This window comes from Sphingomonas sp. SORGH_AS_0870 (genome assembly GCF_031453175.1).
Classification (GTDB): domain Bacteria; phylum Pseudomonadota; class Alphaproteobacteria; order Sphingomonadales; family Sphingomonadaceae; genus Sphingomonas.
On record NZ_JAVIYW010000002.1, the window covers coordinates 2,044,967 to 2,160,309 of the forward strand.

Genomic DNA, 115,343 nt, shown 5'->3' on the forward strand with positions numbered 1-115,343 from the left:
CTGGCGCCTTCCCATTGGGATGGTGAATCGGAAAAGGATCGCCTTGGGCAGTTCCCTGGTGGTCAGCAGGACGTTCATCGCGGCGCGAGGATGCTCAAAGGTTCATCGACAACATCACCAAATCGTCGCGAACCTCTTGCCCATCCGTCATCCGGGTCCGCATACCGCGCACCAGGCGGTGATCAATACCGAAGCCGACCTTCTGGTAGAAACGGGCTGCGGTCTGGGTTCCCAGATGGATGGTGTGAACCCCGGCCTGTCGCAGAAACTGCACGACTTCGCCGGCAAGCATCGTACCGGTTGATCCGGGAGCCTGCGACGCCGTCGTCAGGGTGGACAGATACGCATAGCGTCTCCCATCGCGTTCATGTACCGCCCCTGACGCACCCGCTACCAGCGCACCGCCCTCATCCTTCAGCATGAGAACGAACGTTGGCCGAATTTTCTCATCCGCCTCGTTGACCGCTTCGACATACAACGTTCGCGTCCCCTCAGGCGGGGCATCAGGTCCCAGTACGAAGGCGCAGGTATGATCCGGCCCGGCAGGCATGTCGATTGGCACAACTGCGTATCCCGCCGCTGTGAAGGAGTCCGTGACGATATCGCCATAGGTCGTCAGGACGACGATACGCCCGGCCGGTTCGCCGTCCCGCGCCATTGCGTCGGCCTGACGCGCGACATGGTGCGCGGCATCGGCCAGAAATCCCTGCGGCGACCGATCGGCCAGATCGGGATAGTCGATGAAGACCGACGGATGGAAACCGAACTCGGCTTCGCGCTCCAGAAAGAGATTGAAAACGAGCGCAGCCGCCATGTCTAGGTCCCGTCGCAATGCGCTCGGCACGGCAACCACTTCCAGCCTCAGCCGCTGCATAGGATCATTCGCGAGATCGTGCATGGATTCCTCGGGTTTCGTCCACTTTTAACCTGCTGGCAATGACAGCCGGACGTCGGTGTGATCCTCGAATATTAATATGCCGTCCGTCCGGTGTGTAGAGCGGCTGAAATGCCAATAGTCTTGCAGGGAGAGCATGGTCGAAACGATCACGACTTTCCCATTGGGAACGGCCGGCGAGACGGTTGGGGCGTTCCCATTGGGATGCTGAAACGGGAATGGACGAAGACACCACCATCACAGTCCCTGCGATTACTCGATGGATGGCTTGATCCAGCCCGCGCCTTCGCGCGGCGCGGCCGCTCGCCCCCTTGAAAGGGTCTTCACGTCGTCGGCAACGTGGATCGCATGCCGGGCGACCTCGGGAAGGCCCATGAGCTCGCCGACCCTCTCGCGCGCGAGCGGACCAGTGACAAACGGCCGCAAGCAACTATCGGCCGTGCCCGATGCGCGGTTGTCCGCATCGACCAGCAACCCGAGCCCGAGCACGCCTGCCCGGATTATACCCTGTCGGGCAAGACTGGCGAGCAGCGCGCTGGACGCGACGACATCGCGATGACCGGGGCCGGTCGTATTGACGATCGCGTCGAACGTCCGCTGTTCGATGAGGCCGTGGCGCGTCAACAGGTCCACATGCAATCGACCGGCTCGTTCGCCGGCGCCCGTCATCCGCGCGGCCGCGATGCGCAGTCTTCCATCCGCCTGGGCCTGCGCGATGATCTCTTCGGTCTGTGGCGCGATGCGGAAGCGATGCGTATCCCAGTAGGGGCGCAAGTGCCTGACGAGGCTGGCCTTCTGATCCGGGCTCAGCGCCTCCCAGATCACCGGCCCTTGCGTGCGTACCCGGTCGAGCACGCCATGCCAGCTTCGACCGTGGCGGGCGGCCTCCGCGACCGCGGAGCGGACGCGCCGCAGCAGCGCGACGGCCGATCCGGCGGGTGGCTTCGCAAACTCTCCCTCCGGCTCGATGCCCGGGGCTGCATGGCCGCGCGACCGCTGGCCACGGCGGGAGATGGCAAGGATTGCGCCGCGATGGCCGCGCCGGTCGAGCGTGGCGACGACGTCCGCCATGGTCAGGCCGGTGCCGACGATCAGCACCGACGCATCCGGCGCGATGGCGCCGAGGGCGTCGGGTTGCCAAGGGTCGGCGATCATGCCGGGATGACCTGTCAGGCCAGCCAGCGCGTGTGGCAGGGCCGGCGGTGGATGGCTCGTCGCCAGCACGAGGGTGTCGGCAAGGTCCTGTTCACCGGATAAGGTGGCCAGGCGCCAGCGGTCGCCGTCCGGCCGGGCATCGACCACGGTATCTCGGTGGTGGACGATCGCGCCGGCTCGAACGAAGGGCGCGAGCTGTTCGGCGACATAGCGACCGAATAATGCGCGGGTGGGAAAGATGCGCCCGTCCGCCAGCGTTGCGGCGGGATCGTCGGCCAGTTCCGGCCGGCCGTGAAGCCAGCCTTTGAAATGATCGGGTTGCTCGTCTGGTAGCAGACTCATCCGCGTCGCGGGCACGTTTATGCGATGCGCCGGATCGTTCGTGGAATAGGCAAGGCCGGCACCCATGACGGGGCGCGGCTCGAAGACGGTAATCCGTCCCGGCCAGCCGCCCCGCGCCAGATGAAACGCCACGGCGGCCCCCGAAAAGCCGCCGCCGACGATCGCGACCGAGGGAACGCCTCCGCTCAAGACTGCGAGACGCGCAATGCTGGCCGGTGATCGCCTGCAATCGTCTCGCCGAACGGTCCCATGTTGCTGCTACTGCTGCGACCGGGCAGCGGGTGCGCGAGCGGAAGCCGTGGCATTACGAGTTCCGCGAAACGATAAGCCTCTTCCAGATGCGGGTAGCCAGAGAGGATGAAGCTGTCGATGCCGAGCGCGCGATACTCTTCGATCCGCGCGGCGACCGTCTCGGGGTCTCCCACCAGCGCGGTGCCCGCCCCGCCACGAACGAGCCCGACGCCCGCCCACAGGTCGGGGCTGATCTCCAGCCGGTCGCGACGTCCGCCGTGCAACTCGCTCATCCGCGCCTGGCCGACCGAATCCATGCGCGCAAACACTTTTTGGGCGCTGGCGATCGTGTCGTCGTCAAGTCGGCTGATGAGCCGGTCGGCCGCCGCCCACGCCTCCGCACGCGTCTCGCGAACGATGACATGGAGGCGGATACCGAAGGACAGCGTGCGCCCCTGCGCCTCCGCCAGTGCGCGCACCGTCTTGATCTTGGCGGCGATGGCGGCGGGCGGCTCGCCCCAGGTCAGATATTTGTCGACCTGCGTCGCCGCCACCTGATTGCCCGCGTCCGACGAACCGCCGAAATAGAGCGGCGGATAGGGCGCCTGGACGGGCGGGAACAGCAGTCGTCCGTCCTCGATGCGGAAATGCGCGCCGTCATGCGCAACCGTTTTGCCGGACAGCAGCGCGCGGTAGATACGCAGGAACTCGTCGGTCACGGCATAGCGTTCGCCATGGTCGAGGAAGATGCCGTCGCCGCCATTCTCCACCGGGTCCCCGCCGGTCACGACATTGATGAGCAGCCGTCCCTTCGAAATGCGATCGAGCGTTGCGGTCATCCGGGCCGCCAGCGTCGGCGACTGCAATCCCGGACGTACCGCGACGAGGTAGCGCAGTCGCTCGGTCTGCGGTGCGAGGGCGGAGGCGATCACCCAGCTATCCTCGCAGCTTCGCCCCGTCGGCAGGAGCACGCCATAATAACCAAGCGAGTCGGCCGCCTGCGCGATCTGCGTCAGATAGGGCAGATCGACCGCGCGCCCGCCTTCCTGCGTACCGAGATAGCGGCTGTCGCCATGCGTCGGCAGGAACCATAGGACGTTGATCGCGGGGGGAATGGGACCGTTCATCGGTCAGCTCCACGCATGGAGGGGCGGTTTTTCGCCATTGAGGTAGAAGTTTCCGAGAATGGCGTATTTCCAGCGCACCGGGTCGTGGAGCGTATGGGTGCGCGCGTTGCGCCAGTGCCGGTCGAGGCCATGCTCGGCCAGCGTCGATCGCGCACCGGACAGCTCGAACAGCTTGTTCGTCGCCGCGATCGCCAACTCGGTGCTCAGCACCTTGGCCTCGGCGGTGGCAATCTGCGCGGCAGCCACGGTTTCGGCATCGGGCGATGCGACCGCCGCGTCCACCGCGATCGCCGCACGGTCGAGGAGCGCGCGTGTGGCGCTCAGCCGCAGTCCCAGATCCCCGATCGCCTGGATGACATAGGGATCCTGCCAGGCATGGTCGACACCGCTGTCCACCCATGGCCGCGCCTTGGTGCGGACGAAGTCGATCGTGTCGGCGATCGCCTCTGCGGCGATGCCGGTGTCGACCGCGACCTGGATGATCTGGAAAATCGGGCCGTCCGCCGTGGGCGTCTCATACCCCTTCCATCCGGGCACCAGATGCGTCCGGGGCACGCGCACGCCGTCGAGGATGACGGTGCCGCTCAGCGTCGTGCGCTGGCCGAAGGCGGACCAGTCGTCGATCACCGTCAGCCCCGGCGCATCACGCTCGGCTATCGCGTACCAGGCACGTCCTTCGCCATCGACCGCGACGATCGGGACGAGATGCGCGAGCAGCGCGCCCGTCGCGTAGAATTTGCGGCCGGTAACGATCACATCGTTGCCGTCCTCCTCGAAGCGCGTCGCGAAGTCCGCGGCGCGCTTGGTCCCGAACTCCGAAAAGGCGTTGCCGAAGCGGTATCCGGCGAGCACGCGGTCGAACAGCAGCGCCTGCTGCTCGGGCGGCGAGGTGGTGCGAATCGCCGCCACCACGCCGATATGGTTCTGCGGGATCTGCCCGAGCGAGGGATCGGCGGCCGAGACGATTTCGATCACCTTCACGATCGTCCGGTACGACAGCTCCGGCCCGCCGAACGCGCGCGGCACGTTCAATGACCACAGCCCGCTCTGCGAGAAGGCGTCGAGCTCGGCGAGCGGCCAAATGCGCTCGCGGTCGCGCTGCGCAGCGGCGGCGCGGAAGTCGGCGGCAAGCGCCTCGGCAACCTCGATCGCCTCGGCATCGCTCCGGATGATGTGGGCCGGCCGGGCCGGGCGGGGGATTGCGGGCACGCCTTCGCTCGCGGCGGGACGTTCAAGGATCGTCGCCATGATCTTCTCCGTTGCTGGATTGGGGCGGCTCAAGCGACTTCTGGGACGCGCGCCGCCTCGAGGGCGCGCACCCGCGGCAGCACATGCTCGCCGAACCAGGCGACCTCCTCATGGAAGTGGAGGAAGGCGCACAGCACCAGATCGACGCCCGCAGCCTTCAACGCGACAATGCGCTCGGCGATTTGGTCGGGGGTGCCGATGAGGTTGGTCTTGAACCCGTCATTATACTGGACGAGGTCGGCAAAGGTAGATTTCGCCCAATTGCCTTCGCCCTCCGGCGAGGCCGCACCCGCCTGCTTCACCGCCGCGCCGAACGCCTGCACGGCTTCGAAATCGGCCTTGTCGATGATCTCGTCGAGAACGGCGCGCGCTTCTTCTTCGGTGTCGCGGGCGATGACGAAGGCGTTGACCGCGACCTTGACGTCCCGGCCCTCCGCCGACGCCTTGGTGCGAAGGTCCTCCACCTGTGCGCGTACGCCGTCCACCGTGTTGCCGTTGGTGAAATACCAGTCGGATACGCGCGCCGCCATGTCGCGTGCTGCGCGCGAGCTGCCACCCTGAAATATCTCGGGGTGGGGGCGCTGCACCGGCTTGGGGCTGAGCGTATAGTCGGAGAAGCGATAGAAATCGCCGCGGAAGCTGAAGGCATCGGTTGTCCAGATGCCCTTCAGCGCGCGTATGAATTCCTCCGAGCGGCGATAGCGTTCGTCATGCTCGAGCCAATGTTCGCCGATCGCGGTGAACTCGCCCTTGAACCAGCCGCTGACGATGTTGACCGCGATACGGCCGCCGCTGATGTGGTCGATCGTCGCGATCTGCTTGGCGGCAACCGCCGGATTCCACGGTCCCGGCAAAAGCGCGGCGATGACCTTCAGCCGTGTCGTGGCGCCAAGCAGCGCCTGCGAGAAGGAGACCGGCTCATGCTGGAATTCCGCGCCATAGCCAGCGGTGAAGCGTATCTGGGACAGGGCATATTCGAACCCTGCGTCTTCGGCGATCCGGGCTAGCGCGATGTTGTATTCAAGGTCCCAGCTGGTGCGCTGCTGGATCTTGCTCACCACCAAGCCGCCACTGACATTTGGCACCCAATAGGCGAAACGGACCGGCTCGATCGTGCGGCTCATGCGGCAGTCTCCTCCAAACGACGGATCGAAACTCCATCAATTTAGTAGGAATACCGAGTTAGGCTTTCTTCTAATAATGATAGCCCTGCTTGCACGCTGGACATGATCCGCTGATCGCTCGCAAGGGAACGGCAGGCGAGACGGTCGGGGCATTCCCATCGGGATGGTATTCCGGGAAAGGCCGGACTGGGGATGGAAATCCGACGCCGACCGATGGCATCAATGAGCGATGACGGCTGCCGTTCTCTTTGACCTTGATGAAACGCTGCTGGACCGGACGACATCGCTCATCGCTTTTCTAGCAGATCAGCATAATCGTTTTCGTTCAAGGTTGGGCTATGCGGCTTTTGAGGCATGGCGAGATCGGTTCATCGCGATGGATGCTCGCGGACATACGCACAAATCCGTCGTTTATCCTACGATTTTGGCGGAGTTCAGTGGTGACCCCGCCGCAGCAGATGATTTGCTGGATGACTACCGGGAGCGATGCTCGTCTTTCGCGCGGCCGTTCGCTGGTATGGCCGAAACACTGCAAGAACTGCGCTCACGAGGGATGTACCTTGGAATTATCACAAACGGAGAAACCGCGTTTCAGTCACGGCATATCGAAGCGTTAGGTCTCGACCGCATGGTAGATGCCGTCCTCATTTCTCAAACTGAAGGGTTAAGGAAGCCCGATCCGGCGTTGTTTGAGCGGGCCGCGGCACGGCTGTGCGCCCCAGCTTCGGAATGCCTTTTCATCGGCGACAACCCAGTTGCAGATGTGCTTGGTGCCCATAATGCCGGAATGAGTACCGCATGGTTTCAATGCGGAAGAGATTGGCCCGCTGACCTGCCACCCCCACCCGGCGCGGTGATCGAAAGATTGTCAGAGGTACTCGCATTGGTCGACGACGTCTCTGCCGTGCGATGAGGCGTGCAGTGAGGCCATGAGAGTTTTTCACAAAGGAGGGCGAGCGAGACAGTTGGCGCATTCCCATTGGGATCGAGAAAGAGAAAGCTGGTTCAGCCCTCCCAGAACGCCTGATCGTTGCTAATATCCGACGCGAAGAACGAGGCTTCCGTGATCCGGCCGCCTTTGAAGCCGAAGACGGCCATTTCCTGCCCCCGAATCGTTCGGCCGTTCTTATCTGCGCTCCACTCGATGACAGCGGCGCAATGGCTTTCGGTCTCGACAGTGCTGGCGACCCGCAGCGAGAATGTGCCGCCCGTAGTGGCAAGGGCACGCTTGAGCATGTCCACTACCGCATCGGCTCCATCAAGGTGCCCCATATGATCGCCGACGACCGGCTCGTTCCAACGCACATCGTCTGTCAGCCAGTGGCGTAGCGCGGCCGGATCGTTTGACCGTCGCGCTTCTGACCGTCGCGCTTCTGACCGTCGCGCTTCACAAAAGGCATGGACCAAGGCTGCCGGTGATTGATGTTCGGTGTCTACCTCGATCGACACCGGACAGGGCGGGGCAGGAACGCTGGCGCTAGGAGCGCCGTGAGCGCGCGTTGAGCGGTCGGTTGGGTCGAGCTCCCGTTCCCCCGAACGGTCTCGCCGAGCACCTCGCCGACGGTGCGCGCGAGATCGCGGTTCGGCTCGACCGCTCGGGAGATTCATATTGGCGTGCTATCGGGCGTTACCGTAGCCCTGTGGGATGGCGACAAGATCGATACGTCGCATCCGTATCGGATCACTTACGTAGGCGGTTTGGAAATTCAATGTTCGCGAGGAGCGGCGGTTCACGACAACGCGCAGTCCTGGGCACCGCAGTTCACGTGGCGCCCCCGACTCGTCGTGATCAATTCCGCCTGGTGTGAGATCCTCAGCGCTCACGGTAGTGTCGCAGATCCCGACGGTTTCGCTGACCCTTCGGCCGTCGCGGGGCGCTGCTACGTCCTTGCGTTCATCGCCAGTTCTTGGGTCCGCCGAGCGATCGGCTGGAACGAGGACGGTCCGGCCCCGGCTCCATACGACTCCCCACCGGATCGCTATCACCGTTACGGCGCTACAATAGCGGCATTCTGGGCCTCCGTTTGGCGATGGTACAAGCTCGACGAAGCGATTCCGCATTTCGCTTGAGGCACGAGCGACCATGCGCCTTCTGATCGTCACTGCACGGATCGGTTCAGGGGGGGGCAAAATATGGGCCGCAGCGCCTCATAAAGCGTTGCTTGCGTGAAGGTATAGACGCTCGAAATCGGCGGAGGTGCCATCCTGGCCTGAGTCGATGACGGAGCGGCGGATAGCACGTCTTGCTCGAGGTAAATGCTGCGGCTCCGGGCCTATCGTCATGACAAAAGCCATCCGGTCATGGGATTGATCTTTTAGGCTCATCGAAGGCGGCACACTGTCTTCGGCAATCAAGATTTCGTTCGTCTGCTGGCTGCACCTCAACACAAATTCCGTGGAACCGTTGAAACGCCGGACGAATGAGGTTGCTTGGATTGAACACCGTGATCATGTTCGGCACGCAATGCTTATGGCAGCTTCCATTTCGCGGGGTCGCGGCACCACGACGCTATCGAAATCTAGCGCGTCGGTCGCTTCACATCATCCGTCAGCCAAACCGAGGGGAGGTGAATCTCGTGCTTGGAACGTCCACCCGGTAAGGTACACAATCCCTCCGGCGATGATCGAGTCCAGCGCGGGGAGTCCAGAGAGGGTTATCCACGGCCCCATTGCGACGATCCCCATGCCAGTGCCGCAGATCCAGGCGGACGGCGCCAGCCAACGCATGCCCTTAACGGAGCGAGACGGCAAAGTTCCGGATAGGATCAGGATCGAGGCTAGCGGGGGCAATGCTACCCCGAGACCGGTAAGGAACGGGATGAAGGCGGTGTCGGCACCGAGTATGACAAGAATAGCGCCAATGAGAGCGATCACGCCGACGATCAAAGGAAAGGAAATCCGAGGCCACTGGTTTGCGAACGTCAGGCTCGACGAATAGAGACAAGCTGAGCTGTCAATCCATGCGCCCATCATCAGGATTGCCAGTGCAGGGATGCCAAAACCCAGCCGGATCATAGCGCTGACCAATTCAGGGGCACCGAGCGACAGGCTAGCGAGCGACGACCCAAGCATCACGAGCGGATAGGCCACGCCCAGCGCCGTAGCCGTTCCTAGCGCGGCATGGACAGGACGCCGGACGAAGCGCCCGTAATCCGGCTGGATCAGGATCCCGACAATGTAGCTGCCAACCACCGCGGATACGGCGCCCCCGAACCCGAGCCCGCCCGATCCCGACGTTATCCAGACACTTCCAAGCTTACCCCGGACAAGACAGACCGAGAGGACCAGGATCGCGGCAGTCGCCGGGACAAGCAGGGCGCCGATGCGTTCGAGGCTGCTCGCGCCGCGCACGGTTGTGGCGGCAATGGCAAGACAGACCGGCAGACCAATCAGGAGCGGGGCGATTTGCCAGTCCGACATTTGGCCCAGCGCAGTCGCCGCGGTTGCGCCGAGGACGCCGATATTGACGCCAAACCAGCCCAGGAGCGAAATGCCGATCACGAGTTTGACGATCCTGGCACCCCACGCGCCGAACGCCCTGTCCGCCAGCATCGCCAGCCCCATGCGGGTCTGCGATCCACACCACGCGCTGCATGCTCCCAGCATTGCGGAGATCGTGGTGCCGAGAAGAACGGCCAACATTCCCTGACGGAAGCCAAGGCTGCCGAAAATGTGCGCCGAGAGGATGAAAACCGGCAATCCGCACATCGTGCCGGCGACAATGAAGAAAATACGCCAGCCGCTTCCCTGTGCAGCCTCCGGGACGCATGCGTCGGCATAGCCGTGATGTGCGGTCTCGTCCGTTACGTCGGTCATTTCTCGTCCCCCGCTTATGCTGAAACTCCTCGCCTTCCTCGCCCGCATCCGCTCAGGCAAAGGGCCGGTCGATCGCCGGCGACGGTTCAGTGAACCATGCGGCGCCGTCTTCGGTCACGTGGAAATGATCCTCCAGCCGAATCCCGAAGTGGCCGGGAACCACAATCATCGGCTCGTTCGAAAAGCACATGCCCGGCGCCAGTGGCGTGGCATCGCCGCGCACCAGGTAGGGGCTCTCGTGGATCGCCATTCCGATGCCGTGGCCCGTCCGGTGTGGGAGACCGGGGAGCCGGTAATCCGGGCCAAGACCGTGGCGTTCAAGCACCGCGCGCGCGGCCGCATCGATCGCTTCACACGATATGCCCGGACGTACCACGTCGAATGCAGCGAGCTGCGCCTGCCGCTCGATCTCCCAGAACACCCGTTGTTCGTCGTCGGGCGCGCCGAACACGTAGGAGCGCGTGATATCGGAATTATAGCCTTCGACTGCGCAGCCGGTGTCGATCAGCACCATGTCCCCTTCGGCAAGGACATCATCCTGCGGCAGGCCATGCGGAAAGGCCGTCGATGCACCGAACTGGACGATGCAGAACGTGCTGCCAGCGCTGCCGATCGCCTTGTGCGCTTGGTCGATAAAGCGGACGACCTCGCTCGCGCGAATGCCAGGAACCAGAATGCGTGCGGCGCGGCGCTGTACCTCCAGCGTCATCTGCTTGGCCTGACGCATCAACGCCAGTTCGGCGCTCGACTTGATTGCCAGGCATCCGTCGATGATGGGCGAGGCATCCACGATCGACGCCGAGGGAGCCGCCGATCGCAACCGCTCCGCCATGCCGAACGGCAATGTTGGATCGACCGCCAGCCGCGAGGCATGCCCTTCGCGCAGCACCTGTGCGACCAGATCGGAAGGACTCTCGTGCTCGTCCCACAGTCGCAGATCGACGTCCAAGGCGAGGATCGCTTCGAGCGATCCTTGTTCGAACGCCGGACAGATGATGACTGGTCGCCCGCGCGGCATCAGTACCATCGCCACCAGCCGTTCGATCATCCCCCAGCCGATGCCGGTGAAATAGGACAGGCTCAGCCCGGCGCCGACCAACAGCGCGTCAGCACCGTGCGCGGCCACGAGGCGGCGCGCCGCCTCGATCCGGCCGAGCCGCTCCTCGATCGTGATCGACGGCGATGCAGCGGGCCATGGCCGGATTTCGGCCAGCTCGGTATCGGAATCCGATCCGCCGATCATGCTGACGCCTTAGCCGCCGGATCGAAACCATAGTCGCGCCGCGCCTGTTCCGGGCTGACATAGCCGTCGCGGATATCGGCCAGCAGGCGGGCGGGATTCCGCTTTGCCGGATCGCCATAACCACCGCCGGTGGCGCTCACGAGCCGGAACGTCTCGCCCCTTGCCGCCCGTGCACCCGTGACCATCGAATGGATTTCGACACTGCCGTCGTTGCGCAGAATTTCTGCCCGGTTGTTCGAACCTTCGTGGCCGCCAGCCAATCCCCAGGGACGCGAACTGGTCCGAGTGGCGGAATAGGTAAGGAAAGCCTCCTTTGCAGTGATCCGGTAATCGAGCATTACCCCCTTGCCGCCGCGAAACTCCCCGGCGCCCCCGTCCTCGTCGTGCAGTGCATATTGGTCGATTTCGAAACCGTAGCGGCTCTCCGCCAGCTCGATCGGAATGTTGAAGGTTTCGCCGTTGGCGGCGCAGAACTGACCCGCATCGCCGTCGTGGTCGATACCCGCGCCCCAGCCCCCGACCAGCGGCTCGCCCATCACGAACAACTCGTTGCTGTCCGGCAGCAGGCCGGAGATGAAGGTGGCGCCGACCGTACGCTGATGCCCGACGGGCAGCTTGTGCGGCATCAGCGGAGCGAGCGCCTTCCACATCACTTCGATCGCGCCGAGCAGGGATTCGTAATAGATCGACACCGGGGCCGGGCTCTTCGCCGACAGGATCGTACCCTCCGGGCAGATCACCTCCAGTGCCCGGAAGCAACCGCCATTGGCGGGGATATCCGTATTGGTCACCGCCTTGAACGTGCAGCGCACGCCGGTGATCAGGCCGGCATAGGAAAGGTTGATCGGGCCGATTGCCTGCGGACTGGTCCCGGTGAAGTCCGCGATCATCTTCTCGTCGGTGATCGTCACCTTGACCTTGATCGTGAAGGGGCCATTCCCGTGCCCATCCTCTTCGACCACGTCCTCCGCGCTGAACACGCCCTTGGGGAGTTTCTTCAGCTCTTCCAGCGTCATGCGCTCGCCGTAGTCGAGAAGCGAGTCCATCGCGGACAGCAGCTCGTCGAGGCCGTACTTGCCGGCAAGCTCGACGATACGGCGACCTCCGACCCGGCAGGCCGCGACGCCGGCGTGCATGTCGCCGATCGTGCTGTCGGGCAGGCGAACATTGGTGCGGATCAACTCGACAAGCGCCTCGTTGATTTGCCCTTCGTTGTAGAGCTTCAGGAAGCGCAAGTGCAGACCTTCCTGGAAGATGTCGGTCGACGCGGTGGTCGCGCTGCCCGGATAGGTTCCCCCGACCTCGGTCCAATGCGCCTTGTTGACGGTCCAGGCGATTAGCCGGGCGCCGACGAACACTGGATACACGATCACCACATCGGACAGGTGCGTTCCGCCGCCCTCATAGGGGCAGTTGGTCATGAATACGTCACCCGGCTTGATCCGCTCGAGCGGCCAGTGTTCGAGAGTGCTCTGCACTGCGGTGTCGAGTGTCGCCAGGAAGCCGGTGACGCCGTTGCCCTGCGCCAGGAGATTTCCACGCGCATCTGTGGCGCCGACGGCGAAATCCGTCGTTTCATAGATGATCGGGCTCATCGAGGTACGGATCATCGCATTGAACATCTCCTCGCCGAGCGCGACGAGGGCGTCTTTGATGATCTCCTGCGTGAATGGATCGGTGCTCATGGGCGAATTCCTTCGGGCTGGCCGAGATGGACATGATAATTGCCGAAGCGGTCGATTCCGGCGCGGGTGCCGGGCGGCAGGGGCAGGGTGACCGCAGGCTCCTGAATGACCGCGGGGCCTTCGAGGCTCATTCCGGGTTCCAGCTTGAGGCCATCATAGATTGTGGCCTCATGGATCCCGCGCGTGTCGAAATCGACCGTGCGCCTGCCCTTGATCGCATCGGCGAGACACAGCCCGGTCACGTCGCGTTCCGCCAGATCGGGCTTGTCGACCGGCAGCGTGGCGATGACATGGAAATTGACGAGTTGGACGGCGGCATCGAGCCGGTACGTGAAGCGTTTCTCGTGTGCCTGATGGAAGGCTACGATTGCTTCGCTCACCGGATCGGCGCCTTCAATTGGGAAAGTGATGCCGACAGTGTGCTCTTGGCCGACGTATCGCAGGTCGGCGCGATATTCGAACAACGGGGCGCGACCTTGTGCCTCCGCGGCGAAATCACGTACCGCGTCAGCCTCGATCTCGGCAAAAACCGCCCGCACCGATTCCAGGCTGTCGGGCAGAAGCTGGGTCAGCTTCGTCCGGATATAGTCGCGCCGCAAATCGGTCAGCAGCATGCCCCAGGCAGAGAAGACCGACGAGTTGACCGGGATGATGACCCGCGGAACCTTCAGCTCCTCGGCCAGCGCGACGGCGTGCATCGCCCCGCCGCCCCCGAATGCCATCAACGCGAAATCGCGGGGATCGTAGCCCTTGTTGGTCGACACCAGCCGAAGCGCGGTCGTCATATTTGCGTTGGCAATCCGGATCACCCCGCGCGCCAGTTCCGCCTTTTCGATCGCTAGTTTCTCACATAGTGGCGTGAACGCAGCGTCCACGGCACCCCAGTCGGGCTCGACCTCGCCGCCGACGAAGCTCGCGGGATCGATCCGACCGAGCAGAAGGTTGGCATCGGTCGTGGTCGGTTGCGTCCCGCCCCGTCCATAAGCCGCCGGCCCAGGCCGGGCGCCGGCAGATTGTGGTCCGACATGCAGTTTGCCGCCGGCATCGACCCATGCGATCGAGCCACCACCGTTGCCGATCTCGACGATCTCCGACACCGGCGTCTGCACGGGATAGCCCGGCGACTTACCGTCGCGCTCAATATAATAATCGGTCGAGACCTTGATCTGACCATGTTCGATCAGCGTGCATTTGGCAGTGGTCCCGCCGATGTCGAGCACGATGAGATTGGGTTCGCCGATCTGGCGCCCGAGATAGGCGGCGGCATAGATGCCGCTGGCGGGGCCGGATTCGACCATGGTGATCGGATTCGCCTTTGCGGCGTCCACAGTGGCGATGCCGCCGTTCGACTGCATCATATACGGCTTCCCCGCAAAACCGCCATCGGCGAGCCGGCTCTCCAGCCGCTCGATATAGCGACGTGCGATCGGCGAGACGTAGGCGGACAGAACCGTCGTATTGGTGCGCTCATATTCGCGCCATTCCCGGCTGACCTCATGGCTCGCCAGGACTGCAACCTCGGGCCAGGCGGCACGGATCGCCTCGACCGTGCGCCGTTCGTTCTCGGGATTCGCATAGGCATGGAGAAACGCCACCGCGATCGCTTCCACGCCTTTGGCGCGAAAGAAGTCGAGAATGGAGGGCAGGGGGGCAAGATCGACCGGCGTCGCCATCTCGCCCTTGAAATTGCTGCGCTCCACCAACTCCGCACGTAGATAGCGATCGACGAACGGGCGGGGCTTCTGAAAGTTGAAGTTGAACAGATCCGGACGGTTGCCGCGTGCGATCTCGATCACGTCGCGGAATCCCTTTGTGGTGATGAGCGCGGTCCTGACGCCCTTCCGCTCCGTCAGCGCGTTGATCACGACCGTCGAGCCGTGCACGAAGAAGTCGAGCGCGGCAGTATCAAGTCCCGCCTTGTCCATGGCGTTGATCACGCCCTGTTCGAATGCGGGCGGGGTCGTATCCGCCTTCGCGATCTGTATAACGCCAGGGCGACCGGTGTCCTTGTCGATCGCATAATAGACCAGGTCGGTGAACGTACCGCCTACATCGCTCGCTGCTCGCACGAAGCACTCTCCCATCGCGGGAAGCACCACCTGTACTCCCGCCCGTTTTCTTCAGATTGTTACGCCTGGATCAGGTGCGCGGGACGATGATCCGGTGGCCAATCGGTGGATCGCCGGCAAAGATACCGCTCGCCTCCAATCGTGCTGCATCGGGGGGCGCCATGCTGTAGAGCCGGCTCGGCTTCCACCCGAACTGAACCTTGTTCAGCGCGGCATATTCGGTCGATTTGTAGCAGGCGTAGACCGCATCGATGATCGGAATGCCAAACTCTTTCTGCAACTCGGCGTAAAAGCCGAACTCGATCGTGCAGCCCAGGATGATCGCTTCCGCCTTGTCGATCTCGATCGCCTCCGCAACCGCGAGGCGAATGGCCGCTGCGGTCTTCGCCGGATCCTTCTGGAACTCGTCGACGTGGAGCCCAATGGTTCGGAAAGAGGCCAGTTGGTCATAATAGCCGTAATGGCGGATGCGTTCTTCCATCTGCACCTTCCATTTCTCGACGCCGATCACGACCGAGAAGCGGTTGCAGAGATTGGAGATGATCTTGAGCGCCGATTCGCATGGCGCGCAGACCACTGCATCCCCCGAGATCTCGCGAGCCTCATCGAGCGCGGTGTCGTAGAAGCAGCCAATGGCATAGCCGTCGAACCCGTTCTGGGCCGCATAACGCGAGATAGCCGTCACCGGGAACCAGATCTGGCTTTCGAACACGCGCCACTCAAGATTGGTCAGGTGGATCGGTTCCGGGAGGGCCAGCGAAACGACATGGACTTCGCTGTTCGGCAGCTTAACCGACGCGATGAGATCGGCAATCGCCTGGTCATAATCCGGGGTGTTGACCGGGTTGACCCACAGCAACTTGAGCGGTGATGTCGCCGGCGGCTCGTTGCCTTCGATATGCATGATGTCTCTCCTTGCGATCAGAAGCTGCTACGCAACTCGATGCCGTAAGTGCGCGGCTCTGCAGGCTGGACGAAGCCGCCGCTGACGAACTCGGCGTTATAGGCCTTGTCGGTCAGGTTGCGGACGTAGCCGGTTATGCTCCAGCGGCTGTCCTGCGCCTCGATGCCGGCCCGGAGATTGACGAGCTGGAAGGCCGAGCGCGCGGTCGCATTCTCGGGATCCCAATATTGCTTGCCATGGTGCTCGACTTCGCCGCGCATAAACAGGCTCGTGTCGGACGTTGCCGGGAGCCGATACTGAGCGCCGATCGACCCGCTGTCGCGCGGGATATAGGGTGCCCAATTGCCGACATCGGCGGGATTGAAGGCAAACTCCCTGATTTCGCTGTGGGTGTATCCGTAGTTGCCGAAGAGATCGAGGCCCTTGACCGGCGAGAACAGGACCTCGATCTCACCGCCGTACAGGTGGACCTTGTCGACATTGACCAGAATCTGTGCGCCGACGGAGCCGACGAAGACGAAATAGAAGGGGTTCTTGTCGACCGTATAATAGCCGGTCCCGTTCACCCGTAGCTTGCCGTCGAGGAAGCTGGCCTTGAAACCCGCTTCGGTGGTCGAGGCGGTCTCCGCCTTCGCCAGGTCGAACGCCCCGGGCAAATTGGCTGCAGCTGCGGCGCCGGCCTGGTTGAATTGGCCGGACCGGAAACCGATGCCCCAGTCCGCAAATAGCGTGAGCTGGGTATTGGCCTTGTAGCTAAGCGTGAACTTGGGCTGAGACTGGCCGAAACTGGCCTCACGAGAACAGGCTGCGGTGCTGGCCGCGGTGCATCCGGCGGGTATCCCCGCGCTGCTGAGCGGGCTGATCATCTGGTGACGATGATCGTGGTCGTAACGGAACGCCGCAGATGCCTCGAGCCCCGGAACGATGTCGTACGACAGGTTGCCGTAGAACGCGTAGGCCTCGTTGTGGTTGTTGTCAGCGAGGAACGACAATGTCGGATTGATTGTGCTGCTGTACTGCGGCGTATAGCGGATCGGTACGATCCCCATGCCGTTGTCGAAGCCGGTGGTCGTTGAGATGAAGCGGTCGGTTCGCAGATAATAGGCGCCGATCATCCAGCGGAAGCGATCGGTTGACGGCGAGGCGATGCGGAAATCGTCCTGCCAGGACTTGTCGATTTCATACTGGGTCTGGGTGCCGTCCGTGCCGAATACGTTCCGGCTGGCCGTGTAGGGAAACTGGTCGCCGGCGAGTGATTCCTCGACCCTGATCCACGACAAGACGTTGGTGATCGTGCCCCAGTCCGCCTTGTTCTCCAGCTTGAGCGAGACATTGGCGAGCCTGCGATGGTTCGCGCCGCGATTGTTCGCGCAGAAGCGCCGGGACACGCGGTCGGCATCGGGCGCTGGCCCACCAAACGGATTGGTCTGATCGAGGAAGCATGAGGTCGGCGAAGCGAATTTCGCACCCTGGAATTGGAATTGGCCACCGATCGCACGGGTGTCGGTGTAGCTCGCCCACAGATCGGCCGTCAGGGTGTCGGTGAGGAACGCTTTGAGCTGCCCTCGGACATTGCGGTCATGCATCCAGTCTGCGGTCTTACCGAGATAGTCGTTCATCAGCAGGCCGCCGAAATTCCGCGCGCTGCCGGCGAGGCGGAACAGCAGCTTGTCCTTGACGATCGGGCCACTGATCGACAGCTCGCTGCGATAATCGTCGCCATTGCCCGCCGACACCTGGGTATCGACATGGAAGTCGTTGGTCGGCTGTTTGGTGGTAATGAGAATCGCGCCCCCGATGGCGTTTCGGCCGTAGAGTGCGCCTTGTGGCCCCCGTAGGACCTCGATCTGCGCGACGTCGAACAAGTCGCTCGTAAACTGGCGAGCGCTGATCTGCTGGACTCCATCGGTCACGACCGCTATCGGGCTTTCGCCGTTGCGGACCTGCGATATGCCGCGGATCGTGACGAAGGAATTTCCTGCACTCTGCGATTTGACGATCGAGATATTCGGCGTGACGCCGATAAAGTCGGAGACGTCCTTGATCCCGGCGTCGTCGATCGCCTTCCCGGAGAAGGCCGTCACCGACACCGGAGCGTTCTGCAGGGTTTCGCTGCGGCCGCGCGCGGTGACCACGATATCGTCACTTGTAGGAGGTTCGTCCATCGCCGGCGCGGTCTGAGCGTGCGCCACGTTGGCGATCACCGCTAGTATCAGGACCGACGCTCCGCCGAGCATGCGGCAAGCCCTGTGCTGCAACATTGAACCCCCCATCGCCATTGTGTGCCTGAAAGAAGGGTGCGCCACGCTCCTCCGACCGGCAAGCTGCCCCTGTGGGTGGCCTGCTGCTTATGGCACCGCTACATGCCCTGCCCAGATGGGTAGGTCATAGATGATTGCCCGATCGAAAATCCCTGACGACGGTCAGGGCATGAGCACGGCGATCGACGCCAAGCTTGGAGAAGATGTTCTTGAGGTGGAACTTGACCGTATTGTCGGTCATGTCGAGGGCGCGCGCGATCTCCTTATTGGTCAACCCGCGTGACAATTCGACGATGACCTCTTGCTCGCGCGCGCTGAGCATTGCCATCGGGCTATCCTTATTCGGTTCGGCCGCGGCCAGCCGCTCCTCGACACCGGAGAGGAACGACGCCTCGATCGGAGGAGCGCCACTGTCCCACAAGTCCCGCTTAAGCTGACGGAAAAGTGGTAGTAGCTCAGACTGCTCGAGGAATGGCAAGGTAATCGCTTCACGGGCGGCCGCAGAGACCGCGCTGCGCAAATGGACCAGTGCCTGATACTGCCTGGCGGCACAGTTTTCTGCCCGGGCCAACAGCAGCTGGGCGCGAACCGCATACAGCGTTGCTCCCGTCGCTTCCGCACATTCGAGTACGTCACGAGCCCTGGTGCACGCCTGCCGAACGTTGGTTTTCAGCAGCAGCGTCACGAGGGCGAGGCCGACGTCCTGATAGGGACGCCAACTGGCCGGGTGATCCCGCCAGGCACCGAGCGGGAAGTGGCCGAGGAGAGTGGTCGCGGCCGCGTCGGCACCGGCATGGTCTGAGGCGAAACAATGGCGGAGCAAGCGCTGCGCCTCGACCATGTGGCCTAGTCGGATAAGGCTGCGCTCTCTCGTCAGCACCTCGCCATCGGCGATGACGCGGTCCATAGCGGTAAGGTCACGCTTCAGGACGGCAAGGCGAAAGCGGCTGTCGAGACCGGCGGCGTAGATTTCGAACCAGCCATCATAGTCGCAAACGTGGCGAAAGGATTCGTCGAGCTCTTCATCGGTGACCAATGGCCGTCCGTCACACCAGAGCTGCACCATCGCCAGCAAGGTTTCGGCAATGGCCTTGAGACCGCTGTCGGAGCCGAAATTTTCGACTGCCATGGCGCGGGCGCGTTGAAGATAGGCCAGGGCACTGCGCAATTCGCCGCGATAGGCGCAGGCGAGGCCGGCATGGAGAAAGCAATAGTTCAGGCCGAGCACGGAATTCGCTTCGCGCATGCCCGTCATAGCCTGCCGGGCGAGATCCTCCGCCACCTCGAGCTTGCCCACGCCCAGATGGGCAACGGCCGCACCGCAATCGAATACGCCGCGGGTCAGGCCATCGGCGTGTGGTAGCCGGGACCGGACGACGTTGAAGAAGTCGACAAAGGGAAGATCGATGCGATTGTCCTCATAGGTTCGGATTAACACGCCGATATTGAGAACGTCGCGTTCGACATCGTCGAGTTGCGCCCATTCCGACGGAAGGTCGGTGACATCTCGTCCGACTAGATCAAACGTCGAGCGCGCTTCCCCGATACGGCCCATCTTGAGATGGACGTAGGCCTCGGCGAGCAGTAGCCTGGGATGTGACAGCCGTTCGGCGCGGGGAATGCAATCCAGCAGCTGGTTGAGGTGAGCCATGCCGCCGAACAGAACGAGACGCCAGCCGCCCGCGTGTTCGACCAGCTCCGCACAACGCTGATAATCTCCTGCCAGACCCGCGTGCCTCACGGCCTCGACCAGAAGACCCGCGCGCTCGAAGGCTCGGGACGCATTGAGGTGCAGTCGTCCAACCGCTGATGGCCGGCGCTGGCGGAGCTGGACCTGCAGGTATTCTGCAAATAAGTGATGGTATCGATACCAGATGTCTTCGCTGTCCAATGGCGTGAGTAGCGACTGAAGCGGCTCGAGCCGCGCCATGATCCTCCAACTGTCGGTGCGCTCTCGCATCGCATCGGTGATTTCAGCGCTGAACTTCTCCAAGATTGACGTGTCGAGCAGGAAATCGACACATTCGTTGTCGAGACCGTTTAAAACCTGATCGGTCAGAAAGGCCCATAAATGGCCACCACGCGAGGAAAGTCGGGCAAGCGCAGCGGGACCAGCCTGCTGTTGCAGGGTCAGCAGACGCGCAAGTTGCAGTGCCACCGGCCAACCTTCGATTCGCTCCATCAAGCCATCGTGGGAGCGGTCGGGCTCTTCCAGGCCCAAAATCTGCCGGGACTCGGATGTGGTGAACCGCAGCATATCGCCCGTCATCTCGACCGCCGCACCGGACCCGAGCAGATGGACGATCGCGATATCCGGTCGCTGGCGGGTGCTCATGACTAGCTGGCAATTGTTTGGCAGGAGTAGAATCAAACGATCGAGCAGCCGATCGAGCAAGGGATTCGCCGCTCGGTGATAATCGTCGAGGAGGAGAAGGACCTGCCGGTCTGAGCGCTCTATCAACGCCACCAGTTCGTGCAGAATTCCATCGACGGTCAGTTCGTTAAGACCGTGCTCAGCCTGATTGGCCATCCCGCCCATCTGCAGGCCAGCCGCCGACAGGGAGCGGATCACACCACCAAGGAAGAGATGCGCGTCCGCGTCCGCCTCATCCAGCGTCAGCCACGCGGCAAAATCGTCTCGCTCAAGACAATGGTCGCGCCACTGCGATAGAAGCGTCGTCTTTCCGAAGCCGGCCGGGGCGCACAGCAGCACTAGGCGACAACCTGCGATCGCGTTCAGCGCAGCTATTAACCTCGGACGATCGACAAGGCTGGAGGGCTTCCGCGGCGCCTCCAACTTCAGCTGAAACATTGTCTGTGAGTCGGCCTGCAATCTGCGCTCAGGCATTCCTTTCCTTCCTAACCGCCCCATCTCGCCGCCTTGCCGCTCGCTGCGGTGGGCGGCCACGACGGCCTCGAAATAACAAGATACTGATGTCGTCAGCATCCCGATAGACAGATATCCAAGTAAATGCGTTGTCTCGGTGGTCCTACCCATGCGGGTAGTAGGCGGCTGCGCGGAAATCGATGCAGTATCCATCTGGATCAATGCAAGAGTCCGCAGGCATGGTTTCAATACCTTAGCGTTGCGACGCTGTGCCTTGCCCTTCGCTACAACCTCATTTGCGTCTGTCAGGCAATGGTCCACCTACGATCTAGGAGATTGGTGATGACGGATATTAACCTCGACGGTGTGATATTCCCGATGGCCAAGGGGCCATTCCAGAACAACGGCGCGGCCCCTTGGTATGCGGAACTCGGACTGGGCACCCCGGCACAATCGATCAAGTTCGCCCTTGATACCGGAACAAACACGGTTTGGACGACGTCATCCCTGTGCGCGCCGGACAAGTGTCAGCACTATGGAAACAGCCGATTCTATTGGGAGAAATCAACCAGTTTCAAATTTACGGACTGTCTGGACAGGCAGTTCAACTTTGGCCCTTGGGGCTCGATGAACGTCGAGGTCGGACGTGATACCCTGCATCTGCCAAACGGGAGCGGTATCGATCTCGACCTTGCTCTTTCTTCCTATTATGAGGGTACGCAATTCGCCGAAATCGATTGGGACGGCGGGCTGGGCTTGCCCTCGAGCAGCGCTTATACCGCCCAGGGCAGTTCGTTCATCGTACAGACGATGATGAATAACGGCCTCATATCACCTCGGCTCCCCTTTATTTCTTTCGACTGGCCCTACGGCACCCACCAAGGAAGCTGCCAAATTGGTGGCTTCGATCAAAGCAAGATCGGCAAGGGCAGCATATTCCTGCCATGGGAAGTGTACAGCATTTATAAGGGTGCCGAGTACATCTGGTCGAGCAAGTTCCAAGACTTTTACGTTGGAAACCAAAAGGTCGCTTCTGGTGGCTTCTTCGCGCTGGATAGTGGGTCGTCACAATTCAAGGGCGATCCGACGATCATGAACAACACCCTCAGTATCATCAAGGCGCAAGGCTTCCCTAATGTCAGGATCACCTTTCCCGGCAGTCTGGGAGGCATGATAACCATCAATAAGGACATTTATAACGTTCTCATCGAGGAAGGGGAAGGGAAGGGGACCTATATCCCACAGTTCGCTCCGCTCGATGGATTAAGCCAGATGATCCTGGTCGGCTCGGTCTTGATGGAATATTGTTACAGCGTTTACGCGTATGAGGTCGTGCAGTGCGGAACGGCTGGCGCATATTCCTTTAAGCCACGGGGCGTGTACCTCTTCAACAGACCTAATGGTCCCCAGATCATCACCGCAAGCAGCGACGCCGGACTCGTTGCACCGCCGGTCGCCGACCCGACTTTAGGGCGCTGCCTTGGCTGAGCGAGAGTCGATTTATACCTTCGAAAGGATATGAAACATGAGTGTTCGGGGCACCTGGACGAACGACTACGGGTCGACGATGGAACTTGCGCAGACCGCCGATGGACAGGTTTACGGGACCTACAAGTCGCATACCGGGTCGACAGGAACATATGTGGTTTACGGAGCCTGTGATCCGACAGAACCTACCTCGTCGGCCGGTCAGGCCGTGGCGTTGACCATCTGCTGGCACTCGACCGACCCCGGACCTGGCGACGCGAGTTGGCACTGGGCTTCAGGCCTTGGCGGTCAAGTCGCGTTGAACAACGGTCAGCCGACCCTTCTTCTGAACCACGCGATGATCGCCACGCTGGACCTCGACGGGATCGTGGTGGGCAACTACATCGACAAACTCACCTATCTGCCGAAGGCCGATGCATCCGACGGTCCGAGCGAGTTGATGAAGTGGCTTCATGAGCAAATGGCGGAGACGGGAACGGAGCTGTCTGATCCCGTCGATGGACGATGGAAGAGTAGCGACGGCACCTTATTAGAAATGTCGGTGCGCCCGGTCATCGGGCCGAAGGGCGACCGGCTGTTTGGATTTGTGACCGGCAACGCTAATCAAGGCGGCGTGACCTCGCCTCTGCTCGGTGTAACTGACATAAACATCGCAGATGTCGATCTGCAGTCGGTCGCCGTCGCGTTCTTCGACCGTGGGCAGAAAGCGGCGACCGCCTTCGCAGGATCGAGAAGCAAAGCATCGGATCAGATAAGCTTCGTCGGTTTCGTCAGCGAAGGCGTTGGTTATAACGCACGCTATGCTCAGACCCGCGTCAGCGGTCCACTATTCGTGCGTGGGTCATAAAACTGCAGCAAGAGCTACACAATCTCCGACTTTGCCTCATATATTCAAATTGCAAGGCGAGAGCATGGTCCTTTCGACTTTTGAAGGTACCAATTTCGGGAGCTGAAGGTTGCCATGCGCTTGGCGCATGGCAACCTTAGCCTGAGGCGTAATCGACAGGTTGACGCCGATTGGCTACGCTTGTTTGCGAGAAGAAACGGTGAAGAATAGAGCACGCGGTTGTTCCGTAAGCGCGGTCTGGAGGCCGCCTTGCTGTAGCGCTGGTTGCGAGGATGCTTACGCCTTTGACGGGGGCGCAGGCGGTGCGGGAAGTTGCAGGTTCTACGACCAGTCATACGAGCACTCGTATGACTGGTTGGATGGAGGTGGTCGGCCAAGTGTCAGGCCGGCGCCAATGGTCGGATGCGGAGAAGCTGGAAATCCTGGCGGAGGTGTACCGGCCGGGGGGTCGGGTCTGCGATGTCATCGCGCGGCGGGAGGTGTCGAGCAGCCTGATCTATACCTGGCGCAAGCAGTTGCGGGAGGGCACGCTAGCGGGCGTCGCGCCTTCGTTGCCGGTGTTCGCCAAGGTCCAGATTGCCGAGCCCATCCTGCCAGCACCGCAGACGGCGGCATGTTCTACGGGGCTCATCCTCATCGAACTGCCGAGCGGTGTGCGGGTGAGCGTCGACGCGGGCGTGGATGCAGGCGCGCTGACACGGGTGCTGTCGATGCTGCGATGAGCCCGACACCGCTACCGACGCGGGTGTTTCTGGCGTGCGGGGTGACCGACATGCGCAAGGGGTTCGATGGCCTAGCGGTGCTGGTGCAGCAGGTGCTGGCGCAGAGCCCGCATTCCGGAGCGCTGTTCGCGTTCCGTGGCAAGCGTGGTCATCTGGTCAAGCTGCTTTGGTTCGATGGGCAGGGTCTGTGCCTGTTTTCCAAGCGCCTGGACCGTGGCCGCTTCGTCTGGCCGGTGACTGGCGACGCCCCGAGCGGACGTTCACGCCAACACTGGCTGGGAGAGAACGGCGGTTTTGCGCCGCTTTTGCTCGCCCGTTGCCATGCAATCTGCTATGAAATGCGGGTGTCGGAATCGTCCGTTTCCCCTGCTGATGCCGCCGCGCTGGAGACCTCGCTCGCTCGGACCAATGCCGCGCTGGCCGCCCGCGACCTGCTCATCGATACCCTGCGCGGACAGATCGCCCGGCTGCGGCGGATGCAGTTCGGCGTCTCGTCCGAAAAGCTTGGCCGCGAGATCGAGCAGCTCGAACTCGCATTGGAAGAGCTGGAGACGGAGCGTGACACTCCGGTGGTCGATGTCACTGCGGCCAGTATAGCGGCGCGGCCGGGACCGGTCCGCGGCTCGCCGGGGCACCTGCCGCGCGAGGACGTCGTTCACGAACCGGCGCCGGGTACCGTCATACGCAGGTTCGAATCCTGCCGCCCCAGCCAAGCACTGAGTGCCCCAGCTAAGGGGACGGAAAACTGCGGTTTTCGGTAACTTGGCAGGGATTCAACCATCGCAGTGGCGTCAACTGACGCCAGTCGATGGAGCCAGTCCCTGATGCCAGCGATCGAGAACGTCACCCGCCGCAGTGCGGTCTATTGGTGGCGGCGAAGACTGCGTTTGGCGCCAGCGAGCGCAAAACCTATAACCGTAGTGATGATGGTCAGCCTTCTGACGAAGGACCAGCCGGTCGCGCGTCGACGCGCGGTCGCGATGACCGGGCAGAGCGAGACGGTGCAGATGAGCCTGTACGAGAAGATTGAGCGAGACGGCCTTACCGCCGACCAAGCCAGTGCCATATTTCAGGAGGAGATGATCCGCTACCGGAATATGCTGGCCTATCAGCACCAGTCGATCCAGCAGGACGGCGAAGGCCATGTCGCGGAACGCTTCGCGCAGATGCGGGCCATCTATGGCGCGGTGAACCGCGATTTTGCCGACAATGGCTTCACTGATTTTCTGGGAATCGATTATGTTGGCGGCTTCGACAGCCGCTTTGCCGACTTGAACGACGACGCACGCGGGCATCTCTATGCGATGCTCGGCCGAACCCCCGAATTGCCCGAGCATCTGCTGAAGGAAGCGCGAGACTTATTGCGCCGCGTGGGTATCGACGAATCCGGCGACCGGAGTGAGGCCGCCCGTCAGATCATGTGTCAGGCGCGAGCGGCGGCCGCGGCGTCGTACGCCGATCCGGCGTTGCAGGACATGGCCAATCGAATGGCCGTCGCGGCGACCATTATGCGACCCCTTGGCGCGGCGGCTCCTTCGCCTGCACAAATCGTAGCTCCGACGCCAGCCCCCATGTTTGCGCAGACGGCGGCGAATGTCTCGGCCAATCCCGAGCAATGGGATGAGGAGGATGGGGAGGACGAGAAAGCGGAAAGGCAGCGCTACGCGCGCATGACCCCGTTGGAGGTAGTTGAGGCGTATATGAGCCTCAAGCCAAAGGCCCGAGGGCGCGCCACCGTGACCAAAGCGGCCGCTAACAAGCCTAGGGTCAGGACCCATTGATGTGAGCGTCGGGATCTGATTCAGGCTCCGCGAGGAGACCGGGATGAGCGACCTGTTTTGGCTGACGGACGAGCAGATCGAGCGGCTGCGGCCGTTCTTTCCCAAGAGCCACGGTAAGCCGCGGGTCGATGACCGGCGGGTGCTGAGCGGCATCGTGTTCGTGAACCGCAACGGCCTGCGCTGGCGCGATGCACCCAGCGCCTACGGGCCCTACAAGACGCTCTACAACCGCTGGAAGCTGAACCGCGCCGGGTTTGCCGGAGGCCGTTGGATGTGAGTCACGCTGACATATCGACGATGTTCGCGGCAGCATAGTATTGCTCTTCGGCCTCGGCGGGCGGAATGTTGCCGATAGGCTCGAGCAGCCGGCGATGATTGAACCAGTCCACCCATTCCAGCGTGGCGTACTCGACCGCCTCGAAGCTTCGCCACGGCCCGCGGCGGTAGATCACCTCGGCCTTGTAGAGGCCGTTGATGGTTTCCGCCAAAGCGTTGTCATAGCTGTCGCCGACGCTGCCGACTGACGGCTCGATGCCCGCTTCGGCCAGGCGCTCGGTGTACTTGATGGACACGTACTGGCTGCCGCGGTCGGAATGGTGGACGAGGCCGCCACCCCGCATCGGCCGTCGGTCATGTAGCGCCTGCTCGAGCGCATCCAAGACGAAGCCGGCATGTGCGCTCCGACTGGCGCGCCAGCCAACGATCCGGCGGGCGTAGGTGTCGATGACGAACGCCACGTAGACGAACCCCGCCCAGGTCGCGACGTAGGTGAAGTCCGATACCCACAGCATGTTCGGTGCTGGCGCGCGGAACTGCCGGTTCACCCGGTCGAGCGGGCATAGGGCCGTCCTGTCGCCGACAGTGGTGCGCACCGGCTTGCCGCGCATCACGCCGGCCAGACCCATCGCCCGCATCAGGCGGGCAACAGTGCAGCGAGCGACGTCGAACCCTTCGCGTCGCAGTTGCCGCCAGACCTTGCGCACGCCGTAGACGCGGAAGTTCTCCTCGAACACGCGGCGCACCTCCGGTCCGAGCGCATCGTCACGCCGAACCCGAGCCGACCGTCTGGTCGGCTCAATCCTCCTGGCTGCATGAGCATGATAGGTGGACGGGGCGATCGGCAGGACCCGGCAGATCGGCTCGACCCCGTACGCCTTGCGATGCGCGTCGATGAACGACACCATCACTTCACTCGGCGGTCGAGCTCCGCCATCGCAAAATACGCCGACGCCTTACGCAGGATCTCGTTGGCCTGGCGCAGCTCGCGGTTCTCGCGTTCCAGCGCCTTCATCCGGGCGGCAACATCGCTCGGCACCCCGGCGCGGGCGCCACTGTCGATCTCGGCCTTCTTCACCCACTCGTGCAGCGTCTGGCCTGCACATCCGATCTTCGCCGCGATCGATACCACCGCTGCCCAGCGCGACGGGTGATCCTTCTCATGGTCCAGCACCATCCGCACCGCACGCGCGCGCACCTCAGGCGAAAACTTGTTCGTCGTCTTGCTCGTCATAGCCCCTTCCTCTCAGGAGTTGGGGCCTCCGACAAACCCGGCGCGGTTCATATCGGTTCTCGGGATCGATCTGAGCAAAAACAGCTGTAGCGTGGTCGGGCTGGATGCGACGGACAAGGTCGTCGTGCGCCGGCGGATGCGGCGCGAGACGGTTATCACCTACGCGGCGACCTTGCCGACCTGCGTCGTCGCGATGGAAGCCTGTTGGGGTGCGCATCACATGGGTCGCGCTCTGGCACGACACGGGCATGCGGTGCGGTTGATGTCACCGGAATATGTCCGCCCCTACGTCAAGGCACAGAAGAACGACGATCGTGATGCCGAAGCGATCGCGGAAGCGGCGACCCGGCCGACCATGCGGTTCGTCAAGTTGAAAACCGAGGACCAGCTCGACATGCAGACGCTGCACCGCATCCGCGACCAGCTCGTCAGAGACCGGACCTCGTTGATGAAAAAGATCCGAAGCTCGCTTCTCGAACGCGGTCACATCGTGCCGCAAGGTCGCGCAGAGCTGGCCGTGCGGCTAAGTGAGATGCTGAATGGTGACGAGCCGGTCCTCGGCCCTCGCATCCACCGGCTGGTGAGTGACATGCGCCTGCGCTGGTCAGTTCTCGACGAGCGGATCGCGGACCTCGACGCCGAGTTCACCGATGCGGCACGGACGGATGAGCGGACAAGACGACTGCTGACCATTTCCGGGATCGGAGCACTCAATGCGACCGCGCTGGTGGCTGCGGTCGGCGATGCGCGAACCTTCTAGCGTGGTCGCGACCTTGCCGCGTGGCTGGGCCTGGTGCCACGGCAGGCGACGACCGGGGGCAAGCCGCGGCTGCTCGGCATCACCGAGCGCGGCAGCCGCTATCTGTGCAAGAACCTGATCCAGGGGGCTCGTGCATCGCTGCCGACCATGAGCACAAGCGATACGCGGCTCGCTGCCTGGCTACGCGGCCTGCGGTCATGCTCCCACGCCAACACCGTCGTCGTGGCGCTGGCCGCCAAAATGGCGCGCATCGTCTGGGCACTGCTGCGTCAGGAACGCACCTACGAACCAGTCGCGCAAGCGGCTTGAACGGGATCGGCCGGTGCTACCCGCGCACTGGCTGGATGATGTCTGCGGGAGGTAAGTGACAGATGGCCTGACAGTCGACCGGTGTCCTGAAACCCTATGGCGTAAAATGGCATTCGATGCCGGCCCCTTTATGGGGATCGGGACACGCGGTTCTCCATCTTGGCCAATGACCTTGCGTCAAAAGGCCGGATACGTTCTCGCAGACTGATCAGATTAGTTGACACAAACCGCGTGCCGACGGGGCGGCCCATACGTTTCCGCCCTCCGCCGAGATGGGGGCGTCAACCGTGGTGCAGTCGATATTGTAGCGTCGGTGACTGCTGCAAAATGGTTTGATCGGGTAGCACAGGACACAAATTACAAACCGCGTGTGATGCCGGTATGTGGCGCCAATGAGTGCAACCACTCGTCATTGGCGTTTTCGCGAATGCGTTGAAAATCAGTGATATGGCGGGGTAGGGGATGGCCGAATGGGTGCGATCTGATGTTCCCGAAACCGGTCAGGCTTCCCGTTTTAGGAATTGCGTCGGTTACAGGCCGCGTCTCAACGCATGAAAAATTCGACCGGCACGATCAACTCGATCGTATCGCCCCTGACCTCATCGGGAGGCTTGGGGAGAGGTTCTGCACGCCTGGGCAAGCTTATCGCCTCGACATCAAGCGAGCGAATGCCAGATGGACGCTCCAAGCGTGAAGATAGCACCCTGCCGTTGCGGTCCATGACGAAGCGAATATAGGGTGTGCCTTGCTGGTGGTGAACGCTCGCATCCCGTGGGTAACGGCGGACCTTATTCAGTGCGGCCAGCACCTGTCCCTGCCAGGTTGGCGCAGCATTAGACGGCTGTGGGGCCGGCGGTACCGGCTTGGCCTCGGAGACGGACGCTTCCTTCACCGGGGGAGCGGGTTCAAACACCGGTTGCGCCTCGAGGGGCGGAATCGCATTCGCGACCGGCATCCGCAGTGGCGACTGCTCGACCATGGGGCGTTCGGCTTGCGGTGGACGGCGTTCATTGCGCTCCCGCCGGCGGCCCGGCGTCATCTCACGTGCCGGTTCGGGCGGGGCGGCGGGTGGCGCCACCTCGAACACCGCCAGCGCCGGAGCTGGAGCCGGCGGTGCCGCTTGGTAGGTCGTCCATGTAAACAGCGCGCCACTCACCACCATCAGAGCGATGGTCGCCACACTGCCGACTCCGAACAGCCTTGAGCGCCAGCTCGCAGGCCGTTCTGAATATCGGCATGTCTTGCCGCGATCATGGGATGGGTAGAGCGTCACCGGCTTCGTGTCGTCACCAGTGATAGCGAAGGCTTGCTGTCAGCAGGCGCGCCTTACCATAATAGCAGTTGTTGATATTGCTACATCCGGACACGTATTTACGGTCGAAGAGGTTTTCCGCAACGACGCTGAACTCGGCGCCCGCGAGATGGAGTGGCGACTGATACAGGTCGTAGGTCAGGGATCCGTCAAAAACCGTATAGGACGGATATTTGAACGTGTTCATATCGTCTCCATACCCGCTGCCGGAGTAACGGACGCCGACACCTGCCGATACGCCGAACAGATTTACGGATGAGAGGTCGTATTTCGCCCACAACGCAGCCTGCCACGGCGGCATGAACCGTACCTTGTTGCCTTCCGTGCCATCGGTCGCCTTGGAGTAGACGGAGTTCGTGTAGGACGCTGATGCGATGATATCGAGGCGCTTGCGTAAAGCGAGTTTGCCTTCGAACTCAATTCCCTGAACATGTATCTCTCCCCTCTGAGTCGGCAAATAGGTGAAGAAATCATATGTCGGGACGTTCTGTTGCCGGAGGTCGTAGATCGACATCGTGACCAGCGCGTCGATCGTCTTCGGCTGGAACTTCACGCCAGCCTCATATTGCTTGCCGGTCGTTGGCTTGAACGGACGGCTTTCACCATCAAAGCCGGCGTAGGGCATGAAAGACGTGGCGTAGCTGAAATACGGTGCCAGCCCGTTATCGGCGATGTAGGTCATGCCGACCCGACCCGTGAACGCCTGGTCCTTGTTCGTCGTCCGGATGCCGGTGAGCAGATCGTCATTATCTGTCGCGGCCCAATCCTGGCGACCACCAAGCGTCAGCACCACCGGACCCAGCCGCATACGATCCTGGACATATAGTCCGATCTGTTCGACCTGATTGTCCCAGCGCGCACCCAACCGAGGTTCGTTATAGCTGCCGTAGACGGGACGAAACGGATTTAGCGTCGTATTACCAAAGCCATAGCGTCCCGTGTAATCATTGTCGAACCAGCGGTAATCGACGCCGACGAGCGTTTCATGACTGATCGCGCCGGTCGTGAAATGGGCCTCGATCTTGGTGTCGGCGCCAAATACCGTGTTATTCGACGCATAGTCCGTGGCGTTGCGACGCATCTGCGTATAGTCGGGAGTATTGTCAGCGGCGGTGACATACCCGCCGGCAAAGAAGGTCCGATATCGATCATCGACCCCCAGATAGAGACCGTTTGCCCGGATGGTCACAGCGTCGTTGAAGCGGTGCGTCGCTTCATACCCAATCGCCCACTGATCCCGGCGATAATCATTATAGCCTGGTTCCCCGCTGAACAGCGAGCGGCTGATGCGCCCGTACGATCCGGCGGGGACCACCGTGCCGACATAAGGCAGGGGCTGATAGTCCGGACGACCCCGATCCCTTTGGTAATGACCGATCAGCGCCAGGTTCGTATCCTCATCCGGCTGCCAGGCGAGGGACGGAGCGATCAGCAACCGACGTTCTTGAACGTGATCGACGATCGTGCCGGTCGTGGAAGCGACGCCGGTGACCCGGCCGAGAAGACCGGCACCGGTATCCAGCGGACCACTCAGGTCGAACGCCCCATAGGCCTGGCCCCGGTTGCTGGTGCGTGCGACGACCTCTCCGATCGCTTCCGGGGTAGGCCGCTTGGTCGTCATGTTGACGATGCCCCCAGGATAGTTCTGCCCGTAAAGGACCGAGGTGGGGCCCTTCAGGACTTCCACCTTCTCAAGCAGATATGGGTCGATCTGAGGCGATCCGCCCAGATCGCCGATATAGGGCAGGTAGATGCCGTTGAGGTAGAGTGGCGTGGGCGCAAAGCCCCTGACCTCGACATTGTCGAACGAACGGATACTGCCGCTGCTGCCGCCGACATGCACCCCCGCGCTGTAGCGGACGGCATCCTTGACGCTCTCGGAAGCGCGGTCACGAATTTCGGTCGCGGTAATGACGCTGATCGACTGCGGCGTCTCGATCAAGGGCGCGTCGGTCTTGGTGCCCGTCGCCGAGCGGGTTGCGACCACGCTGTCAGGCACGCGGTTTGCGGTCTCGTCAAAGATGACGCCACTGGTGCCGTCGCTGCCTTCGACTCGCACGGGACCAAGCTGGATCGCTCCGGCGGCGGCCTGGGGAGCGCGTTCGAGGGTGGCCGTATTGGCCCCCGTGAAGCGGTAGGTCAGACCTGTACCCGTCAGCAGGCGCGACAGCGCTTCAGCCGCACTGAACGACCCCGTGACGGTCGAGGTCGTAACACGCTCCCCGATCTCGCTGGGAAAGCCGACCTGGACGCCGGATTGGCGCATATAGTCGCGAAGCGCGCTTCTCAATGGTTGTGCCGGAATGTCGTAGGACCGCATGATCTGACTCGATCCGGACTGCGCCTGCGCAGGCAGAGCGCCACCTGCAAGCGATACGAGCAAGGTGCCCGACGCCATGAGCAACAGCCGAGACGCGCTGGTACGGCGGCCAACGAATTTATGCTTCATCATATCTTCCCACGCCCAGGCACGGAATGACCGCGCCCCCTGTATGAGAGTGCGCCGCAATAGCGATGCCTCTCTTATCTGACGCTGGCGAACCGGGCGTTCCTAACACCCCTGCAAATTATTTCTGGTCTGATGGCCGCAGCACGGCGATGCCGCCAAGACGGGAGACGGAAAGACCGTTCATGCCGGCAATGGCATCGATGGCCTCTTCCGGCCGGTCGACGCGGAAGGCGCCGCTGATGGGCCGGGGGGAAGATGGCTGCCCCAGGATGAATACCGGGCCGGACCGATAGCGACCGATCGTGGCGATGGCGCTGCGCACATCGGCCCGATCGAACAGGATTTCGCCCTGCCGCCACGCCGCGATCATATCGGGGGCAGCCTTAGCCATTCTGACGGGGGACGCTCCTTGGGTGTAGCGAGCACGTTCGGATGCATTCAACGCCATGCCATTGGCTGCGCCCGGCGCACTGACTTGGACGCGGCCTTGTGTCACGGCAACCGAAACGGCGGTGGCCTCGCGCCGGACCTCGAAGGCCGTGCCGACATCCTGCGTCTCGCCGCCTAATGCCGCGACCCGAAACGGACGCCGATCGCCATGAGCGACCTCGAACCAGGCGGCGCCGCGCAACAGTTCTATCCGGCGTTCGTTTTGGTCGTAGGAGATGCCGATCGCGGTGCCGGCGTCGAGCATCGCCCGACTTCCGTCCGCAAGCATGAGGCTCTCTACGGTCGTGCCGGTGCGGTGATCGGCGCGCAACATGATCGACAGATCGTCTCCGAAGACAAGTCCCACCAAGGCCATAGCGGCCGCGCCGGTGATCGCTATGCGGCGGAAGCGACGTCGCGAGGACACTGGCCAGCGAGAGCCCGCAGGGTGGTTTGCCGAGGGTAAGGCCCCGCTATTCGAACTGCTTCCCACAGCGCGCCAGATCGCACGGGTTTCCTCGAACGCACGGTTGTGAAGGGAGTCGCCAGAGCGCCACGCCTTGAATCGCTCGAGCTCATCGGGCTGCATATCGCCCGACGCCATGCGGGCGATCCATCGGCTTGCCTCTTCAGCCGCCCTTTCTTCTCGATCGCGCACGCTTCCAGTCATGTCGCATCCTGACCGCTGGCCTTGCATGGCCTGCTATAAGGTTGGACGCTCAGAGAAAGGCTGTTCCTAACAGAGCGGTCGATAAATGGGGTCATTCTGCCCTTCGCACGTCGGAAAGGATGCCAAGTGCGCGGCGGATGTGGCGCTCCACGACCGTGGTAGAAATGCCATAGCGCGCGGCGATCTCACGCTGCGTCACGCCATGGACGCGGTTCAGTCGGAAAATTCCGCGTGTCGGCTCCGGAAGCGCCTCGACGGCCGCATCGATGCGTGTGACGAGGTCGCGGTTCAGGACGATGCGGTCCTGGGCGGGCCGATCGTCCTCGACCCAAAGGAGATGTTCGATCTCTTCCTGTATATCCTCCATCCGACGTGAGGAGGCACGAAGCTCATCGGTCGCCGCGTTGACCGCCAGGCGACGCAGATAAGCGCGTGGATTGTCGATCGGCGGATCGTCGCGCACGGTCTGAACCTTGAACCACAGCCCCTGGGTGACATCCTCGGCCGCCGCCCTGTCCCGCACGATCCGCTCCACGACGCGCAGCCAGGTCGAGCGTTCGCTCAACAGCAGGCGCGAGAGAGCAAGGGCGTTGGTCGGCATTGAACGACGCATAGCGCAAAATGCGAATCAATCGCAATACGGCGCCTGCGAGCACCTTCACCATTGCGAAGCTATTTTGAAGAAGATTTGGCCCGCATATAGGCTATGGTGCCCTCATGATACTGGACCTTCCTGTGGGGCGGGCGCTGCATCGGTTCCGTCGGCTCAACGGCATCAAGCAGGGCCATGTCGCAGAATTGTTCAGTGTGTCGCAGGGCACCGTATCGCGATGGGAAAGCGGCACCCACGAGCCTGAGATCCAGCACCGCGAGCGGATATTCGCGATGATCGCAGCTAAGGCGAACAATGACGCCGACGCTGCCTTGCGGCGGCTGGTTTGTGGTTCGACAATGGCCGTGCATCTCGTATGCGACGCAACACATAGACTGCTGGCGGCGTCGCCGTCCCGGGTAGCGGGCTGGGCCTCGCACGCGGACGACTTCATTGGAAGATCATTGTGGCCGTTCGCCAGTCCGGAGATCGTGGCGGCCGAGGCCGGGCTTCGCGATCGGGGTTGGTTCGAACAGCCCGGTCAGCGGCTTCGCTTCCATACCGGCTACAATGACAGCAACGTCGTCGTGGTGCGCCCCAGCTTGATGCAGTGGGAGACGGTGCCGTTGGCGGACGGTCGCATCGGCCGCCTCACCACCACGATCGAGTGACGCATATCTTTTTCGTGGGCGGGCGTTGCGACAATCCGTAATTGGGCGGCATGCAAGGACGTTGGCCCACCATCATTTTCCTCTGGCTGGTCGGCGTTCTCGCCGCGGCTCAACTCGCAAAATTTTCGGCAATCGCTCCGTTGCTGCAGGATCGCTTTGATCTGTCGCTTCCCGCCACCGGGCTTTTGATTTCGCTGCTGGAAGTCGGCGGTGGCCTGCTGGGCTTCGTGGCCGGATTGGCGCTTGGCTGGATCAGTTGCCGTCGATCGCTCCTGGCAGGCGTGACGATATTGGCAGCGGCGAGCCTGTTGGAGGCATTAGCCCCGACGCGTAGCATGCTGTTCGGGGCACGTGCTGTGGAGGGCATAGGATATCTACTCACCGTCATCGCTGCGCCAACCACCATTGCCGCAATCGCGAGTGATCGCGATCGCGCCCGTGCTTTGGCCTTGTGGAGTAGCTTCGTACCAGTGGGGATTGCGGTCGGCAGCGGCGTCACCAGCCTGGCCGTTGCGCCGCTTGGCGCCCAAGGCATCATCGTGCTTTGGGCGGGCCTTTTGGCAATGACGATCCTCCCGATCCTCCGTCTTGACCTGTCGGCGGATGACAATAGTCGACGCCGTATCGTGCTGCCGGCTCCGGCGGCATGGGTATCGACCTTCGCCTTCGGCATCTACACGCTTTTCCTCTGCGCGCTGACCATGCTGCTCCCGACGTTTCTGATGGCAGAACGGGCAGCGGCGCTGGACGGGGCGGGCCTGGTCGCATCGATCGCATCGCTGTCCGCACTGCCTGCGTCCGGCCTCGCGATCCTGCTGATCCGCCGGGGGCGGCTGTCGACGGGACACCTGCTCATGATTGCGACGCCATCTCTTATGGGGACGGCCCTTCTCGTGCCGCTCGCCCTCAACCGTTCAAGCGACCTGCCGACGACCAGCGTTCTCATTGTGGGAGCCGTCTTGCTGAGCGGCCTCGTATCTCCTCTCATGTTTGCGCGACTGCCGATCCTGGCAGGCGCTGAAAGCCCGCATGACCCGCGCATCGCCAGTGCCAATGGTTTGCTGACCCAGTTCGGCGCCGGTGGTGCCTTGATTGGCCCGCCGCTAGGCGGTCTGATCGCGGATGAATGGGGGTGGACGGCCCTCGGCGGGATGATCGCCGGGTTGGCGCTGTTGATGCTCACCGGCGTGGCCCTATCGGAATGGATCGCCGCTCAATCACGCCCGGCCGCTGTATGATCCACCGATCACCGACACGTTTGGGAGGGGCGAGCGGGAAAGGTTCGGCATTCCTGAAAACCGTCTGGCATGGCGTTTCGGGAAGACGCTACTCGCGTTGGGGCTCATCGCAGGAAGAACGCGACCGGCACGACCAGTTCGATCGTGGCGCCGATGATGTCCTCAGGCGGTTTGGGAAGCGGCTGCGCGCGCTTCGGAAGATCCATCGCCTCGCTGTCGAGGGACCGGATGCCGGAGGAGCGTTCGAGGCGGGAAGACAGCACCTTGCCAGTGCGATCCATGACGAAGCGAATATAGGGTACGCCCTGCTCGTGGCGGAAGCTGGCCTCGCGCGGATAACGGCGCACCTTGTTGAGCGCCGCCAGTACCTGGCCTTGCCAGCTAGGAATGACGTTCGAGGGCTGCGGGGCGGGCGGCACCGGCCTGGCCTCGGGGGCGGTCGTTTCCTTTACCGGCGGGCCGGGATCAGGCACCGGCTTGACGGTGACGGAAGAGGCCGGATTTGTCGAAGGCATTCGTAGCAATGGCGGCTCGGCCACAGGCTGTTCCACTATCGGCTTTTCACGCTCCTTGCGCTCCTTCTTGGGGCCCGGCTTCACCTCTCGTCGTGGCGCAGGTGGGGCCGCAGGCGGCGCCACGTCGAACACCGCCAGCGCAGGTGCCGGTGGCGCCGGTCGATAGGTCGTCCAGGTGAACACCGCTCCGCCCAGCAGGACAAGCGCGACGAATGTCACGCCCCCAGTACCGAAGAGCCGGGAGCGGATGCTCATGGGCCGATCCGAGTAGCGCTGCGGATATGACGACGCAGCCCCGGCAGCCTCGACCGCCGGGGGCTCGGTCATCGCCGATTGCAGCCGGGTCCCTACGTTCAAGACATCAATCTTTAAAAGCGGCCGCGCAGCGTCACCATCACGCTGCGTGGCTCTCCGAACCAGCCCTGCCCGTCGCTGTTGATGCCGACATAATAGCGCTTGTCGAAAAGGTTGTTGAGGTTGGCCTGTACCGAGAGGCGCTCGTTCAGGTCATATTTGGCGAACAGGTTGGCGAGAAGGTAGGGGGCTTCGCGAACGGTGTAGGACACGGTGGAATTGCCGGGGAAGATGTCGTTGACCTGGCGGCTCCCCGTCCATGTAACCCCGCCGCCAAACGACAGGCCGTTCGGGTCATCGGACAGCCGGTAGGAGGTGAAGCCGCGAAACAGGGTGCGCGCGATATCCGGCACGACCCTTGCACCGGTGGGGTCCTTCGCATCGTTGTAGGAATAGCCTAGCGTGACGCGCCAGCGCGGGGTGATGTCGCCCGCCAGCTCCGCCTCGATCCCTTTCGATACCACGCCATCGGTCGCGATATAGGCGGCGTAGATCGTGCCATCCACCAGCGCGCTCCCGTCCTGCTTGGCGACATTGTCCTGCTTCAGCCGAAACAGCGCGACGGAGGCGTTGAGGCGGTTGTCGAACCAGGCCCCCTTCACGCCGATTTCGTAGTTCTCGCCCTGAACCGGATCGAGGTAACGGCCGTTCCGGTCCTGGAAGTTCTGCGGATTGAAGATTTCCGTGTAGCTGGCATAGGCCGACACGTTCCCGGTGAGGTCTGCCACCAGGCCCGCATAGGGGATGACCTGAAGGTCGGGTTCGTAGCGGTAAGTCCGTGCGCGGTAGTATTGATCGCGTTTCCAGTGGGTCAACCGGGTACCGGCGATCAGCGTCAGCCCGGACGCGAGACTGAAGCGCGACGACACATAGGCGCTGCGCTGCTTCGTGCGGTCGTTGTTCCGGAGCGTGACCGTGCCGAAGCTTGGCTCAGGGTAGGAGCCGTCCCATTCACGCAGATCGCCGATCCCCTCGTTGCTGGCTGGCGTCGCGGCACGCTGCGACAGCTTGAAGCGGCGATCGATGCCCTGGATGCCGAACGACAGCTCATGCTGGCGTCCAAACAGGGTGAATGGGCCGGTGGCATAAAGATCGAGCGCATCCTGTCGGCGATAGCCGAAGTCGCTATAGGCAAAGAGGTCCAGCCCGCCCGCACCGATCGCAGAGGCGGACCGGTATGCGCCATAGACGTACAGAAGTCGCGTATCGAACTTGCCCTTGTCGTTGGCGTATTTGCCGTGCGCGATCCAGCCACCGCCCAGATCGTGATCCACGTCGAGGTGGACGAAGCGGCTCGACGTATCCCATCGCGCCCATCGCGGGGCGGTGGTCTGCGATCGGCTCCAACGTGCTTTCGTGCCGTCCTCGAACAGCAGCGGTACGCCAGCCCATGCGCTGCCCTTCGGATTGTTCTCCTGGTAGCTGACTGAAATGGCTGCCGTCGTGCGCGCACCAAGATCGGCCTCGACCGTGCCGTAGATCGCCACCTTCTCGTTCTTGTAGAGATCGGTAAAGGATTCCCGGTTCTGATAGGCGCCCGCGACGCGAGCACGCAGCCCCCCGCCGGCCGTCAGGGGTGCGGCTAGGTCGAACGTACCGCGATAGTTGTTCCATGATCCCGCCGCCGCAGTGAAACTGCCGGCAAATACCCGGCTGTCGGCACGCTTGCGCACGAGGTTCACCGCGGCCGATGGTTCACCAGGGCCGCTCAGAAGGCCGGTCGCACCGCGCACCACCTCGACGCGATCGATCCAGATCGTATCCGACAGCGCCTCGCCTGCCTGGGTGATGTTGTCCATGATCGTCGGAATGCCGTCGAACTGGAAGCTGTTGACGATGAAGCCGCGCGAATAGAACCATGTCCGGTCGGTCAGGCCGTTCATGACGCTGAGGCCGGTGACGGTCGAAAGCACGTCCGTGACGGACAACAGGTTCTGGTCGCGGATAGCCTGTTCGGTGACGACGGACACCGACTGGGGCGTCTCGCGTGGCGTCAGGTTGAGGCGGGTCGCCGTCGTGACGATCGGCGTCGCGTAGGATCGCTCGCCCTCGCTCTTGCCCGGATCGGTCGCGGGACCGCGATCGGCGATGCCGATCGTATCGCCTTGTCCCTCCACCTGCACGGGGCCAAGTTGGATGGCATTTCCGGCAGCTTGTGGTGCTGGCGAAAGGGCGACCGAGTTTGCCGTCAGGTAGCGGAAGGTCAGGCCGGTGCCGCCGAGAAGCTGGCTGAGCGCAGCGGCCGACGCCAGGCGACCACGCACCGCGGTCGTCCTGATGCCGGCACCGTCATTGCTGGAATAGGTCACCTGAACACCCGACTGCTGCATGAAGAGGCGCACGGCCTCGTTGAGCGGCAAGGCGGGAATATCGAAGCTGCGCTCGGATGACGCTTGAGCTGCGACCGGCGTGGCAAGGATAGCGGTGGACGCCGTGGCGGCGAGAAGAAGGCTGAAGCGCGACGGCAGCAGAAACATATATCCCCCAAGCAAGAACGTCGCCCCGTGCGACACCTGCCCCTGCGACGCATTATCATCGGCGGGGCATGGATGAGACTGGTGCTGGCCCGACTTACCCAACCCATGCCTATGGAATTTTTCAGTAGAGGATCATCGCACCCGGCAGGTGTGCGACGTTCACGCCGGCGTTCGTCGCCATCGCAATCACGGCCTCGTCGGCTTGCGCGATCCTGAACGCGCCGCTGACGTGCGGCTTGGCGGACAGGTCTGCCCACACCAGCGTCAATCCGGGCCGATAGCGTCCGGCGAGCGCGATAGCCTGATTGAGCGGCATATCGTCGATCAGAAGCTCGCCGTGCCGCCACGCGGCGATCCGGCCGGGCAGGACGGCGGGCAAGGGCGACACGATGCCACCTGCCAAATCGGCCCGCTGCCCCGCCGTCAGCGTCACCGCCGACGGTTCGTCGCTGCCCAAGAGCCGGACCGCGCCTTGGGACACGGCAACCTGCATAGTGTGTCCTTCCGTGACCTCGAACGCGGTACCGACGTCCTCGATCACGCCGCTGCCGGCGGCTACCCGAAAGGGACGGGCATCATCATGCGCGACGTCGAACCAGACACGGCCGCGCAGCAGCTCGATCCGGCGCTCGGTATTGCTATAGTGGACGGCGATGGCGGAGTTCGCGTCCAGCATCGCCGTGGAGCGATCCGACAGGCGCACGCCCCGCACCTCTCCGCGATCGGTGATATGGTCCGCTTGCAGGCGGAGCAAGATATCCGCCCCCGTCACGGCCAGCAGCAACGAGGCCGCAACGGCACCTGCGACGAAACGTCGCGACGGCCGGCGTAGTCGATGTGGCGCGCGCCCATGCGCCCTCGTCGCAGGAATCGAGCGCGGCGCGAACAGGGATCGATGGGGCTCCAAGTCCTGCCAGAAGCCTCGCTCGCGTTCGAACGCGCGGGCGTGTTCGGGCCGCTCTCCCAGCCAGTCCTTCAAGGCTGCGATGTCGGCAGCATCGGCATCTCCCGAGGCCAACAGCCTTACCCATTCCCTCGCGCGCGCCAGGATTGCTCCGTCGATCAGCGGCACCGTCATGTGTGCGACAACCTTCCCCGTGCCGGCATCCGTACCGACATGTCTTTATGACTGCGCGTACCGCCACTTGCCCAACCCCGCCTGCGGCTACGCCGAGACTCAATCATCAGCATCGCGGCAGGCGGAAATCACCGTCATGGCCCGCCGCATATGTTTCTCGACCGCTGTGGTGGAAATGCCCAGCCGCTCAGCGACTTCCCTTTGGGTGAGATGGTCGTATCGATGCAGTTCGAAGACCCGCCGGGTTTGAGAGGGCAGGGCATTAATGCCGGTCTTGATCCGCTTCAACGTATCACGCGCGAGGATCGTACGATCCGCGGCCAGTGCGTGATCGCTACCCCACAGCAGCGCCTGTGCTTCCTCATGAACGCTCTGGAGCCGCGCCTCGCGCTTGCCGTGGTCGAGTGCCAGATTGGATGCCAGTCGGTACAGATACGCGCGCTTGTGCGTAATCGGCGGATCGTCCGCAACGCGCTGGACACGAAGCCATAAGGACTGCGTGACGTCCTCGGCCGCCGGTCCTGCACCAACGATGCGGGCAACCCACCGCATCAGCGGCGCGCGATCCGCTAACAGCAAACGGGACAGGGCTTCGGCGTTCGTCGGCATTGCGCGCGGAGCTATAATACATTCTGCGAATTGCTCGCAACAATCGTTACTGGGTGATTTTCCGATTGGGAAGGGCGATCGAGACGACGCGGGTGTTCTCGGAATCGATCGAATTTCGGGAAGCTTAGGGGCCTAGTCTCTACACGACCAATTTAATCCAATCTCGTGCGTCTTCAGCCCCCATGCCCGATCAGAACCGCCCCCGCCGCAACCACCAGGCAAGCCGCAATCCGACAACGAGTCAAAGTTTCGCCAAGGAAGATGCGGCCGATCAGGGCCGCGAAGACGACGCTTGTCTCGCGCAACGCCGACACCGGTCCCATCGGGCCAAGTGACATAGCGACGATGACGATTCCATAGGCCAGAAGCGAGGCGAGTCCGCCACTGCCCGCCACCAGCATTTCTCTTGGCGCCCGCATGATGGAGCGGGCGTCGCGCAAAATGACGTATGTCGCTGGCATGAGTAGGCCCCACGACAGGCACATCCAGACGATGTAGCCGACAGACGAGCCTGACAGACGGGCGCCGATGCCATCGGTCACGCTGTAGGCGCCGATGAAGCAGCCGGTCCCTAGCGCGAAGAGCAAGGTCTGCGGCCCGATGGTCCGCCCCTGGAAGGCCAACGCGACGATGCCGCACGACACCAGCAGCACGCCCGTCAGGCTGAGCGCGTCGGGCAGTTCGCACGCGAAGACCGCGGCACCGAGCGATACCAGAAGAGGAGAGGCCCCGCGGGCGATCGGGTAAGTCTGCCCCAGATCGCCTTGCCGGTAGGTGCGCACGAGGAAGAGATTGTATCCGACGTGCAGCAGCGCCGACATGGCGAGGTAGCCCCAACTTTTTATCGAGGGCACCGGCACGAACGGCGCCATCAGGGCACAGGCGACCGCGATGGCGATGCACATGATCGTCATCGACCAAAGCCGGTCGTTGCCTCCGCGCAGGAGGGCGTTCCAACTGGCGTGAAGGACCGCTGCGACCAGGACGATCAGGCTGATGCCAAAAGACATGAGCCTCTTTGTCCCACCGAACTGCCAAGTTCCATGAGATTACCGCAGTGCCTTCGTTCGTGCGGTAAGCTTATTGCCGTCCGGGTCGCGCAGATAGGCAACGAAGACACCATTCGGCCGCTCGCACGGTGGGGTTTCGATCGAGGTGCCGCCATGCACGATACCAGCCTCATGCCATGCGCGAACGTGGTCCGCGCTGATGGCGGCAATGCCGATGGTTCCGCCATTGGCAGGGTTCGCCGGATGACCATTGATCGGCCGGGTGATCATCAATCGTCCGCCTTCATGATTGTAGATCAGTCGGCCCCTCTCGTCCTGCTCGCCGGGGCTTCCACCCAGCGCCGCGAACGTCGCGTCATAGAAGGCCTTGGATCGATCCAGGTCGTTGCTGCCGATCATGATGTGCGTGAACATATGGTCATCCCAAGAACAAGGCTCTCATAGCAGGGAGCTATCGGCCGGGTCGTTCGCCGCTTTTTTCCGAACGGCACAAAGGTTGAGATGGTCGACGGATAACTCCGCCGACCCGAGTCGGACCTTACTGCCATTTACCTTGATACGCTTCTTCGGGGCGGACCGGGGTCAAGGTCGTCACTTCGATGAAGTAGCCACCCCTTGCCCGGAAATAGAAGGACCATGCGCCGTGCGTCTCGTGCGGTGATTGCGTTTCCCAGCCATCCCCAGTCAGGCGCGCATGCATGGCATCCACCGCCTCGCGCGACTCTTGGATGAAGCCGATGTGGAGAATGTCGAGACTTTTCGGATAGTCGAAGCCGTCGAGCTTATTGTCGAAGTGGTTGACGATCAGCACCAAGCCGTCGTCGTCCTGCATGATCGCCATTTTCGTACCTCGCACGACAAGCGTGCGCATACCGAAATAATGTTCGAACATAGCCCGATCCGCTTCGGTATCGTGGCTATAAAGATTGATATGGTTCAGCTTCATGGTCGTGCCTTTCAGTTGGTTAGACGGACACGGACCGATCGCGGTTCAGACAACGACGACCGGCCACGCACGAGGCCCATCCTCGCTGTGTCCGGCCATGGCCAAGAGCGGCATCAGTCGCTCAAGCGTGACTGTCTCCAAGGAGACCGCAGGTTGTCACCATACCTGCATCGCTGTCTTTTTAGGCGTCTTGCAATTTAGGCGGCGCAGGCTTTCCGTCAAGCGGAGGGGGATGCCTTTCCACGAAGGAAGGGCTATCGAGACGGCCGGGATATTCCCACAAGGATCGAATATCGGGAAGGCTCGCCTTGTTCGTTCCCTTAGCCGGCGTCATGCTGATCCGACGTTGTAAAGGGAGCGTGGATGCCGATGGTCGATTACCGCTTGGCAACCGTTGACGATGCGATCGGCGCGCTACACGTCGCGTCATGGCACGAAACTTATACCGGACTGCTTCCTCAAGAAATGCTCGCGAGCCTGTCGGCTGACAGCCGGGCAGCGATGTGGACCACGGTTCTCGGCGCTCCCGCCCGCCCGGACGGAACACGGATCTATGTCGCCGAGAGCGCAAGCGAGATGTGGTGGACAACGTGACGATGCGATGCGCGAGCGCGGCTTTGCCGGTGAGTTCGGCGCAATCTACATCCTGCGCTCGCAACAAGGTGGTGGCGTAGGTCGCGCGCTAATGACCCTAATGGCACGCGATCTGAAAGCCCGGCCGATGACAAGCGCAGGTCTTTGGCTGCTGCGGGAGAATATGGGCGCGCGGCTTCTATGAGGGATTGGGCGGCACAATAATCACCGAAAAGGAGGTCGCTGACGGCGATACGACCTTACATGAGGTAGCGTATGGTTGGCCGGACCTAACGCGCCTGTCCTAACCCCCTTCCCGATTGGGAACGGTCAGCGAGACGGCACGACCGTTATCGGAATCGCTGCGGTTTCGAGAACGACCGGACCGACGTTCAAGACGTCGAAATGCCATAAAATGGCCAATTGCGCTCAATGACGCTCGAGAGGTGCGCTATATTCCGGTCCGTCGCACCCCCAATCCCGAAGAGCAGGCCGCTGCGCAGCGTGGCCGCATGGAAGGGCGAAAGCGGCATGGCGCCGATCCCTCGGTCCTGAAGCGCATGGGCGACACGGCGGTCGTCGATACGCTGGTCGCGGAACCAGACGGGCAGTTGCAGCCCGCCCGCGACCGGCTCGACACAGAGCATATTTTCGGTAACGGTGGCTAACGCATCGCAGAGCGCCGTCATCCGTTCGGCATAGACGCGCTGCATCGTCCGGACGTGCGCGCGGAGATGTCCGGCGTTCAGGAAATCGGCCATCGCCGCTTGGACATGGATCGGCACCGACCCGCCCTCGCGCCGCAGGATAGGCCGTACCTGCGCAAGCAGCCACGCCGGCAGCACCGCATAGGCAATGCGCAGGCCGGGTGCGAGTACCTTGGAGAAGGTGCCGACATAGGCCACGCGATCCGCGCGATCGATCCCTTGCAACGCCGCGAGCGGGCGCGACGCATAGTGGAACTCGCTGTCGTAATCGTCCTCGATGACGACGGCTTCGTGCGCAGCGGCGACGTGCAGAAGGGCGATGCGGCGCGTCAGGCTCATCGCCACGCCGGTCGGATATTGGTGTGACGGCGTGACGTAGATGATCGACGGTGCCGGATCGTCATGCCCGATAGTCATGCCCTCCGCATCGCAGGGGCGCGGCACGATCGCGGCGCCTGCCGCGGCAAAGATGTCGTGGGCGGTGCGATATCCCGGTTCTTCCAGCCAGACGGTCCGGCCGGTAGCTGGCAGCAGCACCCGCGCGAGCAGCGCCAGAATGGCCGCGGTCGACGGCATGATGACGACCTGCTCGGGGTCGGCCAGCACGGCCCGCGCCCGCGTGACATGATCGACGATTGCCTGCCGCAGCGCCGGCAGGCCGTTCTCATCGCGGTAGCCGAGGTCATGGATATGCAGATGGCGCGCACGGGCGCTAAGGCAGCGGGACCAGATCTCGTGCGGGAAGCTGTCGAGATCGGGCAGGCCTGGCCGGAACGGCAGGAAGCGTTCCGGCTCGGGTTCCGGAGGGGACACTCGTGGCAGCGGCGCGGGGCGTGCGCCGTCGGGGGGCGGAGGCAGGTCGGCCACCCGCATCGCCGACCCCGCCCGCCCGGTCACGAAGCCTTCGGCACGCAGCAGCTCATAGCCCGCCACGACCGTCGATCGCGCCACCCCCAGCATCGCCGCCAGCGCGCGCGAGGAGGGCAGGCGCTCGCCTGCCACGAGCTGCCCCGCCAAAACCCGGTCGCGGATGGCGTCATGGATCTGTCGTTCGAGATACCCGGCGCGGCGATCGATCAGGATCCAGGTGGCAGGATGTGTGGCTACCATGTCCCCTTCAACTGGACTGCCGATCTTTGCGCAAGTGGCATTATGCAGCAATCCGCTTTCCTGACATGGCGGTCCCGCAACAGGCAAGGGGGCCACATGACACCGACCGATCATTCATCCGACAAGGACACCTATCCGATCACCGAACGCAGCCGGGTGCGGCGCGGGCATCGCCGCGCGGACTATGGCGCCGGCACGGTCCATGCGGTGCTTGACGCCGCGCCGATTTGCCATGTCGGCTATGTCATCGATGGCGAGCCCTATGTCACGCCGACCATCCACTGGCGTGAGGGTGACCGGATCTATTGGCACGGTTCCGCCGCCAGTCGCTTCCTGCGTCAGGCCGAGGGACAGCGCGTCTGCCTGACCGTCAGCCATATGGACGGCTATGTGCTGGCGCGGTCGGCGTTTAATCATTCGGTCAACTACCGCTCGGCGATGGTCTTCGGCATCGCGCGGGTCGTCGAGGAACCCGACGCGATCGCCGACGCGCTGCGGCGGTTCACCGACGGCTTGTTCCCTGGTCGCTGGGAGACATTGCGGCCGATGACCACGCAGGAACTGAAGGCAACCAGTGTCCTGTACCTCGATATTGAGGAAGCCAGCGTGAAGGCACGGGCCGAGCCGCCCAGCGACGGAGACGAGGCAGCGCACCCGGTCTGGGCCGGGGTGCTGCCGATCCGCAGCGCCTTCGCCGCACCCGAACCCGCCCCCGAACTGGGCGGGGATATCGCTTTCCCCGCGGGCCTGTCCGCCCTGCTCGCATCGGGGCGGCTACGGTGATCGCCGGTCCTAGGCCGGATCGGACCGACGACCTGCCGCTCGGTGCCGTCGTCACCGGTGCGGCTCCGCCATTGCCGGGGTTCGATATCCATGCCGGTCGCGCCGTTACGCTCGAACCGCTCGGGATGGCGCACGCGGCCGATCTCTGGCGTGTCGCGCAAGGGGCGGATCGCTCCTTCACCTATCTGCGCTATGGGCCGTTCGCGACGGAGGAGGCGTTCGCCGCGCATGTCGCGGGATTGTCCGGGATCGGCCGGCAACCCTTCTTCGCCGTGATCCCGCAAGCCAGCGGAACGGCTGCGGGCTGGGCCTCCTTCTGTGATATCGCGCCCGACGATGCTGCCATCGAGATCGGCAGCATCTGGTTCTCACCCGTCCTGCAACGCACCCGTGCCGCGACCGAGGCGATATTCCTGATGATGAACCATGCCTTCGCGCTCGGCTATCACCGCGTCGTCTGGCGCTGCAACGCCCTGAACGCAGCATCTATCCGCGCTGCCAGCCGCTTCGGTTTCACGCATGAAGGGACATGGCGGTGCGACGGGATCGTGAAGGGCCGTCGTCGTGATACCGCATGGTTCTCCCTCCTGGCACCTGAGTGGCCCGCGCCACGGGATGGCTTCATGGCTTGGCAGTCACTCGCAGAATGGCGGGGTGCTCCGCCATGTTCACGTTGCCAAACTCGGCCTCGGCATATCCGAAGGCAGCGCCGGCCGGGGCGAACGGTTCGCTACCGAACACGGTCGTTAGTCGATACAGAGCAACGGCGCCGGTTTCAGTTTGGCAGCCGTGGACTGGCGGGACGCTGCGATCAGCGCCAGGGCTGGCCCAACGTAGTGCCCCGCCGCCCTTACTTTATTGTGAAGCGATAATGCAGGACCTTGTCGGGGCGCGTCTGCCCAGGGCCGACGTAGCCAAGCTCGAGCGAGGCTGCGCCGGGATGCCCCGGCAGGACGTGAATCACCGTAATCTCCGGCGCACCGACGACGCCCGCGGGGGTCTTGGGCTCGGGAACAGTTTCAATAGGCTGCTTCACCGTGACGTTCTGCGCACGCAACACGTTCCATGCATAGCCGGTGCTCGGATTGCCCGGGAGGTGGATCGTCACAGGACGACGAGAGGACAGATCGCGAATATGGCCGGCATCAATTTCCGACAAGACGGTCACGGCCGCATTGCTCCGTCCAACATGAGCATGGCCTTCGCCCTTTCCCCTCTCATGGACAGTTGCGCGCTTGGCAAACGCCGCAGGTTTCGTGACACTGCCCGTATCTCCTGTCTTCGCCTCGGTCCGCTCGCTCACAGTGTAAAGATCATTCGCCTTTGCTGCGACGACACCTGCTGAAGTCAATCCAATCGCGATCGGCGCAAGGCGAATCAAAACCGTGAAATGACGCACGACAAACCTCCTCTTCCAAAGCAGGGTTGGCCTACATTGCGGAGGATGAACGGTATGCAACTGACGGATCATACCTTCCTTATCACTTCCATCGCCGGCACCTTTGTGCTCGTAACTATCTGACATAGGCAAATAAATGGAACGGCCGACACATTCTATTGGGATCGGATATCGGGAATGACGATGGCCACCCCACGGGGCGGGCTACGCTGGCAGATTGCTGCCCAACATGCGGCATAGCTCGACGCGATGGTGGCTTCGCGCCTTGAACGTGTCAGGACCGACCCGCCGAAGCTCTCTGTAACCCAGCGACCGCCAGAACCTCTCCGCTGCCGCGTTCACCTCAAGCACGGCGAGGCGCATTTCCTGCGCCCCGCGATCCACTGCCCATCGCTCGATCGCGTCATAGATCGCCCGACCGATGCCTTTTCCTCTGGCGGCTGAATCAACAATCATAAAGCCAAGATACCAGACATCATTGCTTGGATAGTCGCGTAGAATGGCGACCACCGCCATAAGCCCATTTTGGCCGCGCCAGCCCAATACGGTCTGATCGACCGGGCTTTTTTCCTCCGGAACATCCCGGAACAGTTCGATCGCGTCCGCCAGCGTCGCCGGCTCCCCATCCTGCAACAGGAAGTAGTCGATACACCGCGCATACAGATCAAGAACGTCGCCGGCATCGTGCTCTGTGAGGACAAACGGCCCTTCGCTGGGGGAGGCATTAGGAAAGAACATCATCCATGCCTAGCCCGTGCCTCGGCCGGACACGACCCTTCCCGATTGGGAACGGCCAGCGACACGGCCGGGGCATTCCCATTGGGATGGTATTCCGGGAAAGCAGCGATCAAGCCGTTCGGACTACCGAGACGCTTTTTCGCTGAGCAACGAGTCGAAGGCATGGGCAATCGCCGCCTGACCGTCGTTTCTGATTGGTGCACCGTGCGCCGTTAGGACGGCCGCTGTCGGCCATGCCATAATGCGTTGCACTGCGCGTCCGGCGCCTTCACGGTCGCGGAAGGTCATCCGGAATTTCCGGGGAACGGTCGACCTGATCGCGGTAAAAAAGTCGAGCTTTGCCACGATAGCCCGCCACCCCTTGAACCAATTCGGCTCGAAGTGTTGGATAAGGTCAGTGAAGATGGCCGTTCGGCTCGCGCGATGGAAAAAGACGACCTCTGTCGTGATCCCGTTTCCGCCCACGACGACCTGTTCGATCTGACGTGATGGGTTGGACGGCCCCTGCGGTGCAAGAGCTTTCGTGCGGCGATGAGCACCGGTCGGGTGCGTCCATGTGTTCGGCCTGTTCGTGCAGCACCGCATGGCTGCTGGCCCTGATGAAGTCCGCGGATCCCTAATCACGTCGTCGCGCTCGAAGCGCTCTGCTCCCCTGGGTTTGTTCGATCCCCGGTCTGACCGGTTTGTCATCACCACTCAGTTGCCCTTACACCATCCTGCCGGCCGCTCAGCGGTCGGCGAGGACAGCGGTCACGCGGCAGCCGCTGCGTAGACCTCCTTGCGCGCCATCACCGCCCAGGCGATGCGCGCTGTCTTGTTGGCGAGCCCGACGGTCGCGATTTTCACCGGCTTGCGCTCGAGCAGTCGCGCTAGCCACGGCTGTCGGCTGGCATCCTTGCGCGCCATACGCATCACTGCGGTCGCGCCGACGACCAGCAGCTTGCGGAGGTACCCATCGCCCTGCTTGCTGATGCCGCCAAGCCGCTCCTTTCCGCCGGAGCTATGGGGCCGCGGTGTGAGGCCTAGCCATGCCGCGAACTGGCGGCCGGAGCGGAATAGCGATGCATCGGGTACAGCCGCGGCGATTGCCGACGCGGTGATCGGACCGATGCCGGGAATGGCCGCAAGCCGGCAGCTGGTGTCATCGGCACGGTGCCAGGCGAGGATCAGTGTATCAAGCCGGTCGACCTCGCTTGCCAGCGATCGCAGTTGAGCACCGATGGTATGCAGCGCTGACCGGGCATATGCTGGCAGCTTCTCCTGCCCCTCGTGAAGGAGCTTCATGAGCGCGGTGACACCGCCGGGCCCCTTGCTGGTGACGATCCCGTACTCCGACAGGTGCGCCCGCAGCGCATTGATCAGTGCGGTTCGCTGTCGCACCAGCAGATCACGGGTCTTGTGGAGCATCAGCACCGCCTGCTGATCGACGCTCTTCACCGCCACGAACCTCATCGTCGGCCGGGTTACAGCCTCGCAGATCGCCTCGGCATCCGCGGCGTCGGTCTTCCCGCGTTTCACATATGGCTTCAAATAGGCCGGCGGCATCAGTCGGACATCATGACCCAGCGCTAAAAGCTCTCGGCCCCAATGGTGCGCCGACGCGCTTGCCTCCATCCCTACCAGGCACGGCGGCAACGATGAGAAGAACTTCAGTACCTCGCCGCGCCGGAGTTGCCGCCGCACCAACACCTTTCCATCAGCACCAATCGCGTGGACCTGAAACACGTTCTTCGCCAGATCGACACCGACGGTCACGACATCCTGCTGCATGGATCGACTCCTAGACGTGGCTCAACGACCACATCATTGCACAGCTACGCTGGTGCAGGGGCCGTCCAACCCATCACGTCAGCTGGTCGGCCTTTTTCTGTTGATCCTCACCGCCGCCCCGCCAGCTACCATCCTGGTTCTGTATTACGAGGAGCCCGGTTCGGCATCTACGGTTCGACATAGCGTGGCAGTTCGCCGGGCACCATAGCCCGCCAAAGCCGTCGGCACCTCGTCGAGCATGAAGCTCGGATTTGCACAGCCTGCTTCCTAAAATGCCCACAACGCGGTGATGAACACGCGGCCGAAGTTGGGCAGCGGAAAAGGGGTTATGAATGTCTAATCCTGGGTCATCGAGGTGAAGGGGAGGGCATCCGCTTTCGCCCCAAACCTAGAGCGGCTTCCGTTCAGTCTGGGTCATAGCCGCAGGAGCTGAAGTAGTTGGCGCATTCCTGCGGCTGGAACAGGTCGACCAACTTGCCGATGAGGGACCACAGCCCGGAAACGGTCCGCTCGCCGGCCTTGCGGAGCATGGCCTTGAGGCGGGCGAACGCCTTTTCGATGGGGTTGAAGTCGGGGCTGTAGGGCGGAAGGAACATGAGCCGAGCACCGGCCGCCTCGATCAGGTCGCGGATGCTGGCGCGCTTGTGGCTGGACAGGTTGTCCATAATGACAATGTCGCCGCGCCTGAGGTCGGGCACGAGCACTTGGTCGACATAGGCTTCGAACCAGTCGCCGTTGATCGGGCCATCGAGCACCATGGGCGCGACCATGCCGGTCGTGCGCAGGCCTGCGACCAGCGTCGTCGTCTTGCGGTGGCCGTGCGGGTAGCCCATCCGGAGTCGCTCGCCCCGGCGACAACGGCCGTGGCTGCGGGTCATGTTGGCTGCCGTCCAGGTCTCGTCGATGAATACCAGACGCGCGGGGTCGAGATCGGGCTGGCCGTCGAACCATGCCTCCCGCTGGCTCAGGACGTCGGCGCGGTCCTGCTCGATCGCGTGGCCGGTCTTTTTTTGCGCGTGACCCCGTGACGGGCGAAGAAGCGATGCAGCGTCGAGATTGCGACCGTCACCCCCGCCCGGCCCAGCTCGCTGCGCAGCTCGTCCAAAGGTGATGTCGCGCCGGGCCTCGTGCAGCGACAGGATCGTGTGCGCGTACGCCTCGATCCGCCGCGACCGCGTATCGCCGCCCTGCGGCTTGGCGGCATAGCCACCGGTGCTGCGGCGCTGATCGTGCCAGCGGATCACCGTCGCGGCCGCCACCCCGAACCGCCGCGCCGCAGCCCGGCAGCTCATCCCCTCGTCAACCGCGGCTAGCGCTCGCGACCGCAGGTCCATCGACAACGGCTTGCCCATTCATGCCGGCCTCCATCCAGCCAGCACCTTGAATCAGATCACTGCACCAATGGGAATCCCGCATCGACTCAGATCGGCCGGAAACTGCTCTAGAAGCTGGGGCAGGCAATCTGTCCTCCCGCAAGCGGCAATTGGTTCAGCCCGATCATTCCCGTTTCCGCATCCTCGAAGGCCAATTTCGGCGCCACCTCATCGACCGCCAGACCTACCGGGAACGACGCTCCGCCGCGCTGGTGGAGTGGCACAACCTTGCAAGCTAAGCCGGTGCCCTCAAAGACCGCCATGCATCGTGTGGAGAGCGGTTCGCATTGGACTGACAGCACCAGCCAGTTATCGAATCAGAACGCTTGGTCAGGGAGTTAACGCTGCAGTTCAGCCGACCACGGGTCTTTTCAGCATCAAGAGCAGCGCTGCCGACAGGATGACCAAGGCTATCAGCGTGAGGATGGGGATGTCCGCGCTGGCGAAACGGCCGCGCAGCGTGGCGAACAGGGGCGGTCCCATAGCGGCACCGAGCAGGAAACTGACGTTGTGCCATGCATAGATACGCGAGATCGCGCGCTGCCCGAAATATCGTCCCACGAGGATCGAGAGGAGATCGGTCTCGGCGCCCATCGCAATGCCCATCAGCACGCTCATCGTGACGGCGGCAATGCCGATGGTGTCTACGCGTAGCAGGATGGCTAACGCGGCTGCTGCGCACAGGACGCCGCCCGCGCCCACGATCGGGACGGGGAAGCGATCAAGCAGCCAGCCGAATACCAGTCTGCCGGCGATCATCGCGACGCCGGCGAGCGACGACAGCATCGCAATCTGCGGAAGCGTGCCGGCCCCACGCTCCAGCATCAACGCGACGAAGTTCGCGGTCAGCGCGTAGCTGGTCATTCCGAACAGCAGGAAAACCGCGATGATGATCCAGAAGGCGCGGGTCCGCAGGGCCTGGGCGACTGTCAGGCCCGATTGTGCCATAGAATGATCGATATGGGCAGGATCGGCGGCATCGGCGAAGGGAACGGCGGCCTCTGCCGGATCGTCGCGCACGAACAGGGCGACCAGCGGCAGGACGAACAGCATCAAGGCAGCGGCCAGGGCATAGAAGGCGTAACGCCAACCGAAGGCTTCGCTGACATATTCGACGGCCATCGGCAGGATCGCACCGCCCACACCCTGGCCCGCGACCGCGAGGCCGAGCGCGAAGCCGCGATGGCGATCGAACCAGGTGGACAGCGCCTTGATGTAGACGATGGGATTGGTGAACGCGCCGACCGCCCCGAACAGGGTGTAGAAGATCATCAGCCCGCGCAGCGACGTGATCGTTCCCCCGGCCACGGCGAGCAGCGCCGCGAAGGCGACGATGCCTGCCATGGCGGTGCGCCGCGACCCGAAACGGTCGACGGCGATGCCGACCACGGGCACTGCCAGCGTCGTTGCGAGCAGGAACAGCGACAGCGCGGTTGCCATCGCGCCCTGGGTCCAGCCCAAGGAACGGGTCAAATGCGCGGTAACGATCCCGAAGGTCGCGACGATGGTTGTGGTCCCGCAGAGCATCAGGGCGACGAGCACCGCCCCGACCATATGCCAACCGCGATATAGCGGGCGGGTGCTCATGACGTGTGTCCTGCCGGGCGGGCCAGCCCCAGGTTCGCCCGCAGCGTATCGCCCTCATATTCCGTACGGAACAGTCCGCGCCGCTGCAGTTCGGGGACGACGAGCCGGGCGAAGTCGTTCAGTCCGTACGGAAGGGTCGGCGGCATGATGTTGAACCCGTCCGCTGCCCCAGCCTGGAACCATGCCTCCATTTCGTTAGCGATCTGCGTAGCAGTGCCGATGACGACCTTGTGACCGCGCGCGACGGCAACGCGGACGGCCAGTTCGCGGATTGTCAGCCCCTCCGCATGGGCAAGGTCGAAGAACAGCTTCTGCCGGCTCTGCCAGCCCTCGGTGGGCGGAAGGTCGGGGACGGGACCATCGAGTGGATACTGGCCGAGGTCCGCGCCCATCATCGCAGAAGCAAGCCCGATTGCGATCCGCGGATCGACCAGCGCCTGCAGGTCATCGTGCAGGCGTTGCGCCTCTTCCTGCGTGTCGGCAACGAAGGGCATCAATCCGGGCATCACCAGCACGTCCTCACGGCCGCGTCCCGCTGCGACGGCGCGCTCCCGCACCGTGTTGGCGAACGCGACCGCTTCATCCAGCGACTGTTGCGCGGTGAAAACGAGTTCGGCGGTGGCCGCCGCCAGTGCGATGCCGTCCGCCGACGATCCGGCCTGCGCGATCACCGGATGACCCTGGATTGGTCGTCCGGCTTGTAGCGGCCCCCGGACGCGGAAGTGGCGCCCGTCGTGATTGATCGCCCGGACCTTGGCAGGGTCGAAGAAGCGGCGGCCTGGTTGATCGAACTGCAGCGCCTCGTCGTCCCAACTGTCCCACAGCGCCTTGACGACATGGATGTATTCGGCGGCCCGCTCATAGCGTTCGGCATGGCCGATCTGAGCGTCCAGACCGAAATTGCGCGCCTCGGCGTCGGAGCCGGACGTCACGCAATTCCATCCGGCGCGCCCGCCGCTGATATGGTCCAGCGTCGCGAACTTTCGGGCGAGGTGATAGGGCGGCAGGTAGGTCGCGGACACCGTGGCGACCAGCCCGATCCGCTCCGTTGCCGGAACCAGTGCGCCGAGCAGCGTCAACGGTTCGAGATAATAGACCGGAGCGGCCTGCGCGGACAAAGGCGATAGCGGCGGGGCGGCGACATTGTCCGCGAAGAACAGGGCGTCGAACCGCGCCGCTTCCGCCGCCTGTGCAATCCGAACATAATGATCGAGCGACACCAGATCACGCGGCTCGACCGAGGGATGGAGCCACGCGGCGATATGATGGCCGACGCCCATGATAAAGGCGCCCAGCTTCATCTGGCGGGGGTTGGTCATGACGATGATCCCTCCAGCGGGCTTAGAATGTGTAGCCGAGCGTTGCGCCATAGGTGCGCGGCGTGCCGTAGAGGAGCGCGGCATTGCCGAGGATCGCGGTGCGATTGGCGAAGCGGATATAGTGTTTGTCGAAGATGTTGCGGCCCCATAGCGATGCCCGCCACCGGCCATCGGCGGACGTCAGCCCGATCCGCGCATCGGCGAGGTCGTAACCCGGAATGGAATAGGCTTTCCCGTACACCGGGTTCGCGACCTTCGGGTCGAAATTCTCGGAGGACTGCACGCTATGGCCGACGTGTGCCTGCAAGCGCGGCAGACCCGAACCCAGTGCTGTCTCGTAATCGGCCGACACATAGGCCTTGTGACGCGGCGCATAGGGCGTCTGTACACCATCGGCATCGAGTACGGTGTTGCCCACCGTACCGCCGCCACCCGGATACCGGTCGTACACGCTCTGATTGTAGGTATATTGGGCTGCCAGCGTCAGGCCGGTGACGGGGATGACCGCGATCTCCGTCTCGATCCCCTTGGACGAGACCTTGCCGACGTTCGACAGGCTGCTGGCGAGCACCGTGCGGCCGCCGACGGTGGCGTTGACGAAGGTGAAGACCTGGAAATCGTCGAATCTCTCGTAGAAGCCGGTGACGTTGACGCGGGCGCGGCGATCGAAAAAGTCGCTCTTGAACCCGACTTCGTAGCTGGTCACCGTTTCGGGCCGGAAGCGGATGCCAGCGGCGAAGGCGGCGGGGCTGGTCGCCTCGACGTTCCACCCGCCGCTCTTGAAGCCGCGACCGATCGTGCCGAACAACAGGACGTTGCGCTTCAGATGCAGGTTGATGCCGCCCTTGGGCGTGAAGAAGGTGTTGGCGAGCGCATCGCGATAGCCGCTGATCGGGGCAGAGAACAGCCCGGTCGGGTCGGCGGTGGTGATGTCGTTCAGCCGTTTGCGCTCATGGGTCAGCCGCGCACCGGCGAACAGCTCGACAAGCGACGACGGCCGGATGTTCGCCTGGAAGAAGCCGGCGATGGAGTCGCTGCTGACCGACGTGCCGAGCGTCGCGACCTTGCCCACGGCGCTGCCGAGGCCTAGTGCGCGCAGCCCCGAGCCGAAGGTCAGCGCCTGCCGGTCACGGTTGTTGCCCCAGAAGTAGAAGACGCCCGCGACGAAATCGTAGCGGCGCTCGCGTGGCGAAGCGATCCGCAATTCCTGCGAGAACTGGTCCGTATATTGGCGCAGGTCCGCGGTCAGAATCGGCGTGGGGCCGGTTTCGTTGTTGAAGTGCAGGAACTGGTGGCCCGATCGCCACGCGGTGATCGACGTGGCCTGGAATCCTCCGCCAACGTCCTTCTGCGCGGTCAGCGAGACGCCGCCCATCCGCCGTCGTGCCCCATCGTCGACATAGGATCGGATTTCGAACGGATCGCTGCCCGCTGGGGGCACATAGGTATAGTGGAGCGTCGAATTGTCGTCGTCGGTGAAATCCGCCGCAAGCGTGACATCAAGCCCGTCATTGGGGCGCAGCCGAAGTTGCGCGCGGAACGCATCGGAGTTGATGCCCTGGTTGCGCTTGCCGAGCAGGACGTTGCGGTAATAGCCGTCGCTCTGCACATGGGCGCCGCTGAGTTGCAGGCTGACGTCGTCGTTCAGCGGCAGGTTGCTGCGCGCGGCGATCTGGCGATAGCCGAAATTGCCGATATCCGCGCTGATCTCGCCGCCCAGCGCCTTCGACGGCTGGATCGTGGTGATGGAGAGCGCGCCTGCATCGGTGTCCTTGCCGAACAGCGTTCCCTGCGGTCCCCGCAACACATCGACCTGCCGGATGCCGAGCAGCGTCAGGTTGTTCATCCAGGACCGGCTGTAATACACGCCGTCGACATAGACGCCGACCCGCGAGTCATAGCCGGCGTTGCGCGAGTAGTCGATGACGCCGCGAATGCCGGTGCGCCCCTGTTCGCTGCCGTCGCCGAACGACAGGGACGGCGTGGCGACCTCCACGTCGCTCAGGCGGCGCGCGCCGAGCGTGTCGAGCGCCTTCGCATCCAGGGTCTGGATCGAGATCGGCACCTGTTGCGAACTTTCGCTGCGGCGTTGCGCCGTGACGACGATGTCGGACAGCCCCGTCTGATTCTGCGGCCCCGTCTGGTCCTGTGGCGGGGCCGCGTGGACGACGGCGGGAACGAGCGCGGCGGCAAGCGTGCCCGCACGCCATAGCCATGCATATCCCAAGCCTGGAACCTTGGATTGGCGACCAGCCATCGACCTTCCCCCCATGAACGCATCCAGCGCGGATTAAGTGTTGTCACTTATCCCATTAGATTAATGGGGATTGAAGATGGTTTTGGTTGCGCTGATGCAACTTTCGCTTCGTCTGGTGGCTCAGCCCCGGTTAAGTACGAACCGGGCCGCTGCCTGCAGTGCCGGCACGGCCATGGCGATGGTCTGATCGATCAGCTCTTCCAGCGACAGCGCGGCGCGCCCGCGAAAAGCAAAATTGTCGCGTGCCGCGAGCCCGACGATCATCGCAAAATGCTGCTGGGAGAAGCCGAGTTCGAACTGCTGCGCCGTGAGGTTCAGCAGCCCGGCCATCCGCTCCATCAAGGTCACTGCGAGCCCTCGTCGCGCATTGAACGGATCATCGCGGCGCTGCGGATCGAAGCCGATCCGCGTCGTATATTGCAACAGGAGCCGAGCGTAGCTGTGGTGCCCGTTCGCGTCGACCTGCTCCGACATCGGCAGGAACACCGCCTCCAGCAAGCTGCTGAGATCCTCCATCAATCCGCGTTCTTCGGCCAAGCGGACACATTCCTGACGCCGTGCGACGATGTGCCGCATCCGGATCGCGAAGATGGCATCGATCAATCCGTCACGCCCGCCGAAATGATATTGCACCGCGAATTTGTTCGCCTGACCCGCCGCAGCCGCAATCTCCTGCAGGGACGGCGTGTCGATGCCGTGCGTTCCCATCAGCCGCTCTCCGGCGTCGGCCAGCCGGCGCTTCGAGGGCGTTTCGTCGCCCTCGATGTCGAACAGCGTCACGGGTCTGAGATGGGCGATGAGCTTGGGCATGGTCGGCCAGGATAGAGGCGTCGGGGGAGAAATCGATCGTCGTTTTCGGCGGCGGGTTTCGCAGCGAGGCGAGTGCAGAACGAAGGCTTCGTTGGAGCTTGATCGCACCAAATCATTTCTACAATGTCCTATCAATCTGGTGGGATATGGTCGCGGTGCGAGCGCCAGTCAGTGCCGCCGGATCGGCGAGGGGGTTGATGGATGAAGATCGTCGTGATGAGTCTGTTGGTCGGCGCATCACTATGGCGACCGCAGCGGCACAAGACGCGGCCCCTCGGGCGAGTATAGAAAAGTCAAAGACGGGCGGCGAGATCATGGTCACCGGGACACGCACCGGCGAACGTACCGTCACGACTTCATCGGTGCCGATCGACGTACTGCGCGGCGACGAATTGCGCGCCTCGGGCTATCAGGAGACGAGTGAGGTGCTCCCCCAGCTTGCGCCGTCCTTCTCCTTCGCCAATCCGACGACGCCGGACGGCAACACCCATATCCACTCCGCCTCGCTGCGGGGGCTGTCGCCGGATGAGACGCTGGTGCTGGTGAACGGCAAGCGGCTTCACGGCGCAGCCTGGGTCAACACCGGCGGCACGATAGGGAAGGGCGCGACACCGACCGACCTCAACCAGATCCCGGCGGCAGGGATCGGCTGGACCTGCCTCGGAAAAGTGGAGAGTTCCCTTGAGGTGAGAGGTGAACTCGGTGACGAAGCAGCGATGGTTCACGAAAAAGTTTGAGGACGAAGCAGTTCGGCTGGTAGCGACCAGCGGACGGAGGCAGCGCGCAATAGCGGAGGATCACCGCCTCTGCCGGGTGCTCGGCGTCAGCCAGGGCGGCTATTTCGCCTGGAAGGATCGCCCGGCCAGTGGGCGCCAGCGCGATGACATGGTGATGCTGGCGCATGTCCGCTCGGCTTTTGCCCTGTCGAACGGCCCCTATGGCAGTTCGAGGATGACGCGCGAGTTGCAGGATGATGGGCGACCGGCGACCGGCTGCATCGCAATCTGGCGCTGCCTGCCCTGCGCAAGGCGCTCGTCATGCGGCGTCCGCCCAAGGGGTTCATTCATCATTCGGACCGCGGCAGCCAATATTGTCCCGTGGACCACCAAGCCGAGCTGCATCGCCACGGCATCCGCATCTCCATGTCGGAAAAGGGAAATCGCTACGATAACGCCATGGTCGAGACATTCTTCAAGACCATCAAGTCCGAATTCGTCTGGCGCACCATCTTCTATACCCGTGCCCAGGCCGAGCTGGCCATCGCCCGCTATATCGACGGCTTCTACAACCCCGTCCGGCGCCACTCTGCGCTTGACTACACCAGCCCGGCGCAGGTCGAACAAACCGCGCCACGATGACCAAATGCCTCTCCATTTAAGCGGGGCAAGTCTACGAAGACGCCGTCCCGCCTGCGCAGTGGATTTTTCAGGCCGCTTGCGAAAGGTCGGTCAATGCCGCACTGTTCTCGCCAGAAAGCAATGATGTGATCGCAAGCAGAACGACGAAGCCCTCGGGACGACGTACGACACCCTCGATATAATCGGATCGCCAACGTATGCCGATGTCCGGCGGGACTTCGATTTCGGTGGCACTGAAAGTCGCGACATCGGCAACCTTGTCGACGATGAACCCCAATGCCAGCCTCTGTCCGCCCGCCGGAACGTCCACGATGAGTATCCGGGTCATAGGCCCTGGTACCGCCTCGTCCAGACCGAGCCGCAACCGCAGATCGACCAGCGGCAGGGTTTCGCCACGGAGGTCGATAAGGCCTTTCAGCCATGCCGGCCCCCGCGGCATCCGGAAGGCGGGACGGTAATCAAGTATCTCGCGTACGGCTCCCACCGGGAGGGCGACTGCTTCGACCTCCAGATGGAAGATTACGGCTTGGATGGCGTCCCCGTCCGTCATGCCGCGACCTCGAACTGATCATCGTCTTCATCGGGCCCGCCCTGGCTCAGGTCGAGGGCGAAACCCCGCACCCGCGACTGCCGATCGGCGACCGAACCAGGCCGCGCGGCGGCCTTGATCTTCTTTTTCGCGGCCTTCGGGGCGGTTGCGGGCTTCTTGCCCTTCGCGGCGGCACTATCGTCTTCGATGCGGAAGAAGGCGATCCGCTCCTGCAGGTCATCGGCCTGGCCAGCAAGTTCTTCCGCCGTGGCGGAAATCTGCTCGGATGCGCCCGCATTCTGCTGCGTGACCTGGTCGAGCTGCTGGATCGCCTGGTTGATCTGGTTCGCGCCGATGTCCTGCTCGCGACACGCGGCGCTGATCTCCGACACGAGTTCGGCGGTCCGCCGAATATCGGGGACCAGCTTTTGCAGCATCTCGCCAGCCTGGGCCGCCGTGGCCACCGTGTCCGACGAGACCGAACTAATCTCTGCCGCTGCCGTCTGGCTGCGTTCGGCAAGCTTGCGGACTTCTGCCGCGACGACGGCAAAGCCCCTGCCATGTTCGCCGGCGCGCGCCGCCTCGACCGCGGCGTTCAGGGCCAGCAGATCGGTCTGACGCGCGATTTCCTGAACGATGCAGATCCTTTCGGCGATGGTGCGCATCGCGACGACCGCCTTGTCGACCGCCACGCCGCTCGCTTCGGCATCCACCGAGGACTGACGCGCGATCTTTTCGGTCTGCGAGGCATTTTCGGCATTCTGCTTGATGTTGGCGGCCATCTGCTCCATCGACGCGGACGCTTCTTCCGCCGCGGCCGCCTGCTCGGTGGCCCCCTGCGACACCTGCTCCGCCGTCGCCGAGAGTTGCTGCGTACCCGACGCAACGTTCTGGGTGGCCTGCGTCGTATTGCCGACGACCCCGCGCAAACGCTCGACCATCGTAACCAGGGCCTGGCCGAGGACGTCCTTGTCCGACAGCGGCTGGTGATCGACGGTCAGGTCGCCTTCGGCGATCGTTTCCGCCAATCCCGCCGTCTTGCGCAGGTTCACCGTCATGCGGATCAGCGCATGGCCCAGTATGTCCTTGTCCGACAACGCCTGGTGATCGACGCTGAGATCGCCTGCCGCGATCGTATCGGCCAGTTGCGCCGTCTTGCGCAGATTGACCGTCATCCGGGTGAGCGCATGACCCAGCATGTCCTTGTCCGACAGGGCCTGATGATCGGCACTGAGATCGCCTGTCGCGATCGTGTCGGCCAGGGCCGCGGTCTTGCGAAGATTGGCGGTCATCCGGTTGACGGTGTCGACCAAGTCCTTGATTTCGTCGTCGGTGTCGACGCGAACCTCGGTATCGAGGTCGCCGACGGACACCGCATCCGTCGCCTCGGTCAGGCGCTTCAACCCGCGACCGATCCCGATCGCGATCCAGGCCGCCGCCGCCAGCGAGATGATCGCCGAAATGATGCCGATGATGGTCAGCATGATGACCGCCGACGAATAGCTCTGATCGGCCGCCGCCTTGCCAGCCGCGATCTGGTCGCGCTGGTCGAAGAAGATCGGTGTGATCAGCCTCTCGATATCGTCGGTCAGCGGCCGCGCCTGTTGCAGGTTCATCTGAACGGCGCCGGCGACGTCACCCGACGCGAGATGGTCATAGACCCCATCCGCTGCGATCTTGAACTTCTGCACATCAGAGGCGACGGCGCTCCAGCTTTCCCGCTCCGCGCCGGTGACGGCATGCTCCTGAAGCCACTTCGCTTCCGTCATCAGCTTTGCGATGAAATCGTCGTTCTTGGCCTTCAGGCTGCGGCGCTCCTCAGGCGTCGCGGCATTGATGAGGTCATAAAGGCCACGGGTCGGCCGGACCTCATATTCAGTAATCATCTGAATATGTTCCTTGCGCGCAGCGGGGCCGTCCAGCAATGCCTTGACCGTCTGGTTGAAACCGGAAAGGTTGACGTAGCTATAGATCGTGCTTCCGGTCAGCATCATGATGCTGATGCCGAATGCCAAGGATAATTTGTTCTTGATCGTAAACCGCATGACCAAATCCCTTGAATGAATATGTTGAAAATATTGCTTGATAAGCAGGTGCAGTGGGTGACCGGCGATCAATCATGGATCGCGCACGGCAATGATTTTTGGCTGTGCCAAAATGCCCGGAAAATCGGGAAATGTTAGCTGATGCTATGCAAGATATGAGCCTGAAGGCAGGACTTTAATGCGTCAGGTCGCTGCAGGTAACCGAGGATGGAAATCACGCCGCGTCGGTCAATCGCGCCGCGTCAAGCCGATGAGGGTCGGCGCGTCGACGGTGAACTTGAAGCCGAAGACCAGGGCGTTTGGGATGTTGGTCCGGCGGAAGGGCAGCCCGGTCTGGTCGGGATGCAGGATATACTGGACGTTGGGCGAGATGCGAACGGCCGGGCCGATCTGCGCACCATAGGCCAGCTCCATCATATACTGGTTGCGCCGGATGTTCGCATCGCCCCCAGCGGCCACCCGCGCCGCGCGCATCCGCGCCATCGCCAGGTCGGAGAAGCTCTGCTGGTTGATGACGAAACCGATCGTGTCCTGGTCGCGGCCCGGGAACGTGCCGGTCTGGAGCAGGCCCAGCTCCAGGAAATGCCGCTCCTCGACGCGCCCCGACAGGTTGGTCATCGCAACGCCGAACACGCCCAGCCCGCGATGCGAGTTCATGTCCGGCCGGGTCAGCATCTGGTCGAACCGCGCATATATGCCGCTGCGTCCCTTCAGCGTCGCCGCCGGTCGCCCGCTCAGAATCGCGACGCCGCCCCGGTCGTCGCGCAGCGGATCGGAATAGTCGCCCCGGTCGATCCAGCCGCCCAGGATATAGTGGTGCGGCAGCCGGTCGGTCTGATAGTCCGACGCATAGCCCAGCTCGTACGGCACGATGAAGCCGGTCCCGCCCTTGAAGCTGAGGCTGAAGCCGTTGTCGTCGGCGCGCTTGCGGTTGGGATTGACCTCATAGATGCCCGCATGGACGAACCAGTGGTCGGCCACCGTCACCTTCGCCTTGGCCATCCAACTCGACGCCGGGAAATAGGTGAAGTTGCTGTTCTTGAAGACGAAGGTCGGATTGCCGCAGGCCGAGTTCGTCTGGAAATTACAGTAATAGGGCGAGTTCAGGAAGTGGATGTTCGCCTGGCTCTTGCCCGCCTCGATATCGAGCGCGCCGCCCAGCAGCTTCTGCTCCCAGGTCAGGATGGCGAGATGCGTGTTCTGGGTGCCCCAGACCTCCTGGACCGAGGTGTTGTTGCCGATCGCGATCTGCGACAGGCTCTGGCCGTGGCGATTGGTGATCGCCAGATGCAAGCCCCCGCCCGAAATCCCGGCGATCTTCTCGAAGTCGAGATCGGCGCCGACATAGATCTGGCCGGTATAGGCCGCCTTCTGCGCAAAGCCGCCGGTCGCATTGGCGGCCGCCTCGCCGGTATAGCTCAGCGCCAGGGTGATGCCGTCATCGGCCAGCGGCTGATAAGTCTCGACGCCTTTCTTCTTCTGCCCCAGGACCACAGGCACCGTCTTCGTCGCTTGTTGCGATACCTGCGGCGCTGCCGGATCTGACACGACAGCAGACGGATCATGCGCCATCATTAGCGGCGCCGACGCAACCGCGCGCGACCAACCGGGAGATAGGGGCAGTATCGCCGCCCCGAAGGCGACACATAATTTGAAACGAACTCTTCGCACATGCATTTTGTCAGGCCCCCTTAGAAAACGTTTTCTCACATTTTCGTTTCGGGCGAGTTAACTCGAAGGCTGGGCCTCTCGATTCTTCATTCCGACCGGATTGGCTTGTATCAGATAGCCAAGCTCCCGATTGAAAACGTTTTTACATCGAACGCGGCCGTGCCACTCCGGATATCGCCCCTTGAGCAACGCGATCAGATTGGCGGACTGGATGGCGGTCAGGCGAGCGAGGTCTGCCCAAACACTCCGCATCATCCATCTGCGCCGTCGCCCAGGCGTCACAGCCTTTTTTTGCCAGGACGTCCTGCAGGATATGCTTGTCCGGGCTCTTGTCCGCGACGAGCGGCTTCAGCTTGCGGTTCTCCTCCTCAAGTTGCTTGGCCCGTCGCAGCTCGCCTACGCCAAGCCCGCCATACACTTTCTTCCAGCGGGAGAAAGTCTGCTCCGACACGCCCATCCGCCGGATGACCTCGGCCACCGGCGTACCCGTTTCTGCCTGCTTCAACGCAAAGGCGATCTGCTCTTTCGTGTACCTCGACTTCTTCATGTCCCAGCTCCTTGCCCGCGAGCTTCAAAAGGGCCGAAAAATCTCACTCGGCTTGGATAAAGAAGCAGGGAGGACGTCAAAGACCACCCCTCAGCCGAGATATACGAATGCTGGAAATTGGAGGCGGGAAGGGTGCCGCGAAGATCCCCGACCAACGCCGCGCATCCTATTTTGACCAGCGAATGGAACGCTGGTGGCCGTCATCTTATGACGGCCGATTGACAGGCTGGCGGCTCATGGTGTCGTATCGTGCGAGGCAAGAGTAGGCAGGTTGGCGACGAAACCGGACAAATCCCGACACGTGATTGCGACGCTGGAATCGATTTTCCGTGACGACGGGGCGTTGCTGGTGCGGATGTTGACCCTGAAGCTGGGGGTTGTCGAAGAGGCGCAGGATGTCGCGCAGGAGGCGTTTGCGCGTCTGTTCTCCCGTGCCGGGATCGATCCGATCGACGATCTGCGCGGTTACCTTTTCCGTACCGCCAGCAATCTGGCGTCCGACCGTTTGCGCGAACGGCAGCGGCGGCGCGAGCGGGAGCGGGTCGATGTGACCGTGATTGACCTGCCCGATGGTGATCCCGCCGCCGACCGCCATATCGCGTCGCGGCAGGAGGTTGCGCGGGTGCGCGCAGCGCTCGCCGATCTGCCCGAACGCTGCCGCCACGCCTTCATCCAGCACCGGTTCGAGGCACGGTCCTATACGGAGATCGCGGCCGAGATGACGGTGACCGAAAGCATGGTCCGCAAATATGTGCTGCGCGCAATGCGGCATTGCATGGCGGCGCTCGCGGCGGAGGATCGCGCGCATGATTGACCGGCATTCCCGGAACCGGGCGTGGATACGTCTATACCGCGCGATGGAAGCGAGCGCCGCGTCATGAGCCATGCGAACGAGGATGAGGAGGGCATGGCCATATCGCTCGAGGCGGAGGCGCTGTCGTTGCTCGGGCACGCCCATGCTGATGACGCGCCGCTCGACGCGATGCTTGCGCTGGTGGCGTTCGAGGCGCGGTCCGACGATCATCGCGCCGCGCTGGCCCGTGTGATCCATGCTTGGCACGTCGTCGGCGCGATCGATCCCGCTGCGATCCCGCTGGGCGATGATGTACCCTCGTTGCCCGATGTGGCTTTGGCGCGTCGTGCACGCGCAGGGTGGCTGCGTCGATCGGACCCTATCCGTCGGAGGGTGGGCGTCGTCGCGGCGGCGGCTGTTGCGGCGGGTGTCGCCATCGTGCTGATACCGACCGCGCCGCACCGCGCGCCGGTCGCGCAGGTCTATGCGACCGCGCTTGGGCAGACGCGATCGGTCCGGCTCGAGGACGGATCGCGCATCTTGCTCGGCGCCGACAGCCGAATATCCGCCAGTGTCGCTGACGACCGGCGCACGGTGCGGCTGGTATCGGGGCAGGCGCTGTTCACGGTCGCGCATAATGCCTCGCGGCCCTTCGTCGTGGAGGCGGGCACCACCGAGGTCCGTGACATCGGCACCGTCTTCGCCGTCACCCGCCACGCCGACGCCACCACCATCGGTGTCACGGAGGGCGTGGTGGAGGCGACAGTGCCCGGCGCGGCGGCGATGCGGCTGGGCGCGGGGCAACAGGTGCGGTTCGATCGAGCCGGACACGGCACCGTGGGTCCGATCGAACCCGGCATGGCGACCGGGTGGCAGACGGGCCTCTTGCGCTATAACCGGGCACCGCTGTCAGATGTGGTCGCGGACATCAACCGCTATGCCGCCACGCCGCTGCGCCTTGCCGATCCCGCGATCGCACACTTGCCCTATAGCGGCACGGTGCGCACCGACGCGATCGGCGAATGGGTGAGCGCGCTGCCCTATGCGTTTCCGGTAAAGGTGCGGTATCGGCGCGACGGCGTAGAGATCGCGCCCCGCGTCGCTGCCGCGGCTGGGCGGTGACCATCCGCGGCGGCGGCATCCCCCGGCACGCGCCGGAGCCGATTCGCGCAGGATGATGCGGTGGGCGGTTTCCGGCATGATGCTGGCAGCGCTCTCGCCCGCCACCGGATCGGCGGCTCATGCGCAGGTCCGCGACGCCGCGATCGAGGCGCAGCCGCTCGATCGCGCGCTGGCGCTCTGGTCGGCACGCACCGGTATCCAAGTGGTGATGGCGGCCGACACGCGCAGCGTGCGTAGCCACCGGGTGCGTGGCGGCCTGTCGGCGCAGGCGGCGCTGCGGCGGCTGTTGGCGGGCACCGGCTACGAAGCCCGCTTCCTGGGCGCACATACCGTCGCGTTGCTGCGCGTGGCGCCGGCTCCCGCGCCGCCGTCCGTCACGCCAGACGAGCGGCCACAGGATGTCGTCGTCACGGGCACGCGCCTGGGTGCGCTGTCGAACAATGCCATCATGCCGGTCCGCACCATGGGCCGTGCCGAGCTTGACGGAACCGCGCAGGCCGATCTCGCCACCTCCCTGCTGCGGATCGGCGCGATCCAGCCCGGCCTCGGCCTGCAGAGCAGCCAGAACCAGACGTCGGGCGGGGCGGGGCTCAGCCTGATCGACCTGCGCGGGCTGGGGGTCGCCCGAACGCTAGTTCTTGTCGACGGGCAGCGTCAGGTGGGCGCGCGCCGTGGCCTGTCTGCGGTCGACCTTAACACGATCCCGCCACAGATGGTTGAGCGGATCGAGGTGACGACCGGCGGCGGCTCGGCGGTCTATGGCGCGGACGCGGTCGCCGGGGTGGTCAACATCATCTTGCGCCATGGTCCGGTCGACGGCATCGACCTGAACGCCACCAGCGCGCTGTCGAGCTACGGCGACGCCCCGACGCGCGGCGTGTCGCTGCGCTGGGGGCGGAGCGACGTCGTCGGCTCAGGCTGGGACCTTTCGGGTGGCCTCTATCATGACAGCATCGCGGCGGTGAATGCCGTCGCCCGCGCTTATGCCAGCGACGGGCTGGACGTGATCCGCGCGGCGTCGGGCGAGGGGCTGGTGACTTTGCCCGGCATCCACTTCCTTCCGGCTGATGCGGCGGGCAGCTATACGATCGGCGGCGCGCGTTCGGTTTTCGCCGCCAATGGCAGCACGGCACGCCCCTATGACACCGGGGCGATCGGCGCGCGCGACGGACGGCAGATCGGCGGCGACGGGTTGGCGCCGCAACGCTACGACCAGTTGCGACTGGGTCTGGTGCGCACGGCCGCCGACCTGTCGCTGCGGCGCAACGCGGGAGCGCATCGTCTTGCCGCTTCACTGCGGATCGTGGCCACCACCACGCGATCGCAATGGCAGCCGATGATCTTCCCCAGCGATCGCGCCGCGCTGTCGCTGACGGCCGCCAATCCCTTCCTGCCCGATGCGACAGTCGCCGCGATGCGGGCCGCGGGGATCGGGCAGATCGACGTCGCCAAGGTGCTGGACGCTTTCGGGCGGGTCGGCTCGGTCAATCATCGCCTGATGACGACCGCGCGGGCAGGGGCGGGCGGGCCGGTCGGGGATCGCTGGCGCTACACGCTCGAGGCCGGCTGGGGGCGCAGCCATGACGCGATCACGACGATCGGCTTGGCCGACATGGATCGCCTGCGCCAGTCGATCGACGCGGTCCGCGACCCCGTCACCGGCGCGATCCGCTGCCGCGATGCCACCGCGCGGGCGGCAGGCTGCGTCCCGCTCGATATCGTCGGCAGCGGCCCGGTCGATCCCGCCGCGGTGGCATGGAGCGCGATCGCGCCGCGATCCGGCGAGACGCTGACGCAGGTGATCCTCGGTGGCCAGATGACCGGGCGCCCGTGGACGCTGCCGGCGGGCCCGGTCGAGGTGACGATCGGCTGGGAAGCACGCCGGGAGATCAGCGACCGCCGTTCCAGCGCGATCCAGCAGCGCGGCGGTACCTATCTGCCGCAGGTTCCCTCCTACGCCGGGCGCTATGGCGTCGCGGAAGCGCTGGGTGAGATCAGCGCACCGCTGTTGATGCACCGCGCTGGCGTGGACCGGCTTACCGTCACCGCTGCATGGCGCCTGTCCCATTATTCCACCGTGGGCTGGGCCGGGGCGTGGCATGCCGGGCTGGACTATGCGCCGGTTGCCGCACTGCGGTTCCGTGCGATGCGCTCGCGTGCGGTGCGGGCGCCCAATATCGGCGAACTCTACAGCGGGCCGGCGCAGGGCTATGCTTTCGTCACCGACCCGTGCGACGCGACTAGGCGGGACGCGGTGGCGGTGCGCGCGGCCCGCTGCGACGCGCTTGGCCTGTCCGCCGCGCTCGACGGGCAGAACGGCATCGCCAAGCCCGTCACCTATGACGGCAACACGGCGCTGCGTGCCGAACTCGCCGATACCAGCACCCTGGGCGTCAGCTGGGAGCGGGGCGGTGCGCGGGTGACGCTGGACGGCTGGCATATCCGGGTTGATCGCGCGATCGGCTTTCCGATCGAGCAGGCGACGCTGAACGATTGCGTCGATGCCGCCGACGGTCCACGCCGGACCGCGGCGTGCGGTGCGATCAGCCGGGACGCCGCCTCCGGGCAGATCGTCGGGCTGCGCGCGCGCTATACCAACATCGGTCGTATCGACACCGCCGGGATTGATCTTGCCGCGGACTGGCGCGTGACCCCGGCCATAGCGGGCGGTGCGGTCGACCTGTCGGCCACCGCGACCTGGGTCGGCCGGCTGGTCGTCACCGCCGATGCCGCTTCGGGGGCCACCGTGCGGCTCGACGGCATCCTCCCCAATCCGCGCCTGCGCGCGAGCCTTGGCGCGCGATGGAGCAGCCAGCGTCTGACCCTCGACTGGCAGGCGCGGCTGATCGGCAGCGCGCGCATCACCGGGGACGAGACGATTCCCGTCGACCGTCCGGCCACGGGGTTGCGCAGCTATCACGATCTGGGCGCGGCGCTGCGGTTGGCGTCAGCGACACTGCGGCTCGATGTCGCCAATGTGTTTGACGCTGCACCGCCGCGTCGCGGCTATCAGACCAGCCAGGGGATCGGCACCGCCGCGCTCTATCCCAATCTTGGTCGCATCGTCCGGCTGGGTGCCACCGCCACCTTCTGACTTTTTTTCGTCATCGCGTTCCCGGATCGCGGGGCTGCGACGTCCTTGCATCACGATCGGCTCGACGGGGCAGCGCAGACATGGCCCGCATCCGATCTGCAGGAGGAAATCGTCGGCATTCTGAAAAAGGGGGAAGCCATGATTTCCGGTATCACGTCGCGGACGCGCTCGTCCGCATGCACAATCCTGCTGCGCTCCGCTGCGGCGGCCGCGCTCGCGGCCGGCTGGCTGGCGCAACCCGCGTCCGCGCAAACCGCCGCGCCCGCGGCCACGCAGGACGGTGCCGCCGCCGATCCCGACATCGTCGTCACCGGATCGCGCCTTAAGCAGACACGCGAAGATACGATCGCGCCGGTCACGACGCTGACCGCCGATCAGATCGCGATCAGCGGGCAGGAGAATATCGGCCGCGCGCTCAACAACCTGCCGTCGATGGGCGTCGGCTTCAATGACGCCAATTCGCAGGGCAATGCCGCCAGCCAGGGGCTGAACCTCGTCAACCTGCGCCGCCTCGGCACCAACCGCACGCTCGTGCTGGTCAACGGCCGCCGCCAGGTGCCGGGCGAGCCGCTGACCTCCTCGGTCGACCTCAACACCATCCCCGCGACGCTGATCGAACGCGCCGACGTATCGCTGGGCGGTGCCTCGGCGGTCTATGGCGCGGATGCGGTCAGCGGCGTCGTCAACCTGATCCTGAAGAAGAACTACGAAGGGCTGGAAGTGCGGGCTCGCGGTGGCATCACCTCGCGCGGTGACGGCGAATCCTATGGTGGGACGCTGACCGCAGGCAAGAGCTTCGACGGCGGGCGCGGTAACGTGACGTTCGCGGGCTTCTACGACCGGGTGGAGGGCGTACAGGCGGTCGACCGCAACTACGCCAGCAACGGCCTGAACACGATCTCCAATCCCGATCCGAAGGGGCCGGCCTTCATCCACGCGCCGAACATCCGCTTCAACGGGATCAACGATCCCGGCACCTTCTACATCGGCAACACGCCCTACACCTTCGCCAATGACGGCAGCAGCTTCCGTCCTTACGATTTCGGGGCTGTCGGCAATCGCGGCGGCCGGTCGATCGGCGGTGATGGCGGCTTCTTTGAGAAGTACGACAATCTCTCGCTCCCGACGACGCGCTATGTGGCGAACCTGCTGGTCAATTACGAATTCAGCCCGGCGGCGCATTTCTTCTTCGAGGGGCGCTATGCGAAGACCAAGGTTCTGGGCTTCTGGCAGCCGCCGGAGGATCCCGTCCAGTACGATCCGCCCTTCATCTCGATCAACAACCCCTATGTCTCTACCGCGCTTCGTACGGCGCTGGCCCAGGCGGGGCAGAACGGGCTTTACCTGTCACGCAACAACAATGATTTCGGGCGGCGCGGCAGCGACAGCCGGCGCGACCTGATGCAGTTCACTACCGGCTTCGACGGCGATCTGGGCGGTGGCTGGTCGTATAACGTGTTCGGCGCCTACGGACGCAACATTGACAATATCGGCCTGCTCAATGGCCGGTTGCAAGACCGTTTCCTCGAATCGGTCGACGTCGTGCAGGGGCCGAACGGCCCGCAATGCGCCAGCGCGACGGCGCGCGCCAACGGCTGTCTGCCGCTCAACCTCCTCGGCCTGACCACCGCCGATCCGAAGGCGATCGCCTACAGCAGCTTCAACGATCGCTATCGCAAGACCTCGACGCTGGTGAATGCGGGCGCCAGCATCACCGGCACGCTGTTAACGCTGCCTGCCGGGCCGGTGCAGACCGCCGCCGGCATCGAATATCGCCGCGATACGGCGCGCACCTTCCCCTCGGCGCAGGTACAGGCGGGCAATTCCTTCTATCCGCAGGAAAGCCCGGTCAGCGGCGTCGTGGTGACGAAGGAAGTGTTCGGCGAGTTGCGCGTGCCGCTGCTCAAGGACTTCGTCCTCGGTCGCGAACTGTCGGCGCAGGGGGCGTTCCGCATGTCGGACTATAACACCAACGGCACGCAATGGTCGTGGAATGCGGGCGGATCGTACACGCCGTTCGAGGGGATGCGCTTCCGTGCAATGCGGTCGAAGTCGGTGCGGGCGCCCAATATCGGCGAATTGTTCTCGCCGGCGAATGCGGGCTATTTCTTCGGCGACGATCCCTGCGACGCGTTGCAGGTGTCGCTGTCGCCGAACCGCGCGACCAATTGCGCCGCGCTGGGCGTGCCCGCCAACTATAATGCTCCCACCAACGGCAAGACGATCCTTGGCCGCTTCGGTGGCAACCCGAAGCTCGATCCCGAAACGGCGATGACGTGGACGGTCGGCATGACGCTGACCCCGCCGCGTATTCCTGGCCTGTCGATCTCAGTCGACTATTTCAACGTCGACATCCGCAACGCCATCGGCAACGTGCCGGCGCAGACCATCCTCAACAATTGCGTCGATCAGGCGGTATCCGTCGCCAGCAACCCCAATTGCGCCGCGATCACCCGCGATCCGACGACCAAAGCGGTGACCAGTGTCAGTGCGGTGAACCTGAACATCGGTCGGCTGCTCACCGACGGGATCGATTTCAACGTCAACTACGGGTGGAACCTCTCGGCGATCGCCGCGTCGCTGCCCGGCCGGATCACGCTCAACCTGACCGGCACCTATCTCAGCCGGCTGCGCTATTTCACCGATGCGAACGATCCGTCCTCGGTCACGCGACAGGACGGGGTGCTGGGCAATCCCAACTGGAGCATGCTGGGCTCGGCGACCTACAGCCTGCCACGCTTCTCGATCACCTGGCAGGCGCGCTACCTCGGTTCGCAGTGGATCACTTATTATCGGGGCATTACGCCCAGTCGCTTCGACCTGCCGTTCACCGGCGTGAAGACCTATCACGACCTGTCGATCGGTTATGATATCAGCGATCGCATGGGGTTGCAGGTCAATGTGACGAACCTGTTCGACACGAAGCCGCCGGCGCGTGCTTTCCTGATCCATTCGGGCATCTACGACGCGTCGATCTACCCCAATCTGGGGACCAGCTTCGCCGCAGCGTTGACCTACAAATTCTGAGCAACGTGCCAAGCGCCGGGGTGGCGACGCGCCGCCCCGGCCGCCTTTTTCCGTTCCTGGAGACACCGACGATGAAGACGATCCTGCGCACCCTCGGGCTGTTCGGCGCCACGGCGCTCGCCTCCGGGATCTGCGCGCAAGGTCCTGCGGCTCCGGTGGCGAGGATCGCGATGGGCGAGCCTTCGCTGTCGGCCGACGGGCGGCAGATCGCCTTCGTCTCCGGCGGCGATATCTGGGAAGTGTCCTCTGTCGGCGGCGTCGCCCGTCTACTGGTCAGCGATCCGGCGACCGAGGGGCGGCCGCTCTATTCGCCCGATGGCCATCGGCTCGCCTTCACCTCCACGCGCGGCGGCACCGCCAACATCTACGTGCTCGACCTCGATACCGGGCACGTCACCCGCGTCACCTACGCTGATGCGAACGAAGAGCTTGATGCGTGGAGCCGCGACGGCAAATGGCTCTATTTCGCCTCCGCGGTGAACGACGTCGCGCGCCAGCCCGACATCTTCCGCGTCGCGGCGACCGGCGGCACCCCGCTGGAGGTCAGTCGCGAACGCTATCTCTCCGAATTCCAGGCCAGTCCTTCACCCGATGGCGGCACGATCGCCCTCGTCGCGCGTGGGATCAGCAACACACAATGGTGGCGCAACGGCCATTCGCATATCGACGAAACCGAAATCTGGCTGAAGCCGGTGGCGGAGGGAAGCGCCTATCGCCGGCTGGCGACAGCTCCGGCTAAATATGCCTGGCCCAGTTGGAACGCGGACGGCCGTTCGCTCACCGTCATGAGTGACAGGGGCGGCACCGAGAATCTGTGGCGCATCGACGTCGCGGGTGGCGCCGCGCCGCGTGCCCTGACGCGCTTCACCGACGGGCGCCTGCTCTATCCCTCGTATGCGCCGAACGGACAGGCGGTGTTCGAGCGTGATCTGGGCATCTGGCGGTTCGATCCGGCGACGGGCGTGGCGGCGCCGGTGCCGATCACGCTGCGCGGCGCAACCACCTCCGCGGGGCGGGAGCATCGCAGCCTGAGTGACTTCACCGGGCTAGCGCTCTCGCCCGACGGCCTGAAGCTGGCGCTGATCGCGCATGGCGAAGTGTTCGCCGCGCCCGCGAAGGACGGCGGCGTCGCGCAGCGGATCACCACCAGTCCGGGTGCGGAAAGCGACGTCGTCTGGTCGCCGGATTCGCGCCGCCTGCTCTACGTCACCGAACGCGGCGACGACCAGCTGCTGGCCGAGCGCGACGTGGCGAGCGGGAAAGAGGTATTGCTGACGCGGCGCGGTGTCGTCTCGGTGCCGGTCTATGCCCCCGACGGCCGGTCCGTCGCCTATGTGCTCGACGATCGCGAGTTGCACGTCGTCACGGTCGGGACGGGGGCGCTCGTCGACCGTACGCTCTTCACCGGCGCGCTGGCGGTGGACGAGGATGCCGCGCACCCGGTTTGGTCGCCCGATGGCCGGATGATCGCCGTGCCGGTCCGCGACCGGCGCTCCTTTGTCAACGTTCATGTCGTGCCCGTCGCCGGCGGCGAGGCGCGTCCGGTCAGCTTCCTCGCCAATGGGCTGATGGGGGCGATCGCCTGGTCGCCCGATGGCCGCTACATCCTGTTCGATACGTCGCAGCGGTCTGAGGAATCGCGGATCGTGCGCGTCGACCTGCTGCCGCATGTCCCGAAATATCGCGAGGATGTGTTCAACGGCCTATTCCAGTCGAGTACTCCGCCCGGCGCTCCCGCCGCGCCACCGGCCCCTGCACCGGCGACGGAGGCGCCGTCGACGCCGCTGCCGACGCGCCGCTCTACCGCCCGTCCGACACTCGCCGCGACACCGGTCGTGCCGGTCACGCGCATCGATTGGGACGGGCTGCGCGATCGGGCGACGACGTTGCCGCTGGGCCTCAACGCGCGGTCCCCGCTCATCACCCCGGACGGCAAGACGCTGGTGTTCCGCGCCGCCGAACGCGGCCAGGACAATTTCTATAGCTATGACCTCGACGAACTCGCCACCGAGCCGCCCGTTGCGCGCCAGTTGACCGCCACCGGCAAGCCCAAGGGGGACGCCGCGCTGTCGGCGGATGGCAAGGCGCTGGTCTATCTAGACGGTGGCACGCCCGTGTCGACACCGATCGACACGCCCAAGCCGAAGCCCGTCGTCGTAACCGCCGAGATGGATGTGGATTTCGACGTCGAGAAGCTGGTCGTGTTCGATGAGGCGTGGAACGCGCTGGACCGCCATTTCTTCGACCCGGCCTTCACCGGGCACGACTGGAAGGCGTTGCGCGCTCGTTTCCGCCCCTATGCCGCCGGCGTGCGCACGCCGGACGAGCTGCGGCGGATCATCAACCTGATGATCGGCGAGTTGAACGCCTCCCATTCGGGCATCAACCGGCCGTGGCGTGGCCCCGGCGCCACGCCGACCGATCGGGTCGGCGACCTCGGCCTGCGGTTCGATCGCGCGGCCTATGAGGCGGGGCGCGGCCTGATCGTACGCGAGATCGTGACGCTCGGTCCGGCGGCCGTGGAGCTGGGCATCAGGGTCGGCGACCGGCTGCTGGCGGTCAACGACGTCCCGATCGTGGCGGACACCAATCTCGACGCGCTGCTCGAGCATCAGGTCGGCGACCGTATCCGCGTCACGATTTCGGGGCCGACCGGCCGGCGCGACGTGACGCTGCGTCCCGTCTCCACGGCGGTCGCGGGAGGCCTGCTCTATCGCCAGTGGGTGGCGAGCCGCCGCGCGCTGGTCGATCGCTGGTCCGGCGGGCGGCTCGGCTATGTCCATATCGCGGACATGTCGGAGGAATCCCTCAGTCAGCTCTATCTCGATCTCGACGCGGCAAATCAGGCGAAGGCGGGGGTCGTCGTCGATATCCGCCACAATGACGGTGGCTTCGTCAACGGCTATGCGCTCGACGTATTCAGCCGTCCCAATTACCTGACCATGACGCCGCGCGGCCTGTTCCCCGTGCCGAGCCGTCAGGCGCTCGGGCAGCGCGCGCTGGGCAAGCCGACGATCCTCGTCATCGACGAATCTTCGCTGTCGGATGCTGAGGATTTCACCGAGGGGTATCGCAAACTCGGACTCGGCAAGGTGGTCGGACAGCCGACGGCGGGCTGGATCATCTACACCAGCGGGATCACGCTGCTTGACGGATCGGTGTTGCGCGTTCCGCACACCCGCATTCAGGACGCTGCCGGTCGAGATATGGAGATGGCCCCGCGCCCCGTCGACATCGCCGTCGATCGCCCGCTGGGTGAAACCGGGACCGATCGGGATCGGCAACTTGCCATGGCGGTAGAGGTTTTGTTGCGGCAGTCCGGCGTAATAGATACCACGCCATGAGGCGATCTCGGAATGGTCGGGCTGATCCTGCTGGTGGTGGTGATGTGGCGATAGATCATCCGTTCCTGTCGGGGTAATTGCGCGATTGGGGGGCCGTCGCAAACCATTCGACCTACTTTTCCTTATCCTCTGGAATGGCCACGACGCCCGTTGCGTTGGTCGCATCCCGCAGCCTCAGGAATAAGACCTGAGCCGAGGGTTCCGGCAAGGCGATATCAACGGTCGATGCGGTGCAGCCGTCCGGGATCGTCTGCGCCCCTTCGTAGCGGTCGTTGGCGGCGGTGGCCTGGAGCAGGAACAGCCTGTTCCCTTTTCAGCGTGCACCGCGGCCGGCCGCGGGGGCACAGGGGACGCCCTGTAAGTTCGGCAGGCGAACGGCGGTGCCAAGGGGTGCCCAGCGGCTGGTGCCGCTGCTCCCAACGACACGGAACCGCAATGGACCATAGACCTATGGACCGATCGCGTCATGAGGCACGAACGTCACGACCTCCGTCGTCGCATCCTGCAGATCGTACCCCCGACCCGCACCGATCACCGCGACCGCATTGCCCGTCGTCGTTCCGATCCCAATCGTTTCCTTACCCGTCAGAGGCATAGCAGGATCGAGGTGGAAAGCAGATGTGGCCTGGCTATCCTGCGCGAAAAAATCGTCGGGACGTAGTGCGATCGGCAACATTCCGGCGTTTGCCGGTGATTAGGCTCAGGACCTATAAAATAACTTGCGTGAGTGGTGACGGGTTGATTCATTGGCGGTGGAGGTGCCGCCGATGAGTGAACTGTTCTGGCTGACGGACAAGCAGATGCAGCGGATTGAGCCGTATTTTCCGTTGTCGCATGGCGTGCCGCGCGTGGATGACCGGCGGATCGTCAGCGGCATCATCTTCGTGATCCGCAACGGCCTGCGCTGGCGGGATGCGCCAGCGGTTTGTGGTCCGCCCAAGACGATCTACAACCGGTTCATCCGCTGGAGCCGGATGGGGTAGCCTGTCGCTCAACTTATGAACTCGCAGGTTCGCCGATTTACAGAGTTCCAGCAAAGAGACCATCGCTCCGACAGACGCTTTGCCAGTGGGATGGAAGTACAAGAAACCAGCCCTCGGTCGCGCGCGATCCGCGACCGAGGGTGTCTGCCTTAGAATGCCGCGCGCAGGCCCACCGCGACCGCACGTCCGGGCAAGGGTGCCCGTAGCCTGAGGAAGGAGTTGTGCAACCGCGCCTCTGCGTTCGTCAGATTGGCGACATCGACAAACGCCTCGTAACGGGCCGCGCTGCCAAAGCGATAGGCGGCATGGGCGTCGACCAGCGTGAAGCCATTCGAGATCGGCTCGCCTTTCGCCACATCGGCCTGTCGCAGATAGCGCACCGCGCCGATCGACGCGCGCCACGCACCGTTTTCCCAGCCGAGGTCGCCACCGTAGCGCGACATCGGCGTGCGCGGCAGATAGTCGCCGTCGAGCCGCTGTCGATAATATTGCCGATCCAAGGCGGCGGTAGAACCGCTGTCGAAGGGGCTGTAGCCGTCGGGGAGGGTGAAGATCGGGTGGACCTGCACATAATCGCCAAAGCCGTGCAGCGCGAACTGTCCGACGCGCGTGCTAACCCGTAGCGTCGCTTCCCCCTCGATACCGCGGAAACGGGTATCGCCCTGTCGCCATTCGCGTACCGGCAGGGTCCGCGACACGCCGGTATTGCCGAGATAGATATAGTCCGTGAACCTCGTGCTGTAGGCGGACAGCGAGGCGGACAGCCAGGACGTGTCGATCCCGCCGCCGACTTCGACCGTCTCGGCGCGCTCCTTGCGCAACCGGGCGTCCCCCTGCTCCTCGGTCAGGATCGAGAAATGGTTGCCGTTGGCGTAGAGTTCGTTGATCCCCGGCGCCCTCTCGGCATGCGACCAGCGTCCCCGCAGATAGAGCGACTTGAATAGCGACAGGCGCGCGCCGACATCGCCGCTCAGCAGGTGGAAATCGGTATCGCGGGCATAGGCCGCACCCTGTCCACGGCCAGCGCGTACGCTGGCCTCGTCAAGGTCATAGCGCACCTCGTCATATCGGATGCCGCCGCTGAGCGTCAGCGGCGACAGCGCCAACCGCTCGGCCAGGAACGCCGATCGCTCCGCCGTGACGACGCTGGGGAGATAGGAGGTCGTCTCGGTGGTGCGCAGGCTGCGATCGGCGATCTGCCCGCCGATCGATCCGCTCAGGGGGCCAAGCGGACGTTGGGTGATCTCGATGCGCATTTCTTCGCCATTGCCGTCGAACCGGCTCCAGACGCGGTCGGGCACGCGTTCGCGGTCGCGCGACCGGACATGCGCGGCGCGCAGCGTCACCGCCGCGACACCCGGCAGCGGATCGTACAAGGCGCCCTTCAGGTCGAAGCGCGTCTGCCCCACGGTCACGCCGATCGGACTGGCACCCGTTCTGGACGATGTGATGAGGGTGAAGCCGGGCACGCCATAGCTGTTGTCGTACCGGCCGATCGACAAGCCCAGAAAGCCGCCATCGACGATGATGCTGCCGCCCGCCGTGATGGCCGTCGTTCGGATCGCGCTGTTGGGCAGGCGTCCGTCCGCATTCCCGCCGGAATCAAGGTTCGTAATGATCTGCCCCGACAGCGGCGTCGCATCGACATAGCGTTTGACCGCAGCGTCATACACATAGGTCGGCCGCGCCAACCGTACCTGGCACAGCGCCTGAAGCCCGGTGTTCGAGACGAGCGACGACCAGGTCCGGCACGTATCGGCTTTCGCCTGGCCCGGTATCGCTTGATCCCCCTGATACCGATAAAGGCCGTCGAGGTGCCACGCGAACGCACCACGTCCACCGTCGAAGCGCGTCATGGTGGTCACGCCGACATTGTCGCCGCTGCGGACCTCGCCCCGGCCGGTGGGCGCGCCGTCATGCCGCTGCGTCGGTATACGACCATCGATCACGTTCACGACGCCCCCGATCGCGCCGCCACCATAGGGGACCGCCGCGCTGCCCTTGAGCAGTTCGATCCGGTCGGCGAGGAACGGCTCCACCGCTGCGGCATGTTCCGCTCCTAATCCAGAGGCGTCCTGCGTCGGCAGGCCGTCGATCAGGATTGCGACGCGACCGCCGGTCTGGCCCCGGATGGTCGGGCGGCCGACCGCTGGGCCGAAATAGTCATTCTGCACACCCGGCACCCGCGACACTGTCTCGCCCAGCGTCGGCGCCTTGCGCCATTCGAGCTCCACGCCGTCGACCGTAGCGCCCGACGCGCTGGACAGATGTTGGACGGCGGAAGAATTATCGCGCTGCCCCTCGACGACGATCGTGGAGGGCGTCTTGCCGCGCTCGGGCGGTGCGGCAGTTGGTCCTGCGGCAACCGCCAGCAGGATGAGGTTCGGTAGCATCGGTGTCTTGTTCCCCCTTGATAGAGGGGGTCCTCTGCAATGTTATACCGTATCATTCAACTGTCGCGGTTGATAAGCGATCGATGGGCAAGCAGGGTGACCTGTAGGCAGAAATAGCGATAATGATTTCTGGGCCCCTGCATCCAGGATGTGCCGGCAGATGGCCGTCGCCTGCCATAGGGATCGGCCAGTGCGATGACCGAGCTTTCCCATTGGGTTTCAATCGAGAACCGGACAGTGGCAGGCTGATTGCCGAAGTAGGGCTAAGTACGCGACAATGGGCACTTTCTCGGAATCTATTCCCGATCGCCAGTTGCCAAAACTCGCCTGTCGAAACGGTGAAATGGGAAAGACTCACGGCCCTGTATAGTCGAATTCTTCGGGGTTAAGGCAGGCGACCAGTGGTGGTCGAATTTCCTCTGCTGGCGGGACGAGGCTGTGATCGCCTCTGGCCATTTGCCCTGCCAGGTGGCTTGGAACGATTTCGCACAAGACCGCGCAGCCGCTTCTTTGGTTCGGGAAATATCATGCGGACCGCGCGGGGCTGCAACTGAAATGCTCACGGAACTCACGCTTAGCGGGGAGGGGGGAAGGAACTGGGTCCGATCTGTGGCCAATTTTGGGTTGCTTCGTAGGCATGAGTAACCCTGTAAATCGCATAGCTTTCTGCACGCGTTGGGGCGTGGCCAAGCGGTAAGACCCAGGTTCTATCATGTTTGCACGTTGTCTTGGCCTGCAGCTTTTGTAAGTATCGGCCTAATCTCGTCCACATAACTAGGCATCGTGGACAAAGGGCAACCAGAGCAGGACTGATGCAAGGCTGATAAAGCCGATGTAGGATTCGGCGGTTTTGTCGTACCGGGTGGCGACCCGTCGCTAGTTCTTGAGTTTGTTGAACATGCGCTCGATCTGGTTGCGCCAACGGTACTTGACCCGATCATGCGCAGCCGGGTTGCGAGGGTTGCGCCGGGCCGGGATCACGGCCTCGACGTCCATGCTGGTCAGGGCGTCACGGACCGCGTCGCTGTCATAGCCTTTGTCTGCAAGCAGAGCGTCGATCCGGTCGGCGATCATGCGCATCGGCGGCCCAAAGCCTTGCGTGTCATGCGGCTGACCCGGCGTCAGGACGAAGGCGAGCGGGCGACCTCTGACATCGCAGCGGGCGTGGAGTTTGGTAGTAAAGCCGCCGCGCGATCGGCCGAGCGCTTCGACCGCGCCAGTCCCTTTTTTACGCCCACCGCACAATGGTGGGCCCGGACGACCATGCTGTCGATCATGTCGGCGCGGCCATCGCGTTCAACCGCACCGGCCAGAGTCTCCAGCATGGCGTCGAATACGCCCGCGGTAACCCAGCGACGATAGCGGCGGAACGCGCTGTTCCACTTGCCATATTCCTCCGGCAGGTGCCGCCACTGCGCACCCGTCCGCGCGATCCACATCATGCCTTCGAAAAACGGCCGGTTGTCACCAGCGGGACGACAGCCCCGTCCCCCGCTCCGCCGGTAACAATGGCCCGATCAGCGACCATTCCTCGTCCGACAAACCGATCCGCCCGCCCAAGTCTGCCTCCAAAAGGCAGCTTTGAATGAGCGGCAAACTACGCCGTCAAGCTTTGTCCACGATGCCTAGCCACATCGACGCTTCCGGCTCCCATCGCGCGGACAAGTCCGAACACGAGCGATTGTCATGCAGCAGAAAACAGGCCGACCGGTTCATTTCGAACTGCTGCCAGGCACTCGCGCCAGCTTACTGGTTTGGCTCGAACGGCGGGGCGGCTCAGTGGATGACTGTGTCTTCCCAGCCGGGTCGATCAAAACGGCCATCTCAGTGCCCGTCAGTACGCCCAGCTTGTCGATGAATGGGTGACAGGGGGCGGTTTGATGCAAAGTGAATTTGGTACCCGACCTCGGTGGCGTTACAGAGGGCCGCGCCGTTTTCGCAAGATCGGACGAGCAGGCATCGACGTCCGCCAGGGGAGCCCGGCGTTCGGCGGACGGTGCATGGAAATGCTCCTAACGGACAGGAATGGCGGCGGCGTCGGGGCGGCGGGTGTCGGCGGCGCCGAGGAAGCGATCGCCATCGACCATGATCGATTGGATCGAGCCCATCGTGTTCGACCGGCGCACCTTATGCCCTTTCGCTTCGAGCATCGGCACGATGTCGGGCGAAAAGCCTTCCTCCAGCTCCAATGCGGCATCGCCGCCGCCCTGGTTGATCCGCGGCCGTTCCGCGGCCTCGCTGACGTTGAGGCCGTGATCGATGACGTTGGAGAGCAATTGCACCATCGTCGCGATGATATAGCCGCCACCGGGCGTGCCGGTGACGAGCCAGGGGCGATCGCCATCGAAGACGATGATCGGCGTGATCGTCGATCCCACGCGCTTGTTGGCGACGGGCAGGGCCGCGCGCCGCTCGGTCGCGCGGTCGCGCCGGCCCCAGGCGAGGTTGCCGAGCGAGTTGTTGAGAAGGATCCCTGTACCCGGCGCGACGACGTGCGCCCCGTAGGAGGCCGAGAGCGTATAGGTGTTGCTGACCGCGTTTCCCGCAGCGTCCGCGACCGAGAAGTGCGTCGTGTCGCGGCTTTCGTAAGGGTACGGATTTCCGTCGGGTACGTCATCCTTGCCGAGCGATCGGTCGGGCCGGATCAACTTCGCCCGTTCGGCCGCAAAGCCCTTGCTGGCCAGGCCCACCGCGGGTGTTCGCCAGTCAGGGCCGCCGCCGACCAGCCGGCGATCGGCTGAGACGATCTTCATCGTTTCCGACAGTAAATGGAGGTTGGCGACGCTGCCCCATTTTGCTTCCGCGACCGGAAAGGTCTCCAGGATGTTCATGCCCTCGGCGACGCTGACGCCCGATGCGGTCGGCGGCATATAGGCGATGCGCCTGCCGCGGTAGCTCGACCAGATCGGCGTTGATACGATCGCCCGATAGCCAGCGAGGTCGGCCGCATCGATGATGCCCCCGCCGGCGCGGATGCCCGCCGCGATCCTTTCGGCGAGCGGTCCGGTGTAGAAGCCGTCGCGCCCTTTGGCAGCGATCGTCGTCAGCGTCGTGGCGAGGTCTGGTTGGCGAAACGTCTCCCCGGCGGCATAGGCCTTGCCGTCGGGCTTGAAGAAGGTCGCCATCGCAGTGGGATCGTCGGCCATCAGCTTGTGCTGCGCGGCCTGTGCCTGCGCCTCGTCATCGGACAGGACGACACCTTTTTCCGCCATCGCGATCGCCGGCGCGATCAGTGTGCCCCAGGGCAGCGAACCGAAGCGGCGGTGTGCTTCCCACAGTCCGGCGACCGTGCCGGGTATGGCGATGCCCTTCATAGACATGACCTTCTTCGCGTCGACCTTGCCGTCAGGGCCCAGCAGCAGGTCGTTGGTCGTGTGACGGGAGGCCTGGCCGTAATAGTCGATGGCGATGTCCTGCGCGGGTTTGCCGCCCTTCGCCGCCATGTGGACGAGCATGTAGCCGCCGCCGCCGATGTTGCCGGCGCGCGGCAGCGTCACCGCCAGCGCGAAGCCGACTGCGACAGCCGCGTCGACGGCATTGCCGCCCTTGCGCAGGATGTCGGCACCGACCGCCGCCGCGATCCGGTTCTGGCTGACGACCATGCCGCCGCGTCCAACGATCGGCTTGTGAATCTGGTCATAGGCGACGATGTCGCCGCCCGAGGGCGAGCGGGCCTGTGGCTCTTCTTCCTGCGCCGCCACGAGGGATGGCACGAGCAGCGCGACAAGGGCGAAATGGCGCATGCGCATCAGAACGACGCCCGGATGTTGGCGTACCAGTAGCGGCCGTACGGATTATAGAGCGAGCCGAGGAAGCCGTTCGAGGACAGCGGTGGCTTTGCGTTGGTAAGGTTCCTGACGCCGATCCGCATGCGATACCTTCCTTCCCGTTTGTTGCCGACGCTGACCTGTCCGTAGAGGTTGTAGGTCATCTGATCCTGGATCAGCCAGGCCGCGCCCGCTGAATCGATCAGGCCGGTGTCGTCCACGTCGCTGGTATATTGCGTGAAGCCGCCAATCTGGAACTGGCGGTAGCTCCACGTCGCGGTTCCGGTCACGCGCCAGCGCGGCTTGCCGTTCTGGCGGACGAGGTCGCCGGCATCGGCGATCGACGTACCGGCGTTGATCGTGCCGGCGGCGCGCGCGTCGATGAGCTGCTGGATCGGCTGCGAGGGTTCGAGGAAGAAGCGGCGGAGATAGGCGGCATTGGCCGACAGCGTCAGCCGCCTCGCACCAAAGTCCGGCAGCCGCCAGTTGAAGCCGAGGTCGACGCCGGACGCCTGCTGCGGCAGCAAATTGACGTAGCGATCTTTGACGTAGAGCACCCGGCCCGCCGGCTGGAGTCCCGATCCGGCGAAGAGTGCGATATCGTCTGCGGTCGGCGCCGCGCGAACGACATTGGCGTTGGTGCCGCCACCGACGCGGGCGAGGTAGTCGGCGATCAACGCATTGCCTTCGCCGAAGATGCCAACGATCCCCTTCTGCTTCACGTTCCAATAGTCGGCGGTCAGCGTGATCCGGCCGACCGTCGTGTCTAGGAAGTGCGGTTCCAGCACGACGCCTGCGCTCCAGGTGCTGGAGGTTTCGGGCTTCAGCTCCGGATTGCCCGCGCGCTGGGCGCTGATCGCGAACGACTGGCTGCAATTGGCGAAGGAGCTGATCGCACCGGTCCGGAGCTGCGCTTCGCAGCGGACATAGTCGACGCGGGTGTTCGAGCGGGTGACGACGCGGGCATTGATCTGTTCGAGATTGGGCGCCTTGAACCCTTCGGCGTAGGAGCCCCGTAGGCGGATGCCGCGGATCACGTCCCAGGCACCGGCGATCTTGGGCTTCGCGACCGAGCCGACGTCACTGTAATGTTCGAACCGGCCGGCCAGCTGGAATTCGAGGTTGCGGACCAGTGGCACATGCATCGACGGGCTGACGATGGGGACCGCCAGTTCGGCGTAGGCCGCGGCGACGATGCGGCGGCCGCTGGTGTCGGGCGACGGGCTGGTGCCGACGAGGTCGGAGCCATAGGTGATTCCGCTGACGCTGTCCGTGAAGGTCGTCGTGCCGTCGACGCGCGGATCGCGGTCGTCGAGCTGCGTCTCGCGGCGGATTTCCGCGCCGAGGGCGAGGCCGAGCTTGCCGCCGGGCAGTGTCAGCAGGGCTGCGTTCGACAGCTTCACATCGGCCAGCGCCAGCGTCGCCTTGCTGAAGCGCGTCGTCTTGATGCGGATCGCCTGTAGTGCGGCGGCGTTACTCTGCGCGGTGTCGCGCCCCGAGGGGTTCGACAGGTCGCTGCCGTTGAAGGGATTGTAGGCGTCGGGCGTCGACAGCGCGAGCTGGCGCTGCAACAGCGTCGAGCTGATCCCGTCCGACGTGTCGCGGACCTGCGCCTCCGAATAGAGCGCAGCGCTTTCCCACTGAAAACCGAGCCAGTCCCAGCGCAGGCCAGCGAGCACGCGATACTGGTCGTTCTCGACATGGACGAGGTTGGGACCGGCATCCGCAATGTTGTAGCTCGAAAGCGTGACCGCGAGGCCGCTGGAGGGCGCGTTGATGCCGGGCAGGCGGTTGGGATTGGCGGCGCCGTTGAACACGGTCGGGCCGAACGGATTATAGTAGTTGCTAGCTGGCACGATGATCGGCAGCGAACTGAGCGTGCCGGACGGCGACTGGATGCTGTCGGTGGTCGCCTTGTAATAGCCCGCCTCACCGAACAGCTCGAGACCCGGCGTCAGTTCGTAATGGCCGTTGGCGAACAGGTTGAGCCGCTCGACCGAGGGCATGATGTAGGTGTCGTAGGCCGCACGCGGGTCGAAGCGCAGATTGCGGTCCGCGGCTGCGGTGTTGGTGCCGTCGTCGATGCACAGGCCGTTCTTCAGGCCCGTAGTCGCATTGGTCTGACAGCCGCTGTTCGTGAGCGGCTGGATGTGGAACTGGCCCGATGCGTTGGTCAGTGCGATGGTGCCCTGACGAACCTGGACGTTGCCGACCGTCTGGAACGAGCCCCATGGGGTGATCGACGACCGGCCGTCGAGCGCGGTCGCGCCTGCGAACCGGGTACCGACGAACAGCGGCCTCTTGTCGTCAGAGGCGGTGTAATCCTGTTCCGAACTGCGCAGCGGGGTGCGATCGGTATAGCTGGCGAACAGGGTGATGTTGCCGCGCCCGTGGCCGATGTTGGTCCCTGCCAGCAGCGAGAGGGTGTTCTCGGTCTGGCTGGTGTGTTCGGGATAGCCGGTCTGGCCTTCGATCTGCACGCCGGTGAAATCGGTGCGCAGTACAGTGTTGACGACCCCGGCCACCGCGTCCGAGCCATAGATGGCGGCGGCGCCATCGCGCAGCACCTCCAGTCGCTCCAGCCCGAACACGGGGATCGCGTTGGTATTGTAGGTGAGTACAGGGACCAGGTTGTCGTCGGCGCGGCTGGTCGGGTGGTTCACCACGCGGCGGCCGTTGAGCAGCACCAATGTGTTGCCGACACCAAGATTGCGCAAATTGACCGAGCCGACGTCGCCGCGCGCCGCGTTCGAGCTGTTGGGCAGGTACGAGCTGTTGAAGGTGACATCGCCCAGTTGCGGGATCGAACGGAACAGTTCGTCACCGCTGACTGCGGCGGTGGCGGCGATCTGTTGTTCGTCGACGATTGTTACCGGCAGCGCGGCGACGTTGTTCGCGCCTTTGATCTGTGAACCGACGACGACGATGTCGGATGCCGGTGCGGCCCCATCGGCGTTCACCGCGGCTTCGATCGCGGTATTGGATGGCGCGAGGCGTTCGCCGACGACCTGATGCACAGGTGCCTGGGCCGTTGCCTGGACGAAGTTGACCGGCGCTAGCGAGGCGGTGTCGAGCGGCACGACACGCACCGTTCGCGGCCCGGTATAGCGCCACCCGAAACCGCTGCGCGCGAGCAGGAGGTCGAGCGCAGCACCGGGCGTATAGCGCCCGTTGATTTTCGGTGCGCGCCGGTCGGCGACGGCAGGATCGGTGAAGACGAGTTGCAATCCCGCCTGACGTGCGACCCGCAGCAGTGCCTCGTCGAGGCGGCCGGCCGGCACGTCGATCGTGACGGTGCGCTGCTCCTTGGCCACGACTGAGGTCGGTACGATCATCGCCGTAGCGCACGCGGACAGCAGCAGCCGATAGGTTCTAATCATTAGTCGTCCCCCCGGATCGGTATCGCAGCTTTCCGCTGCCCCCGCTTCTTTCGACGTAACAACCACACAGATGCGAACCGCGACCGCGACATTTTTCTGCAATGTTTAATTTTTCGGTTCGCCAATGATGTGGACGCACGTCATAGAGGCGAGGGGGACGCACGAGGATGCAGCAGGATGCGAACAAGGCCGTCGTTGTTGACGGGCGAGGGCAGGCTGACGGTAGCGACGCGCCTTTCGCGGCCTATCGCGCCGCGTTGCGCGCCTTCGTGTCGCGGCGCATCCTCGATCCGCACGAGGCCGAGGATCTGGTGCAGGAAGCGTGCACGCGCCTGATCGCCACCGCACGCCAGCGTTCGCTGGATGAGCCTCAGGCCTATCTGTTCCGGATCGCCGCGAACCTGATCGCCGATCGGGGGCGCCGGCATACGGCCCTTGTGCCGCTGACCGATGACCTGCACCCGTCGATCGCGCCACGTCAGGAAGAGCGCCGCCGTGTTGTCGACCTGCAGCAGGCGCTCGAGGTGGCGCTGGCTGAACTAAGCCCTCGGGCGCGGGCGATCTTCCTGATGCGGCGGTTCGACGAGATGGGTACCGGCGATATTGCGCGCGCGCTGGGGATCAGTCCGCGGATGGTCCAGAAACACCTGACCCATGCCGTGAGCCACCTGTACGATCGGCTGGCGCATCTGCGCGAGGTGGCGCCATGAGCGAACGCCACGACTCGGACCGCCACGGTTTGGGCCGCCATGATCTGGGGAAGCGCCGCGAGGCGGTGTTCGACGCGCTGCTCGGCGACCGCGCGGACACGCTCCATCCCGACGACCGCGCCGAGGGGCAGGCGTTCTGGGACTGGTTGGGCGAGCAGCCGCGTCCCGCTGCGAACCACACGCCGTCTCGCCGCCCCATATGGTTCGGCTGGACGATCGCTGCTGCGTTGGTGTTGACGGTGGGAGGCAATCCGCAGCCAAGGATGCCGGACGGCGCCGCCGATGCGACCGTCGTCCGCTATGTCTCGGGGCGAGGGGAGCGGCGGGTGATCCGCCTGGCTGATGGGTCTACCGTCACACTCGGTGCGCAGACCGCGCTGAGCGTCCGCTTCGCCCGTGCCCGCCGCGGCCTGCTGTTGGAGGAGGGCGAGGCCCTGTTCGAGGTGGCGCACGACCGCAATCGTCCGTTCGTCGTGCAGACGCGGTTTGGTGCGGTTACCGCGGTCGGCACCGCCTTCGGCGTCACCATCGGCCGCCGCGAGGCGGACGTCTCGATCACCGACGGGACGGTACGTGTCACCGTCTCGGCCGATCCACAGGACAGGTCCACGTCGGTCGCCAAGCTCGCGCGTAAGGGCGAACGCGTGGCGTTCGGAACGACGGTGCAGGGGGGCGCCCGCGTGGGCTTCATCCGCCAGACGGAGATGGTGGACGTTGACGACGCGATTGCCTGGACGCGAGGCCAACTCGTCTTCCACGGCGAACCATTGGAAGAGGTGATCGACGAGGTGAATCGCTATGCGATCAGCCCGGCCGACGAACTGTCGCTGACCGACCGCCGCGCCGCGCGAACGCCGGTCTACGGCATCATCGACCAGGGCAATCCGGCTGCGATTCGCGACCTTATCGATCGCCCGGAGGGAGTGGTTTCAATATCGAGGCGGTTGAGGGAAGGGCATAAATACCCGTTTCCCTGACAACAAGATCAGCAAGAAGGTGAAAGCCAGGGGATTCGGTATGATCACTTTCGGGAAGGCGGATCGAGGCTATATCGACCCAAGGCTTCAGCGTTGTCACGGTCCGCATTCCCCATCCCACTGCGATCTTGCGACCAAGCGTAGCCGGACCTCCGTATCGCTTGAATTGAACGAATGACAGAAGCTGGGCGCTGCGTTGGCTGCTTCGAATGACCGCAAGTGGGTCTCGTCGCTAACGCTTTGGCTGAGCTTTCAACTCCGGCAGGACCTTAATTTCAAACGACGGGGCGGAAGAAGCGGCAATGCGGCTGATTGCGGCTCGAGCGTCGCGGCCTGTCGGCGGGTCACATCGTTGCGGATTGCGTGGACCTCCGTCGGATTGTCCCAGTTTGCCATGATGAGGCCAGCCCAAAAGTCGTTGCCGTTTCTCGCACTCTCGATAGCGCCCAGCCCGCCCACGTCCAGGGGTTCAAAAAGCTTGGCCATTACCATTCTCCTACGTTGGGCATCGAAGCCCATGGTTCGGCAGGCGCCTTATGTTCGCCCTTTGCGGCTCGAGCGTCGCGGCCTGTCGGCGGGTCACATCGTTGCGGATTGCGTGGACCTCCGTCGGATTGTCCCAGTTTGCCATGATGAGGCCAGCCCAAAAGTCGTTGCCGTTTCTCGCACTCTCGATAGCGCCCAGCCCGCCCACGTCCAGGGGTTCAAAAAGCTTGGCCATTACCATTCTCCTACGTTGGGCATCGAAGCCCATGGTTCGGCAGGCGCCTTATGTTCGCCCTGCTGGAGTAGTTCGATCGAGATGCCGTCGGGCGAGCGGACGAACGCCATATATCCGTCACGCGGCGGGCGATTGATTGTTACCCCGCCAGCCTGCAGCCGGGCGCAGGTCTCGTAAATGTCCTCGACGCGGTATGCGAGGTGGCCGAAATTCCGGCCCCCGGTGTAGGTCTCGACCGGGCTGCCATCTTCTGGCGGCCAGTTATAGGTCAATTCGACCTCAGCCTGGCCGGGCTTACCCTCGCCGCGATGATCCTCGCCGGCCGCCAGGAAGATCAGCGTGAATCGCCCCTGCTCGTTTTCAATCCGCCGGGTTTCCCTGAGGCCCAGCAGTTCGAAGAAACAAACCGTCGCCTGCGGATCGGCAACCCGCAGCATGGTGTGAAGATAGCGCATGATCAGGCGGCCTTTGCCGTGAGGGCTTCCATGACCAGCTCCGCCGTGCGTGTGGCCGAAGCGGGGTTCTGTCCGGTCACCAGATTGCCGTCGCGCAGAGCGAAGGGCTGGAAATCGGGGCCGCCCTCATGGTGCGCGCCCAGTTCCTTCATACGGGTTTCGAGCAGGAACGGCACAGCCTGATCGAGGCCCACGGCGCGTTCCTCGCTGTCGGTGAAGGCGGCAACCCGGCGCCCCGCCACGAACGGCGTGCCATCGGGCTTTTTCGCGGAAACAAGCCCGGCGGGGCCGTGGCAGACGGCGGCCACGATCTTGCCTTCGCGGTCGAACCGCTCGACCAGTCGTGCGAGGTCTTCGCTGCCGGGATAGTCGAACATCGTGCCATGCCCGCCGGGCAGGAACACTGCGTCGTAACCGGCCGTGTCGATGCTGGTGAAAGCGGGCGTGTCGGCCATTTCGGCCTTCAGCGCTTCGTCCTTCAGATAGCGCTCGACCGACGCATCATTCTCGCCGTCGGCGTTGACGCTGCGCTGGTCGACCGGGATCGCGCCACCCTTGATCGAGGCCAGGGTCACGTCGGCGCCCGCATCGCGGAAGCCGTAGTAGGGCGTGGTCAGTTCTTCGAGCCAGACGCCGGTCGGCTCGGTGCCGGGGGTCATGCGATCGGCTGACGTGGCGATCATGAGAATGCGTGTCATTGGCTTGGCTCCTTTGCGTGCCGGATCGGGGGCGAGTGACGATGCCGTTGCAGCGATGGCTCGGACCAACGCCTGTCAGAATGCAGCCTCGGTTATCCGTCTGTCGCGTCGATGCTCATTCAGATAGGCCTGATCGCTCATCATGAAACCCAAGGGGAATGGCCACCATCCATAAATCAATTTATGGAGACGCAATGTCCCTTCCACAGATGCGCACATTCATCGAAGTCTATCGTCGTCGGTCGCTGAGCGACGCGGCGCGTGCGCTTGGCATCACGCAGCCTGCGGCGTCCCAGCACATCGCCTCGCTGGAGGCACAACTCGGCCATCCGCTCTTCGACCGCCATTCGCGCGGCGTCCGTCCCACGGCGATCGCAGATGATTTCGCCGCCTCGATTGGCGGCAGTCTCGACCGCGCTGAAGCCGCATTGGCATCGGCACGCGCGCGGTCGGTTCGCATTTCGGGAACGGTCCACATCGCCGCGCCCTCCGACCTTCTCGGCGAAATGATCACGCCAAGGCTCGGGCCGCTGCTCGACTCGGGGCTTGATCTGCGCCTGCATATCGGTGGGCGCGATGCGCTTTATGCCATGCTGCTCGACGACAAGGTGCATCTTGGCATCACGGCATCCCAGCCCGAAGACGCGCGGCTCGCCTATCAGGAGATCGGCAGGGAAGACCTGCGCGCCGTGGCCGCACCCGCCATAGCCGAGCGGATTGCGCGCATGCCGCTGCGTGAAGCACTCAATACGGTGCCCTATCTTGCCTATGATCTCGACCGGCCGTTGGTGCGCAATTGGCTGGAGGCGAACCAAATCGAGGTCACCCGGCTTCCGGCCCTGACCGCACCGGATTTGCGCGTCCTGCGCTCGGGTCTATGCGCAGGACTGGGTTGGACGGTGCTGCCCGGTTATCTCACCAGCGCCGAGCGCACGGCCTGCACCCTTGTCGAAATTGAAGCGCCTGTTCGCGTGCCGACCAACCCATACTATCTTGTCTGGGCCAAATCCTCCTTGCGCCATCCCCGAGTGGCATTAGCGCGCAATGCCCTGATCGGAGCATTGCAGGCATGACCGCTCTGGCCGACTTCGGGTCCAAGCGTACGATGCGGTCACGGTAGGCGGCCAAGCACGCCAAGGTCACGACACTATACGATCTCCTCGACCTCACGCATCTCGACCACGCGGTGTTCGCGGGCGCTGATTTCCGCTGCGACGCCCATCGCCACCGCGCGAAGACCGTCCTCCGCAGACACCTGGACGGGGCCGTCGCCGCGCACCGCATCGGCAAAGGCAAGGTGCTGGTAATAGGTCGCGCCCTCATGGCTGCCTGCGGCATGGGCCGTCGGGTCGATCGCGATGCGGGTGCGCTCGACGCGTTTGTCTCCGCCGAAGCCGACGCGCGGGCTGTAGACCAGTTCGCCGGGCGGGATCAGGACGTCGAGGCGGGCGGTGTCGCCGGTCGCGCTCATTTCCTCCTGATGCTCGGCACCGTCCGCGAACATCGACAGATCGAGCATCGCGCGCACGCCGTTGGCGAAGTCGATGGTGGTGAAGCTGTTATCGATGATGTCGGGTGTGCGGCCGTCATAACGTTCGTCGAGATGGTTCACGTCCATCGCGCCCGAGCAATAGACGCGCACCGGCTCCGCCTGGACGATCAATCGCATCAGGTCGAAGAAGTGGCAGCATTTCTCGACCATCGTGCCGCCGGTATTGGCCGCAAAGCGGTTCCAGTCGCCGACCTTGGGCAGGAAGGGGAAGCGGTGCTCGCGGATCGACAGCATCTGCAACCGGCCGACGCGCCCGCCATGGATGGCATCGATAAAGGCGGCGGCGGGGGGCATGAAGCGATATTCCATGCCGGTCCAGAACGGCCGGGCATGACCGGCGGCGCGCTCGACGATCCAGCGCGCGTCGGCGAGGGTGGTGGCAAGCGGCTTTTCGCACAGGATCGCCGCATCCATGCCGAACAGCGGTTCCAGCACCGTGCGGTGAGTGTGATTGGGGGACGCGACGACGACCGCGTCGACACGAGCGTCGCGGGCAAAGGTCTCGACGCTGTCATAGGCGGTGACGTTCGCCGCTGCGGACCCTAACGCGTCGCGGGCCCAGTCGAGCGATTGCGGCACCGGGTCGGCGATCGCCACGATCTGCGCCCCCGGCACCAGCGCGATGTTGCGCAGATGCTCGACGCCCATCATGCCCGTTCCGACGATCCCGTATCGAATTGCGGCTACCATTGCCCGTGTCCCTATGCCATTCCGACGCCCGATGACGACCATCCGCCTTTCCCGCGAAGCACGGCCGCTCGGCAAGAGTGCAATCCTTGTGTCCCCGATAGCTTGGGGTATGTGGCGTTTTACCGGCGAGGATGTCTCCTCGGCGCGTGCCCGTGTCGAGGCCGCGCTTGATGCCGGGATCACCCTCTTCGACACCGCTGATATCTACGGCGTCGACGATGGCGGGTTCGGATCGTCCGAGGCGCTATTGGGGCGGGTGCTCGCCGAGGCGCCCGAATTGCGCGAGCGGATGGTGATCGCGACCAAGGGCGGCATCTGGCCGAGCTTTCCCTATGACTCGAGCGCGACGTATCTGGCCGGGGCGCTGGACGCGTCGCTCACGCGCCTAGGCGTCGAGCGGGTCGAGCTGTACCAGATCCATCGTCGCGATTTCCTGAGCCATCCGCAGGAGGTCGCCACCGCGCTGACCCGCATGGTGGAGGCGGGCAAGGTCGCCGGGATCGGCGTGTCGAACCACAGCCCGGCCGAGGTCGATGCGCTCTCCGCATTTCTGGGCCTGCCGATCCTGACCACCCAGCCCGAATTTTCGCCGCTGCATTCGGCGCCGCTGTTCGACGGTACGCTGGATCAGGCGATGGCGCGGGACATGGCGGTGCTCGCCTGGTCGCCGCTGGCGGGCGGACGGCTGGTCGCGGGGGATCATCCGGCGGGGGCGCTGCTGGCAGAGCATGGCCGGCGTTGGGGCGTCGATGCCGCGACGGCGGCGCTGGCCTGGACCATGGCGCATCCGGCGCGGATCATCCCGATCATCGGATCGCAAAATCCCGACCGTATCCGCGCGGCGGCGGACGTATACCGCGTGCAGTGGACCCGCGCCGAATGGTATGCTGTGCTTCAGGCCGGAATGGGGGAGCGCCTGCCATGACCGATACGCTTGGCCCATGCGAGATCAGTTGGTTCTCGGCGTTGTGCGACGACGATTACGAGTTTCTGGGCGTCCCCGATCCGGCGCTGCGCTCCAGCTGGGAGCATTGCCGCGACATCGTGTTGCAGGCGGAGACGGCGGGCTATGACAATTGCCTGCTGCCGTCGGGCTATGCGCTGGGCATCGATACCACCGCCTTTGCCGCCGGGATCGCGCCGCTGCTCCGGCGGATGCGGTTGTTGATGGCGGTGCGGATCGGCGAAAGCTGGCCGCCGCAACTGGCGCGCCAGATCGCGACGATCGACCGGATGCTGGGCGGGCGGCTGACCGTCAACATTATCTCCAGCGACCTGCCCGGTGAGACGCTGGATAGCGCGCCCCGCTACGCCCGCACGGTCGAGGCGATGCACATCCTGCGTACCCTGCTGGACGGCAAGCCGCTCGATCATGACGGCGAGTTCTGGAAGCTGAAGCTCGCCCCGCCGCGCGTGACGACCGTATCGGGGCTGTGCCCTCCATTCTATTTTGGCGGCCTGTCGGAGGCCGCGCGTGAGGCGGCGGCCGAGGGTGCGGACGTCTATCTGATGTGGCCCGACACGATGGAGGGGGTGCGCGCTATCGTCGCCGACCTGCGCGCGCGGGCCGCGCGGCGCGGCCGGAGCTTGCGCTTCGGCTACCGCGTCCATGTCGTGGTTCGCGAAACCGAGGCGGAGGCGCGCGTCGCCGCCGACCGGCTGCTGTCCAAGCTGGACGACGCCACCGGCGCGGCGATCCGGTCGCGTTCGCTGGACTCGCAATCGGCGGGCGTTCGCCGCCAGGCCGAACTGCGCGAGGGGAGCGACGACGGCTATGTCGAGGCGAATCTGTGGACCGGCATTGGGCGGGCGCGTTCGGGGTGTGGCGCGGCGATCGTCGGCGATCCCGATCAGGTTCTCGCCAAGCTGCAGGCCTATCGCGAAGCGGGCATCGATGCGTTCATCCTGTCGGGCTATCCGCATGCGGCCGAGGCCGACCTGTTCGCGCGCCATGTCCTCCCACGGATCGATCATGCCCCGCTGACATTGTGACCGGCTTGGCGGCGCGATAGAGAAACTGTCTCGCCGCCGTGCCCGGCGCCTCGCCATGATGCGGGCATGAGACATGTCGGGGAATTGAGCGCGCGCCATCGCGGGCTGTTATTTGCGTTGGTCATCACGGCGGGCGTTCTGAACCTCGTCGATCGACAGGTCATCGCGGTACTGAAGCCGGTGATCGCCGCCGATCTTGGCTGGAGCGATGACGATTACGGCACGCTGGCTGCCTGGTTTCAGGGCGGCGCGGCGGTCGGTTTCCTGTTTAGCGGCTGGATCGTGGATCGGCTGGGCGTCCGCTGGGCCAATCCGATCGGGGTGGCGGCATGGAGCATCGCGGCCTTGCTCCATGGTTGGGCGCGGTCGATGGGCGCGTTCATTGCGGTGCGCGTAGCCTTGGGCGCGACCGAGTCGATGGGGACGCCCACGGGCATCAAGACGGTCGCGGCCGTCCTGCCGCCGCGCTGGCGGTCCGCAGGCTTTGGTGCGGGCAATGCCGCCAACAGCCTGGGCGCGATCCTGGCGCCGCTCGCCATTCCATTATTGGGCCTGACATTCGGCTGGCGGGGTACGTTCATCGCGGTCGGGCTGGTCGGGCTGGGCTGGGCCTTGACCTGGTTGATAGCGGCGCGAGGGATCGTCTTTGCCGCGCCCAAGCTGGCCGACGCCGCGCCGCCGTTACCCGACGCGCCGCTGCTGCGCGACCGGCGGACCTGGGCGGTGGCGGGGGCCAAGTTGTTGTCCGATGCGACTTGGTGGCTGTTGCTCTTCTGGTTGCCCGACTTCTTTCATCGGCAATTCGGGCTGTCGGGCGTCGCGCTCGGTGTGCCGCTGGCGCTGGCCTATGGCGGCGCGGCGATCGGCTCGCTGATTGGCGGAGCGGTGCCGACGCGGTTGCTCGGGCGTGGCTGGTCAGTGAATGCAGCGCGCAAGGCCGTGCTGCTTGGTGGCGCACTGGCCGTCGTTCCGATCCCGCTGGCGCTTCTGACGCATAGCTATCCGGTCGCGGTGTCGCTGATGGCGTTGGCGCTGGCCGGGCATCAGGCCTTTTCCACCAACATCTTCGCGATGATCGCCGATATCGTGCCCCAGCACCGGGTCGGTCGGGTGACGGCGTTCGGTTCGTTTTGCGGCAATATGGGGGGCGTCGCGATCGCCAAGATCGCCGGGCTGATCCTGGCGGCGGGGCTTGGCTATCTGCCGCTGCTGCTGTTCGCAGCGGTGGCGTATCTCGCGGCGCTCGGTTGGGTGCAATTGCTGTTGCCCCGGCTCAGGCCGATCGAGGCTGGGGGCTAAAGCCGCGCTGCTAACGGGTGAGGTGCTTCTTTATTTCCCATGTAATAAGTGGGCATTAGCGTCCGCGTCGATCTGAAAGGGGACCAGATGATCGTTCGACGCCTGCCCGTGCTGCTTGTCGGCACCGCTTTTACCCTGATTGCCACGTCTGCCGCCGCACAGGATGCGCCCACCGCTAAAACCGATACCAAGCCCGCTGACGGCGAGGTGGTCGTGACCGCGCGCTATCGCAACGAGACGCTGCAACAGGTGCCGATCGCGATCACCGCGCTGGAGGGCGGTGCGCTGGCGGAGCGGCAGCTCAACAATCTCGAACGGATCGCTACCTCGATCCCGTCGGTCGGCTTCCGCAGTGGCGCGTCCAACAAGGATCGCACCGTCTTCATCCGCGGGATCGGCACGATCACGACCTCGCCCGGCGTCGAGCCGTCGGTATCGACCGTGCTCGACGGCGTGGTGCTGACCCGTCCGGGCCAATCGACGCTCGACCTGGGCGAGGTAGAGCGGATCGAGGTATTGCGCGGGCCGCAGGGCACCCTGTTCGGCAAGAATGCGTCGGCGGGCGTGGTCAACATCGTCACGCGCAACCCGACCGACGAATTCCATGCCTTTGGCGAGGCCGGGGCGACGACCGATCAGGAGTATCGCATCAAGGCGGGCGTCTCGGGCGCGATCGTACCGGGCAAGGTCCAGGCGCTGATCGGCGGCCTCTACAGCGATTTCGACGGCAATCTGCGCAATGTCGCGACCGGCTATGATGCCAATGGCTCGCGCCGTTACGGCGCGCGCGGCAAGTTGGTGGTGACGCCTTTCGACGCTCTGAAGATCACCGCGATCGGCGACTATCTGAACACGCGCGAGACAGTGGCGGCGGTCTATGGCTCGACCCGACAGATCGCCTATCCGACGAACGCGATCACGGACTCCACCGCCCTGGCTACCGCGCTGGCCGGGCAGGGGATCGTCGCGTCGCCGTCCAACCGGCGGCTGGCGACCGATATCGACACCAACGTCCGCGACGAGAATTATGGCGGATCGCTGACCGGCGAACTCGCGCTTGGCGACTATCACGTCACCTCGATCACCGCCTGGCGGCAATGGTTGAACCAGCAGCGGCAGGATTATGATGGCCTCGCCCAGCTGACGGCCGCTTTTCCGTCGGGAGTAGATGACGGCACGGTCAACAGCCGCCAATTCTCGCAGGAGCTTCGGCTGACCTCGCCCAAGGGCGGGCTGATCGATTATGTCCTGGGGGCCTATTATCTGCGCGCGCGGACCGACGAGCGATATCAACGCGCGCTGACCACTCTGTCGGGTACGACGCGGACCAGCACCACCGGCATCGCCAATTACGGCATCACCAATCACAATTACGCGCTGTTCGGCGAGGCGAACATCAACTTCACCCCACATTTCCGGGGTATCGCGGGCTATCGTTCGACCTGGGATACGCTCGACTTCTACCATGTCCGCACGTCGACCAACGACCCGACGAACAGCGGCGCGGCGTCCCTCGACCGGCCCGGCATTCGCGCCTATCACAATGCGACGGGCCGCACCGATGCGCGTGGCGACAGCTATCGCCTCGGACTTCAACTCGATCTGGGCGACCATGCCCAGACCTATTTTACCTATTCGCGCGGCTATAAGGGCCCGGCCTACAACGTCTATTTCAACATGCGTTCGCTCAATGCGACGACCCTGCTCGACGAAGTGCCGTTGAACCCTGAAACGTCGAACTCCTATGAGGCCGGGATCAAGGGCAGCACCGCCAACCGCGCGCTCAGCTATGCACTGGCGGTCTATACGACCGATTTCGACGGCTATCAGGCGAACTTTACGGACTCGGTTGGCGGCGCGCCGGTCACGCGGCTGATCAACGCCGGGTCCGTCCGGTCGCGCGGAGTCGAGGCGGACGTGACGCTGCGCCCGGCCCAGGGCTTCACCGTCGATCTGTCGGGGGCATTCACCGACGCCACCGTCCGCAACTTCAACTGCCCGGTCGGCGCGCCGGTCAGCTGCAACGTCAATGGCCAGCCGCTGCCCTTCGCACCGCGCGTTCGCCTGTTCGAGAATGCGGCCTATCGCTTCACCCTGTCGGATGCGCTGTCGCTTGAGTTCCAGAGCGACGTGTCGTTCAGCAGCAAGGTGCAATATTCGCTGGCCGAGACCCCCAACACGGTCCAGCCCGCCTTTGCCATCTGGAACGCCAGCGTGGCGCTGATCCGGCCCGGCGATGGATGGCAGCTTCGCGCCTATGTAAAGAACATCGCCAACACGTCCTATGCCAGCTTCCTGAGCAACGGCACATTTGGCGGGACCGTCCGCTTCGTGCCGCGCGACGACCGGCGTTACGCGGGCCTTCTACTGCGGAAGGACTTCTGATGAACGGCGACACGACCCGGCACGGGGTGCTGCTCGCTGGGACCGGCGGTGCCTTTGGCCTCTATTAGATGGCGGCGGCGCCACGCCAGAAGCTGCGCCGGTCGCGCCGCCTACTGCGTGTGCTGGGCTCAGGCCGCGCAACATCCTGGCCGTACTGACCGATGATCATCGCTACGACGCCATGGGCTTCAGAAAGGCGCGGCATTTCGGTGACACGCCCACGCTTGATCGGCTGGTGCGCGAGGGGACGCATTTCCGCACGCGTTCGTCACCACTGCGCTGTGTTCGCCTAGCGGGGCGGTCGCCCCAACCGGGCTATTGCGACCTCTTCGGCCAGGGGCGGGGGTAGGGGCGAGGCAGAGACATCGCTCGGGACGGTCGCCGTTTCGCCGCGATCCTCGTCATCGCCCTGATGAAGTGCCCAGGCCGCCAGTTCCTGTTCGAAACAAAAGACCGAGCCCTGTTTCCCACCCGGCATCCGCCGCACCGGCAAGTCGCGTTCCCGCGCCCAGCGCATGACCGTGGTCCGATCGCGATTGAAATAGGCCGCGATCGATTTCCACCCGTCCAGACGCTTGCCGCCTTGGCCCCCGTCCTGCCCCACCTTGACGCCTACCCCCGAAGCGACCCCCGGCCCCATCGTGCCCGGAGAGCCGATCGGGCGTCAAGCATCCGCCAGCACTACGCCGATCGGCCCTGATACCCCATGTTTTGGAATGTTCAGACTTGGAAGAGGAAGAGCATCGACCAGTCGTAAGGGGTGCGCGGGCAAGACGTTCAGAACCGGAACCACAGGCCGCCAGTGCCCCCGCGCTCGCGCAGGGCATTTTTCCCACCGACCGTCGCCAGTCCGCCGAGCTGAAGCGACCAGCGATCGTTCAGATCATAAGCGGCGTTCAGGAAGGCATTGTGATAGCGATACGCCTTGAAGACGCCCTCGCCGGCCCCATCGGACCAGCTGTTCGACACGGATGTATAGAGCAGGACGCGCTTGACCGGACGGATGCCCAGGGTCGCGTCGGCCCGGAACTCGTTGGGGGGATCTCCCGCCCGCACGCGATAGCCGCCCGCCAGGTCGATGAAGCCGGACATGCGCCCGATCGTGAAGCTCGCGCCGCCCAGCGCCCGCACGTCGAATTCGGCGTCGGTGCTACCCACCTGGGCCAGGGAATCGCGACGCCGCGTTCCCGGAATCCGTGCCGTCGCCTGGAGCGAGCCGACCCAGCGCGATCCGCTGGCCACACGGTAACGACCCCCGAGCTCGGTATAACCCAGCCCGGTGGTGTCGTCGGTCGCCCCCTGTATGCCGACATGCCGGAAACTCGGCGCGGCGATCAGCGTCAGATCGTCGGTGACGCCATATTCACCCAGCACATAGACTTCCTGCTTGTCGTAATCGGGGATGTCGATGGTCCGGCCGTTCGCGTCGAAGCCCCGGTCGCTGTGCGAATAGACGCCGGTGACCAGGACCTGTCCCTTGCCCTTGGGCAATGTCCAGGCCGACGCCTCGGCCGCCGTGGCATGGACGAGCGCGACGGACGCGATGGCGACGGCCAGGATGGAGCGGGTGGCATATTTCATCAGAGGACGTCCATATCGGGGAGGGGAAGAAAGGGTCTGCGCCGCTGCTGTTGTTCGAGCAGCGTGATCATCTCGCCGGGCAGCAGCAGCAGCCGGTCGCCGCTGGCCATGTCGACCACGGCATCCAGCGCGACGTGGAGGTCGCGGGCCGACGCGCCATGGGGGAGCTTCATCGCGTCGATCCGTGTCAGCGCGGCCTCGCCAAATGCCACCATGCCCGTAGGATCGACATTGGGGGCGATGGACAGGAACAGCCCGTCGTCGAACAGGCCGAGCACCGCGCCCATCGGTGCGGCCACGTCGCACAAAGCCATCGACAATTGGCGCATCAGCCGTGTCGCCGCAGCCGCCCCATGTTCGAGGCGATAGGGATCGAGCGCCCGAACCTGCAGCGCGCACAGCGTCGTATCCACGCCATTGTCGGCGGCCAGACGGAGTTCGGCATCGAGAAGCGATCGGTTGGCGATCAACATGTCGGGGAGAAAACCGCGCAATTCCTCCTGCACGATCGTCTTGTCGCGCAAGGCCTTTTCCCGTGCGCGTCGGCGATCGATCTCCCGCTTGAAACGCAGCGCGGCGCGGGTCCGGGCGAGAAGGTCGATCGGCCTGAACGGCTTGGTGACATAGTCGTTCGCCCCGGCGACGAAGGACTGGTTGAGCGACGATACGTCGTTCTGACCGCTGACCATGATGATCGGCACGTCGCGATACCGGCCCGAGGACCGGATGGCGGCGCAGGCCTCTATGCCGTCGACGCCCGGCATCAGGATGTCGAGCAGGATGCAGTCGAAGGCAGGGGGGGCGGGACCATCGTCGATGCCCAGCAGGTCATAGGCGTGATTGGCGTCGTTGGCGCCCTCCACCCGTGCAAATCCCCCCGTGGCCAGTGCGAGCATACCCGCATCACGGGCCTCCGCACTGTCGTCGACCAACAGAATGCGAGCGCTGTTCATGGAATTTTCGACCTTTCTGGGCGCGCCCATACCCGCCAGCCGCCTTGGTCGAAGGCGAGCCGGTAGCCGGGCGGGCCCTGCTCGAACAGGTTGGGCATGCTGCGGCTGATGGCGTCGTCGCTCTCGCCGGGGCGATGCGCGCGAACCGCCACGGCGGGCGTCAAAACGCGGTGTGCGAGCACCGATACGCCGAATGCGGGGGATCTATCGGTCAGCAGGCCTTCGGCGCTGCCGCGCGCGGCGACCACCGCCGGGTGGGTCAGGGCGTCGATCATGACGTCGCGATGCCCCACCAGATAGCGGCCCAGCGCACGATCGGCCGACATTGCGCCGGTCCGCCCCGCCATCGCCTGCGCGACAAGCCCGTTCGCCTTGACATCGGCACCAAGGATCACCGGGGCCGAGACCAGCGCCCCGGCCAGGATCAGCAGGCCCGCCTGCGACAGCTTCTCCACTGGCCACCGCGTCGAAACTCCGGCGGCAAGGCCCAGGGCAGGGACCAGGACTTCCCCAGGGTGACGGGCGATCCCGGTCGCCACGACGAGGATCGACGCAAGCATCAGGCTGGCCAGCCCGGCCGCAACGCTCTCACGCAGGGCGCGCGGCGCGGTCCGCATCGTCGACAGCAGGACGGCGATGGTCGCCACGGCGGCCGTGGCGATCGGAGCCAGCGCCGCGATCGCCCAGCCAGGGGGCGTGCCGCCGCGCACCGCGTGATAGATATCCCCGACGATGACCGCCAGCGGGGCGTGGAGGATGATCACGAACAGCGCGAACAGCGACAGGACGGACAGGACCAGCGGAAACAGCAGCACCAGATAGGTGCCGACATAATGCCGCTCCGCCAGGTCGCGGGGCACCGCGAAGATCAGGAAGGGGATGGCCCCGATCGTGATCGCCGCACCCTGCGCGCTGGTCATGGCGAGCATCGGCAGCGCCAGCGACAGCGCGATCGTCTCGTTGATGCCGGTGATCGTGCGGGTATCCATCATGCTGCGCCCCAGCACCCAGCCGCCCCATAGGAGCAGCAATGCCTGCGGCCCTTGCGTGACGGCCGAGATCGACAGGGGGTGCACCGCCAGCAGCAGGACGAGGAGCATGATGGTGCCGGTCGACGCCCCCCTTTCCGCCAGCGATCCCCCATATCGTGCCGCCAGGCCGCCCAGCAGCACCGCGTCGACCAGCGCGACCGGATCGAGTCCGAGCGGTCGCCCCAGCATCTCGCCCAATATCAGCAGGAAATAGGGCAGGGGCGGATAGCTGGTGAGGAGCGCGGTGGGATCGGACTGGCCCGCGGCCGACAGGACCGCCCGTCCCGCCAGTTCCGCAGTGCCGTCGTGCCACAATCCCAGTTCGCTGATCCGCGCGGCCAGGCGGTAGCTCGCCAGGGCGACCAGAATGGCGAGAAGCGCCGACGGCGCGATCCCGATGCCGGCTGGCACTGGCCATCGCCAGCGTCCGCCCCCCGCCGGGGTTCCGGCCAACGAAACGCCACTCATGCCGCCTGTTCCTCCAACGCGCTGGAGACTTCGGCCGCAGTGAATTTCGACAGACCGTGCTGGGTCTTCTCCCAGTAGAAGGGCCGGGTGACGAGCTGCCACGCCCCTTTCCAGGCGGCGATGGACAGCAGCACCCAATACCACATGACGGTCAGCGCATAGGGCGCCAGCTGGACCCAGCGTCGCCGGAACGGCGCGAGCATCATCAGGTAGATGAACATGCCGTTCCCGATCAGCAGGTTCAGCATGCTGGTGTAGAGCAGCATCGGCGGGAAGACGATGTCGAAGCCCCCCGTCTGGGTCACGGCCCAGAAGAGGAAGACCGCCCAGAAAATGGGATTGAGCAGGCCGGAAAGGACCGTCCCGCCCAGGAAGCTGACAAAGCCGAGCGTCCCCAGCGGACCGACTGTCTTCATCAGGTGCAGCGGGCGCCGGGTGTGAACCAGGCACGTCTGCATATAGCCCTTCATCCAGCGCGAGCGCTGCCGCACCCAATTGGCGTGCGAGACATTGGCTTCTTCATAGGTCGTCGAATCGACCAGGCCGACCCGATACCCTTTCTGGGTCATGCGGATTCCCAGATCGGCGTCTTCGGTGACGTTGAAGGGATCCCATGCATGAAGCTCGCGCAAGACCTCGATCTTGAAATGGTTCGACGTGCCCCCCAGCGGGATCGGGATCCCCAGCCGCTCGAGCCCGGGCAGCATGAGGTCGAACCACAGGGAATAGTCGAGCGTGAACATCCGCGTCAGCCAGTTCTCCGAAGCGTTGAAATAGTTCAGGCGGCACTGGATGCAGGCGACGTCGGGGGATGACCGGCGAAACGCGGCGACGACCTTGCGCAACTGGTCGGGTTCCGGCTTGTCCTCGGCATCGAAGATGACCAGATATTCGCCGCGCGCGAAGCGCAGGGCATAGTTGCACGCCTTGGGCTTGGTCTGCGGCTGTGACGGCGGCACCCGCACGATCTCGAAAATGCCCTCCAGGCCCAGTCGCTTGGCCGCGTCGATCGTCTCGTCGTCGCCTTCTTCCAGGACGATCTTGATATCCAGCTTGCCGAGCGGATAGTCGAGCTTGCGCAGCGCGCCGGCCAGGATCGGCAGCACCTCCGGCTCGCGGAACATGGGGACGAGCACGGTGTATACCGGCAGATCCTCGTCGCGCAGCAGTCGCGCTTCCATCGCCAAGGCGCGATGGCGATCGTGGCTGCGCCGCCCGCCCGCCCAGACGAGGACGCCGCGAAACACGAAATTGCCCAGATAGAAGACGCTGGTGATCGTGTTGACGACGATCAGGGTCGGGGTGGGCGCAAAACCCAGGCCCAGGCACAACAGGGTCAACCCGGCCCAGACGACCAGCAACTGCGCCCGGGTGAACACGGTACGGGCCGACATTTCCGGATCGGCATCCGCCAGTTCGTGGACCGCCCGGTGCGAATGGCGGGCGCTGAAGACCTTTTGCAGGGACCACAGGACATCGAACTTGGCCGTGACGACCATGTCGATATTGGAACCCCAGCGGCGCCGCGCGTACAGGACCGATTCCGGTCCCAGATGGGCGGTCACGACGACCATGCGCCCATCTTGCACCCGCCACGGCATCGTCAGTTCGCGCATGTAATCCTCGACTTCCGCCTCGATCAGCAGCGTCTCGTCGGGGGGATCGGTCTGAAGGTTGACGAAGGTCATGCCGAAGCGTCGCGCCGCCGCGCGATGAAAGTCCTGCGGCGTCATCCAGCGACGCGACATGACCACGTCGGACAGCGACCGGTCCCATTGCTCCATCAGGTCGAGCGCTTCGTCGAATTGCTCGAGCGAGAGGAAGCCGTTCTCGACCAGGAAGTCGGCGGTCCAGGAATCGCCGATCGTCAGGCAGCCCATGCCGGGGCCTCCGTCACCGTCACGCGCCGGGGCAGGCGGCGATAGACCAGGCCCAGGCCGACGCTGGCCGCTGCCCAGCCGATCAGGAGGAGCCAGCGCCAAATCCGTTTCGTCCGCTGCGATCCGTCGGCATCGACGCCGGGGCCGTAAGCGGGATGAAGGGTCCGCGCGTCGCTGGCATAGGAAAAGGCCATCAACCTTCCCGATGGTCCGAAAATACCGATGTCGCCGCTGTCCAGATCCAGCTTGTGCGGCACGTCCCGGCCTGGGCGCACCCAGATGACCGGGTGGTCGCCTGTCCGGAGCACCTGCACCACGGTCAGCCTGTCCAGCATGTCCGGCGGGATGACCGTGACGCCATCCTGACGGATGAGGCTCACCGGGCCGAGATCGAAGCGTATCGGGGCGATGAAATCGGGCGGCTGCTGTCGCGAGACATAGACCATCCCCCCGCCTTCGGCGAATGGACGGGCCCTGGGCGCCAGGGCATTGCGGACCAGGCCGCCGAATGCCGGATCGACGTCCGGTCCCTGCAAAAGGGTCAGGCCGGCCCGATAGCGGCTGGCAAGATGCGCGAAGGTGGCGTCGGCGCGGGCGGCATCATAGTCCTGGCGCACGGGGCCGGCAACGCGCACCGAAGCGGCCAGAGCGCGGCAATAGGGCGTCTCGCATTGCGGCACATAGGCGGCCACTTCGACCAGGCTGCGCATCGACAGCAGGCGTTCGTCCACATCGGCGCGCAGCGTGACGCTGTCCTGACGCCCCAGCCATGTCCGCGCGATCACAACGCCGTTGACTGCCATGGACACCCAGGGCTGCCGGTCGCCGCTGCCCGCTCGACCATGCAGGTCGACGGTCAGAGCCGACAATCGGGAGCGCGCGGGCAAGTCCCGCAGATCGATCACGTCGCGCCGGATCACTGTGCGCGCGGATTCCGTCGCCCCGGACGGCGCGGCAGCACCCGCCAGCAGCGCAAGATGGAGAGCGGTCCACATGGGTTTCGATCAAGGCAGCAGGCGAACGGGCGCGCAGAAGTTGCCCAATCCAGAGCGGGTCGAAGCGATGTTCGCGCTGCGAAGTGGCGGTGCGGAAACCATATGCGCGTCAATGTCATATGTTAGTTAAATTCTGCTTATTCGGTTATCCTTTCTGTAAACGCGTGCAGTTGCATGTATCGTAATTGCCAAGTGATTGGCCAAAGACGATTTTCCTTGATCGCTATATGTGATCTCATGAAATCGCGGTCTGATACCTTCCTCGAGATGAAAGAATGCCGGATGGGACGGGTTTGTCACGGGAATGACACATTAATTCATCCCACCCGAGAAGCGGTGCGGCAGGTCAAGATCAGTCCGCGACGCTGAGCCGGTGGCTTGGGGTCAACCCTTTGACGTATTTCCTGTTTTTTAGCTCGATCTGAGCGAGAGTTTGCCGGACCTTTGAACTCTGCGGGCAAAAATCTGGGACCTGAAGAAGTCGTGGTACTCGGAAGAGCAGATAACTTTTGCGCTGAACCGGGCGGAGACCAGCACGCCGGTGATCAAGGTCATCCGCCCGATGGGGATTTCGGGGCAGACATTCTACCGCTGGAAGAAGAGGTACGGCGGGCTCGGGGCTGGTGGCTTGTGAGGCGTGAAGTAACGCGAGGAGGAGAACCGGACGCTGAAACAGCCGTCGCGGACCTGAGTTTCGACCGACATATCTCGCAGAACGTTCTGACAACAAAGCTCTGATGGCCGGACGGGCGCGGGACCGTCTCGCAGGTTCGGGCGTCCCACGGCGGCAGCCGCGCATACTGCTGAGCAGGGAAGGATGGGGCGCGAACCACGAACGTGCTCACCGGCTTTATCGGGAAGGCGGCCAAAATTTTCGCCGAGTAAACGCCGGATGTTCCCCCTCAGCCTGGATGAAACACTGAGGGAACCTCATGCCTTAAGTGCCTCCTTGTGAAAGGCATATTGGCCGGGGAGGTTCGCGACGTCGCCCGCTTCCGATGATCTCAGCAAATGCGATCGCACATGTCGCACATCATGCGATGAGCGATCGTCCGGGATCAACCGACGTGGCGCTGTGGGGCCAGTCCATCGATCGCCGCCAGGATAGCGGTGTGGATCGCGATCCGCGCTTCGCCGATGCGCTTGTTGTCGCGGGTGGGGTTCACGCGATTGGTCAACAGAATGATGAAGGCATCGCGCTTGCGGTCGATATAGATGGACGTGCCGGTAAAGCCGGTATGGATCAGCGCGTCGGGTGAGGCGCGCGGCCCGGCAAAGCTACCGGAGGCATCGGGCATGTCCCATCCCAGCGCGCGCGAAGTCCCCGGCGGTTCGGCCTGGCGAGTGGTGAAGGCGGCGATGGTGGACGGCTTCAACAGGTCCTTGCCGTCGCGAAGATAGAGTTCCGCCAGCTTTGCGAGGTCCCGCGCGGTGGAGAACAGCCCAGCATGCCCGGAGACCCCGTCCAGCACATAGGCATTTTCGTCATGCACCTCGCCCCGGATCAATCGGTGCCGGAATATCTTGTCCTGCTCGGTGGGCACGATCTTGGCCAGGTTGTGAGAGGACGGGTTGAAGCCGGTATCCTTCATGCCCAGCGGTCCGAACACAGCGTCGTGCAGGAAGCGGTCGAGCGGCTTGCCCGATAGGCGCGCGACGATCTCTCCCATCAGGATCATGTTCTCGTCGCGATACTGATAGTGCGAACCGGGTGTCCACGCGACCGGCATATGATCGATCAGGGCGAGCAGCTCCTGCCGGTTGCGGCTATGCTGCCAGAGAAGATCGGTGGTGAACAAGCCCGAGCTGTGACCCAGCAGGTGACGCACGGAAATCCGTTCATGCCCGGGCGTGCCGGCGAAGGTCGGCAGATAGTCGATCACCGGCCGGTCGAGGTCCAGCAGCCCCCGGTCATAGAGCCACTCGGCCGCGGTCGTCGTGCCGACGACCTTGGTCAGCGAGGCGAGATCGAAGATCGCATTGCGGGGCATGGGCGGCGCATCGGGCGCGGACGACATCCGCCCGAAGTTGCGCAGCGCCACCAGCCGACCATGGAGACCGATCGCGACGACCGCGCCTGGAAAGGCCTTGCCGACCCAGGATTGGATTTCATCAAAGGCTTCGGCGAAGCGTGGCGGTCGTGCCTGGGCAACGACAGCCGGGACGAATATTGCTCCCACGGTCATTCCCTGTACGAAGCGCCGCCGGTCGATCGTCATGGGTGAAGCTCCGTCACATGGCGAATATGTGCGTCGACCGCCTTCCTCCCAAATGGAAAGGGGCGGGGCCGTCCGGCCAGCCACGTCGCATAGCCGTCGCGGTAATGCGGGGAGCGCGGATCGATCGACTGGCCGGGCAGGGTCAGGATACAGCTCCGATCCCAATCGCCGACATCGCAGACCATCAGGACGCTCGCGCCGTGACTGACATGATAGTCGCGGGTGGCGACATAGCCGCGCGCCATCACGGTGAAGGTGTCGCCCCCGGACCGGCCGCCCTCGATGACGGGTAGCGCGGCGTCGATCGCGGGCAAGCCGGACAGGGGATGGCGAAGGACGACGCGGTGAATGTCACCCCAACGCCAGGCGGCCGGATCGGCGCCCAGCGCCTCCGATGCCGTCTCCCAGGCCCGACCGAGCGCCTTCGCCAGCAGCGCGTCGCGCGCCGCTTCAGGGTCGGGGCCGAGGCGCGTATCGGGGTGAGTCAGCAGCGCGAGCATCGGTCGCGGATCGATCGATGTCACCAACTCGCGCGCCCTGTCGGGCACGATCGCGGCGAGGCAGGCTTTGCCGAGTTCGATCCACAGCATTTCGAACAAAGCGGCGGCGGCGCTGTCCGCACCCAGCCGGGCATCCCAGTCGCAGAGCATGGCTGCCGCCCGCCCCGCCATGCCGTCGAGCGCCTTCGGCAGCAACGGCAGAAGGGCCTGCGCGGGCAGCGAGAGATCGTCATGCTGTAACGCCACGCTGTCGGCGACGGAATGCCGGTCGGCTTCACCGAGCACCTGCGCGACCCGGTCATAGCGATAAGGCGCGTTCCAAGTGAAGCTCGTCATTCCCTTGGTCGACGACCATTCCGGTGGAAGATTGAACTGGTTGGCCGAGGCGAACCAGCCCTGCGCCGGATTGAGAAGCGTCGGCATCTGCTCGGCGGGAAGAATACCCCGCCAGTCATGGCGTCCGTCGCCCGGCACCGGCAACAGGCCGTCAGCCTGGTTACGGATCGGAACATGGCCCAGCAATCGCCAGCCCGTGTTGCCGTCGACATCGGCATAATGGAAGTTGGTCGGCGCCACGTGCAGCCGGGCGGCCTCGGCGATTTCGTCCCAACTCCCTGCCAGGTTGAGTGCGATGATGGCAAAGGTCATGTTGGCACCGGGAAGCAGCGAGGCCGACGCCATGGCCGTGGCACGCAGGCGGGATGGATCGTGGAGCAGCACCGGCCCGTGTTCGGCATGGCGGAGCGTCAACGCCACGTCATTGGCGTCCTTCACGCGAATCGTTTCGGTCGTCTTTGCGAACCGCTTCCATTGGTCCTGATGGCGATAGCATTCGGGATCGTCCGGGCTCAGCTCCAGGACATACAGATCTTCCTGATCGATATGCGAATTGGTCCGTCCGAACGCATAATGGTCGGTATGGCCCTGCATGATGCCGGGCATGCCAGGACTCCCCGCGCCGATCACGTCGAAACCCGGGGCGGTGAGATGGGCAAGATGACGTGGGGAAAAGCCTCCGATACCGAGATGCGGATCATTGGCCAAGATCGGACGACCGGTGGCCGACCGCGTAGAGGAGATTGTCCAAGCATTGCTGCCATGCGCATCGCGGTCGAGGCGGTCCTCGACCGGATCGTAACCGGCAGGCGAGGTGCCGCTCCAGGGCAGCGGCCCTTCGGTTTCGCCCAAGATACCCAGATCGGCCTGAGAGACGGCTGCCAGATCGAGCCCCTCGGGTAGCTGGGGCGTGCGGTCCCCGGTCAGCGGTGCGACCAGCGTGTCGAGGTCTAGCAGGCCAAGCGTTGCGAGCCGGGCCCGCCGGATTTCGTCGGTAACGCTGCCCATGTCGCCACGGCGGACGCGGACCAGATCTGAAATGTCCCACCGCAGCGGTTGCAGCTTCAGTACGTCATATTCCGGCGGCAACAAAGAGGGATCGCCCTCCAGCTCGGCGATGCGGGCGTTGATCCCGTCGACATAGGCGCGGGCGCAAACGACAACGTCCACGGGAAGCTCCGCCAGTTCGCTCTCGACGTCGCCGCGATAGAGGAGCAGGCGCGCGGCATGGTCATGGGGCACGAACCGCGCGCCGAATGCCTCCGCCAGCCGTCCCAGATCGCGCCGCAGCTGGAGATCGATCTGGAACAGCCGGTCGCGGGCGACGACATAGCCCTGACCGAAATAAGCATCGGGGATCGAGGAGGCGCGAATATGCGGCACGCCCCATTCGTCGTCGGCGATGGTTACGGATGCCCGCAGCGGCACGGCTTTCCTCCTTTCCTGGATTGGGCAGGGTCGCTTCGTGCCGTCGTCGCGCCGCCCACTCTGCCGGCCTGATGGCGGCGCCGGACGGGAGGGGGGCGGCGGGGACGGATCACGGCGGTCCCGCCGCCGTGAACGCCCCGCTGCGCCGGCTCAGCGGGTCTGGAACCGGATGCCGAACCGGAAAGCGCGGCCGAGCAGGTCTGAATAGGTGCTGTTCGCCGCGAGCCCTGTTTCCGGCAGGAGGATGGGATCGCGATCCAGCAGGTTCGTGATGTTCAGGAACAGCTCGGCGCGACCGCCGCTATGCGTCTTGATCTTGGCGGTCAGGTTCAGGTCGAGATACATCGCGCCCGAGATGGAATTGTCGTCGATCGTCGGGAATTGCGAAACGGTTGCGGCGGGGCGCCCGGTCGGGCAGTTGCCATTGCAGACTATGTAGTTGTTGCCATAGGTCCCGCTGCTCACCCCGCGCGCCGTGCCGGTGACCGAGAAGCCGTCATCGTCATAGGCCAGGTTGAAGCGATAGATCCATTTGGGCGGGCTGGTGCCGTTCAGCTGGCCGACGATGTCGACCGGCACCACGTTCGGCACGCCGCTGTCGGTAATGTTGTGGATATACCGCGTCGCCAGCCCATGCAGCGTCACCGCGCCGGGGGCTTGACGGACGAGGTCACTCAGCGGCACGCGGTAGTTGGCGTCGAAGTCGATGCCGCGCACCCATTGCCGCGCGAAGTTGAACGGGCTGGCCCGGAAGAACAGCTCCCGGTCGCCCGAGGGATCGGGGACATAGGCGGCACAGAAGTCCTTGCGCCCCTCATAGCAGCGATTGATGATGTCCTGTGCGAAGAATTGCCCGATCGCGTCTCTCAGCTTGATGTCGAAGCCGTCGACCGAGGCCGAGAAGCCGGGAAGGAAGCGGGGCTGGAGCACGACGCCGATCGAGATCGAATCGGCCTTTTCGGGGCGCAGATTGGGGTTACCCGTCGTGATTTCGCGGAAGGTGACGGTGGTCCGCCCGGTCGCGGGATCGGTCAGGGTATTGGTCCGCGACGTACCCGATGCGTACAGCTCGCTGAGATTGGGGGCACGGATGTCGCGTGACCGGGTGGCGCGGAAGCGGATGTCCGGAATGGGCTGCCACGTCGCGCCGAGCTTCCAGGTGGTGACATAGCCCGAGGTGGAATAGTCGGTCCCGCGAACCGCGCCGTTGAACTCCAGGCCGAGGCCCAGCGGGACCACCGTTTCGAGATAGGCTTCCTTGACGTGATAGCTGCCGAAGGTGGGCAGGAAATTGCCCACGGACCAGCCGGTCTGATATTGGCTGGGCACGAAGCCGGATACCGACTCCCGGCGATATTCGCCGCCTACCGCGACGCTGACGTCGCCCGCCCAGGTCGCGAACGGGGTCATCGACAGATTGGCACCGGCAACCGTCTGTTTCAGTTTCTGGTCGCGATAGGGATCGCCCAGGACATAGTCGATCGCGGCCGGATTCGCGACGCCGATGCCCAGCCGGTTGAGCGGCACGCAGCCATTGGTCGGCGCGGTCAGCGAGGATCGGCATACGACCGTGCCCGCTGCCACACCCAGCGCATTGCCCGCCGGTGCGGCGACCGCGTCGGTCGCTGCGGCCATGTTGGCGGTGTTCATGATATCGCGCAACTGCTCATGCGCGTTCGTTTCGCCATATTGGCCGTAGATGTTCCAGAAGGCCGTGTGGCCGAATGCCCGAAATTCCCCTTCGCCGCCGATCGCGTAACGCTGAACGTCACGGCTGCTGTTGTTCTTTCGGTAGGGAAGGTCGACGGCGGTGCTGCCGACCGTCACCGAGGTGACGGCGGACCGCTCCGCCGGGGTGATGAGCCCGGCGGACACCGCATTGGCCAGGGCGGCCTGCAGATAGGGATTGGCCGCCGTGAGGGTGATGCCGGTCGTCGATTGCGGCCCGGCGTTGAACAGCGTCTTTTGCCAATTGTACGATGCCTCGGCGAACAGCGTCACGCCATTGGCGACTTCGTAGCTCAACCGGCCGAATGCGCCCCGGCGATCGTCGTCCGCATCCAGGCCGATATTGCGGCCCTGATCGTTGACGCGCCAGTCCCCGCCCTGGGTCAGCGAAGGGGCGGTGGCGCCGCCCAGCGCCGGGAAGCTGAGCGCGCCATACTGATACTGGCTCGCTGCGCCGTCTTGCCCGAAATAGAGGCCGCGTAGCCGGTTCGCCACGCCGCCGCTGGAATTCAGGATGATGCCACCGGGGGTCGTGTTGGAGACGCCGACCGGCTGGCGGATCAGATATTGCGGCTGGCCATTGGTGTTGGTGTAATTGGGATTGGTGATCCGGACCACGCCGCGCGCGTTCCACGCGCGGTCGACCCGGAAGATGCCGTCGCGATGCGCCCATTCGCCGCTCAGCAGCAGATGACCGCGATCATCGCGGCCAAAGGCCGTCCCGACGGCGGCGCTGAATGAGTAATTAGCACCATCGCCCCGTTCGGTGATCCCGCTGTCGGCCAGGATCTTGATGCCCTGATATTTCTTGTCGAGCACGAAGTTGACGACCCCGGCGACCGCGTCCGATCCATAGGCCGCCGATGCGCCACCCGTGACGATCTCGACACTCTTTACCAAGGCCTGGGGGAAGGTGTTGACGTCGACCAGACCGGTAACGCTGGACGACACCGTCCGCCGCCCGTCGAGCAGCACCAGCGTGCGGATCTCGCCCAGTCCGCGCAGGTTGAGCGCGTTGATGCCCGCCAGGCCCGAACTGATTGCCAGCCGCGAATTGGAGGGGCGGGTGGAACCTGCCAGCGCGGGCAGCTGGTTGACGAAATCGGCAATGTTGTTCGTCGGTGAGGTGTTGAGGATATCCTCTTGCGTCGCCACGGTCAGCGGCGTCGGCGACTTGAACCCGTTGCGGATGATCCGCGTGCCGGTCACGGTGATGTCGTCCGGGTCGATTTGCGTCCCGTTGATGTCCGGCGGGGACGGGCTCGCGCCGGGTGACGGCGTCGTCTGGGCAAAGGCGGGGAAGGCAAGCGCCATCGACAAGGCTGTCAGGCCCGTGCCGGCGCTCATCAGACGGCGCCGAGATCCGTCGGTCATATGCAATCCCCCTATTCACGATCTTTGGAGCGTGATCTCCCTGCGGCCGGTCATGATCTTTTCGCTGATCCGTGCTTCCGGAATGGTGCAGGCGAGACGCGACCCAGGTCAAGGGTCGTCCGACTACCGATCGTTGGGTGGGCCATAGCCTTGGATTATGGCGGCATTGCACGCGCGTCGGGCCGCCCTATGGTTTGGCACCGGCCGTCCTGTCGACAGGGGGCATCACCGGGTTTGCGGGGGTGCGCCACGGGATGATCCGACACACCGCATGGTTCGAGAAGGGGGAAGCCATGGTCTCTCGCCGTACATTCCTGCTCGGCGCCACCGCGTTGGGTGCGCTTGCGCCCTGGCGAGGGATCGCCCGGCCGGTCGGCTCGACCGCCTATGCGACGGTGCCCGGCCTGTCGCGACCGATCGAGATCGTGGACGATGGCTGGGGCATCCCGCATATCCGCGCGCAGACCAAGGCGGATGCCTTTTTCGGTCAGGGCTATGTCGTTACGCGCGACCGGTTGTTCCAGATCGACTTCGCCCATCGCCGGGAAATGGGGCGGATGGCCGAGGCGTTCGGCGCGGCGTTCGCGACATATGACGCCAAGGCCCAGCTGTTCCATTATCGCGGCGATCTCGATGCGGAGCTGGCCCGCATCCCGTCGCCGGTCCTGGACTGCGTGCGGGGCTATGTCGCGGGGATCAATGCCCGGATCGCCGAAGTGGTGCGCGATCCGACATTGCTGCCGCTGGAATATCGCATTCTGGGCGTGATGCCGATGCGTTGGGAATTGCGCGATCTGGTGGTGGCGCGGGGCAGCTCGGTCGGCAATGTCGACGACGAGATTCGCCGCGCCATGCTGGCGGCAATGGGGCGGCTCGACCTCGACCGGCTGGTGGCTCCGCTGCGCCCCGCGATCGCGATGACCGTGCCGGAGGGACTGGACCCGGCACAGGTCAGCGAGGCGGACATGGGGGTGTTGCAGCTTGGGCCGCTGCCGTTCGGACGAGAGACGCCGACCCGCGAGCGGGACGAGATGTTGAGCGCCACCAATGCCGGGTCGAACGCCTGGACGGTGGCGGGAAGCCGCACCGCGACGGGGCGTCCGATCCTGGCCAATGACCCGCATCTGGGCATTGGCGGGTTCGGGCCGCGCCACGTCGCCCATCTCACCGCGCCCGGCCTGGACGTGATCGGCGGCGGGGCGCCGGGGCTGGCGGGCATCATGCAGGGCCATACCGACCGCTTCGCCTTCGGTCGCACGAATTTCCATATCGACCAGGAAGACCTGTTCGTGCTGGAGCTCCATCCGGACGATCCGGAGCGTTACCGCCATGACGGCGGCTGGAAGCGGTTCGACCGGGAGGTGGTCGACATTCCCGTGAAGGACGCGCCGCCGCACCGGGCGGTGCTCCGTTACGCGGTGCAGGGGCCGGTGGTGTCGCACGATCCGGCCCGTTCGCGCGCGACTGCGATCGCCTCGGTGGGAATGCAGCCGGGCGGATCGGGTGCGTTTTCAATGGTGGCCATCAACCTGGCGCAGGACTGGGCGGGGTTGCGCGAGGCGTTCAAGCTTCACCCGTCGCCGACCAATTTCCATTATGCCGATGTGCACGGGCATCATGCGTGGCAGGCCATCGGCTTTTGGCCGGAGCGCAAGCGCGGCAATGGCCTGCTGCCGGTGCCGGGCGATGGCCGTTACGACTGGGTGGGCATGCGCGATTTCCGTGCCTTGCCCGGTGTGTTCGATCCCGCTGCGGGCTGGTTCGCCTCCGCGAACCAGAACAACCTGCCGCCAGGCTGGCCGATCGAAAAGAGCCCGGCCTTCTCGTTCCGCGATCCGGCACGCTATGATCGCATTGCCGACATGCTGTCGAACCAGACCCGGCACAGTCTGGCCGACAGCGTGGCGCTGCAGCACGACATATCGTCGTCGCTCGCCCGGCGCTTCCAGGCGATGTTACCGCGCCAGCCTTCGCCCGGAGCGGCGGCGGCGGTCGCGATGCTGGCGCGCTGGGATGCGCGGATTGACGGTGCGAGCGGGGCGGCGGCACTGTACGAGATCGTGCTGCGCGCGCTGAATGTACGGATGCTGGGCGCGCTGGTCCCGGAAAACGCGCGCAGCCTGATTTCCGCGATCGAGCCGCCCGAACTACTGCGTGTGGCCGCTGGCCGGCCCGACCTGATCGACGAGTCGCTCGCCGTCGGCTGGACGGAAGCGGGCAAGCTGCTGGGGCCCGATCCCAAGGCTTGGCGGTGGGATATGCTTCATCGGGTCCGGATCACGCATCCGCTTGCGCGGCTTCCGGCGATCGCGGCGGCTTTCCCCGCGATCGAGGTGGGCGGCTCCGGCGGCGATGGCTTTACGGTGATGGCCCGCTGGCTGGGAAACGGACCGGACTGGCGGGTCGGCGGCGGCGCGAGCTATCTCGAGGTCATCGATGTCGGTGACTGGGATCGTTCGCTGATGCTCAACCTGCCGGGCCAGTCGAACGATCCGCGCTCCCCGCACCGGCAGGACCAGGGTGGCCCGTGGAGTGCAGGCCAGATGCTACCCATGCCGTTCAGCCGCGCCGCGGTCGACGCGGTCGCTACGACCCTCACCCACCTGCAACCCGAGAGGAGCCCGAGATGAAGCGTCTTGTCCTGACCGCCCTGGTTTGGTGCGCCGCCACGGCGTCGAGTACGCCGCGCGTCGATGTCGTGATCCGGGGCGGCACCATCTATACGGGGGCCGAGACGCCGCCCTTTGTCGGCGATGTCGAGTTGGCGGGCGATCGCATCGTCTATGTCGGCCGCGCCCGCGGCACGGCGGCGGTTGACGAGATCGATGCGCGGGGGCTGATCGTCGCGCCCGGCCTGATCGATGCCCATACCCATCCGGACAGCTATATCCGTTCGGCCGATGCCAAGGCGCGGCTCAATCTTCCCTGGCTGGCGCAAGGCGTCTCGACCGTGGTGATCGGCGTCGACGGCTATGGTACGTTCGAGGTGGCCAAGGATGCGCGCGCGCTGGAGGCCAGCGGGATCGGCACCAATGTCGTGCCTTTCGTCGGCTTCGGGGCGATCCGCGAGCGCGTGCTGGGACAGGATGCCCGCGCGCCCACGGCCGCCGAACTGGCGGAAGAGAAGCGCCTTGCAGCCCGTGCGATGTGCGAGGGCGCCTATGGCCTGTCCACCGGACTGTTCTATCCGCCGCAAAGCTTTGCCAAGACGGCCGAAGTAGCGGCGGTCGCCCGTGAAGCGGGCAAGCGCGGCGGTATGTACGACACGCACCAGCGCGACGAGGCGCATTATTCGATCGGCCTTCTTGCCTCGACCCGAGAGGCGATCGAGATCGGGCGCATCGCCGGCACGCCGGTCCATTTCGCTCATCTGAAGGCCCTGGGTGTCGATGTGCAGGGCCAGGCGCCCGCGCTGATCGCCACGATCGAGGCGGCGCGCAGCAAGGGGCAGGCCGTCACTGCGGACCAATATCCCTGGCTGGCCTCGGGGTCGAGCGTCGATGCCGCGCTGGTGCCGGGCTGGGCGATGGACGGCGGCTATCCCAAGCTGCTCGCCCGGTTCGACGATCCGGCGACGCTCGCGCGGTTGAAGACCGAGATGGCGGAGAATCTGCGTCGGCGGGGTGGGGCGGATTCGCTGTTGCTGACCGCGCAGGGCCAGCCCTGGAGCGGCAAGACGCTGGCCGCGATGGCGACGCAATGGGGGCTCTCGCCGATCGATGCGGCGATCCGCATCCTGCGCACGCCCAATGCCACGGGCACCGGCCCGGCGGGCAGCAGCGTGGCGAGCTTCAACATGGCCGATCGTGACGTCGACCTGATCATGAAGCAGCCCTGGGTGGTGACGTCATCGGACGGATCGGACGGCCATCCCCGCCAATATGCGACCTTTCCCCAGCTCTATCGCACCTATGTCGTCGCGCGGAAGGTGATCACCCTGCCACAGTTGATCCGCCGGTCGACCGGCGCGACGGCCGACATGTATCGCATCGCGCAGCGCGGTTATCTGCGGCGAGGTTATTTTGCCGATGTCGTGGTGCTCGATCCCAGAACCTATGCCCCCCGCGCCGATTATATGCATCCGCGCGTGCCTGGCGTCGGCGTTACCGCGCTGTTCGTCAACGGGAGACGGGCGGTGTCCGACGGGGCGGCGACCGGCGTGGCGGCGGGCCGGGCCCTGCTGCGGGCCCGGCCCAGC

79 protein-coding genes, 9 pseudogenes and 1 other annotated feature (1 of these 89 cut by a window edge) are annotated in these 115,343 nt (G+C 64.4%); of the genes and pseudogenes, 32 read left to right on the forward strand and 56 right to left on the reverse strand.

All coding sequences use genetic code 11. The annotated features are described in order from the left end of the window. Window positions 1-94 precede the first annotated feature (94 nt). From QE363_RS09920 to sfnG, 5 genes are all read right to left on the reverse strand, one after another. Window positions 95-898, reverse strand: a complete 804-nt coding sequence (locus QE363_RS09920; RefSeq protein WP_309694816.1) for a GNAT family N-acetyltransferase — start codon at window positions 896-898, stop codon at window positions 95-97. A 249-nt stretch (window positions 899-1,147) separates the two neighbouring features. Next, a complete protein-coding gene (locus tag QE363_RS09925) occupies window positions 1,148-2,581 on the reverse strand; it encodes an FAD-dependent oxidoreductase (protein WP_309694819.1) in 1,434 nt (477 codons plus the stop codon). After that, window positions 2,578-3,750, reverse strand: coding sequence for an FMNH2-dependent alkanesulfonate monooxygenase (gene ssuD, locus QE363_RS09930; protein ID WP_309694820.1), 1,173 nt, complete (start codon window positions 3,748-3,750; stop codon window positions 2,578-2,580). The genes QE363_RS09925 and ssuD overlap by 4 nt, the downstream gene beginning before the upstream one ends. 3 nt (window positions 3,751-3,753) lie before the next feature. Next, entirely contained in the window at window positions 3,754-4,998 is a 1,245-nt protein-coding gene (locus QE363_RS09935; protein WP_309694821.1) for an SfnB family sulfur acquisition oxidoreductase, read from the reverse strand. A 29-nt stretch (window positions 4,999-5,027) separates the two neighbouring features. Next, on the reverse strand, window positions 5,028-6,122 hold the full coding sequence (gene sfnG, locus QE363_RS09940; protein ID WP_309694824.1) for a dimethylsulfone monooxygenase SfnG: 1,095 nt from the start codon (window positions 6,120-6,122) through the stop codon (window positions 5,028-5,030). A 229-nt stretch (window positions 6,123-6,351) separates the two neighbouring features. Between sfnG and QE363_RS09945 the strand changes: the two genes are divergently transcribed. Further along, window positions 6,352-7,035 (forward strand): HAD family hydrolase, encoded by a 684-nt coding sequence (locus tag QE363_RS09945; protein ID WP_309694826.1) that lies wholly within the window; start codon window positions 6,352-6,354, stop codon window positions 7,033-7,035. A 92-nt stretch (window positions 7,036-7,127) separates the two neighbouring features. Here the strand turns inward: QE363_RS09945 and QE363_RS09950 are convergent, their stop codons facing one another. The 8 genes from QE363_RS09950 to QE363_RS09985 all read right to left on the reverse strand — a co-directional run bounded on the left by QE363_RS09950 (window position 7,128) and on the right by QE363_RS09985 (window position 21,008). Further along, window positions 7,128-7,730, reverse strand: a complete 603-nt coding sequence (locus QE363_RS09950; RefSeq protein ID WP_309694829.1) for a nuclear transport factor 2 family protein — start codon at window positions 7,728-7,730, stop codon at window positions 7,128-7,130. Between the two features lie 933 nt (window positions 7,731-8,663). Beyond that, window positions 8,664-9,938 carry a cytosine permease gene (locus QE363_RS09955; RefSeq protein ID WP_309694834.1) on the reverse strand — a complete coding sequence of 425 codons (1,275 nt, stop codon included), beginning with the start codon at window positions 9,936-9,938 and terminating at the stop codon, window positions 8,664-8,666. 52 nt (window positions 9,939-9,990) lie between these two features. Next, complete coding sequence (locus QE363_RS09960) at window positions 9,991-11,181, reverse strand: Xaa-Pro peptidase family protein (protein WP_309694836.1); 1,191 nt, start codon at window positions 11,179-11,181, stop codon at window positions 9,991-9,993. Further along, entirely contained in the window at window positions 11,178-12,866 is a 1,689-nt protein-coding gene (locus QE363_RS09965; RefSeq protein WP_309694838.1) for a hydantoinase B/oxoprolinase family protein, read from the reverse strand. Before QE363_RS09965 ends, QE363_RS09960 begins: the two co-directional genes overlap by 4 nt. After that, window positions 12,863-14,965 (reverse strand): hydantoinase/oxoprolinase family protein, encoded by a 2,103-nt coding sequence (locus QE363_RS09970; protein WP_309694840.1) that lies wholly within the window; start codon window positions 14,963-14,965, stop codon window positions 12,863-12,865. Before QE363_RS09970 ends, QE363_RS09965 begins: the two co-directional genes overlap by 4 nt. Before the next feature lie 40 nt (window positions 14,966-15,005). Then, the gene (locus QE363_RS09975; protein WP_309694842.1) at window positions 15,006-15,839 is read right to left on the reverse strand and encodes an aspartate/glutamate racemase family protein; all 834 of its coding nucleotides are present in this window, start codon (window positions 15,837-15,839) and stop codon (window positions 15,006-15,008) included. 17 nt (window positions 15,840-15,856) lie between these two features. Then, the gene (locus QE363_RS09980; protein WP_309694844.1) at window positions 15,857-18,076 is read right to left on the reverse strand and encodes a TonB-dependent receptor; all 2,220 of its coding nucleotides are present in this window, start codon (window positions 18,074-18,076) and stop codon (window positions 15,857-15,859) included. Between the two features lie 148 nt (window positions 18,077-18,224). After that, complete coding sequence (locus QE363_RS09985; protein ID WP_309694846.1) at window positions 18,225-21,008, reverse strand: LuxR C-terminal-related transcriptional regulator; 2,784 nt, start codon at window positions 21,006-21,008, stop codon at window positions 18,225-18,227. Between the two features lie 261 nt (window positions 21,009-21,269). Here QE363_RS09985 and QE363_RS09990 point away from each other — a divergent pair, with 261 nt between their 5' ends. The 7 genes and pseudogenes from QE363_RS09990 to QE363_RS10020 all read left to right on the forward strand — a co-directional run. Next, window positions 21,270-22,415, forward strand: coding sequence for a pepsin-like aspartic protease (locus tag QE363_RS09990; protein WP_309694848.1), 1,146 nt, complete (start codon window positions 21,270-21,272; stop codon window positions 22,413-22,415). 37 nt (window positions 22,416-22,452) lie between these two features. Next, window positions 22,453-23,262: an avidin/streptavidin family protein gene (locus tag QE363_RS09995; protein ID WP_309694850.1), complete on the forward strand. Its 810-nt coding sequence runs from the start codon at window positions 22,453-22,455 to the stop codon at window positions 23,260-23,262. A gap of 359 nt (window positions 23,263-23,621) precedes the next feature. Continuing rightward, window positions 23,622-23,984, forward strand: coding sequence for an IS66-like element accessory protein TnpA (gene tnpA / locus QE363_RS10000; RefSeq protein ID WP_309694852.1), 363 nt, complete (start codon window positions 23,622-23,624; stop codon window positions 23,982-23,984). Beyond that, window positions 23,981-24,321 (forward strand): annotated as a pseudogene (gene tnpB / locus QE363_RS10005) (IS66 family insertion sequence element accessory protein TnpB). Before tnpA ends, tnpB begins: the two are co-directional and overlap by 4 nt. A 1-nt stretch (window position 24,322) precedes the next feature. Further along, window positions 24,323-24,658 (forward strand): annotated as a pseudogene (locus QE363_RS10010) (transposase); the annotation flags it as partial. 150 nt (window positions 24,659-24,808) lie between these two features. Continuing rightward, window positions 24,809-25,765, forward strand: coding sequence for a hypothetical protein (locus QE363_RS10015; RefSeq protein WP_309694854.1), 957 nt, complete (start codon window positions 24,809-24,811; stop codon window positions 25,763-25,765). A gap of 43 nt (window positions 25,766-25,808) precedes the next feature. Then, a pseudogene (locus QE363_RS10020) lies at window positions 25,809-26,003 on the forward strand (transposase); the annotation flags it as partial. A gap of 40 nt (window positions 26,004-26,043) precedes the next feature. On the opposite strand, the gene QE363_RS10025 reads toward QE363_RS10020, so the two are convergent. Continuing rightward, window positions 26,044-27,275, reverse strand: a protein-coding gene (locus QE363_RS10025) for an IS3 family transposase (protein ID WP_309690612.1) whose coding sequence is annotated in 2 segments (ribosomal slippage) — window positions 26,044-26,984 and window positions 26,984-27,275 — 1,233 coding nt in all. Because the reading frame shifts where the segments join, the coding sequence is not laid out codon by codon here. Then, window positions 26,875-26,991 (reverse strand) — a sequence feature (AL1L pseudoknot). (Overlaps the previous gene by 117 nt.) 49 nt (window positions 27,276-27,324) lie before the next feature. Here QE363_RS10025 and QE363_RS10030 point away from each other — a divergent pair. Then, window positions 27,325-28,344 (forward strand): annotated as a pseudogene (locus QE363_RS10030) (IS110 family transposase). 544 nt (window positions 28,345-28,888) lie between these two features. Here QE363_RS10030 and QE363_RS10035 read toward each other — a convergent pair. The 4 genes from QE363_RS10035 to QE363_RS10050 all read right to left on the reverse strand — a co-directional run bounded on the left by QE363_RS10035 (window position 28,889) and on the right by QE363_RS10050 (window position 33,805). Further along, entirely contained in the window at window positions 28,889-29,524 is a 636-nt protein-coding gene (locus QE363_RS10035; protein WP_309694856.1) for a TonB family protein, read from the reverse strand. A gap of 106 nt (window positions 29,525-29,630) precedes the next feature. Further along, window positions 29,631-32,105: a TonB-dependent siderophore receptor gene (locus QE363_RS10040; protein WP_309694857.1), complete on the reverse strand. Its 2,475-nt coding sequence runs from the start codon at window positions 32,103-32,105 to the stop codon at window positions 29,631-29,633. 118 nt (window positions 32,106-32,223) lie between these two features. After that, window positions 32,224-33,231, reverse strand: a complete 1,008-nt coding sequence (locus tag QE363_RS10045) for a FecR domain-containing protein (RefSeq protein WP_309694858.1) — start codon at window positions 33,229-33,231, stop codon at window positions 32,224-32,226. Window positions 33,232-33,295: 64 nt separating this feature from the next. Then, window positions 33,296-33,805, reverse strand: a complete 510-nt coding sequence (locus QE363_RS10050; RefSeq protein WP_309694860.1) for a sigma-70 family RNA polymerase sigma factor — start codon at window positions 33,803-33,805, stop codon at window positions 33,296-33,298. A 116-nt stretch (window positions 33,806-33,921) separates the two neighbouring features. On the opposite strand from QE363_RS10050, the gene QE363_RS10055 reads away from it, so the two are divergent. After that, window positions 33,922-34,467, forward strand: coding sequence for a helix-turn-helix transcriptional regulator (locus QE363_RS10055; RefSeq protein ID WP_309694862.1), 546 nt, complete (start codon window positions 33,922-33,924; stop codon window positions 34,465-34,467). A gap of 50 nt (window positions 34,468-34,517) precedes the next feature. Next, window positions 34,518-35,705 carry an MFS transporter gene (locus tag QE363_RS10060; RefSeq protein WP_309694864.1) on the forward strand — a complete coding sequence of 396 codons (1,188 nt, stop codon included), beginning with the start codon at window positions 34,518-34,520 and terminating at the stop codon, window positions 35,703-35,705. A 104-nt stretch (window positions 35,706-35,809) separates the two neighbouring features. Here QE363_RS10060 and QE363_RS10065 read toward each other — a convergent pair whose 3' ends face one another. The 7 genes from QE363_RS10065 to QE363_RS10095 all read right to left on the reverse strand — a co-directional run bounded on the left by QE363_RS10065 (window position 35,810) and on the right by QE363_RS10095 (window position 42,694). Further along, a complete protein-coding gene (locus tag QE363_RS10065) occupies window positions 35,810-36,547 on the reverse strand; it encodes a TonB family protein (RefSeq protein WP_309694866.1) in 738 nt (245 codons plus the stop codon). Window positions 36,548-36,588: 41 nt separating this feature from the next. Beyond that, window positions 36,589-39,153, reverse strand: a complete 2,565-nt coding sequence (locus QE363_RS10070; RefSeq protein WP_309694868.1) for a TonB-dependent siderophore receptor — start codon at window positions 39,151-39,153, stop codon at window positions 36,589-36,591. Window positions 39,154-39,172: 19 nt separating this feature from the next. Then, window positions 39,173-40,129: a FecR domain-containing protein gene (locus QE363_RS10075; RefSeq protein ID WP_309694869.1), complete on the reverse strand. Its 957-nt coding sequence runs from the start codon at window positions 40,127-40,129 to the stop codon at window positions 39,173-39,175. 99 nt (window positions 40,130-40,228) lie between these two features. Further along, the gene (locus tag QE363_RS10080; protein ID WP_309694870.1) at window positions 40,229-40,738 is read right to left on the reverse strand and encodes an RNA polymerase sigma factor; all 510 of its coding nucleotides are present in this window, start codon (window positions 40,736-40,738) and stop codon (window positions 40,229-40,231) included. A 173-nt stretch (window positions 40,739-40,911) separates the two neighbouring features. After that, a complete protein-coding gene (locus tag QE363_RS10085) occupies window positions 40,912-41,748 on the reverse strand; it encodes a DMT family transporter (protein ID WP_309694872.1) in 837 nt (278 codons plus the stop codon). A gap of 39 nt (window positions 41,749-41,787) precedes the next feature. Beyond that, window positions 41,788-42,162, reverse strand: coding sequence for a VOC family protein (locus QE363_RS10090; protein WP_309694874.1), 375 nt, complete (start codon window positions 42,160-42,162; stop codon window positions 41,788-41,790). A 124-nt stretch (window positions 42,163-42,286) separates the two neighbouring features. Beyond that, the gene (locus tag QE363_RS10095; RefSeq protein ID WP_309694876.1) at window positions 42,287-42,694 is read right to left on the reverse strand and encodes a VOC family protein; all 408 of its coding nucleotides are present in this window, start codon (window positions 42,692-42,694) and stop codon (window positions 42,287-42,289) included. Window positions 42,695-43,057: 363 nt separating this feature from the next. On the opposite strand from QE363_RS10095, the gene QE363_RS10100 reads away from it, so the two are divergent. Continuing rightward, complete coding sequence (locus QE363_RS10100; protein WP_309694879.1) at window positions 43,058-43,288, forward strand: hypothetical protein; 231 nt, start codon at window positions 43,058-43,060, stop codon at window positions 43,286-43,288. Between the two features lie 371 nt (window positions 43,289-43,659). Here the strand turns inward: QE363_RS10100 and QE363_RS10105 are convergent, their stop codons facing one another. Further along, window positions 43,660-45,135, reverse strand: a complete 1,476-nt coding sequence (locus tag QE363_RS10105; protein ID WP_309694880.1) for a PLP-dependent aminotransferase family protein — start codon at window positions 45,133-45,135, stop codon at window positions 43,660-43,662. 45 nt (window positions 45,136-45,180) lie between these two features. Here QE363_RS10105 and QE363_RS10110 point away from each other — a divergent pair, with 45 nt between their 5' ends. Further along, the gene (locus QE363_RS10110) at window positions 45,181-45,867 is read left to right on the forward strand and encodes a pyridoxamine 5'-phosphate oxidase family protein (protein ID WP_309694882.1); all 687 of its coding nucleotides are present in this window, start codon (window positions 45,181-45,183) and stop codon (window positions 45,865-45,867) included. Beyond that, window positions 45,864-46,739 carry a GNAT family protein gene (locus QE363_RS10115; RefSeq protein WP_309694884.1) on the forward strand — a complete coding sequence of 292 codons (876 nt, stop codon included), beginning with the start codon at window positions 45,864-45,866 and terminating at the stop codon, window positions 46,737-46,739. The genes QE363_RS10110 and QE363_RS10115 overlap by 4 nt, the downstream gene beginning before the upstream one ends. Here QE363_RS10115 and QE363_RS10120 read toward each other — a convergent pair. From QE363_RS10120 to QE363_RS10155, 8 genes are all read right to left on the reverse strand, one after another. Next, window positions 46,718-47,266 carry a protease inhibitor I42 family protein gene (locus QE363_RS10120; protein ID WP_309694886.1) on the reverse strand — a complete coding sequence of 183 codons (549 nt, stop codon included), beginning with the start codon at window positions 47,264-47,266 and terminating at the stop codon, window positions 46,718-46,720. The two genes, QE363_RS10115 and QE363_RS10120, sit on opposite strands and share 22 nt — an antisense overlap. 204 nt (window positions 47,267-47,470) lie before the next feature. Then, a complete protein-coding gene (locus QE363_RS10125; RefSeq protein ID WP_309694888.1) occupies window positions 47,471-48,007 on the reverse strand; it encodes a GNAT family N-acetyltransferase in 537 nt (178 codons plus the stop codon). Between the two features lie 747 nt (window positions 48,008-48,754). Continuing rightward, window positions 48,755-49,774 (reverse strand): IS110 family transposase, encoded by a 1,020-nt coding sequence (locus QE363_RS10130; RefSeq protein ID WP_309694889.1) that lies wholly within the window; start codon window positions 49,772-49,774, stop codon window positions 48,755-48,757. A 404-nt stretch (window positions 49,775-50,178) separates the two neighbouring features. Next, window positions 50,179-51,126 carry an IS630 family transposase gene (locus QE363_RS10135; RefSeq protein ID WP_309694892.1) on the reverse strand — a complete coding sequence of 316 codons (948 nt, stop codon included), beginning with the start codon at window positions 51,124-51,126 and terminating at the stop codon, window positions 50,179-50,181. A 372-nt stretch (window positions 51,127-51,498) separates the two neighbouring features. Then, a complete protein-coding gene (locus QE363_RS10140) occupies window positions 51,499-52,734 on the reverse strand; it encodes an MFS transporter (protein WP_309694894.1) in 1,236 nt (411 codons plus the stop codon). Further along, complete coding sequence (locus QE363_RS10145) at window positions 52,731-54,053, reverse strand: LLM class flavin-dependent oxidoreductase (RefSeq protein ID WP_309694896.1); 1,323 nt, start codon at window positions 54,051-54,053, stop codon at window positions 52,731-52,733. The genes QE363_RS10140 and QE363_RS10145 overlap by 4 nt, the downstream gene beginning before the upstream one ends. Before the next feature lie 22 nt (window positions 54,054-54,075). After that, the gene (locus QE363_RS10150) at window positions 54,076-56,280 is read right to left on the reverse strand and encodes a TonB-dependent receptor domain-containing protein (RefSeq protein WP_309694898.1); all 2,205 of its coding nucleotides are present in this window, start codon (window positions 56,278-56,280) and stop codon (window positions 54,076-54,078) included. Window positions 56,281-56,430: 150 nt separating this feature from the next. After that, window positions 56,431-57,120: a TetR/AcrR family transcriptional regulator gene (locus tag QE363_RS10155; RefSeq protein ID WP_307103530.1), complete on the reverse strand. Its 690-nt coding sequence runs from the start codon at window positions 57,118-57,120 to the stop codon at window positions 56,431-56,433. A 98-nt stretch (window positions 57,121-57,218) separates the two neighbouring features. Here QE363_RS10155 and QE363_RS10160 point away from each other — a divergent pair, with 98 nt between their 5' ends. Further along, a complete protein-coding gene (locus QE363_RS10160) occupies window positions 57,219-57,857 on the forward strand; it encodes a Plug domain-containing protein (RefSeq protein WP_309694902.1) in 639 nt (212 codons plus the stop codon). A gap of 64 nt (window positions 57,858-57,921) precedes the next feature. Further along, window positions 57,922-58,478 (forward strand): annotated as a pseudogene (locus QE363_RS10165) (integrase core domain-containing protein); the annotation flags it as partial. Window positions 58,479-58,545: 67 nt separating this feature from the next. On the opposite strand, the gene QE363_RS10170 reads toward QE363_RS10165, so the two are convergent. The 4 genes and pseudogenes from QE363_RS10170 to QE363_RS10185 all read right to left on the reverse strand — a co-directional run. Beyond that, window positions 58,546-59,028 carry a chemotaxis protein CheW gene (locus QE363_RS10170; RefSeq protein WP_309694904.1) on the reverse strand — a complete coding sequence of 161 codons (483 nt, stop codon included), beginning with the start codon at window positions 59,026-59,028 and terminating at the stop codon, window positions 58,546-58,548. Then, a complete protein-coding gene (locus QE363_RS10175; RefSeq protein WP_309694906.1) occupies window positions 59,025-61,124 on the reverse strand; it encodes a methyl-accepting chemotaxis protein in 2,100 nt (699 codons plus the stop codon). Before QE363_RS10175 ends, QE363_RS10170 begins: the two co-directional genes overlap by 4 nt. A gap of 156 nt (window positions 61,125-61,280) precedes the next feature. Further along, the gene (locus QE363_RS10180) at window positions 61,281-62,627 is read right to left on the reverse strand and encodes a carbohydrate porin (protein ID WP_309694908.1); all 1,347 of its coding nucleotides are present in this window, start codon (window positions 62,625-62,627) and stop codon (window positions 61,281-61,283) included. Between the two features lie 357 nt (window positions 62,628-62,984). Next, window positions 62,985-63,270: pseudogene (locus QE363_RS10185) on the reverse strand (transposase); the annotation flags it as partial. 301 nt (window positions 63,271-63,571) lie between these two features. Here QE363_RS10185 and QE363_RS10190 point away from each other — a divergent pair. From QE363_RS10190 to QE363_RS10215, 6 genes and pseudogenes are all read left to right on the forward strand, one after another. Continuing rightward, entirely contained in the window at window positions 63,572-64,084 is a 513-nt protein-coding gene (locus QE363_RS10190) for an RNA polymerase sigma factor (protein WP_309694910.1), read from the forward strand. A gap of 63 nt (window positions 64,085-64,147) precedes the next feature. Continuing rightward, window positions 64,148-65,185, forward strand: coding sequence for a FecR domain-containing protein (locus tag QE363_RS10195; RefSeq protein WP_309694911.1), 1,038 nt, complete (start codon window positions 64,148-64,150; stop codon window positions 65,183-65,185). Window positions 65,186-65,261: 76 nt separating this feature from the next. Further along, complete coding sequence (locus QE363_RS10200) at window positions 65,262-68,279, forward strand: TonB-dependent receptor (RefSeq protein ID WP_309694912.1); 3,018 nt, start codon at window positions 65,262-65,264, stop codon at window positions 68,277-68,279. Between the two features lie 138 nt (window positions 68,280-68,417). Continuing rightward, window positions 68,418-71,306 carry a TonB-dependent receptor domain-containing protein gene (locus QE363_RS10205; RefSeq protein ID WP_309694913.1) on the forward strand — a complete coding sequence of 963 codons (2,889 nt, stop codon included), beginning with the start codon at window positions 68,418-68,420 and terminating at the stop codon, window positions 71,304-71,306. A gap of 71 nt (window positions 71,307-71,377) precedes the next feature. Further along, a complete protein-coding gene (locus QE363_RS10210; RefSeq protein ID WP_309694915.1) occupies window positions 71,378-74,650 on the forward strand; it encodes a S41 family peptidase in 3,273 nt (1,090 codons plus the stop codon). Window positions 74,651-75,417: 767 nt separating this feature from the next. Beyond that, a pseudogene (locus QE363_RS10215) lies at window positions 75,418-75,630 on the forward strand (transposase); the annotation flags it as partial. Between the two features lie 152 nt (window positions 75,631-75,782). Here the strand turns inward: QE363_RS10215 and QE363_RS10220 are convergent. The 5 genes and pseudogenes from QE363_RS10220 to QE363_RS10245 all read right to left on the reverse strand — a co-directional run bounded on the left by QE363_RS10220 (window position 75,783) and on the right by QE363_RS10245 (window position 85,173). Continuing rightward, window positions 75,783-78,026 carry a TonB-dependent receptor domain-containing protein gene (locus QE363_RS10220; RefSeq protein WP_309694917.1) on the reverse strand — a complete coding sequence of 748 codons (2,244 nt, stop codon included), beginning with the start codon at window positions 78,024-78,026 and terminating at the stop codon, window positions 75,783-75,785. A gap of 876 nt (window positions 78,027-78,902) precedes the next feature. Next, window positions 78,903-79,271 (reverse strand): IS5 family transposase, encoded by a 369-nt coding sequence (locus QE363_RS10225; RefSeq protein ID WP_309694919.1) that lies wholly within the window; start codon window positions 79,269-79,271, stop codon window positions 78,903-78,905. Between the two features lie 137 nt (window positions 79,272-79,408). After that, window positions 79,409-79,468 (reverse strand): annotated as a pseudogene (locus QE363_RS10230) (hypothetical protein); the annotation flags it as partial. 570 nt (window positions 79,469-80,038) lie between these two features. Then, window positions 80,039-81,775, reverse strand: coding sequence for a gamma-glutamyltransferase (ggt, locus tag QE363_RS10240; RefSeq protein WP_309694921.1), 1,737 nt, complete (start codon window positions 81,773-81,775; stop codon window positions 80,039-80,041). Then, complete coding sequence (locus QE363_RS10245; RefSeq protein WP_309694923.1) at window positions 81,775-85,173, reverse strand: TonB-dependent receptor; 3,399 nt, start codon at window positions 85,171-85,173, stop codon at window positions 81,775-81,777. Before QE363_RS10245 ends, ggt begins: the two co-directional genes overlap by 1 nt. 167 nt (window positions 85,174-85,340) lie before the next feature. Here QE363_RS10245 and QE363_RS10250 point away from each other — a divergent pair, with 167 nt between their 5' ends. Both QE363_RS10250 and QE363_RS10255 read left to right on the forward strand, forming a co-directional pair. Further along, window positions 85,341-85,883: a sigma-70 family RNA polymerase sigma factor gene (locus tag QE363_RS10250; RefSeq protein WP_309694925.1), complete on the forward strand. Its 543-nt coding sequence runs from the start codon at window positions 85,341-85,343 to the stop codon at window positions 85,881-85,883. Continuing rightward, a complete protein-coding gene (locus QE363_RS10255; RefSeq protein ID WP_309694926.1) occupies window positions 85,880-86,860 on the forward strand; it encodes a FecR domain-containing protein in 981 nt (326 codons plus the stop codon). Before QE363_RS10250 ends, QE363_RS10255 begins: the two co-directional genes overlap by 4 nt. Before the next feature lie 252 nt (window positions 86,861-87,112). On the opposite strand, the gene QE363_RS10260 is transcribed toward QE363_RS10255, so the two are convergent. The 3 genes from QE363_RS10260 to QE363_RS10270 all read right to left on the reverse strand — a co-directional run bounded on the left by QE363_RS10260 (window position 87,113) and on the right by QE363_RS10270 (window position 88,734). Continuing rightward, window positions 87,113-87,346 (reverse strand): hypothetical protein, encoded by a 234-nt coding sequence (locus QE363_RS10260; protein ID WP_309694928.1) that lies wholly within the window; start codon window positions 87,344-87,346, stop codon window positions 87,113-87,115. A gap of 234 nt (window positions 87,347-87,580) precedes the next feature. After that, a complete protein-coding gene (locus QE363_RS10265) occupies window positions 87,581-88,036 on the reverse strand; it encodes a VOC family protein (RefSeq protein ID WP_309694929.1) in 456 nt (151 codons plus the stop codon). Window positions 88,037-88,038: 2 nt separating this feature from the next. Next, window positions 88,039-88,734 (reverse strand): type 1 glutamine amidotransferase domain-containing protein, encoded by a 696-nt coding sequence (locus QE363_RS10270; protein WP_309694931.1) that lies wholly within the window; start codon window positions 88,732-88,734, stop codon window positions 88,039-88,041. Window positions 88,735-88,892: 158 nt separating this feature from the next. On the opposite strand from QE363_RS10270, the gene QE363_RS10275 reads away from it, so the two are divergent. After that, on the forward strand, window positions 88,893-89,807 hold the full coding sequence (locus QE363_RS10275) for a LysR family transcriptional regulator (protein ID WP_309694933.1): 915 nt from the start codon (window positions 88,893-88,895) through the stop codon (window positions 89,805-89,807). Between the two features lie 74 nt (window positions 89,808-89,881). Here the strand turns inward: QE363_RS10275 and QE363_RS10280 are convergent, their stop codons facing one another. Next, window positions 89,882-90,976: a Gfo/Idh/MocA family oxidoreductase gene (locus QE363_RS10280; protein WP_309694935.1), complete on the reverse strand. Its 1,095-nt coding sequence runs from the start codon at window positions 90,974-90,976 to the stop codon at window positions 89,882-89,884. A gap of 31 nt (window positions 90,977-91,007) precedes the next feature. Here QE363_RS10280 and QE363_RS10285 point away from each other — a divergent pair, with 31 nt between their 5' ends. The 4 genes from QE363_RS10285 to QE363_RS10300 all read left to right on the forward strand — a co-directional run bounded on the left by QE363_RS10285 (window position 91,008) and on the right by QE363_RS10300 (window position 96,652). After that, a complete protein-coding gene (locus tag QE363_RS10285; protein WP_309694936.1) occupies window positions 91,008-91,901 on the forward strand; it encodes an aldo/keto reductase in 894 nt (297 codons plus the stop codon). Continuing rightward, the gene (locus QE363_RS10290) at window positions 91,898-92,968 is read left to right on the forward strand and encodes an LLM class flavin-dependent oxidoreductase (protein ID WP_309694938.1); all 1,071 of its coding nucleotides are present in this window, start codon (window positions 91,898-91,900) and stop codon (window positions 92,966-92,968) included. The genes QE363_RS10285 and QE363_RS10290 overlap by 4 nt, the downstream gene beginning before the upstream one ends. Before the next feature lie 66 nt (window positions 92,969-93,034). Next, complete coding sequence (locus QE363_RS10295; RefSeq protein WP_309694939.1) at window positions 93,035-94,267, forward strand: MFS transporter; 1,233 nt, start codon at window positions 93,035-93,037, stop codon at window positions 94,265-94,267. Between the two features lie 87 nt (window positions 94,268-94,354). Continuing rightward, on the forward strand, window positions 94,355-96,652 hold the full coding sequence (locus tag QE363_RS10300) for a TonB-dependent receptor (protein WP_309694940.1): 2,298 nt from the start codon (window positions 94,355-94,357) through the stop codon (window positions 96,650-96,652). Window positions 96,653-96,941: 289 nt separating this feature from the next. Here QE363_RS10300 and QE363_RS10305 read toward each other — a convergent pair whose 3' ends face one another. From QE363_RS10305 to QE363_RS10330, 6 genes are all read right to left on the reverse strand, one after another. Further along, a complete protein-coding gene (locus tag QE363_RS10305; protein WP_309694942.1) occupies window positions 96,942-97,256 on the reverse strand; it encodes a hypothetical protein in 315 nt (104 codons plus the stop codon). Between the two features lie 173 nt (window positions 97,257-97,429). Further along, window positions 97,430-98,233 (reverse strand): hypothetical protein, encoded by an 804-nt coding sequence (locus tag QE363_RS10310; RefSeq protein WP_309694944.1) that lies wholly within the window; start codon window positions 98,231-98,233, stop codon window positions 97,430-97,432. Beyond that, window positions 98,233-99,186 carry a response regulator gene (locus tag QE363_RS10315; protein WP_309694946.1) on the reverse strand — a complete coding sequence of 318 codons (954 nt, stop codon included), beginning with the start codon at window positions 99,184-99,186 and terminating at the stop codon, window positions 98,233-98,235. Before QE363_RS10315 ends, QE363_RS10310 begins: the two co-directional genes overlap by 1 nt. After that, on the reverse strand, window positions 99,183-100,628 hold the full coding sequence (locus QE363_RS10320; protein ID WP_309694947.1) for a hypothetical protein: 1,446 nt from the start codon (window positions 100,626-100,628) through the stop codon (window positions 99,183-99,185). Before QE363_RS10320 ends, QE363_RS10315 begins: the two co-directional genes overlap by 4 nt. Window positions 100,629-100,681: 53 nt before the next feature. Then, window positions 100,682-102,565 (reverse strand): glycosyltransferase family 2 protein, encoded by a 1,884-nt coding sequence (locus tag QE363_RS10325; protein WP_309694948.1) that lies wholly within the window; start codon window positions 102,563-102,565, stop codon window positions 100,682-100,684. Next, window positions 102,553-103,560 (reverse strand): hypothetical protein, encoded by a 1,008-nt coding sequence (locus QE363_RS10330; protein WP_309694950.1) that lies wholly within the window; start codon window positions 103,558-103,560, stop codon window positions 102,553-102,555. Before QE363_RS10330 ends, QE363_RS10325 begins: the two co-directional genes overlap by 13 nt. Window positions 103,561-104,032: 472 nt before the next feature. Between QE363_RS10330 and QE363_RS10335 the strand changes: the two are divergent. Beyond that, a pseudogene (locus tag QE363_RS10335) lies at window positions 104,033-104,438 on the forward strand (transposase); the annotation flags it as partial. A gap of 180 nt (window positions 104,439-104,618) precedes the next feature. On the opposite strand, the gene QE363_RS10340 reads toward QE363_RS10335, so the two are convergent. The 3 genes from QE363_RS10340 to QE363_RS10350 form a co-directional block, all read right to left on the reverse strand. Continuing rightward, window positions 104,619-105,779 carry a serine hydrolase domain-containing protein gene (locus tag QE363_RS10340; RefSeq protein WP_309694953.1) on the reverse strand — a complete coding sequence of 387 codons (1,161 nt, stop codon included), beginning with the start codon at window positions 105,777-105,779 and terminating at the stop codon, window positions 104,619-104,621. Beyond that, window positions 105,776-108,043, reverse strand: a complete 2,268-nt coding sequence (locus QE363_RS10345; protein ID WP_309694954.1) for a penicillin acylase family protein — start codon at window positions 108,041-108,043, stop codon at window positions 105,776-105,778. The genes QE363_RS10340 and QE363_RS10345 overlap by 4 nt, the downstream gene beginning before the upstream one ends. A gap of 150 nt (window positions 108,044-108,193) precedes the next feature. Continuing rightward, a complete protein-coding gene (locus QE363_RS10350; protein WP_309694955.1) occupies window positions 108,194-111,145 on the reverse strand; it encodes a TonB-dependent receptor domain-containing protein in 2,952 nt (983 codons plus the stop codon). 293 nt (window positions 111,146-111,438) lie between these two features. Here QE363_RS10350 and QE363_RS10355 point away from each other — a divergent pair, with 293 nt between their 5' ends. Beyond that, entirely contained in the window at window positions 111,439-113,775 is a 2,337-nt protein-coding gene (locus tag QE363_RS10355; RefSeq protein WP_309694957.1) for a penicillin acylase family protein, read from the forward strand. Then, window positions 113,772-115,343: the 5' portion of an amidohydrolase family protein gene (locus QE363_RS10360; RefSeq protein ID WP_309694959.1), read on the forward strand. Its footprint extends 15 nt past the window's final position; only the first 1,572 of its 1,587 coding nucleotides appear in the window; the start codon lies at window positions 113,772-113,774; its stop codon lies off the right edge, out of view. The genes QE363_RS10355 and QE363_RS10360 overlap by 4 nt, the downstream gene beginning before the upstream one ends.

Coding starts and splice junctions, on each gene's coding strand:
- QE363_RS09920 (WP_309694816.1), bottom strand. CDS start 898: ATGCACGATCTCGCGAATGATCCTATGCAGCGGCTGAGGCTGGAAGTG.
- ssuD (WP_309694820.1), bottom strand. CDS start 3,750: ATGAACGGTCCCATTCCCCCCGCGATCAACGTCCTATGGTTCCTGCCG.
- QE363_RS09935 (WP_309694821.1), bottom strand. CDS start 4,998: ATGGCGACGATCCTTGAACGTCCCGCCGCGAGCGAAGGCGTGCCCGCA.
- sfnG (WP_309694824.1), bottom strand. CDS start 6,122: ATGAGCCGCACGATCGAGCCGGTCCGTTTCGCCTATTGGGTGCCAAAT.
- QE363_RS09945 (WP_309694826.1), top strand. CDS start 6,352: ATGACGGCTGCCGTTCTCTTTGACCTTGATGAAACGCTGCTGGACCGG.
- QE363_RS09950 (WP_309694829.1), bottom strand. CDS start 7,730: ATGAATCTCCCGAGCGGTCGAGCCGAACCGCGATCTCGCGCGCACCGT.
- QE363_RS09955 (WP_309694834.1), bottom strand. CDS start 9,938: ATGACCGACGTAACGGACGAGACCGCACATCACGGCTATGCCGACGCA.
- QE363_RS09960 (WP_309694836.1), bottom strand. CDS start 11,181: ATGATCGGCGGATCGGATTCCGATACCGAGCTGGCCGAAATCCGGCCA.
- QE363_RS09965 (WP_309694838.1), bottom strand. CDS start 12,866: ATGAGCACCGATCCATTCACGCAGGAGATCATCAAAGACGCCCTCGTC.
- QE363_RS09975 (WP_309694842.1), bottom strand. CDS start 15,839: ATGCATATCGAAGGCAACGAGCCGCCGGCGACATCACCGCTCAAGTTG.
- QE363_RS09980 (WP_309694844.1), bottom strand. CDS start 18,076: ATGCTCGGCGGAGCGTCGGTCCTGATACTAGCGGTGATCGCCAACGTG.
- QE363_RS09990 (WP_309694848.1), top strand. CDS start 21,270: ATGACGGATATTAACCTCGACGGTGTGATATTCCCGATGGCCAAGGGG.
- QE363_RS09995 (WP_309694850.1), top strand. CDS start 22,453: ATGAGTGTTCGGGGCACCTGGACGAACGACTACGGGTCGACGATGGAA.
- tnpA (WP_309694852.1), top strand. CDS start 23,622: ATGGAGGTGGTCGGCCAAGTGTCAGGCCGGCGCCAATGGTCGGATGCG.
- QE363_RS10015 (WP_309694854.1), top strand. CDS start 24,809: ATGCCAGCGATCGAGAACGTCACCCGCCGCAGTGCGGTCTATTGGTGG.
- QE363_RS10040 (WP_309694857.1), bottom strand. CDS start 32,105: ATGAAGCATAAATTCGTTGGCCGCCGTACCAGCGCGTCTCGGCTGTTG.
- QE363_RS10045 (WP_309694858.1), bottom strand. CDS start 33,231: ATGCAAGGCCAGCGGTCAGGATGCGACATGACTGGAAGCGTGCGCGAT.
- QE363_RS10050 (WP_309694860.1), bottom strand. CDS start 33,805: ATGCCGACCAACGCCCTTGCTCTCTCGCGCCTGCTGTTGAGCGAACGC.
- QE363_RS10055 (WP_309694862.1), top strand. CDS start 33,922: ATGATACTGGACCTTCCTGTGGGGCGGGCGCTGCATCGGTTCCGTCGG.
- QE363_RS10060 (WP_309694864.1), top strand. CDS start 34,518: ATGCAAGGACGTTGGCCCACCATCATTTTCCTCTGGCTGGTCGGCGTT.
- QE363_RS10065 (WP_309694866.1), bottom strand. CDS start 36,547: ATGACCGAGCCCCCGGCGGTCGAGGCTGCCGGGGCTGCGTCGTCATAT.
- QE363_RS10075 (WP_309694869.1), bottom strand. CDS start 40,129: ATGACGGTGCCGCTGATCGACGGAGCAATCCTGGCGCGCGCGAGGGAA.
- QE363_RS10080 (WP_309694870.1), bottom strand. CDS start 40,738: ATGCCGACGAACGCCGAAGCCCTGTCCCGTTTGCTGTTAGCGGATCGC.
- QE363_RS10085 (WP_309694872.1), bottom strand. CDS start 41,748: ATGTCTTTTGGCATCAGCCTGATCGTCCTGGTCGCAGCGGTCCTTCAC.
- QE363_RS10090 (WP_309694874.1), bottom strand. CDS start 42,162: ATGTTCACGCACATCATGATCGGCAGCAACGACCTGGATCGATCCAAG.
- QE363_RS10095 (WP_309694876.1), bottom strand. CDS start 42,694: ATGAAGCTGAACCATATCAATCTTTATAGCCACGATACCGAAGCGGAT.
- QE363_RS10100 (WP_309694879.1), top strand. CDS start 43,058: ATGCCGATGGTCGATTACCGCTTGGCAACCGTTGACGATGCGATCGGC.
- QE363_RS10110 (WP_309694882.1), top strand. CDS start 45,181: ATGACACCGACCGATCATTCATCCGACAAGGACACCTATCCGATCACC.
- QE363_RS10125 (WP_309694888.1), bottom strand. CDS start 48,007: ATGATGTTCTTTCCTAATGCCTCCCCCAGCGAAGGGCCGTTTGTCCTC.
- QE363_RS10130 (WP_309694889.1), bottom strand. CDS start 49,774: ATGCAGCAGGATGTCGTGACCGTCGGTGTCGATCTGGCGAAGAACGTG.
- QE363_RS10135 (WP_309694892.1), bottom strand. CDS start 51,126: ATGGGCAAGCCGTTGTCGATGGACCTGCGGTCGCGAGCGCTAGCCGCG.
- QE363_RS10140 (WP_309694894.1), bottom strand. CDS start 52,734: ATGAGCACCCGCCCGCTATATCGCGGTTGGCATATGGTCGGGGCGGTG.
- QE363_RS10145 (WP_309694896.1), bottom strand. CDS start 54,053: ATGACCAACCCCCGCCAGATGAAGCTGGGCGCCTTTATCATGGGCGTC.
- QE363_RS10155 (WP_307103530.1), bottom strand. CDS start 57,120: ATGCCCAAGCTCATCGCCCATCTCAGACCCGTGACGCTGTTCGACATC.
- QE363_RS10170 (WP_309694904.1), bottom strand. CDS start 59,028: ATGACGGACGGGGACGCCATCCAAGCCGTAATCTTCCATCTGGAGGTC.
- QE363_RS10180 (WP_309694908.1), bottom strand. CDS start 62,627: ATGATGGCGCATGATCCGTCTGCTGTCGTGTCAGATCCGGCAGCGCCG.
- QE363_RS10195 (WP_309694911.1), top strand. CDS start 64,148: ATGAGCCATGCGAACGAGGATGAGGAGGGCATGGCCATATCGCTCGAG.
- QE363_RS10200 (WP_309694912.1), top strand. CDS start 65,262: ATGATGCTGGCAGCGCTCTCGCCCGCCACCGGATCGGCGGCTCATGCG.
- QE363_RS10205 (WP_309694913.1), top strand. CDS start 68,418: ATGATTTCCGGTATCACGTCGCGGACGCGCTCGTCCGCATGCACAATC.
- QE363_RS10210 (WP_309694915.1), top strand. CDS start 71,378: ATGAAGACGATCCTGCGCACCCTCGGGCTGTTCGGCGCCACGGCGCTC.
- QE363_RS10220 (WP_309694917.1), bottom strand. CDS start 78,026: ATGCTACCGAACCTCATCCTGCTGGCGGTTGCCGCAGGACCAACTGCC.
- ggt (WP_309694921.1), bottom strand. CDS start 81,775: ATGCGCATGCGCCATTTCGCCCTTGTCGCGCTGCTCGTGCCATCCCTC.
- QE363_RS10245 (WP_309694923.1), bottom strand. CDS start 85,173: ATGATTAGAACCTATCGGCTGCTGCTGTCCGCGTGCGCTACGGCGATG.
- QE363_RS10250 (WP_309694925.1), top strand. CDS start 85,341: ATGCAGCAGGATGCGAACAAGGCCGTCGTTGTTGACGGGCGAGGGCAG.
- QE363_RS10255 (WP_309694926.1), top strand. CDS start 85,880: ATGAGCGAACGCCACGACTCGGACCGCCACGGTTTGGGCCGCCATGAT.
- QE363_RS10260 (WP_309694928.1), bottom strand. CDS start 87,346: ATGGCCAAGCTTTTTGAACCCCTGGACGTGGGCGGGCTGGGCGCTATC.
- QE363_RS10265 (WP_309694929.1), bottom strand. CDS start 88,036: ATGCGCTATCTTCACACCATGCTGCGGGTTGCCGATCCGCAGGCGACG.
- QE363_RS10270 (WP_309694931.1), bottom strand. CDS start 88,734: ATGACACGCATTCTCATGATCGCCACGTCAGCCGATCGCATGACCCCC.
- QE363_RS10275 (WP_309694933.1), top strand. CDS start 88,893: ATGGCCACCATCCATAAATCAATTTATGGAGACGCAATGTCCCTTCCA.
- QE363_RS10280 (WP_309694935.1), bottom strand. CDS start 90,976: ATGGTAGCCGCAATTCGATACGGGATCGTCGGAACGGGCATGATGGGC.
- QE363_RS10285 (WP_309694936.1), top strand. CDS start 91,008: ATGACGACCATCCGCCTTTCCCGCGAAGCACGGCCGCTCGGCAAGAGT.
- QE363_RS10290 (WP_309694938.1), top strand. CDS start 91,898: ATGACCGATACGCTTGGCCCATGCGAGATCAGTTGGTTCTCGGCGTTG.
- QE363_RS10295 (WP_309694939.1), top strand. CDS start 93,035: ATGAGACATGTCGGGGAATTGAGCGCGCGCCATCGCGGGCTGTTATTT.
- QE363_RS10300 (WP_309694940.1), top strand. CDS start 94,355: ATGATCGTTCGACGCCTGCCCGTGCTGCTTGTCGGCACCGCTTTTACC.
- QE363_RS10310 (WP_309694944.1), bottom strand. CDS start 98,233: ATGAAATATGCCACCCGCTCCATCCTGGCCGTCGCCATCGCGTCCGTC.
- QE363_RS10315 (WP_309694946.1), bottom strand. CDS start 99,186: ATGAACAGCGCTCGCATTCTGTTGGTCGACGACAGTGCGGAGGCCCGT.
- QE363_RS10325 (WP_309694948.1), bottom strand. CDS start 102,565: ATGGGCTGCCTGACGATCGGCGATTCCTGGACCGCCGACTTCCTGGTC.
- QE363_RS10330 (WP_309694950.1), bottom strand. CDS start 103,560: ATGTGGACCGCTCTCCATCTTGCGCTGCTGGCGGGTGCTGCCGCGCCG.
- QE363_RS10340 (WP_309694953.1), bottom strand. CDS start 105,779: ATGACGATCGACCGGCGGCGCTTCGTACAGGGAATGACCGTGGGAGCA.
- QE363_RS10350 (WP_309694955.1), bottom strand. CDS start 111,145: ATGACCGACGGATCTCGGCGCCGTCTGATGAGCGCCGGCACGGGCCTG.
- QE363_RS10355 (WP_309694957.1), top strand. CDS start 111,439: ATGGTCTCTCGCCGTACATTCCTGCTCGGCGCCACCGCGTTGGGTGCG.